General features: G+C 72.5%; 98 protein-coding genes and 1 tRNA gene (1 of these 99 only partly in view). 34 read left to right on the forward strand and 65 right to left on the reverse strand.

Annotated features, from left to right (window positions below; genetic code table 11):
- The first annotated feature begins 499 nt into the window (after positions 1 to 499).
- Positions 500 to 1,525 (forward strand): tryptophan--tRNA ligase, encoded by a 1,026-nt coding sequence (gene trpS / locus LG395_RS03865; RefSeq protein ID WP_225808464.1) that lies wholly within the window; start codon positions 500 to 502, stop codon positions 1,523 to 1,525.
- A 29-nt stretch (positions 1,526 to 1,554) separates the two neighbouring features.
- Here the strand turns inward: trpS and proC are convergent, their stop codons facing one another.
- The 6 genes from proC to LG395_RS03895 all read right to left on the reverse strand — a co-directional run bounded on the left by proC (position 1,555) and on the right by LG395_RS03895 (position 6,118).
- A complete protein-coding gene (proC, locus tag LG395_RS03870) occupies positions 1,555 to 2,367 on the reverse strand; it encodes a pyrroline-5-carboxylate reductase (protein ID WP_171153985.1) in 813 nt (270 codons plus the stop codon).
- A 78-nt stretch (positions 2,368 to 2,445) separates the two neighbouring features.
- The gene (locus LG395_RS03875; protein WP_225808465.1) at positions 2,446 to 3,252 is read right to left on the reverse strand and encodes an ABC transporter permease; all 807 of its coding nucleotides are present in this window, start codon (positions 3,250 to 3,252) and stop codon (positions 2,446 to 2,448) included.
- Positions 3,249 to 4,043 carry an ABC transporter ATP-binding protein gene (locus LG395_RS03880; protein ID WP_171153989.1) on the reverse strand — a complete coding sequence of 265 codons (795 nt, stop codon included), beginning with the start codon at positions 4,041 to 4,043 and terminating at the stop codon, positions 3,249 to 3,251. Before LG395_RS03880 ends, LG395_RS03875 begins: the two co-directional genes overlap by 4 nt.
- Positions 4,044 to 4,141: 98 nt before the next feature.
- Positions 4,142 to 4,939, reverse strand: coding sequence for a class I SAM-dependent methyltransferase (locus LG395_RS03885; RefSeq protein ID WP_171153991.1), 798 nt, complete (start codon positions 4,937 to 4,939; stop codon positions 4,142 to 4,144).
- Between the two features lie 107 nt (positions 4,940 to 5,046).
- Positions 5,047 to 5,592: an EamA/RhaT family transporter gene (locus LG395_RS03890; RefSeq protein ID WP_225808466.1), complete on the reverse strand. Its 546-nt coding sequence runs from the start codon at positions 5,590 to 5,592 to the stop codon at positions 5,047 to 5,049.
- A 190-nt stretch (positions 5,593 to 5,782) separates the two neighbouring features.
- Complete coding sequence (locus LG395_RS03895; protein ID WP_171153994.1) at positions 5,783 to 6,118, reverse strand: SH3 domain-containing protein; 336 nt, start codon at positions 6,116 to 6,118, stop codon at positions 5,783 to 5,785.
- A 151-nt stretch (positions 6,119 to 6,269) separates the two neighbouring features.
- Here LG395_RS03895 and LG395_RS03900 point away from each other — a divergent pair, with 151 nt between their 5' ends.
- Positions 6,270 to 8,522, forward strand: coding sequence for a serine/threonine-protein kinase (locus LG395_RS03900; RefSeq protein ID WP_225808467.1), 2,253 nt, complete (start codon positions 6,270 to 6,272; stop codon positions 8,520 to 8,522).
- A gap of 123 nt (positions 8,523 to 8,645) precedes the next feature.
- Here LG395_RS03900 and ilvD read toward each other — a convergent pair whose 3' ends face one another.
- The 4 genes from ilvD to LG395_RS03920 all read right to left on the reverse strand — a co-directional run bounded on the left by ilvD (position 8,646) and on the right by LG395_RS03920 (position 13,102).
- Positions 8,646 to 10,499: a dihydroxy-acid dehydratase gene (ilvD, locus tag LG395_RS03905; RefSeq protein ID WP_225808468.1), complete on the reverse strand. Its 1,854-nt coding sequence runs from the start codon at positions 10,497 to 10,499 to the stop codon at positions 8,646 to 8,648.
- Between the two features lie 95 nt (positions 10,500 to 10,594).
- Positions 10,595 to 11,224, reverse strand: coding sequence for a TetR/AcrR family transcriptional regulator (locus LG395_RS03910; RefSeq protein WP_171154000.1), 630 nt, complete (start codon positions 11,222 to 11,224; stop codon positions 10,595 to 10,597).
- Positions 11,221 to 12,042: a sugar phosphate isomerase/epimerase family protein gene (locus LG395_RS03915; RefSeq protein ID WP_171154002.1), complete on the reverse strand. Its 822-nt coding sequence runs from the start codon at positions 12,040 to 12,042 to the stop codon at positions 11,221 to 11,223. Before LG395_RS03915 ends, LG395_RS03910 begins: the two co-directional genes overlap by 4 nt.
- Positions 12,043 to 12,169: 127 nt before the next feature.
- Positions 12,170 to 13,102 carry a Ppx/GppA family phosphatase gene (locus LG395_RS03920; RefSeq protein WP_171154004.1) on the reverse strand — a complete coding sequence of 311 codons (933 nt, stop codon included), beginning with the start codon at positions 13,100 to 13,102 and terminating at the stop codon, positions 12,170 to 12,172.
- A 71-nt stretch (positions 13,103 to 13,173) separates the two neighbouring features.
- On the opposite strand from LG395_RS03920, the gene LG395_RS03925 reads away from it, so the two are divergent.
- Positions 13,174 to 14,007: a DUF3109 family protein gene (locus LG395_RS03925; RefSeq protein ID WP_171154006.1), complete on the forward strand. Its 834-nt coding sequence runs from the start codon at positions 13,174 to 13,176 to the stop codon at positions 14,005 to 14,007.
- Positions 14,008 to 14,171: 164 nt separating this feature from the next.
- Here the strand turns inward: LG395_RS03925 and LG395_RS03930 are convergent, their stop codons facing one another.
- On the reverse strand, positions 14,172 to 16,199 hold the full coding sequence (locus LG395_RS03930; RefSeq protein ID WP_225808469.1) for a BACON domain-containing protein: 2,028 nt from the start codon (positions 16,197 to 16,199) through the stop codon (positions 14,172 to 14,174).
- Positions 16,200 to 16,421: 222 nt separating this feature from the next.
- Between LG395_RS03930 and radA the strand changes: the two genes are divergently transcribed.
- Both radA and disA read left to right on the forward strand, forming a co-directional pair.
- Positions 16,422 to 17,831, forward strand: coding sequence for a DNA repair protein RadA (gene radA, locus LG395_RS03935; RefSeq protein ID WP_171154010.1), 1,410 nt, complete (start codon positions 16,422 to 16,424; stop codon positions 17,829 to 17,831).
- A gap of 80 nt (positions 17,832 to 17,911) precedes the next feature.
- Complete coding sequence (disA, locus tag LG395_RS03940; RefSeq protein WP_171154011.1) at positions 17,912 to 19,036, forward strand: DNA integrity scanning diadenylate cyclase DisA; 1,125 nt, start codon at positions 17,912 to 17,914, stop codon at positions 19,034 to 19,036.
- A gap of 102 nt (positions 19,037 to 19,138) precedes the next feature.
- Here the strand turns inward: disA and LG395_RS03945 are convergent, their stop codons facing one another.
- The gene (locus LG395_RS03945) at positions 19,139 to 19,987 is read right to left on the reverse strand and encodes a hypothetical protein (RefSeq protein WP_225808470.1); all 849 of its coding nucleotides are present in this window, start codon (positions 19,985 to 19,987) and stop codon (positions 19,139 to 19,141) included.
- A 181-nt stretch (positions 19,988 to 20,168) separates the two neighbouring features.
- On the opposite strand from LG395_RS03945, the gene LG395_RS03950 reads away from it, so the two are divergent.
- The 5 genes from LG395_RS03950 (at position 20,169) to cseC (ending at position 24,773) form a co-directional block, all read left to right on the forward strand.
- On the forward strand, positions 20,169 to 21,044 hold the full coding sequence (locus LG395_RS03950) for an HhH-GPD family protein (RefSeq protein ID WP_171154015.1): 876 nt from the start codon (positions 20,169 to 20,171) through the stop codon (positions 21,042 to 21,044).
- Between the two features lie 370 nt (positions 21,045 to 21,414).
- Positions 21,415 to 21,954 (forward strand): SigE family RNA polymerase sigma factor, encoded by a 540-nt coding sequence (locus LG395_RS03955; RefSeq protein ID WP_014674153.1) that lies wholly within the window; start codon positions 21,415 to 21,417, stop codon positions 21,952 to 21,954.
- Positions 21,942 to 22,595: a hypothetical protein gene (locus LG395_RS03960; protein ID WP_225808471.1), complete on the forward strand. Its 654-nt coding sequence runs from the start codon at positions 21,942 to 21,944 to the stop codon at positions 22,593 to 22,595. Before LG395_RS03955 ends, LG395_RS03960 begins: the two co-directional genes overlap by 13 nt.
- A gap of 62 nt (positions 22,596 to 22,657) precedes the next feature.
- Positions 22,658 to 23,362: a two-component system response regulator CseB gene (gene cseB / locus LG395_RS03965; RefSeq protein ID WP_225808472.1), complete on the forward strand. Its 705-nt coding sequence runs from the start codon at positions 22,658 to 22,660 to the stop codon at positions 23,360 to 23,362.
- Positions 23,363 to 23,375: 13 nt separating this feature from the next.
- Positions 23,376 to 24,773 carry a two-component system sensor histidine kinase CseC gene (cseC, locus tag LG395_RS03970; RefSeq protein ID WP_225808473.1) on the forward strand — a complete coding sequence of 466 codons (1,398 nt, stop codon included), beginning with the start codon at positions 23,376 to 23,378 and terminating at the stop codon, positions 24,771 to 24,773.
- A gap of 217 nt (positions 24,774 to 24,990) precedes the next feature.
- Here cseC and LG395_RS03975 read toward each other — a convergent pair whose 3' ends face one another.
- The 3 genes from LG395_RS03975 to LG395_RS03985 all read right to left on the reverse strand — a co-directional run bounded on the left by LG395_RS03975 (position 24,991) and on the right by LG395_RS03985 (position 27,600).
- On the reverse strand, positions 24,991 to 25,425 hold the full coding sequence (locus LG395_RS03975) for a VOC family protein (RefSeq protein WP_225808474.1): 435 nt from the start codon (positions 25,423 to 25,425) through the stop codon (positions 24,991 to 24,993).
- Positions 25,422 to 25,898 carry a helix-turn-helix transcriptional regulator gene (locus tag LG395_RS03980; RefSeq protein WP_171154023.1) on the reverse strand — a complete coding sequence of 159 codons (477 nt, stop codon included), beginning with the start codon at positions 25,896 to 25,898 and terminating at the stop codon, positions 25,422 to 25,424. Before LG395_RS03980 ends, LG395_RS03975 begins: the two co-directional genes overlap by 4 nt.
- 103 nt (positions 25,899 to 26,001) lie before the next feature.
- Positions 26,002 to 27,600 carry an MDR family MFS transporter gene (locus tag LG395_RS03985; RefSeq protein ID WP_171154025.1) on the reverse strand — a complete coding sequence of 533 codons (1,599 nt, stop codon included), beginning with the start codon at positions 27,598 to 27,600 and terminating at the stop codon, positions 26,002 to 26,004.
- Positions 27,601 to 27,725: 125 nt separating this feature from the next.
- On the opposite strand from LG395_RS03985, the gene LG395_RS03990 reads away from it, so the two are divergent.
- Positions 27,726 to 28,325: a TetR/AcrR family transcriptional regulator gene (locus tag LG395_RS03990; RefSeq protein ID WP_171154027.1), complete on the forward strand. Its 600-nt coding sequence runs from the start codon at positions 27,726 to 27,728 to the stop codon at positions 28,323 to 28,325.
- Between the two features lie 13 nt (positions 28,326 to 28,338).
- Here the strand turns inward: LG395_RS03990 and LG395_RS03995 are convergent, their stop codons facing one another.
- Positions 28,339 to 28,890 carry a M23 family metallopeptidase gene (locus tag LG395_RS03995; protein ID WP_171154029.1) on the reverse strand — a complete coding sequence of 184 codons (552 nt, stop codon included), beginning with the start codon at positions 28,888 to 28,890 and terminating at the stop codon, positions 28,339 to 28,341.
- Between the two features lie 453 nt (positions 28,891 to 29,343).
- Here LG395_RS03995 and LG395_RS04000 point away from each other — a divergent pair, with 453 nt between their 5' ends.
- Positions 29,344 to 29,958, forward strand: coding sequence for an HAD family acid phosphatase (locus tag LG395_RS04000; protein ID WP_225808475.1), 615 nt, complete (start codon positions 29,344 to 29,346; stop codon positions 29,956 to 29,958).
- 121 nt (positions 29,959 to 30,079) lie between these two features.
- Here LG395_RS04000 and LG395_RS04005 read toward each other — a convergent pair whose 3' ends face one another.
- Positions 30,080 to 32,602: an ATP-dependent Clp protease ATP-binding subunit gene (locus LG395_RS04005; protein ID WP_014674145.1), complete on the reverse strand. Its 2,523-nt coding sequence runs from the start codon at positions 32,600 to 32,602 to the stop codon at positions 30,080 to 30,082.
- Positions 32,603 to 33,050: 448 nt separating this feature from the next.
- Between LG395_RS04005 and LG395_RS04010 the strand changes: the two genes are divergently transcribed.
- Positions 33,051 to 33,698: an SCO3374 family protein gene (locus LG395_RS04010; protein ID WP_225808476.1), complete on the forward strand. Its 648-nt coding sequence runs from the start codon at positions 33,051 to 33,053 to the stop codon at positions 33,696 to 33,698.
- On the opposite strand, the gene LG395_RS04015 is transcribed toward LG395_RS04010, so the two are convergent.
- The 10 genes from LG395_RS04015 to LG395_RS04060 form a co-directional block, all read right to left on the reverse strand.
- Positions 33,677 to 34,012 carry a histone-like nucleoid-structuring protein Lsr2 gene (locus LG395_RS04015; protein WP_103817333.1) on the reverse strand — a complete coding sequence of 112 codons (336 nt, stop codon included), beginning with the start codon at positions 34,010 to 34,012 and terminating at the stop codon, positions 33,677 to 33,679. The genes LG395_RS04010 and LG395_RS04015 overlap by 22 nt on opposite strands.
- 203 nt (positions 34,013 to 34,215) lie before the next feature.
- Positions 34,216 to 34,749 carry an amino-acid N-acetyltransferase gene (locus LG395_RS04020; protein ID WP_171154035.1) on the reverse strand — a complete coding sequence of 178 codons (534 nt, stop codon included), beginning with the start codon at positions 34,747 to 34,749 and terminating at the stop codon, positions 34,216 to 34,218.
- 9 nt (positions 34,750 to 34,758) lie between these two features.
- Complete coding sequence (locus tag LG395_RS04025) at positions 34,759 to 35,181, reverse strand: BlaI/MecI/CopY family transcriptional regulator (RefSeq protein WP_171154037.1); 423 nt, start codon at positions 35,179 to 35,181, stop codon at positions 34,759 to 34,761.
- A gap of 213 nt (positions 35,182 to 35,394) precedes the next feature.
- Positions 35,395 to 35,574 (reverse strand): hypothetical protein, encoded by a 180-nt coding sequence (locus tag LG395_RS04030; protein ID WP_171154039.1) that lies wholly within the window; start codon positions 35,572 to 35,574, stop codon positions 35,395 to 35,397.
- A 110-nt stretch (positions 35,575 to 35,684) separates the two neighbouring features.
- Positions 35,685 to 36,365, reverse strand: coding sequence for a hypothetical protein (locus LG395_RS04035; RefSeq protein WP_225808781.1), 681 nt, complete (start codon positions 36,363 to 36,365; stop codon positions 35,685 to 35,687).
- Between the two features lie 175 nt (positions 36,366 to 36,540).
- Positions 36,541 to 37,338, reverse strand: coding sequence for a type III pantothenate kinase (locus tag LG395_RS04040; RefSeq protein WP_171154041.1), 798 nt, complete (start codon positions 37,336 to 37,338; stop codon positions 36,541 to 36,543).
- Between the two features lie 5 nt (positions 37,339 to 37,343).
- Entirely contained in the window at positions 37,344 to 38,321 is a 978-nt protein-coding gene (gene nadC / locus LG395_RS04045; protein ID WP_171154043.1) for a carboxylating nicotinate-nucleotide diphosphorylase, read from the reverse strand.
- 28 nt (positions 38,322 to 38,349) lie between these two features.
- The gene (locus LG395_RS04050; RefSeq protein ID WP_225808478.1) at positions 38,350 to 40,047 is read right to left on the reverse strand and encodes an L-aspartate oxidase; all 1,698 of its coding nucleotides are present in this window, start codon (positions 40,045 to 40,047) and stop codon (positions 38,350 to 38,352) included.
- Positions 40,044 to 41,036, reverse strand: coding sequence for a pantoate--beta-alanine ligase (panC, locus tag LG395_RS04055; protein WP_225808479.1), 993 nt, complete (start codon positions 41,034 to 41,036; stop codon positions 40,044 to 40,046). Before panC ends, LG395_RS04050 begins: the two co-directional genes overlap by 4 nt.
- A complete protein-coding gene (locus LG395_RS04060) occupies positions 41,033 to 42,043 on the reverse strand; it encodes a Rossmann-like and DUF2520 domain-containing protein (protein WP_225808480.1) in 1,011 nt (336 codons plus the stop codon). The genes panC and LG395_RS04060 overlap by 4 nt, the downstream gene beginning before the upstream one ends.
- Before the next feature lie 185 nt (positions 42,044 to 42,228).
- On the opposite strand from LG395_RS04060, the gene LG395_RS04065 reads away from it, so the two are divergent.
- On the forward strand, positions 42,229 to 43,401 hold the full coding sequence (locus LG395_RS04065) for a threonine aldolase family protein (protein ID WP_225808481.1): 1,173 nt from the start codon (positions 42,229 to 42,231) through the stop codon (positions 43,399 to 43,401).
- Between the two features lie 69 nt (positions 43,402 to 43,470).
- On the opposite strand, the gene LG395_RS04070 is transcribed toward LG395_RS04065, so the two are convergent.
- Complete coding sequence (locus LG395_RS04070) at positions 43,471 to 43,698, reverse strand: hypothetical protein (RefSeq protein WP_171154053.1); 228 nt, start codon at positions 43,696 to 43,698, stop codon at positions 43,471 to 43,473.
- Between the two features lie 160 nt (positions 43,699 to 43,858).
- Between LG395_RS04070 and LG395_RS04075 the strand changes: the two genes are divergently transcribed.
- Positions 43,859 to 44,962 carry a DUF5937 family protein gene (locus LG395_RS04075; protein WP_225808482.1) on the forward strand — a complete coding sequence of 368 codons (1,104 nt, stop codon included), beginning with the start codon at positions 43,859 to 43,861 and terminating at the stop codon, positions 44,960 to 44,962.
- A 248-nt stretch (positions 44,963 to 45,210) separates the two neighbouring features.
- Here the strand turns inward: LG395_RS04075 and LG395_RS04080 are convergent, their stop codons facing one another.
- Both LG395_RS04080 and LG395_RS04085 read right to left on the reverse strand, forming a co-directional pair.
- Complete coding sequence (locus tag LG395_RS04080) at positions 45,211 to 45,882, reverse strand: response regulator (RefSeq protein WP_225808483.1); 672 nt, start codon at positions 45,880 to 45,882, stop codon at positions 45,211 to 45,213.
- A 31-nt stretch (positions 45,883 to 45,913) separates the two neighbouring features.
- Positions 45,914 to 47,119, reverse strand: a complete 1,206-nt coding sequence (locus tag LG395_RS04085) for a sensor histidine kinase (RefSeq protein ID WP_225808484.1) — start codon at positions 47,117 to 47,119, stop codon at positions 45,914 to 45,916.
- Positions 47,120 to 47,237: 118 nt separating this feature from the next.
- Here LG395_RS04085 and LG395_RS04090 point away from each other — a divergent pair, with 118 nt between their 5' ends.
- Complete coding sequence (locus LG395_RS04090; RefSeq protein ID WP_225808485.1) at positions 47,238 to 48,377, forward strand: SAM-dependent methyltransferase; 1,140 nt, start codon at positions 47,238 to 47,240, stop codon at positions 48,375 to 48,377.
- Positions 48,378 to 48,401: 24 nt separating this feature from the next.
- Here the strand turns inward: LG395_RS04090 and LG395_RS04095 are convergent, their stop codons facing one another.
- Positions 48,402 to 49,553 (reverse strand): NADH-quinone oxidoreductase subunit D, encoded by a 1,152-nt coding sequence (locus LG395_RS04095; protein WP_171154060.1) that lies wholly within the window; start codon positions 49,551 to 49,553, stop codon positions 48,402 to 48,404.
- Between the two features lie 31 nt (positions 49,554 to 49,584).
- Here LG395_RS04095 and LG395_RS04100 point away from each other — a divergent pair, with 31 nt between their 5' ends.
- The gene (locus tag LG395_RS04100; protein ID WP_171154061.1) at positions 49,585 to 50,088 is read left to right on the forward strand and encodes a PH domain-containing protein; all 504 of its coding nucleotides are present in this window, start codon (positions 49,585 to 49,587) and stop codon (positions 50,086 to 50,088) included.
- Positions 50,085 to 51,479 carry a PH domain-containing protein gene (locus LG395_RS04105; protein WP_372463203.1) on the forward strand — a complete coding sequence of 465 codons (1,395 nt, stop codon included), beginning with the start codon at positions 50,085 to 50,087 and terminating at the stop codon, positions 51,477 to 51,479. The genes LG395_RS04100 and LG395_RS04105 overlap by 4 nt, the downstream gene beginning before the upstream one ends.
- A gap of 97 nt (positions 51,480 to 51,576) precedes the next feature.
- On the opposite strand, the gene LG395_RS04110 is transcribed toward LG395_RS04105, so the two are convergent.
- Positions 51,577 to 52,899: a hypothetical protein gene (locus tag LG395_RS04110; RefSeq protein ID WP_225808486.1), complete on the reverse strand. Its 1,323-nt coding sequence runs from the start codon at positions 52,897 to 52,899 to the stop codon at positions 51,577 to 51,579.
- Positions 52,900 to 52,996: 97 nt separating this feature from the next.
- Positions 52,997 to 54,124 carry an alpha/beta hydrolase gene (locus tag LG395_RS04115; protein WP_225808487.1) on the reverse strand — a complete coding sequence of 376 codons (1,128 nt, stop codon included), beginning with the start codon at positions 54,122 to 54,124 and terminating at the stop codon, positions 52,997 to 52,999.
- 227 nt (positions 54,125 to 54,351) lie between these two features.
- On the opposite strand from LG395_RS04115, the gene LG395_RS04120 reads away from it, so the two are divergent.
- The 6 genes from LG395_RS04120 (at position 54,352) to LG395_RS04145 (ending at position 59,512) form a co-directional block, all read left to right on the forward strand.
- The gene (locus LG395_RS04120; protein WP_225808488.1) at positions 54,352 to 56,166 is read left to right on the forward strand and encodes a phosphatidylglycerol lysyltransferase domain-containing protein; all 1,815 of its coding nucleotides are present in this window, start codon (positions 54,352 to 54,354) and stop codon (positions 56,164 to 56,166) included.
- A gap of 143 nt (positions 56,167 to 56,309) precedes the next feature.
- Positions 56,310 to 57,224, forward strand: coding sequence for a dihydropteroate synthase (gene folP, locus LG395_RS04125; RefSeq protein ID WP_225808489.1), 915 nt, complete (start codon positions 56,310 to 56,312; stop codon positions 57,222 to 57,224).
- Positions 57,221 to 57,754, forward strand: coding sequence for a nuclear transport factor 2 family protein (locus tag LG395_RS04130; protein WP_030651459.1), 534 nt, complete (start codon positions 57,221 to 57,223; stop codon positions 57,752 to 57,754). Before folP ends, LG395_RS04130 begins: the two co-directional genes overlap by 4 nt.
- 228 nt (positions 57,755 to 57,982) lie before the next feature.
- A complete protein-coding gene (folB, locus tag LG395_RS04135) occupies positions 57,983 to 58,342 on the forward strand; it encodes a dihydroneopterin aldolase (protein ID WP_171154071.1) in 360 nt (119 codons plus the stop codon).
- Positions 58,339 to 58,950, forward strand: coding sequence for a 2-amino-4-hydroxy-6-hydroxymethyldihydropteridine diphosphokinase (folK, locus tag LG395_RS04140; protein WP_171154073.1), 612 nt, complete (start codon positions 58,339 to 58,341; stop codon positions 58,948 to 58,950). Before folB ends, folK begins: the two co-directional genes overlap by 4 nt.
- Before the next feature lie 73 nt (positions 58,951 to 59,023).
- On the forward strand, positions 59,024 to 59,512 hold the full coding sequence (locus tag LG395_RS04145; protein ID WP_171154075.1) for a DUF3180 domain-containing protein: 489 nt from the start codon (positions 59,024 to 59,026) through the stop codon (positions 59,510 to 59,512).
- A gap of 37 nt (positions 59,513 to 59,549) precedes the next feature.
- Here LG395_RS04145 and folE read toward each other — a convergent pair whose 3' ends face one another.
- From folE to dacB, 6 genes are all read right to left on the reverse strand, one after another.
- Positions 59,550 to 60,155 (reverse strand): GTP cyclohydrolase I FolE, encoded by a 606-nt coding sequence (gene folE / locus LG395_RS04150; protein ID WP_171154077.1) that lies wholly within the window; start codon positions 60,153 to 60,155, stop codon positions 59,550 to 59,552.
- 135 nt (positions 60,156 to 60,290) lie between these two features.
- The gene (gene ftsH, locus LG395_RS04155) at positions 60,291 to 62,330 is read right to left on the reverse strand and encodes an ATP-dependent zinc metalloprotease FtsH (RefSeq protein WP_171154079.1); all 2,040 of its coding nucleotides are present in this window, start codon (positions 62,328 to 62,330) and stop codon (positions 60,291 to 60,293) included.
- Between the two features lie 194 nt (positions 62,331 to 62,524).
- Positions 62,525 to 63,085 carry a hypoxanthine phosphoribosyltransferase gene (hpt, locus tag LG395_RS04160; RefSeq protein WP_030342680.1) on the reverse strand — a complete coding sequence of 187 codons (561 nt, stop codon included), beginning with the start codon at positions 63,083 to 63,085 and terminating at the stop codon, positions 62,525 to 62,527.
- A gap of 110 nt (positions 63,086 to 63,195) precedes the next feature.
- Complete coding sequence (tilS, locus tag LG395_RS04165) at positions 63,196 to 64,254, reverse strand: tRNA lysidine(34) synthetase TilS (RefSeq protein ID WP_225808490.1); 1,059 nt, start codon at positions 64,252 to 64,254, stop codon at positions 63,196 to 63,198.
- Positions 64,255 to 64,448: 194 nt separating this feature from the next.
- Entirely contained in the window at positions 64,449 to 65,579 is a 1,131-nt protein-coding gene (locus tag LG395_RS04170) for an Rv3626c family coenzyme F420 biosynthesis-associated protein (RefSeq protein WP_225808491.1), read from the reverse strand.
- 171 nt (positions 65,580 to 65,750) lie between these two features.
- The gene (gene dacB, locus LG395_RS04175; protein ID WP_171159834.1) at positions 65,751 to 67,295 is read right to left on the reverse strand and encodes a D-alanyl-D-alanine carboxypeptidase/D-alanyl-D-alanine endopeptidase; all 1,545 of its coding nucleotides are present in this window, start codon (positions 67,293 to 67,295) and stop codon (positions 65,751 to 65,753) included.
- Positions 67,296 to 67,419: 124 nt separating this feature from the next.
- On the opposite strand from dacB, the gene LG395_RS04180 reads away from it, so the two are divergent.
- The gene (locus LG395_RS04180) at positions 67,420 to 67,911 is read left to right on the forward strand and encodes an inorganic diphosphatase (protein ID WP_029381130.1); all 492 of its coding nucleotides are present in this window, start codon (positions 67,420 to 67,422) and stop codon (positions 67,909 to 67,911) included.
- 133 nt (positions 67,912 to 68,044) lie between these two features.
- Positions 68,045 to 69,697, forward strand: coding sequence for a threonine/serine exporter family protein (locus LG395_RS04185; RefSeq protein WP_225808492.1), 1,653 nt, complete (start codon positions 68,045 to 68,047; stop codon positions 69,695 to 69,697).
- A gap of 24 nt (positions 69,698 to 69,721) precedes the next feature.
- On the opposite strand, the gene LG395_RS04190 is transcribed toward LG395_RS04185, so the two are convergent.
- Entirely contained in the window at positions 69,722 to 70,810 is a 1,089-nt protein-coding gene (locus LG395_RS04190; protein ID WP_225808493.1) for a DedA family protein, read from the reverse strand.
- 151 nt (positions 70,811 to 70,961) lie between these two features.
- Positions 70,962 to 71,726, reverse strand: coding sequence for a MerR family transcriptional regulator (locus LG395_RS04195; RefSeq protein WP_225808494.1), 765 nt, complete (start codon positions 71,724 to 71,726; stop codon positions 70,962 to 70,964).
- 127 nt (positions 71,727 to 71,853) lie between these two features.
- Between LG395_RS04195 and LG395_RS04200 the strand changes: the two genes are divergently transcribed.
- Together LG395_RS04200 and gad are read left to right on the forward strand one after the other, a co-directional pair.
- Positions 71,854 to 73,140 carry an ion channel protein gene (locus tag LG395_RS04200; protein WP_225808495.1) on the forward strand — a complete coding sequence of 429 codons (1,287 nt, stop codon included), beginning with the start codon at positions 71,854 to 71,856 and terminating at the stop codon, positions 73,138 to 73,140.
- 59 nt (positions 73,141 to 73,199) lie between these two features.
- On the forward strand, positions 73,200 to 74,606 hold the full coding sequence (gene gad / locus LG395_RS04205) for a glutamate decarboxylase (RefSeq protein WP_171154091.1): 1,407 nt from the start codon (positions 73,200 to 73,202) through the stop codon (positions 74,604 to 74,606).
- A 64-nt stretch (positions 74,607 to 74,670) separates the two neighbouring features.
- Here gad and LG395_RS04210 read toward each other — a convergent pair whose 3' ends face one another.
- From LG395_RS04210 to LG395_RS04235, 6 genes are all read right to left on the reverse strand, one after another.
- Positions 74,671 to 75,399: an ABC transporter permease gene (locus tag LG395_RS04210; protein WP_263982160.1), complete on the reverse strand. Its 729-nt coding sequence runs from the start codon at positions 75,397 to 75,399 to the stop codon at positions 74,671 to 74,673.
- Positions 75,400 to 75,428: 29 nt separating this feature from the next.
- A complete protein-coding gene (locus LG395_RS04215) occupies positions 75,429 to 76,406 on the reverse strand; it encodes an ATP-binding cassette domain-containing protein (protein ID WP_225808497.1) in 978 nt (325 codons plus the stop codon).
- Between the two features lie 92 nt (positions 76,407 to 76,498).
- Positions 76,499 to 77,140 (reverse strand): PadR family transcriptional regulator, encoded by a 642-nt coding sequence (locus LG395_RS04220; protein WP_225808498.1) that lies wholly within the window; start codon positions 77,138 to 77,140, stop codon positions 76,499 to 76,501.
- A gap of 24 nt (positions 77,141 to 77,164) precedes the next feature.
- Entirely contained in the window at positions 77,165 to 77,713 is a 549-nt protein-coding gene (locus LG395_RS04225) for a DinB family protein (protein WP_171154098.1), read from the reverse strand.
- 179 nt (positions 77,714 to 77,892) lie between these two features.
- Complete coding sequence (locus LG395_RS04230) at positions 77,893 to 79,353, reverse strand: aldehyde dehydrogenase family protein (protein ID WP_171154100.1); 1,461 nt, start codon at positions 79,351 to 79,353, stop codon at positions 77,893 to 77,895.
- An 87-nt stretch (positions 79,354 to 79,440) separates the two neighbouring features.
- A complete protein-coding gene (locus tag LG395_RS04235) occupies positions 79,441 to 80,277 on the reverse strand; it encodes a Sco1979 family transcriptional regulator (protein WP_505016504.1) in 837 nt (278 codons plus the stop codon).
- A gap of 353 nt (positions 80,278 to 80,630) precedes the next feature.
- On the opposite strand from LG395_RS04235, the gene LG395_RS04240 reads away from it, so the two are divergent.
- Entirely contained in the window at positions 80,631 to 81,104 is a 474-nt protein-coding gene (locus LG395_RS04240; protein WP_171154103.1) for an ATP-binding protein, read from the forward strand.
- Between the two features lie 109 nt (positions 81,105 to 81,213).
- On the opposite strand, the gene LG395_RS04245 is transcribed toward LG395_RS04240, so the two are convergent.
- The 4 genes from LG395_RS04245 to LG395_RS04260 all read right to left on the reverse strand — a co-directional run bounded on the left by LG395_RS04245 (position 81,214) and on the right by LG395_RS04260 (position 82,830).
- A complete protein-coding gene (locus LG395_RS04245; protein ID WP_030781778.1) occupies positions 81,214 to 81,483 on the reverse strand; it encodes a DUF397 domain-containing protein in 270 nt (89 codons plus the stop codon).
- 147 nt (positions 81,484 to 81,630) lie between these two features.
- Positions 81,631 to 82,104, reverse strand: coding sequence for an SRPBCC family protein (locus LG395_RS04250; protein ID WP_171154105.1), 474 nt, complete (start codon positions 82,102 to 82,104; stop codon positions 81,631 to 81,633).
- Positions 82,101 to 82,448: an ArsR/SmtB family transcription factor gene (locus tag LG395_RS04255; protein WP_171154106.1), complete on the reverse strand. Its 348-nt coding sequence runs from the start codon at positions 82,446 to 82,448 to the stop codon at positions 82,101 to 82,103. The genes LG395_RS04250 and LG395_RS04255 overlap by 4 nt, the downstream gene beginning before the upstream one ends.
- A gap of 7 nt (positions 82,449 to 82,455) precedes the next feature.
- Entirely contained in the window at positions 82,456 to 82,830 is a 375-nt protein-coding gene (locus LG395_RS04260; protein ID WP_225808499.1) for a VOC family protein, read from the reverse strand.
- A gap of 217 nt (positions 82,831 to 83,047) precedes the next feature.
- Here LG395_RS04260 and LG395_RS04265 point away from each other — a divergent pair, with 217 nt between their 5' ends.
- Positions 83,048 to 83,557, forward strand: a complete 510-nt coding sequence (locus tag LG395_RS04265) for a hypothetical protein (RefSeq protein WP_372463204.1) — start codon at positions 83,048 to 83,050, stop codon at positions 83,555 to 83,557.
- A gap of 133 nt (positions 83,558 to 83,690) precedes the next feature.
- Positions 83,691 to 84,206, forward strand: a complete 516-nt coding sequence (locus tag LG395_RS04270) for a DUF4232 domain-containing protein (RefSeq protein WP_225808500.1) — start codon at positions 83,691 to 83,693, stop codon at positions 84,204 to 84,206.
- Between the two features lie 327 nt (positions 84,207 to 84,533).
- On the opposite strand, the gene LG395_RS04275 is transcribed toward LG395_RS04270, so the two are convergent.
- Complete coding sequence (locus tag LG395_RS04275) at positions 84,534 to 85,643, reverse strand: DUF2786 domain-containing protein (RefSeq protein ID WP_225808501.1); 1,110 nt, start codon at positions 85,641 to 85,643, stop codon at positions 84,534 to 84,536.
- A gap of 158 nt (positions 85,644 to 85,801) precedes the next feature.
- Between LG395_RS04275 and LG395_RS04280 the strand changes: the two genes are divergently transcribed.
- Both LG395_RS04280 and LG395_RS04285 read left to right on the forward strand, forming a co-directional pair.
- On the forward strand, positions 85,802 to 86,572 hold the full coding sequence (locus LG395_RS04280) for a Clp protease N-terminal domain-containing protein (RefSeq protein ID WP_225808502.1): 771 nt from the start codon (positions 85,802 to 85,804) through the stop codon (positions 86,570 to 86,572).
- A gap of 58 nt (positions 86,573 to 86,630) precedes the next feature.
- The gene (locus LG395_RS04285; RefSeq protein ID WP_171154115.1) at positions 86,631 to 88,319 is read left to right on the forward strand and encodes a bifunctional 3'-5' exonuclease/DNA polymerase; all 1,689 of its coding nucleotides are present in this window, start codon (positions 86,631 to 86,633) and stop codon (positions 88,317 to 88,319) included.
- 41 nt (positions 88,320 to 88,360) lie between these two features.
- On the opposite strand, the gene LG395_RS04290 is transcribed toward LG395_RS04285, so the two are convergent.
- The 13 genes from LG395_RS04290 to bldG all read right to left on the reverse strand — a co-directional run bounded on the left by LG395_RS04290 (position 88,361) and on the right by bldG (position 111,476).
- On the reverse strand, positions 88,361 to 92,377 hold the full coding sequence (locus tag LG395_RS04290; protein ID WP_225808503.1) for an AfsR/SARP family transcriptional regulator: 4,017 nt from the start codon (positions 92,375 to 92,377) through the stop codon (positions 88,361 to 88,363).
- Positions 92,378 to 92,907: 530 nt separating this feature from the next.
- A complete protein-coding gene (locus tag LG395_RS04295; RefSeq protein ID WP_225808504.1) occupies positions 92,908 to 93,801 on the reverse strand; it encodes a glycosyltransferase family 2 protein in 894 nt (297 codons plus the stop codon).
- 411 nt (positions 93,802 to 94,212) lie between these two features.
- Positions 94,213 to 94,286, reverse strand: a tRNA-Thr gene (locus LG395_RS04300).
- A 108-nt stretch (positions 94,287 to 94,394) separates the two neighbouring features.
- A complete protein-coding gene (locus LG395_RS04305; RefSeq protein ID WP_225808505.1) occupies positions 94,395 to 96,017 on the reverse strand; it encodes an alpha/beta hydrolase in 1,623 nt (540 codons plus the stop codon).
- Positions 96,018 to 96,307: 290 nt separating this feature from the next.
- Positions 96,308 to 97,513, reverse strand: coding sequence for a DNA polymerase III subunit delta' (locus tag LG395_RS04310; protein ID WP_171154123.1), 1,206 nt, complete (start codon positions 97,511 to 97,513; stop codon positions 96,308 to 96,310).
- Positions 97,514 to 97,947: 434 nt separating this feature from the next.
- A complete protein-coding gene (tmk, locus tag LG395_RS04315; RefSeq protein ID WP_225808506.1) occupies positions 97,948 to 101,286 on the reverse strand; it encodes a dTMP kinase in 3,339 nt (1,112 codons plus the stop codon).
- A 109-nt stretch (positions 101,287 to 101,395) separates the two neighbouring features.
- Positions 101,396 to 104,227, reverse strand: coding sequence for a type I DNA topoisomerase (topA, locus tag LG395_RS04320; protein ID WP_225808507.1), 2,832 nt, complete (start codon positions 104,225 to 104,227; stop codon positions 101,396 to 101,398).
- Positions 104,228 to 104,484: 257 nt separating this feature from the next.
- Positions 104,485 to 104,682 carry a hypothetical protein gene (locus tag LG395_RS04325; protein ID WP_171154128.1) on the reverse strand — a complete coding sequence of 66 codons (198 nt, stop codon included), beginning with the start codon at positions 104,680 to 104,682 and terminating at the stop codon, positions 104,485 to 104,487.
- Between the two features lie 410 nt (positions 104,683 to 105,092).
- A complete protein-coding gene (locus tag LG395_RS04330) occupies positions 105,093 to 106,613 on the reverse strand; it encodes a N5-glutamine methyltransferase family protein (RefSeq protein ID WP_171154130.1) in 1,521 nt (506 codons plus the stop codon).
- Positions 106,614 to 106,883: 270 nt separating this feature from the next.
- On the reverse strand, positions 106,884 to 107,495 hold the full coding sequence (locus tag LG395_RS04335) for a small secreted protein (RefSeq protein ID WP_171159843.1): 612 nt from the start codon (positions 107,493 to 107,495) through the stop codon (positions 106,884 to 106,886).
- A 234-nt stretch (positions 107,496 to 107,729) separates the two neighbouring features.
- Positions 107,730 to 110,132 (reverse strand): sodium-translocating pyrophosphatase, encoded by a 2,403-nt coding sequence (locus LG395_RS04340; RefSeq protein WP_225808508.1) that lies wholly within the window; start codon positions 110,130 to 110,132, stop codon positions 107,730 to 107,732.
- A gap of 385 nt (positions 110,133 to 110,517) precedes the next feature.
- Positions 110,518 to 110,952 carry an ATP-binding protein gene (locus tag LG395_RS04345; RefSeq protein WP_171154134.1) on the reverse strand — a complete coding sequence of 145 codons (435 nt, stop codon included), beginning with the start codon at positions 110,950 to 110,952 and terminating at the stop codon, positions 110,518 to 110,520.
- A gap of 182 nt (positions 110,953 to 111,134) precedes the next feature.
- Positions 111,135 to 111,476, reverse strand: coding sequence for an anti-sigma factor antagonist BldG (gene bldG / locus LG395_RS04350; protein ID WP_014674042.1), 342 nt, complete (start codon positions 111,474 to 111,476; stop codon positions 111,135 to 111,137).
- Between the two features lie 80 nt (positions 111,477 to 111,556).
- On the opposite strand from bldG, the gene sftH reads away from it, so the two are divergent.
- Positions 111,557 to 113,751: the 5' portion of a DEAD/DEAH box helicase gene (sftH, locus tag LG395_RS04355; protein ID WP_225808509.1), read on the forward strand. Its footprint extends 292 nt past the window's final position; only the first 2,195 of its 2,487 coding nucleotides appear in the window; the start codon lies at positions 111,557 to 111,559; its stop codon lies beyond the right edge, outside the window.

The raw sequence follows: 113,751 nt of genomic DNA on the forward strand, positions 1-113,751 counted from the left end.
TCTATCAGATCCTTTCGGCGTCTGATCCCCGGTCAGCGGGGTTCGTCTTCCCGGCCGTTGGGCCGTTCCGACGAGTGAGACTTTAGCGGATTCCCGGCTCCCGAGCTAATCGGGTGGCCGCCGTCCTTTCGAACGCGGATTCCTCATTTCGCAAATACGCACGCCAAAACAGCCGACGCGGACAGCGTCGATTGAGTGGGTGGTGCTTGCGGAATGGCTGTCCGGGGACCGACCGGGGTCGGCGCTCACGTCGGACAACTCGGAGAACAGTACGTATCGGCGGAGGGTGTGTCAACTCGCCGCCGCGAGGCACACCGGGGGCGTACTGTGGAGGGCGTGATGACGCGTACGTGCACCCAGCTCTGGTGGGCCGCCTGACGGCGGCCGTACTCACGTATGCACTCAACGGCCGCCGCTTCGGCGGCCGTTCTCGTATCTCCCTCCGGGACCCGGGGGCCGGCCGCGGGGGCGGCGGTCCCGACCAGAAGGTGGAGTGGAGATGACTCGGGTCTTCAGCGGGATTCAGCCGACCGGGCACCTGACCCTGGGCAACTACCTGGGGGCCATGCGGCGCTGGGCCGAGGTGGACCAGCACCGGGCGGACTCGCTGTTCTGTGTGGTGGACCTGCACGCGCTGACCATGGAGCACGATCCGGCGCGCGTACGCAGGCTCAGCCGGCAGACGGCGACCCTGTTGCTGGCGGCCGGGCTCGACCCCGAGGTGTGCACGGTGTTCCTGCAGAGCCATGTCGACGAGCACACGCGGCTGTCGTACCTGCTGGAGTGCGTGGCGACCGACGGTGAGATGCGGCGGATGATCCAGTACAAGGAGAAGGCGGCGAAGGAACGGGACCGGGGTGGGAGCGTGCGGCTGTCGCTGCTGACGTATCCGGTCCTGATGGCGGCGGACATCCTGGCGTACGGCACGGACGAGGTGCCGGTCGGTGAGGACCAGGCGCAGCACGTGGAGCTGACCCGGGACCTGGCGGTGCGGTTCAACCAGCGCTACGGGCAGGCGTTCGTGGTGCCGAGGGCGACGATTCCGCGGGTGGCGGCGCGGGTGATGAACCTCCAGGACCCGACGCGGAAGATGGGGAAGTCCGACGACTCGGGGGCGGGGGTCGTCTATCTCCTGGACGAGCCCGACGCGGTGCGCAAGAAGGTACTGCGGGCCGTGACGGACAGCGGGCGGGACGTCGTCTACGACCGGGCGGAGCGGCCGGGCCTCGCGAACCTGCTGGACGTCCTCGCCGCGTGCACGGGTGGGAACCCTGAGTCACTGGCGGACGTTTACGACTCGTACGGCTCTTTGAAGAAGGACACCGCGGAGGCGGTGGTGGAGGTGCTGCGGCCGGTGCAGGCCAGGCACCGGGAGCTGTGCGCCGATCCGGCGTATGTGGAGGGGGTGCTGCGGGATGGTGCGGAGAAGGCGCGGGCGCTGGCTCGGCCGACGGTCGATAGGGCCTACCGGGCGATCGGGCTGCTGCCGCCCGTGGCGGAGCCCTCGCTGAGCGCCGCGCGGTAGCCGGACGGCGCTCGGCGGGGTCGGCCTGTTCAGTCCTTCTTGCCGGAGGCGAGTTCGCGGCTGCGGTCGCGGGCGGCTTCGAGGGCGGCGATGAGGGCGGCGCGTACGCCGTGGTTCTCCAGTTCGCGGATGGCGTTGATGGTGGTGCCGGCCGGAGAGGTGACGTTCTCCCGGAGTTTGACGGGGTGTTCGCCGCTGTCGCGGAGCATCACGGCGGCGCCGATCGCGGACTGGACGATGAGGTCGTGGGCCTTGTCGCGCGGGAGACCGAGCAGGATGCCGGCGTCGGTCATGGCTTCGACCAGGTAGAAGAAGTACGCCGGGCCGGAGCCGGAGAGTGCGGTGCAGGCGTCCTGCTGGCTCTCGGGGACGCGGAGGGTCTTGCCGACGCCACCGAAGATCTCCTCGGCGTGTGCGAGGTGCTGTTCGGTGGCGTGGCTGCCGGCGGAGATGACCGACATGGCCTCGTCGACCAGGGCGGGGGTGTTGGTCATGACGCGGACGACGGGGGTGCCGGTGGCCAGGCGTTCCTCGAAGAAGGAGGTGGGGATGCCGGCGGCTCCGCTGATGACCAGGCGGTCGGCGGGGACGTGCGGGGCGAGTTCGTCCAGGAGGGTGCCCATGTCCTGCGGCTTGACCGTGAGGATCAGGGTGTCGGCGGTCTTGGCGGCCTCGGTGTTGGTGACCGGGGTGACTCCGTAACGGGTGCGGAGTTCTTCGGCGCGTTCGGGGCGGCGGGCGGTGACCAGGAGGTCGGCGGGGGCCCAGCCGGCCCGGATCATTCCGCTGAGCAGGGCTTCGCCGATCTTGCCGGTGCCGAGGACTGCGACTTTCTGGCTCATGCGGTTCAGTCTGGCACCGGGGTGGGGGGCGCGGGCGGGTTGTCCGCTGAACGGAACGCCGGCGGTCGGGGCCCTCGGTCACGCCGTGCGCCGTCGGAGCGTCGCCGCGCCCACGCCCAGCACGAGCAGCGCGCAGCCGGCCACGATCAGGACGTCGCGGACGAAGGTCGCCGTCATGTCGGTGTGGCGGAGGACCTGGTTCATGCCGTCGACGGCGTACGACATCGGCAGGACGTCGGAGACGGTCTCCAGGACGGGGTGCATGTCGGAGCGGGGGGTGAACAGGCCGCAGAGGAGGAGCTGGGGAAAGATCACCGCGGGCATGAACTGGACCGCCTGGAATTCCGAGGCCGCGAAGGCCGAGACGAAGAGACCTAGGGCCGTGCCGAGCAGGGCGTCGAGGAGGGCGACGAGGAGGAGCAGCCAGGGGGAGCCGGTGACGTCGAGGCCGAGGAGCCAGACCGCGAGCCCGGTCGCGAGGGCGGACTGGACGATGGCGAGGGCGCCGAAGGCGAGGGCGTAGCCGGCGATGAGGTCGGCCTTGCCGAGGGGCAGGGCGAGGAGGCGTTCGAGGGTGCCGGAGGTGCGTTCGCGCAGGGTGGCGATGGAGGTGACCAGGAACATCGTGATCAGCGGGAAGATGCCGAGCAGTGAGGCGCCGATGTCGTCGAAGGTGCGCGGGCTGGCGTCGAAGACGTAGCGCAGCAGGATCAGCATCAGGCAGGGGATCAGGACCAGCAGCGCGATGGTGCGCGGGTCGTGGCGCAGCTGGCGCAGGACCCGGGCCGCGGTGGCGGTGGTGCGGGAGGCGCTGAGGGCGCTGGGGCCCGTGGTGGGAGCCGCCGGGGTCGTCGTACGCGCGGTGGTCGCGGGGCTGGCGTTCATCGGGTGCTCTCTCTCGTGCGGCCTGCGGCTTCGTCGACCAGGCTCAGGAAGGCGGCCTCGACGGTGTCGGCGCCGGTGCGGCTGCGCAGGGCGCCCGGGGTGTCCTCGGCGAGGAGCTCGCCCTCGCGCATGAGGATCAGGCGGTGGCAGCGCTCGGCCTCGTCCATGACGTGGGAGGAGACGAGGAGGGTGGTGCCGCGGGTGGCGGCGAGGTCGTGGAAGAGCTGCCACAGGTCCCTGCGCAGGACGGGGTCGAGGCCGACGGTCGGTTCGTCGAGGACGAGGAGTTCGGGGGTGCCGAGGAGGGCGACGGCGAGCGAGACGCGGCCCCGCTGGCCGCCGGAGAGGTTGCCGGCCAGGGCGTCGGCGTGGCTGGTGAGGTCGACGTCGGCGATGGCCTGGGTGACGTGCTGGTGGCGGCGGTCGGCGGCGGCGCGGCCGGGGTCGAGGATCGCGGCGAAGTAGTCGAGGTTCTGCCGGACGGTGAGGTCGTCGTAGACGGAGGGGGCCTGGGTGACGTAGCCGATGCGGCTGCGGAGGGTGGGGTGGCCTGCCGGCCGGCCGAGGACGTCGAGGGTGCCGGTGACCTTGGCCTGGGTGCCGACGATCGCGCGCATGAGGGTGGATTTGCCGCAGCCGGAGGGGCCGAGCAGGCCGGTGATCCGACCGCGGGGGACGGTGAAGCGGAGGTGGTGCAGGACCGTGCGGGGGCCACGGGTGACGGTGAGGTCGTCGGCGTGGACGGCGGGGGCGGGGGCAGCGGTGTCCGGCGGGTCCGGCTCGTAATTCATCACATGATGAATAATTGGGCTGGAGGGGTCGGGGCGTCAAGGGGCGAGGACGAGAAGGGGGAGGCGGTGGCAGCCGGTGAAGGGGGCCGGGGGTGGGGTCAGGGCTTGCGGGCGACCAGGAGGAGGACGTCGTAGGTCTCCTCGACGGTGCCGTCCGGGAAGACCTTCAGGAGGTGGGCGCGCTCCTCTTCGAGGAAGGCGGTCGTGCGCTCCTCGGACGTGATGAGGAAGGCGGAGTGGCTGCCGATGTTGGCGAGGTGGGTGTCGACCGGCACACGGCGGCTCCAGCGGACCGTACGGCGGGCGAAGTCCAGGCGTCCGCTGGGGTCGGCCAGCTCGACGCGGTCACTGGCCTTGCGCGCCTCGGCGGCGACGTCGACGCCCAGGAAACGGCCGACACGGCGGGCGGCGTCGGCGATCCACTCGACGTCCAGCGCCTCGGTGTTCCACCACAGTGCCAGCGCACCGCCGGGGCGCAGCACGCGCAGCGCCTCCGGCACCGAGTGGGCCGGGTCGGTCCAGTGCCAGGCCTGGGCGTAGGTGATGAGGTCGGCGTGGGCGTCGGCGACGGGCAGGGCGTTGCCGTTGCCCCGGACGAGCGGGACGTGCGGGAGCGCGCGGCGGAACTCGGCGGCCATGCCCGCGCCGGGTTCCACGGCGAGGACGTCGGCGCCCCGGGCGTGCAGGAGGGCGCTGGCGATGCCGGTGCCCGCGCCGACGTCCACCGTCCTGGCGCCCGGCAGGGGGCGGCCGGCCAGTTCCTCGACGGCGTCGAGGAGGGCGGGCGGGTAGGAGGGGCGGTTCGCGGCGTACTGGGCGGCGGCGGAGTTGAAGGACGCGGCGCGGGCGGCGTGGGAGGCGCCCGGGTCGGCGGGCGACGGCTCGGTGACGGTCATGGGGTCCTGTCTACGGCATCGCGCGTGCCTGCCGTACCCGGTTCTCCGTCCCGCGGTCGCGGTTCCGCCGTCGACGTCGCGCCTGTGTTCGTTTCGACGGTGCCGTCCTACCGGCGGCGCTTCTTCCTCGACGGGTTGCCGGTGCGGCGGGTGGTGCGGCGGGCGTGGGCCTCGCGGGCCTGCTCGTACTCCTCGCGGTGCAGCTTCTCGCCCGGCGCCTCGGTGAGGGAGCGGAAGAAGTAGGCGAGGAGGGTGCCGACGAAGCCGATGGCGAGCAGACCGCGCAGGGAGGCCTGGCGCTGCGGGTCGTGGCGCTTGCCGAAGCCCTCCCAGGTGTTGCGGAAGGCGAGCGCGCTGCAGATCGCGAACATGGCGACGACCAGTACGGTCACGAAGGAGCCGGACTCGGCGATCCGGATGCCCTCGTAGGCGAGGCGCAGCACCAGACAGGCGACGGTGGCGGCGGCGAGGGAACCGACGGCGACGCCGGCGCGGCGGGCCGCGTAGCCGTTGTCGTGGTCGACCCACGAGGTGCCGAAGAACCGCAGGGGCTCCGGGCGGGGACCGCCACCCTGCGGCGGGGCGCCGTCGCCCTCGGCCGCGCGGCCGGGGGAGCCCGCCGAGGTGTCCGGGGTGCCGGTTTCGTCGCTCACAACACGATTATGGCGCCGACCGTGGACGGGCTTCCGGGCGGGGTCCGGGCGGAATGGGGTGCGGGGTTCGTGCGGGGCGGCCGGGTGCGGTGCCCGCCGGGCGGCGGTTTCGCGTCGGCGGCCTCCGTCCCGCCCGGGCACGGCCCGGACGGGACGGAGGGCTCACGGCGCCCGGTGGTACGGGTGGGGATCAGCCGCAGCGGGGGGCGATGTAGCCGTCGCTGCCCGTGTGGACGTAGGCGTCCGAGACGTACTCGCCGCTGTCGATGAGGTCCCAGATGTTCGTCGTGCCGTAGGTGCCCGTCACCGTGGTGCCGGGTGTCTGGCAGTAGATCGGCACCCGGACGTCCTCCGGCAGGACGCGGACCAGGTTGTACTGGGTGCCCGGGCCGCTGCGGACGTTGAGCCTGACGCCGGGCGCCACGGCGTAGGTGCGGACGGCTGCCGCCGCCTCCGTCACCACGCTCCCGGTGTCACCGGCTGCGTTCTCGATGGCCTCGGCCTCTTGTGCACGGTCGACCGACATGAATGGTCCTCCCCCGTCGTCTTCCTGAACTCGGCGCGAAACGCTGGTGCGCGACTCGCACGCAGACGCTAGCAAGCCGCCTCTGTCCCGTACGAGTCATCGACTAGGCTCCGTGCGTCGCGCGCGCGGACGAAGAGCACGGGGGTGGTCCATGGCGCCACAGCGCAACACCGGAGCGGGCGCGGAAGCGGAACTTCCCGAGTACGCCGGGCACTACCGGCTGGAGTCCTGCCTGGGCTCCGGCGGCATGGGGGTCGTACACCTCGCCCGGAGCACCTCGGGGATGCGGCTCGCGGTGAAGGTCGTACACGCGGAATTCGCGCGGGATCCCGAGTTCAGGGGCCGTTTCCGGCAGGAGGTCGCCGCCGCGCGCAGGGTCAGCGGGGCCTTCACGGCACCCGTCGTGGACGCCGATCCCGAGGCCGGACGTCCCTGGATGGCCACCCTGTTCATCCCCGGGCCGACCCTCTCCGAGCAGGTGAAGCGGAAGGGCCCCATGTCCAGGGAGCAGTTGCGCCGGCTGATGGCGGGGCTCGCCGAGGCGCTGCGGGACATCCACCGGGTCGGGGTCGTGCACCGGGATCTCAAGCCCAGCAACGTGCTGCTCGCCGAGGACGGGCCGAAGGTCATCGACTTCGGCATCTCCCGGCCGAAGGACAGCGAACTGCGCACCGAGACCGGCAAGTTGATCGGTACTCCGCCGTTCATGGCCCCCGAGCAGTTCCGGCGGCCCCGGGAAGTCGGCCCGGCCGCCGACATCTTCGCGCTCGGTTCGGTCATGGTGCACGCGGCCACGGGGCGCGGGCCGTTCGACTCCGACAGCCCGTACGTCGTCGCCTACCAGGTGGTCCACGACGAACCCGACCTGACCGGCGTACCGGAAGGGCTCGCACCGCTGGTGCGCCGGTGTCTGGCCAAGGAACCCGAGGACCGGCCCACGCCGGACGAACTGATGCGGGAACTGCGCTCGGTGGCGGCCTCGTACGACACCCAGGCGTTCATACCGGCACAGCGGACGGGTGAGGCGCAGCGGGCCGGCGAGGAACAACGGGCCGGCGAGGAGCGGATCCCCGCGGAAGCCGGAGCGGAGGCAGGGGCGGCACAGGCAGGGGGAACTCCTGCCGGGGCCGATCGTTCCGGGGATGCCGGCCGTTCCGGGGACGCCGGCCGTTCCGGGGATGCCGGCCGTTTTGAGGGTGCCGGCCGGCGTGCGGGCCGGCGCCCGGGGCGCCGGCGGGTGGTGGCGCTCACGGCCGGGAGCCTGGGGCTGGCGCTGCTCGGTGCCCTCGTCGCGGTGTGGGTGTCCGGCGGAAACGATCAGGCAGCCGAGGGAGCGGGCGCACCGACCCTGACGGCCGCTTCCGGCAGCACGTGGACGGCCCGGCCGGCGGTCGGCGGCGAGGGCATGCCGCACTGCGCGTACGCGGGCGGGAAGGTGTTCTGCGCGCGGCCGGGTGTCGTCTTCGCGCTCTCCGCGAGCGACGGCGGGCTGTTGTGGCGGCGCTCGGTCGACACCCGGTCCACGAGCGGACCCCCGGCCCTCTCCGGCGGGCTGGTCCAGCCGTACACGGACGGCGGCTCACGGCTCGCGGGACTGGATCCGGCAACGGGCAGGCAGGTGTGGCAGCGGCGGCTGCCGGCCGGGACGACCGTGCGGTACGCCGGTGACACGGCCCTGCTCACCGGCGCCGACGGCACGGTCACCGGCGTGGACGGCGCGGACGGCGCCACGCGCTGGCGCAGCGCGGTGCCCGGTCGGGGCATGCCGGTCCTCGACGCGTTCCCCGGCGCCCCGACGGTCTTCGCGACGCGTACGTCCGCCGACGGGACGCGCACACAGGTGACCGCCGTGGACCCGGGCACCGGCCGGGTGCGGTGGGACACACGGCTCGGTGGCTGGCTCAAGCCGTTCGCGGCGCAGGGCGGTTCGGTGTTCTTCCTGGCCGTGGACAGCGCGTACGGCGCCAAGGAGATCGTCCGCTACACCCCCGGCACGGGCGCGACCCGGCGTGTCCCGCTGCCCGCCGTCCTCGACGGCGCGCACGCGACGGTGCGCGGGAACGTGGTGTACGTACTCGCCACCGGTGGCTCCCTGGACGCCGTGGACCTGGGTCCCAGGCGGCCGGGCAGGCTGTTGTGGCACCTGGAGACGTCGGTGAGCCGTGGTTCGGCGCCCGTCGTGCGGGGCGGGCGGGTGTACCTCACCGCGAGCGACGGCCGGCTGCTCGCCGTCGACGCCGGGAACGGCAGGCTCGTCGGGCAGACGCCGGCGCGGCTGGGCGCGAACTCGGCCGAGGTCATGAGCACCCCGCCCGCGCCGGTGCCGGTCGGCGCCCGCGTCCTCGCCGCCGCGCCCGACGGCAGGGTCTTCACCGTGGACGGCGGGAGACCGTCGGCCTGGTGACCCCGGCCGCGCGGGGAGCCCGGACGGCACGGGGACGGCGAACGCCCAGGTGATCCGGTGAAGGGCTCCCGCGTGGAACGGCGAAGGGCCGCCCCCGGTCGGGAGCGGCCCTTCTGTCCTGGCTCAGCCCAGGCGGGACACGTCGCGCACCGCGCCCTTGTCCGCGCTCGTCGCCATCGCCGCGTAGGCGCGGAGGGCGGCGGAGACCTTGCGTTCGCGGTTCTTCGGGGCGTAGACGCCGTTCAGGGCCTGCTCGCGGCGGGCCAGCTCGGCCTCGTCGACCAGCAGCTCGATCGTGCGGCCCGGGATGTCGATGCGGATGCGGTCGCCGTCCTGGACCAGCGCGATGGTGCCGCCGGAGGCCGCCTCGGGCGAGGCGTGGCCGATGGAGAGGCCGGAGGTGCCGCCGGAGAAGCGGCCGTCGGTGATCAGTGCGCAGGACTTCCCGAGACCACGGCCCTTCAGGTACGAGGTCGGGTACAGCATCTCCTGCATGCCGGGGCCGCCCTTGGGGCCCTCGTAGCGGATGACGACGACGTCGCCGTCCTTGACCTCCTGGGTCAGGATGCGCTGGACGGCCTCCTCCTGCGACTCGCAGACGACGGCCGGGCCCTCGAAGGTCCAGATCGACTCGTCCACGCCGGCCGTCTTGACCACGCAGCCGTCGACGGCGAGGTTGCCCCGCAGGACCGCGAGGCCGCCGTCCTTGGAGTAGGCGTGCTCGACGGAGCGGATGCAGCCGTTCTCGGCGTCGTCGTCCAGGGCCTCCCACCGCTCGGACTGGGAGAACGCCTCGGCCGAGCGGACGCAGCCGGGTGCCGCGTGCCACAGCTCCACGGCCTCCGCGGACGGGGAGCCGCCGCGGACGTCCCAGGTCTTCAGCCAGTCGGCGAGGGACGGGCTGTGGACGGCGTGGACGTCCTCGTTGAGCAGGCCGGCGCGGTGCAGCTCGCCGAGGAGGGCGGGGATGCCGCCGGCGCGGTGCACGTCCTCCATGTAGTACGTGCGGTTCTTGGCGACGTTGGGGGCGACCTTGGCCAGGCAGGGCACGCGGCGCGAGACGGCGTCGATCTGGTCGAGGCCGAACGGGACGCCCGCCTCCTGCGCGGCGGCCAGCAGGTGCAGGATCGTGTTGGTCGAGCCGCCCATCGCGATGTCCAGGGCCATGGCGTTCTCGAAGGCCTGGAAGGTGGCGATGTTGCGGGGCAGGACGGTGTCGTCGTCCTGCTCGTAGTAGCGGCGGGTGAGGTCCATGACCGTGCGGGCCGCGTTCTCGTACAGGGCGCGGCGCGCGGTGTGGGTGGCGAGGACCGAGCCGTTGCCGGGCAGGGACAGGCCGATGGCCTCGGTCAGGCAGTTCATCGAGTTGGCGGTGAACATGCCGGAACAGCTGCCGCAGGTCGGGCAGGCGTTCTCCTCGATGCGGAGGATGTCCTCGTCGGAGATCTTGTCGTTGACAGCGTCGGAGATCGCGTCGACCAGGTCGAGGGTGCGGACCGTGCCGTCCACGAGGGTGGCGCGGCCGGACTCCATGGGACCGCCGGAGACGAACACCGTCGGGATGTTCAGGCGCAGGGCCGCCATCAGCATGCCCGGGGTGATCTTGTCGCAGTTGGAGATGCAGACCAGGGCGTCGGCGCAGTGCGCCTCGACCATGTACTCGACCGAGTCCGCGATCAGGTCGCGGGAGGGCAGGGAGTACAGCATGCCGCCGTGGCCCATGGCGATGCCGTCGTCGACGGCGATCGTGTTGAACTCACGCGGGATGCCGCCCGCCTCCCTGATCGCCTCGCTGACGATCCGGCCGACGGGCTGGAGGTGGGTGTGGCCCGGCACGAACTCGGTGAAGGAGTTCGCGACGGCGATGATCGGCTTCCGGCCGATGTCCGCACCGGGTACACCGGAGGCGCGCATAAGGGCGCGGGCGCCCGCCATGTTGCGGCCGTGGGTGACTGTGCGGGACCTCAGCTCGGGCATCGTCGCTCGCTCCTTCAGACGGGTGTGGCTGCTGTCGAGCGTACGCCGCTCATCCAGTGGGCGGGACACGGTGTCCGTATCGCGGGACGCGCGTTTCACGGAGCCGTCAGGTGTCCCTGTACGACGGGGGCGACCCGGGCGATGATCTGCTCCAGGTCGGCCGAGGCCAGCGGCTCCACCTTGATCACGTACCGGAGCATGGCGCAGCCGACCAGCTGGGCGGCCGCCAGCTCGGCGCGCAGCTCGGCGTCCGGCAGCTCCAGCTGGGCCGCGATGCGGCGCAGCAGCTGGGCGGCGACCAGGCGGCGGAAGACGGCGGCGGCCGTGTCGTTGTTGACGGCCGAGCGCACGATCGCGAGCAGCGGGGTGCGGGTGGTGGGGTTCTCCCAGATGCCGAGGACGAACCGGGTCAGCCGCTCGCCGACGGCGTCGGGGGAGCCTTCGGCGACCGCCTCCGGCGCGTTCAGCGCGGGCGCGAAGGCGACCTCGATGGCGGCCTCGAAGACCTGTTCCTTGGTGCCGAAGTAGTGGTGGACGAGGGCGGAGTCCACGCCGGCGGCTTTGGCGATGCCGCGCACGGACGTCTTCTCGTAGCCGCGCGCGGAGAACTCCTCGCGGGCGGCGGCGAGGATGCGGTCACGGGTGCCCGCGGACTCGGTGCGGGGAGGCCGGCCCCGGCGCCGGGCGGGCGGTTCGGGGTCGTGCGCCGGCGGGGAGGCGGTCACCGGCGGGTCACCCGTACGGCCGCCGCGGCCAGGTGCTTGCGGGTGTACTCCAGGGCCTCGGCGAGGTCGGCCTCGCGCTCGGCGCCTGACATCGCCCGCCGGGTGTTGACCTCGATGACGACGTGGCCGTCGAAGCCGGTGTGCACCAGGCGCTCCAGCAGTTCGGCGCAGGGCTGGGTGCCCCGGCCGGGCACCAGGTGCTCGTCCTTGGCGGAGCCCCGGCCGTCGGCGAGGTGGACGTGTCCGAGCCGGTCCCCCATGCGGTCGATCATGCCCAGGGCGTCGGTGCGGGCCGTCGCCGTGTGGCTGAGGTCGATCGTGAAGTGCCGGTAGTCGTCGTTGGTGACGTCCCAGTCGGGGGCGTAGGCGAGCATCTCGCGGTCGCGGTAGCGCCAGGGGTACATGTTCTCGACGGCGAACCGCACGTCCGTCTCGTTCGCCATCCGCCAGATCCCGTCGACGAACTCCCGGGCGTACTGCCGCTGCCAGCGGAAGGGCGGGTGGACGACGACGGTGGAGGCGTCCAGCTTCTCCGCCGCCGCCCGGGCCCGCTGGAGCTTGACCCAGGGGTCGGTGGACCAGACGCGCTGGGTGATCAGCAGACAGGGGGCGTGGACGGCCAGGATCGGGATGCCGTGGTAGTCCGACAGACGACGCAGGGCCTCGATGTCCTGGCTGACCGGGTCGGTCCACACCATGACCTCGACACCGTCGTAACCGAGGCGCGCGGCGATCTCGAAGGCCGTCGCCGTCGACTCGGGGTAGACGGAGGCGGTCGAGAGCGCGATGCGCACGTCTGCGTCCCTTGGTTCAGCCACGTCCGTCACCATACGGCGTCGGGTGGTACCGGTGTTGGGTGCCTATTCGCCGTTGTGAGGTTTGCCATTTGGGCCGGTGCGGGTCGTTTGCGGCGTGCCGCGCCGTTCCCCGCACCCCTGTGGGGCGCTAGGCGGAACCCATGTGATCGAGGCGCCGGAGGATGACGCCCTCGCGCAGGGCCCACGGACAGATCTCCAGGCTCTCCACGCCGAAGAGGTCCATCGCGCCCTCGGCCACCAGGGCGCCGGCGAGGAGCTGGCCGGCCCTGCCGTCCGAGACTCCGGGGAGTTCGGCGCGCTGCTCCACCGTCATGCCGGCCAGGCGCGGGACCCATGCCTCCAGTGACTCGCGCTTGAGTTCGCGCTGGACGTAGAGGCCCTCGGCGCTGCGGGCGGCGCCGGCGATGCGGGCGAGCTGCCTGAAGGTCTTGGAGGTGGCGACCACGTGGTCGGGGGCGCCGAAGCGGCTGAACTCGCCGACCGTGCGGGCGATCTCCGTGCGGACGTGGCGGCGCAGGGCGCGGACGTCCTCGGGGGCGGGCGGATCGCCGGGCAGCCAGCCGACGGTGAGGCGGCCTGCGCCGAGCGGGAGGGAGACGGCCGCGTCCGGTTCCTCGTCCATCCCGAAGGCGATCTCCAGGGAGCCGCCGCCGATGTCCAGGACCAGCAGCTTCCCCGCGGACCAGCCGAACCAGCGGCGGACGGCGAGGAAGGTGAGCCGGGCCTCCTCGGCCCCGCTGAGGACCTGGAGCCGTACACCGGTCTCGTCGGCCACGCGCGCGAGGACGTCGTCGGCGTTGGTGGCCTCGCGGACGGCGGAGGTCGCGAACGGCAGCAGGTCCTCGACGCCCTTGTCCTCGGCGGCCTGGAGCGCGTCCCGGACGACGGCGATCAGCCGGTCGATGCCTGCGTCGCCGATGGCACCGCTGTCGTCGAGGAGCTGGGCGAGCCGGAGTTCGACCTTGTGCGAATGCGCGGGCAACGGGCACGCGCCGGGGTGCGCGTCCACCACCAGCAGGTGCACCGTGTTCGAACCCACGTCCAGGACACCGAGTCTCATGTACGGAACGCTACTGCCAGAACGTCCGTCCTCGGTCCCCGATGCGGCACCCGGCCACTTACCCTGGACGGGTGCCAAAGACGAAAAAGGCGAAGGCCGACAAGGCGGACAAAGGTCGCAAGACTGCCAAAACCACCGCGGAGGCGCTGATGGGCGACGAGAAGGGGCTCGACTTCGCCCGGGCCTGGGTGGAGTTTCCTGACCCGGCGGACGACGAGCAGGTCTTCCGCTGTGATCTGACATGGCTGACCTCTCGCTGGAACTGCATCTTCGGCAGTGGCTGCCAGGGCATTCAGGCGGGCCGCGCGGACGACGGGTGCTGCTCGCTGGGGGCGCACTTCTCCGACGAGGACGACGAGAAGCGGGTCGCCGGGCACGTGGCGCGGCTCACGCCGGAGCTCTGGCAGCACCATGACGAGGGCACGCGGGGCGGGTGGGTCTCCGAGGACGAGGAGGGTTCCCGGCAGACGCGGCCGTTCCAGGGGTCGTGCATCTTCCAGAACCGTCCGGGTTTCCCGGGAGGGGCCGGCTGCTCGCTGCACATCCTGGCGCTGAAGGAGGGCCGGGAGCCGCTGGAGACCAAGCCGGACGTGTGCTGGCAGTTGCCGATCCGGCGGACGTACGACTGGATCGACCGGCCGGACGACACGCGGGTGCTCCAGGTGTCCATCGGGGAGTACGACCGCCGGGGCTGGGGACCGGGCGGGCACGACCTGCACTGGTGGTGCACCTCGGCGACGTCGGCGCACGGCGCGGGCGAGCCGGTGTACGTGTCCTACCGGGCCGAGCTGACGGAGCTGATGGGCAAGGCGGCGTACGACCGTCTGGTCGAGCTGTGCGAAGCGCGGCTGGCGTCGCGGTTGCCCCTGGTGGCGCCCCACCCGGCCGACCCGGGAGCCTCGTGACGGCCTTCTGCGCCGGCTCACCCGGCTCGCCCGGCTGACGGATTCCGCCCTGCCGGTCACCGCCCAGGGTCCTTCGTCCGGATCAGGCCGGATCAGGCCGGATCAGCCCAAATCGGGCAGCAGTGCCAGGGCCCCCGAGCCCGGCACCAGCCGAACGAGAGGCCCTAACTGTCCGCCGGGGTCGGGGTCTCGGTGTCGGTCGGCGTGGGAGTCGGCGTCGGGGGGTCGGAAGGGGACGAGGTCGTCGGGGTCGGCGTCGGGTCCGTGGGCGGTGGCGACTGTGTGGCCGGGGGCTCGGTGGGCGGTGTGCTCGGCGGGGACGACGGGGGTGTCGGTGAGGCGTGGGGCGGGGTCGGGCGGCTCGGTGCCGTGCCATAGCCGTCGATCGAGACGACCGCGCCGGCCGGTGCCACCGCCACCTGCGCGTGCCAGTGGCCGGACGGCTCGCGCAGGTGGTCGACGTACACCTTGACCGTCAACGTCCGACCGGGCTCCAGGGTTCCGGAGGACTGGCTGAAGTAGAGCCAGCCGGCCGACGTGGACACCGACCAGCGGACCTCGGACGCGCCGGACGCCGTGAGGGTGATGAGGGTCGTGTCGCCGTCGTTGGCGGCGCTCACCTCCAGCTGCCCCGCGCCCTTGGCGCCCGTGCCGCCGACGCTGACGACCTCCACCGAGACGTCCGCCTTGCCGTTCCTGCCCATGCGGACGCCCGGCTTGACGCTGGCGTTGCCCGCGTTCTCGTAGCCGCCGGACGTGTCGCCGCCCAGCGCCTCGGGGCCCTGCGCCTCGCGCGCGGTCGCCGAGCGCCCGTCGTCCTCCCCGGCCGGCCCGCTCCGGTAGGCGGCCCAGAGGGCGAGGACCGGCGCGGCGACCACGGTGGCCACGACCGTCGTCGTGACCGCCCGCGCGCGGATGCGGTCGCGGCGGGCCGCGCGGTCCTTGGGGTCCATCGGGAAGCCGCGCCGGTCGAAGCGGGGCACGGCCGCACCTCGCGCGCGCGGGTGGCGTGCCAGAGCCGCGCGCGGGGCTTGAAGGACGGGCAGCTCGGCGGGGGTGACCGTGGCGCCGGGCCAGTGGCCGGGGACCGCGCGCTCGGCGGTGCGGCGGCAGCGCGGACAGTCGTCGACGTGCCGGACCAGCTCGCGGCGCACCGCCGCGCTCAGGACCAGCCGGTTGTCGCCGGTGAGGTGGGCCACGCTGGGACAGCCGCCCGTCTCGACCACGGCGAGGGCCGCGCGCGTGCGCTCGACCTCGCAGGCGGCGGACGCGAGCAGTTCCCGCGCGGCGGCGGGCTCCATGCCGAGGACGGCGGCGACCTCGTGGGTGGCGAGGTGGTGACGGACGGCGAGTTCCAGGGCCTCGCGCTGCTCGGGCGTGGTGCCGGCGGCCTCCGGCCAGGCCAGCAACGCCAGTTCACGCCGCCGCAGCTCCTGGACCTCCAGGGGGAGGGCGGCCGACGCGGGGGCTTCTTCGGCGGGGGGCTTGTCAGCGGGGGGCTCCTTACCGGCGGACCCGGGAGTCCGGGCTCTCCCGTCGGCGCCTGAGGGCCACTGGACGGCGGGGCGGGGTCCGGCGGACGCGGGAGATGCCGTGGGTCCGGGAGATCCAGGGGACCCAGGAGATCGGGGTGACTCGGGGGACCCGTGCGCCCCCGGCAGCGGCCCCGACGATCCGGATGACCCTCCTGTCCCCGCGAGCCCGGCCGGCCCCGCAGCCCTGCCCGGCCCGGCGGCCTCCTGAGCCCCGGGCGGCCCGCCTGTCCCCTTTCCGGCGCCGCCCGGCCCGCCACGCCCCGCCGCGTGCGTGGCCTGACGTTTCTGCTTGGCCTCGGCGAGCTTGCGGAGGCAGGCCCAGCGGGCGAGGGCGTACAGCCAGGCCCTGCGGTCGCCGGGCGCACCGGGGGCCCGGTGGCCGCGCCGTTCGGCCAGGGCGAGGACGTCGCCGAGGGCGGCGGTGGCCGTGTCGTGGTCGCACAGGACGGACAGGCAGTAGGTGAACAGGCCGTCCAGGTACGGCTCGTAACGCGCCGGCGTGCGCTGGGCGACGGTGCGCGCGGCGGCGCGGTCGCGCGCCTCCTTCTCCTCACGGTTCTCGCGCGCCTCGCGTCGTGCGTCACGGGCCTCACGTGCCCCGCGATGCGCCCGGTGCGCGCCTGTCGTGCGGGTGGTCGTCTCCGGACTGCTCCTCATCACCCGTGCGACCGTAGGCGGCTGCGGAGTGCCCCTTCTGGAACCTTGAGCACTTTTAATCCGTACGGGTGAAACGATCCCTCATAAGGGGACAGGAACCCTTTGTTCCGCGACTGGATTCCGGTGGGCGGTGGCCGAGAACGGTTCACCCACACGTGCTCCCCGCTCCCGCGCACCCGACCGCAGGCCCCGTTGTCAGTGCTGCGGGCTACGGTTCTCCGCATGGCTGCCCGTACCAAGACGACCAAGGACCGCCCGTCCTACCGCTGCACCGAGTGCGGCTGGCAGACGGCCAAGTGGCTCGGCCGCTGCCCGGAGTGCCAGGCCTGGGGCACGGTCGAGGAGTACGGCGCGCCCGCGGTCCGCACCACGGCCCCGGGCCGGGTGACCAGCTCCGCGCTGCCCATCGGCCAGGTCGACGGCCGGCAGGCCACCGCCCGTTCGACGGGTGTGCCGGAGCTGGACCGCGTGCTCGGCGGCGGCCTGGTGCCCGGCGCGGTCGTCCTGCTCGCGGGCGAGCCCGGCGTCGGCAAGTCCACCCTGCTGCTGGACGTGGCCGCCAAGGCGGCCGACGCCGAGCACCGCACCCTCTATGTGACCGGCGAGGAGTCGGCGAGCCAGGTGCGGCTGCGCGCCGACCGCATCGGCGCGCTCCACGACCACCTCTATCTGGCCGCCGAGACCGACCTGTCCGCCGTCCTCGGCCACCTGGACGAGGTCAAGCCGTCCCTGCTGATCCTCGACTCGGTGCAGACGGTGGCCTCCCCGGAGATCGAGGGCGCGCCCGGCGGCATGGCCCAGGTCCGCGAGGTGGCGGGCGCGCTGATCCGGGCGTCCAAGGAGCGGGGCATGTCCACGCTGCTCGTGGGCCACGTCACGAAGGACGGCGCCATCGCCGGGCCCCGCCTGCTGGAGCACCTGGTGGACGTCGTCCTGCACTTCGAGGGCGACCGGCACGCGCGCCTGCGCCTGGTGCGGGGCGTGAAGAACCGGTACGGGGCGACGGACGAGGTGGGCTGCTTCGAGCTGCACGACGAGGGCATCACGGGTCTCGCCGACCCCAGCGGCCTGTTCCTGACCCGCCGGGCCGAGCCGGTCCCGGGCACCTGCCTGACCGTCACCCTGGAGGGCCGCCGTCCGCTGGTGGCCGAGGTGCAGGCGCTGACCGTCGACTCCCAGATCCCCTCCCCGCGGCGTACGACGTCCGGGCTGGAGACCTCACGGGTGTCGATGATGCTGGCCGTCCTGGAGCAGCGCGGCCGGATCAGCGCGCTCGGCAAGCGGGACATCTACTCGGCCACGGTCGGCGGCGTGAAGCTGTCGGAGCCCGCCGCCGACCTCGCCATCGCGCTCGCCCTCGCCTCGGCCGCCAGCGACACCCCCCTGCCGAAGAATTTGGTGGCGATCGGCGAGGTCGGGCTCGCGGGCGAGGTCAGACGGGTCACGGGCGTGCAGCGCAGGCTCGCCGAGGCGCACCGGCTGGGCTTCACGCACGCGCTCGTACCGGCCGATCCGGGGAAGGTGCCGCCCGGCATGAAGGTCCTGGAAGTCGCCGACATGGGTGACGCGCTCCGGGTCCTGCCGCGCTCCCGTCGCCGAGAGGCCCCACGGGAGGCGGAGGAGCGCCGGTAGACTTTGCCCAGGTCTCGCCCGTCCGTACGAACCGAGTGCGGGTGCGGGGGCGCGTCAGAACCTGCGACCGGAGGAGTGCAGTGGCAGCCAACGACCGGGCAGCAGCTCCCGGCAAGTCCGGTGGGAGTGCCGGTTCCGATGGCCTGATGCGCGCCTCGCTGAGTGCCGTGGCACCCGGTACGGCCTTGCGTGACGGCCTGGAGCGCGTCCTGCGCGGCAACACCGGCGGGCTCATCGTCCTCGGCTCGGACAAGACGGTCGAGGCGATGTGCACGGGCGGCTTCGTGCTGGACGTCGAGTTCACCGCGACCCGGCTGCGGGAGCTGTGCAAGCTGGACGGCGGCATCGTGCTGTCGTCGGACCTGTCGAAGATCCTCCGGGCGGGCGTGCAGTTCGTGCCGGACGCGACGATCCCGACGGAGGAGACGGGCACGCGGCACCGCACGGCGGACCGCGTCAGCAAGCAGGTCGGTTTCCCGGTGGTCTCGGTCTCCCAGTCGATGCGGCTGATCGCCCTCTACGTGGACGGTCAGCGGCGCGTCCTGGAGGACTCGGCGGCGATCCTGTCCCGCGCGAACCAGGCGCTGGCGACCCTGGAGCGGTACAAGCTCCGGCTGGACGAGGTCGCGGGCACGCTGTCCGCGCTGGAGATCGAGGACCTGGTCACGGTCCGGGACGTGTCGGCGGTCGCGCAGCGGCTGGAGATGGTCCGCCGTATCGCCACCGAGATCGCCGAGTACGTCGTCGAGCTGGGCACGGACGGCCGTCTTCTCTCCCTCCAGTTGGAGGAGTTGATCGCCGGTGTCGAACCCGACCGTTCGCTGGTCGTCCGCGACTACGTGCCCGAGCCCACGGCCAAGCGGTCCCGCACGGTCGACGAGGCGCTGGCCGAGCTGGACGCGCTGACCCACTCCGAGCTGCTCGAACTCGGCACGGTGGCGCGGGCGCTGGGCTACACGGGGTCCCCCGAGACGCTCGACTCGGCGGTGTCCCCGCGCGGGTTCCGGCTGCTGGCCAAGGTGCCGCGGCTGCCCGGCGCCATCATCGACCGGCTGGTGGAGCATTTCGGGGGCCTGCAGAAGCTGCTCGCCGCGAGCGTCGACGACCTGCAGACCGTGGACGGGGTCGGCGAGGCCCGCGCGCGGAGCGTGCGGGAGGGGCTGTCGCGTCTGGCGGAGTCGTCGATCCTCGAGCGCTACGTCTGAGGTCCGGCCGGCGCCCGGGAGCTCGGGACCGCAGGGCGTACGGCGACTGCGCGACCGGCCACGACGGGCGTGGACGACGACTCGCCCGCGCCGCCTCCGTCCTCAGTCCGCCGACAGCACGAACGACGCCTGGGTCTTGCCGAAGCCCGGGGTCTTGGCCTCCAGCAGGTACGTGCCCGGCTTGGCCGAACCCGCGGAGGGCGTCGCGCAGTGGGCCTCGCTCGGTTTGCGGTCCCACTTCACGGTGTAGGTGATGCTGTGGCCGGCGGGCACCCGGAACACCAGGCTGCCCGCGCCCCCGGGGCAGTCGGCCGACGACCAGAACGCGTCGTCGCCGTCCGCGGGCGTGACCGTCAACACCGCTTTCTTCGGGCCGAGGTCCACCTTGCAGTCGGCCGACGAGCCGTTCTTCGCGGTGAGTTCGAACGTCGGCGTCTGGTCCGGCGAGTAGGAGTTGCGCACGCTGCGCAGGCTCAACGACACCGCTGCGGACGTGCAGTCGGGCAGCGTGGAGGACGCCGGGAGCGCGTCGCCCGCACCGACGCCGCCGCCGGACGCCGTACCGGAACCCGAGCCGCCCCCGGAGCCCGAGGAGCCACCGGAGCCCGAGGAGCCACCGGCCGGACCGCCGTCCCCTCCGGATGCGGAACCCGAGCCCGAACCGGAGCCGGAACCGGAACCGGAGCCGGAAGAGTTCGCGCCGCCCGACTCGTCGCGCCCGCCCGGGTGTTGGCTGATGGCGGGGCCGGACGAGCTCGGTCCGGGTGTGATGGTGTGCGTGGGATTCTTGCCGTTGGACCCGTCGGCGTTCTTCTTGCCGCCTCCGCCGCCGGCGGTGACGATCAATGTGATCACCAGCGCCAACAGGGCGACCACGGACAGCAGTACGGCCCTCCGACGCCAGTAGATGGAGGAGGGAAGCGGCCCGACCGGATTGCGCAGAGATCCCACGGCGCAAACTGTACGAGAGATCGCCGCGCTTGCTCGCGCCACCCGCCGCGCCGACGTGAACTTTTCCGGATCATCATCCCGGTAACTGCCGCGAACGGCACGGCCCTTCCCGTTCCGCCACGCTCGGTGAGCGTGCGGTCACCCATCGGGCCCGCCAACCCGTGGCAGGATCGGAAGGGCCATGACTGAGAAGCTGCACGCCCCCGTGATCGCCTGGTTCGACATCCACGCCCGCGACCTCCCCTGGCGCCGCCCGGAGGCGGGCCCGTGGGGCGTGATGGTCAGCGAGTTCATGCTCCAGCAGACCCCGGTCAACCGGGTGCTGCCCGTCTACGAGGAGTGGCTGGCCCGCTGGCCGCGCCCCGCCGACCTGGCGAAGGAGGCACCCGGCGAGGCGGTGCGCGCCTGGGGCAGGCTCGGCTATCCGCGCCGGGCGCTGCGCCTGCACGGTGCCGCGGTCGCCATAACGGAGCGGCACGGCGGTGACGTACCGACGGATCACGCGCAACTGCTCGCGCTGCCCGGCATCGGTGAGTACACGGCCGCCGCGGTGGCCTCGTTCGCGTACGGGCAGCGGCACGCGGTGCTGGACACCAATGTGCGCCGGGTGCTCGCACGGGCGGTGACCGGGGTGCAGTACCCGCCGAACGCGACCACGGCCGCCGAGCGGCGCCTGGCGCGGGAGCTGCTGCCGCAGGACGAGCGGACCGCCGCGCGGTGGGCCGCCGCCTCCATGGAGCTGGGCGCGCTGGTGTGCACGGCGAAGAACGAGGGGTGCGCGCGGTGCCCGATCGCCGCGCAGTGCGCCTGGCGGCTCGCGGGCAAGCCGGAGCACGCGGGTCCGCCGCGCCGCGGACAGACGTACGCCGGCACGGACCGGCAGGTACGGGGCAAGCTGCTGGCCGTGCTGCGGGAGGCGCACGCGCCGGTGCCGCAGGCGGTGCTGGACCGGGTGTGGCACGAGCCGGTGCAGCGGGCGCGCGCGCTCGACGGACTGGTCGCGGACGGTCTGGTGGAGCCCCTTCCGGGTGGCCTCTACCGGCTGCCGCTCGGCTGACGCGCTGCCAGGCCGCAACCGTCACCCACGGCCGGGCCACAGCCGCTGCCCACGGCCGGTTCACAGCCGTTACCCACGGCCAAGTCACAGCCGTTACCCACGGCCAAGTCACCGGCGTCCGGCCTCCGTTGCGAAGAACCCGATGGGACAAATCACCCCATAGCGATACAAATCCCTTGCCGGCATTACCCAGTTCCTCCGTCCGTTACACAACCGACGGATAGCCGATTGCCAGCCGCAGGCTGGTCCGCACAGCTCCGTGACAACGACTCCGTAGCTTCTTCTGCGTGCCCGGCGGACCACCGGGCGCGGGGAGAGCGGGACTTCGGGCAAGGGCCGGAAGCACAACGGGGAACGGAGGCGGTCGATCATGGCGCAGGGCGAGGTGCTCGAATTCGAGGAGTACGTCCGCAGCCGGCAGGACGCGCTGCTGCGCAGCGCCCGTCGGCTGGTCCCGGACCCGGTCGACGCCCAGGACCTGCTGCAGACGGCGCTGGTGCGGACGTACGGCCGCTGGGAGGGCATCGCCGACAAGCGCCTGGCCGACGCCTATCTGCGCCGTGTCATGATCAACACGCGGACCGAGTGGTGGCGGGCGCGCAAGCTGGAGGAGGTGCCGACCGAGCAGCTGCCGGACGCCTCCGTCGAGGACTCCACCGAGCAGCACGCCGACCGGGCCCTGCTGATGGACGTCATGAAGGTGCTCGCTCCGAAGCAGCGCAGTGTCGTGGTGCTGCGACACTGGGAGCAGATGTCCACTGAGGAGACGGCCGCTGCCCTCGGCATGTCGGCCGGTACGGTCAAGAGCACGCTGCACCGGGCGCTCGCCCGGCTCCGTGAGGAGCTGGAGGCCCGCGATCTGGACGCACGCGCTCTGGAGCGTGAGGAGCGGGAGCGTTGCGCGGCCTGACCGGGGCCGGGCCCGACCGGGCCCGAGGCAGTACACAGGCGGTGATCGCGGTGGGGGCCGCGCTCGCCGCCCCCGCCCTTTTCCTCGCCGCGTGCGGCAGCGGGGGCACGGGCGCACGGGACGAGGGCCCGGCACACGCCTCGGCGATGGCGGGGGCCGTCGCCTCTCCCTCCCCCAGCCCGTCCGAGAACTACCGGCGGGTCGACCCGGTGGCGCTCGTCAAGAGCGATCCCGAGGTGTCGCCGGCGGTCAAGCGCGAGCTGAAACCGTGCAACGGCGATGAGTACCCGGTCGACGTCTCCTACGGCAATCTGACCGGGGCCCCGGTGGACGACGTCGTCATCAACGTGCTGACCTGCGCCGACGCCGTGGGCATCGGCTCGTACGTGTACCGGGACGCCGGCGGCTCGTTCCGGAGCGTCTTCAAGAGCGAGGAGTCCCCGGTCTACGCGGAGATCGACCAGGGCGTCCTGTCGGTGACCAGGCAGTACTACGAGAAGGGCGACCCGATCTCCAGCCCGTCCGGTGAGATCGTGACCCCGTACACCTGGAAGGCCGGACGGTTCGCCCAGGGCAAGCCGACGCGCAACGAGTACAGCAAGTCGGCCGGCGGGGGCCCGACACCCGTACCGGACAGCTGACCGCCCCGCACCCTCGCACACCCGACCGCCGCACCTACCCCACGAAGACTGAGAGCACCGGGATGGCAGACCAGACCCACGTCCTGTTCGTCGAGGACGACGACGTCATCCGCGAGGCCACCCAGCTCGCGCTGGAGCGGGACGGCTTCGCGGTCACCGCGATGCCCGACGGCCTGTCGGGCCTGGAGGCGTTCAGGGCCGACCGCCCCGACATCGCGCTGCTGGACGTCATGGTGCCGGGCCTGGACGGCGTCAGCCTGTGCCGCCGGATCCGCGACGAGTCGACCGTGCCGGTGATCATGCTGTCGGCGCGCGCCGACTCCATCGACGTGGTCCTGGGGCTGGAGGCGGGCGCCGACGACTACGTGACCAAACCCTTCGACGGTGCCGTGCTGGTCGCCCGGATCCGCGCGGTGCTGCGCCGCTTCGGACACGCCGGCGGGTCCGCGCAGACGGAGGAGGCCGTGCCGGCGGACGGCGGCGGCACCCTCGCCTTCGGCGACCTGGAGATCGACACCGACGGCATGGAGGTGCGCCGGGCCGGGCAGCCGGTGGCGCTGACGCCGACCGAGATGCGGCTGCTGCTGGAGTTCTCCGCCGCTCCGGGCACCGTGCTCTCCCGCGACAAGCTGCTGGAGCGGGTGTGGGACTACGGCTGGGGCGGTGACACCCGGGTCGTGGACGTGCATGTACAGCGGCTGCGGCAGAAGATCGGCCAGGACCGGATCGAGACGGTCCGCGGCTTCGGCTACAAGCTGAAGGCCTGAGCGGAGCGGCGGCATGCGGGGGATTCTTCGGCATCCGGTCCGGCGCATGGAGCGCGCGGGCCTGCGCACCGGGCTCCGGTGGAAGGTCAGCGCGGCCATCGCGCTGGTGGCCGGGCTGGTGGCGATCGTCCTGAGCCTGGTCGTGCACAACGCGGCCCGCGTCTCGATGCTGGACAACGCGCGTGAGCTGGCCAACGACCGGGTGCTGATGGCCCAGCGCAACTACGAGCTGAACCGGGGGCCGGTCTTCCCCTACGTCAGGGTCGACGACCCCGGACTGCCGGCCGCGCTGCGCGAGAAGGTCGAGCGGGGCCGCCGGGCCAGCGATGTCTCCGAGCACCACGGAGTGGCGGACATCTGGGCGGCCGTACCCGTGAAGGACGGACATGTGCTGTCCCTGCACAGCCATCTGCCCGACCGCAGCACCGACATGCTGGGAGACCTGGACCAGGCCCTGATCATCGGCTCGGTCGCGGTCGTGCTCGGCGGCAGCGCGCTGGGCGTGCTGATCGGCGCGCAGCTGTCCCGCCGGCTGCGCAAGGCGGCTGCCGCCGCGAACCAGGCCGCGGCCGGCGAGACCGACGTACGGGTGCAGGAGGCCATCGGCGGGGTCGTACGGGACGAGACCGACGAGCTCGCGCGCGCGGTGGACGCCATGGCGGACGCGTTGCGGCAGCGCCTGGAGGCCGAGCGGCGGGTCACCGCCGACATCGCGCACGAGCTGCGCACCCCGGTGACGGGTCTGCTGACGGCGGCCGAGCTGCTGCCACCCGGCCGGCCCACGGAGCTGGTCCTGGATCGGGCCAAGGCCATGCGCACCCTGGTCGAGGACGTCCTGGAGGTGGCCCGGCTGGACGGGGCCTCGGAGCGGGCGGAGTTGCAGGACATCATGCTCGGCGAGTTCGTCGCGCGCCGGGTGGCGGCCAAGGATCCGGACATCGCCGTACGGGTGGTGCACGAGTCGGAGGTCACCACCGACCCGCGGCGGCTGGAGCGGGTGCTGTTCAACCTGCTCGCCAACGCCGCCCGGCACGGCCGGCCGCCGATCGAGGTCACCGTGGAGGGGCGGGTCATCCGGGTCCGCGACCACGGCCCCGGCTTCCCGGACGAACTGCTCGCCGAGGGGCCGAGCCGGTTCCGCACCGGCAGCAAGGACCGCGCCGGGCAGGGCCACGGCCTCGGCCTGACCATCGCGGCGGGCCAGGCGCGGGTGCTGGGCGCCCGGCTGACGTTCCGCAACGTACGGCCCGCGGGAGCGCCCGCCGGTGTTCCCGCGGAGGGTGCGGTGGCCGTCCTGTGGCTGCCTGAGCACGCTCCGACCAACACGGGCAGCTATCCGCTGCTGCCCGCGTCCGGCGGCACGTCGCTGCCGTCCGCGGGCCCCGCTCGCCGCGCGACCCGGGACGCGTGAGGGCGGCTCACGGCCCGCCGGAAAGCCCGATCCGGGTCACCGGGGCTCAGCCCTCACCGGGAAACCCGATCCGGGACCGTCGCCGGGGCTCAGCCCTCACCGGGAGACCCGATCCTGGGACCGCCGCGCCGATCCGGGCTCGCTGTCCAGGCCCGGCGCCGGGCCGGACGGGCGACCCGCACCGCCGTGTGGTCCGGGAGCGCGGCCGCCCGGCCGGTCACCCGAAGTCCTTGGAGAAGTCCAGCTCCTCGCTGCGCTCGGTCAGCGAGTACCAGTTGCCGCTGTCGTCACGGAAGATCGCCTCGATGCCGTACGGACGCTCCTTGGGCTCCTGGATGAACTCCACTCCGCGTGCCGTGAAGGCGGCGTAGTCGGCGCGGCAGTCGTCCGTGTGGAACGCCCCGGCGCCCAGTGTCCCCTTGGCGACCAGCTTCTTCAGCGCCTCGCGGGACTCGGGGTCGAGGCCCGGTCCGTCCAGGCTCATCAGCGCCAGCTCCAGGTCGGGCTGGTCCTTGGCGCCGACGGTGATCCAGTGCATGTCGCCCAGGGCGAGCTCGGTGCGCACCTCGAAGCCCAGCTTCTCGGTGAAGAAGGCCTTCGTCCGCTGCTGGTCGGTGGTCCACACGGTGCTGATGGCCAGGCCCTTGATCATGGCTGCGCTCTCCTGTCGCGAGGCTGCTGTTCCCGCTCGTCACCGTAGGCAGGACCGGGCGCGGCGCGCTTCTCCGATGTTGCGGTGTTGAAACCGCCGGCCCAGAGCATGGCGTAGCAGCCGGGGATGAGGGCGGCGCCGCGGCCGACGTGCCGCGCACGGTACTCGCTCGGGGTCAGGCCGGTGCGGGCCTTGAAGCGGGCGGAGAACGTGCCGAGGCTGCTGAAGCCGACCAGGGTGCAGATCTCGGTCACCGTGAGGTTGGCGGTGCGCAGCATCTCCTCGGCGCGCTCGATCCGCCGGTGGGTGAGGTACTGGCCGGGTGTCTCGCCGTACGCCTCCTTGAAGGCGCGCAGGAAGTGGTACCGCGAGTACCCGGCGTGCGCCGCCACCGCGTCCAGGTCGAGGACCGGGTCGGCCCAGTCCCGGTCCATGGCGTCCTTGGCCAGCCGCAGGCGGCGGATCTTGTCCATGAGCCGATGGTGGCACGGGGGTCTGACACCGGGGCCCGGGCCGGGAACGGCCGAAGGCCCCGGCGCTGCGGACGCGCGCCGGGGCCTTCGGGCTCGTGCTGGTTCAGACGGCCTCGACCACGGTGACCGGCGCCGCGTCGGCACCCTCCGTGGCGGCCTTGGGACCGCCCTTGAGCGGCACCTCCTTGACGAACAGCGCCGCGATCAGCACCAGCACCGAGATCCCGGCACCGAGCAGGAACGCCGAGTGCGTGCCGGAGGACACCGCGTGCTGGTACGCCTCGCGGGCCACCGCCGGCAGCTTCGCGAGGCTCTTCGCGTCCAGCTGCGCCGACTGCTCGGTCATCCTGGCCCCCGCCGCGCCGGCCCGCTCGGCCATGACGTCCTGGACCCGGTGGTTGAACAGGGCGCCCATGATGGCCACGCCGAAGGAGGAGCCGAGCGTACGGAACAGGGTGGTGGAGGAGGACGCCACGCCCATGTCCTTCATCTGGACGCTGTTCTGCGCGACGAGCATGGTGATCTGCATCAGGCAGCCCATGCCCGCGCCGACCACGGCCATGTAGAGACCGGAGGTCAGGCGGGTGGTCCCGGTGTCCATCAGGGACAGCAGGTACAGGCCGACGGTCATCAGGACGCCGCCGACGATCGGGAAGATCTTGTACCGGCCGCTGTTGGTGGTGACCCGCCCGGCGACCATCGAGGTCACGAGCATCGCGCCGAGCATCGGCAGGAGCAGCAGTCCGGAGTTGGTGGCGGAGGCGCCCTGCACGGCCTGCTGGTAGAGCGGCAGGAACAGGGTGGCGCCGAACATCACGAAGCCGGTGATGAAGCCGATGACCGACATCAGGGTGAAGTTGCGGCTCTTGAAGATGTGCAGCGGCACGACCGGCTCGGCGGCCTTGGTCTGCCAGAACACGAAGCCGACCAGCGCGGCCACGCCGATGCCGGTCAGCTCCATGATCCGCGCGGAGGTCCAGGCGTACTCGGTGCCGCCCCAGGTGGTGACCAGGACAATGGAGGTGATGCCGACGGTGAGCAGCAGCACGCCCAGGTAGTCGATGCCGGCCTTGGAGCGCTTCTTCGGCAGGTGCAGTACGGCGGTCACCAGCGCGAGGGCGACGGCGCCGAGCGGCAGGTTGATGTAGAAGGCCCAGCGCCAGCCCCAGTTGTCGGTGATGGTGCCGCCGACGAGCGGGCCGCCGATCATCGCCAGCGCCATCACGCCGGCCATCATGCCCTGGTACTTGCCGCGCTCCCGCGGCGGAATCAGGTCGCCGATGATCGCCATGACGCCGACCATCAGACCGCCGGCGCCCAGGCCCTGCACGGCACGGAACCCGATCAGCTGGCCCATGTCCTGGGCCATGCCGCTCAGCGCGGAGCCGAGCAGGAAGATCACGATCGAGCTGAGGAAGGCGCCCTTGCGCCCGTACATGTCGCCGATCTTGCCCCAGATGGGGGTGGAGGCCGCGGTGGCCAGGGTGTAGCCGGTGACGACCCAGGAGAGGTGTTCCAGGCCGCCCAGCTCGCCCACGATCGTGGGCATCGCCGTACCGACGATCATGTTGTCCAGCATCGCGAGCATCATCGCGATCATCAGTGCGAGCAGTACCACCCGCACGCTCCGGGGCTGTTTGCCCTCGGCAGCACTCTGGGGCTGTTTGCCCTCAGCTACGACACTTTCGACCGTGTCCGCCATCGTCTTCCCATTCCCCCTGCGGCAACTACTTACTTGCCGCCCGGCTAGTTACTACACTGCGGAAGGTAGACCCGCTACTAGCCGGGCGTCAAGTAAGTTTTCGCGCAAGCGCGAGGAGTACGAGGATGGGCCTCACCATGGACGGCACCAAGCAGCAGCGCCGCGGCAACACCCGCCAGCGCATCCAGGACGTGGCGCTCGAACTCTTCGCGGAGCAGGGCTACGAGAAGACCTCCCTGCGCGAGATCGCCGAGCGTCTCGACGTCACGAAGGCGGCCCTGTACTACCACTTCAAGACGAAGGAAGAGATCATCGTCAGCCTCTTCGCGGACCTGACGAAGCCGATCGAGGACCTGATCGAGTGGGGCGGACGGCAGCCGCACACCCTGGAGACCAAGCAGGAGATCGTCCGCCGCTACAGCGAGGCGCTGGCCGGCGCGGAACCGCTGTTCCGCTTCATGCAGGAGAACCAGGCGACGGTCCGGGAACTGCGCATCGGCGACACCTTCAAGGACCGGATGCGCGGCCTGCGCGACATCCTCATCGACCCGGAGGCGGAACTGGTCGACCAGGTCCGCTCGGTCAGCGCCATGTTCACGCTGCACGCCGGGATGTTCGTGATGCAGGACCTCGAAGGCGACTCCGAGAAGAAGCGCGAGGCTGTTCTCGAAGTCGCCATGGACCTCGTGGCGCAGGCGCACGAGCACGCCCGCGAGAAGGGCTGAGCCCTGTCGTAGGTCAGACCTTCACGCCCTGGGCGCGCAGGAACGGGACCGGGTCGATGCCGGAGCCGTAGTTCGGGGTCGTGCGGATCTCGAAGTGCAGGTGCGGACCCGTGGAGTTGCCGGTGGAGCCGGACAGCGCGATGTGCTGGCCGGTCGCGACGACCTGGCCGATCCGCACGTCGACGCGGGACAGGTGCGCGTACTGCGAGTAGGTGCCGTTGCCGTGCTTGATGACGACGGCGTTGCCGTACGCCGGGCCGTCACCGGCGCCGTTGGGGCCGGCCTTGACGACGGTGCCGCCGTGCGCGGCGACGACCTCGGTGCCGGTCGGCACGGCGAAGTCCTGGCCGCTGTGCTTGTGCGCCCAGTGGCTGCCGGCCTGCGCGAAGCCCGCCGAGAGCGTGTACTTCTTGACCGGGTCGACCCAGGAGCCGGCGGACGCGGTGGCGGCGCTCGCGACCCCGGTACCCAGCACGGCCGTGGCGCCGAGTCCGGCAGCCAGGACGGTCACACGGGCACGGAGCGAGGACGAACGGGAGGAGCGGGACGTGAAGCGCTGGAACATCTGGACCTCGTGAACTCGGAGACACTTCCGCCACCCGGCGTACGGACGTCCATGGAGACGTTTCACCGGGGCGGCTGTTCCTTGGTAACCGAGCAACCCATCAAGCCCAAAACACCCCAAGTACGGCATCACGTAGTAGACGCCGCCATACCACTTACTTTCTTGACAGCCGCACCCTCGGGCGCGCAAGGCCCTGACGACGCACTTCTCAGGCGTGCCCCCGCATGGCAGAGCCTCCCTTTTTGTCCGTTTTGCCCATAAGGCGCATCCCACTATCCCGTCTAGTACCGGACATTTCGCCTGTGCCGCATATCACCGGCATCTCTGGTCGGGAAATGCAGAAATGTGACGCAGGCCTCTAGGCGCCTACCCTCCGGTAACCCTACGGTTCCCCTCGCGCCACCCTCGCCTCAGATCATGCCCCTGACATTCGGACGCGAGAGGACCCCCACGATGACCAGACGCCCCTGGGCGCGCCGCATCTCCGTCACCACCGTCTCCGTGGCCGCCCTGGCCGCGCTGGCCGCCCCGGCGGCCACAGCGGCCCCCACGGGGGCTGCGAGCACCTCCGCCGGGGTCGACCACGCCACCTGGCAGAGGGACTGCCAGGCGGTCATGGACCAGGCCCTCCCGTACCTGAAGGACCGCATCGCCGCCGCCGGGCCCGGCGAGAAGCAAGCGATCGTCTTCGACATCGACAACACCACGCTGGAGACCGACTTCGGCTTCAGCTACCCCCAGCCGGCCAACCGGCCCGTCCTGGACGTCGCCCGCTACGCCCAGGAGCACGGCGTCTCCCTCTTCTTCGTCACCGCCCGCCCCGGCGTCCTGTACTGGCCCACCGCGTACAACCTCGAGCACGACGGCTACGACGTCTCCGGTCTGCGTGTGCGCGGCCTGGCCGACCTCTTCAAGGACGTCGCCGCCTACAAGACCGCCCAGCGCGTCGGCATCGAGAACGACGGCTACACGATCATCGCGAACATCGGCAACAGCGCCACCGACCTCTCCGGCGGCCACGCCGAGAAGACCTTCAAGCTGCCGGACTACGACGGACAGCTGTCGTAGGACCGCACGCGTCCGGCACGGACCGCGCCATCCGCACGCGACCGCGCCCGGGGAACGCCGAAGGGGCCGGTGCCCGAAGGCACCGGCCCCTTGGTCCGGCTGGACCGCCGGAGGCTGACCCTTACTCCTTGCTCAGGTTGGGCCCGGCCCCACCCGCGGCCTGCTCGATCGGCGGGACGTCCGGCAGCGCCGACTTCTCCTCACCCCGGAAGGTGAAGGTGGCGGCGTCGCCCTCGCCCTCGGTGTCCACGACCACGATGTGACCGGGGCGCAGCTCGCCGAAGAGGATCTTCTCCGAGAGCGTGTCCTCGATCTCGCGCTGGATCGTGCGGCGCAGCGGCCGGGCGCCCAGCACCGGGTCGTAACCCTTCTTGGACAGCAGTTCCTTCGCGGACTGGGAGAGCTCGATGCCCATGTCCCGGTCCTTCAGGCGCTCGTCCACCTTGCTGATCATCAGGTCGACGATCCGCAGGATGTCCTCCTGCGTCAGCTGCGGGAAGACGACCACGTCGTCGACGCGGTTGAGGAACTCGGGGCGGAAGTGCTGCTTGAGCTCGTCCGACACCTTGTTCTTCATGCGCTCGTAGTTGGTCTTCGTGTCACCCGCGGCGGCGAAGCCGAGGTTGAAGCCCTTGGAGATGTCCCGGGTACCGAGGTTGGTCGTCATGATGATGACCGTGTTCTTGAAGTCCACGACCCGGCCCTGGGAGTCGGTCAGACGACCGTCCTCCAGGATCTGCAGCAGCGAGTTGAAGATGTCCGGGTGGGCCTTCTCGACCTCGTCGAAGAGGACGACCGAGAACGGCTTGCGGCGCACCTTCTCCGTCAGCTGGCCGCCCTCCTCGTAGCCCACGTATCCGGGGGGCGAACCGAAGAGACGCGACACCGTGTGCTTCTCGCTGAACTCCGACATGTCGAGGGAGATCAGCGCGTCCTCGTCACCGAAGAGGAACTCGGCGAGCGCCTTGGACAGCTCGGTCTTACCGACACCGGACGGGCCGGCGAAGATGAACGAACCACCGGGGCGCTTCGGGTCCTTCAGACCCGCACGCGTGCGACGGATCGCCTTCGACAGCGCCTTGACGGCGTCGTTCTGGCCGATGACCCGCTTGTGCAGCTCCTCCTCCATGCGGAGCAGGCGGCTGGACTCCTCCTCGGTCAGCTTGAAGACCGGGATGCCGGTGGCCGTGGCGAGGACCTCGGCGATCAGCTCGCCGTCGACCTCGGCGACGACGTCCATGTCGCCGGCCTTCCACTCCTTCTCCCGCTTCGCCTTGGCGGCCAGGAGCTGCTTCTCCTTGTCGCGCAGCGACGCGGCCTTCTCGAAGTCCTGCGAGTCGATCGCGGACTCCTTGTCCCGGCGGACGGCGGCGATCTTCTCGTCGAACTCGCGCAGGTCCGGCGGAGCGGTCATCCGGCGGATGCGCATCCGGGAACCGGCCTCGTCGATCAGGTCGATCGCCTTGTCCGGCAGGAAGCGGTCCGAGATGTAGCGGTCGGCCAGGGTGGCCGCCTGGACCAGGGCCTCGTCCGTGATCGAGACGCGGTGGTGCGCCTCGTACCGGTCGCGCAGGCCCTTGAGGATCTCGATCGTGTGCGGCAGGGACGGCTCGGCGACCTGGATGGGCTGGAAGCGGCGCTCCAGGGCCGCGTCCTTCTCCAGGTGCTTGCGGTACTCGTCCAGGGTGGTCGCACCGATGGTCTGCAGCTCACCGCGGGCCAGCATCGGCTTCAGGATCGAGGCCGCGTCGATGGCGCCCTCGGCGGCACCCGCACCGACCAGCGTGTGCAGCTCGTCGATGAACAGGATGATGTCGCCGCGGGTGCGGATCTCCTTGAGCACCTTCTTCAGGCGCTCCTCGAAGTCACCGCGGTACCGGGAGCCGGCGACCAGGGCACCGAGGTCCAGGGTGTAGAGGTGCTTGTCCTTGAGGGTCTCGGGCACCTCGCCCTTGACGATGGCCTGGGCGAGGCCCTCGACGACGGCGGTCTTGCCGACGCCGGGCTCACCGATCAGGACCGGGTTGTTCTTGGTACGGCGGGACAGCACCTGCATGACCCGCTCGATCTCCTTCTCGCGCCCGATGACCGGGTCGAGCTTGGACTCACGAGCGGCCTGGGTGAGGTTCCGGCCGAACTGGTCCAGGACGAGAGAGGTCGAGGGGGTGCCCTCGGCCGGGCCGCCCGCGGCGGCGGTCTCCTTGCCCTGGTAACCGGAGAGCAGCTGGATGACCTGCTGCCGCACCCGGTTGAGGTCTGCGCCCAGCTTGACCAGGACCTGGGCGGCGACGCCCTCGCCCTCGCGGATCAGGCCGAGCAGGATGTGTTCCGTGCCGATGTAGTTGTGGCCCAGCTGAAGGGCCTCGCGGAGCGACAGCTCCAGGACCTTCTTGGCACGGGGGGTGAAGGGGATGTGCCCGGACGGGGCCTGCTGGCCCTGACCGATGATCTCCTCCACCTGCTGGCGGACCGCCTCAAGCGAAATGCCGAGGCTCTCCAGGGCCTTAGCGGCGACACCTTCGCCCTCGTGGATGAGACCCAGGAGGATGTGCTCGGTGCCGATGTAGTTGTGGTTGAGCATCCGGGCTTCTTCCTGAGCCAGGACGACAACCCGCCGCGCGCGGTCGGTGAACCTCTCGAACATCGTTAATCGCTCCTCAGAGCGGTCAGGCAGTGGGGGGAACTTCCCCTCCCTGTCCTTCCGCAGCTTAGTCCCGCAAGCGGGGACCGCTCATTCCAACTGCCGACACCGTCGATGGCCTCCTGACCCGTGACGCCGACATCTGCTCCAACCCGATGGTGCGAGACGATGTTCCCGCAGGCCAGGCAGTTACCCCAGTCGCCAGTACGCCGATGGCGAACGTGAGACGGCCTTTCCTGCGTGTCGCCCCCTCCCACTAGGCATGTCTTACCCGCAGGGACTGACACTCCATGCGGCGCGCACTGGTTCCCTCCGCTATGGGCGAACAACCTTGCGCCTCCCCACACCCCCAGGCGCCCCCACTTCCGGCACTCTGTGCTGTCGGAAGCGCACCGAGCGTAACCCGAAAGGGGGTCCGGCTGTTGCTCCTGTCATGGTTGGCTCGGTCTCCATGACCTCCACGGTCCCCCTTCCCCGCCGGCCCGTCGATCCGGAAGCCCGGGCCCGGCACTGGTACGAGAACGATCTGGGGTGGCCGACCGTGCCCGGACGGCCGCTGCGGCTGCGCACGGGGGTGCGGTTCGACGTGCTGGACGTACCGGCCGAGGCGGGCGCCAAGGCGCTCCGGCATCTCGCGCCGGACTCCCCGGTGGCCCTGCGGGGCGACCGGATGTGGCTGTGGGTGGCCGCGGGCAGTGCGGAGGAGTTGCCCGGTCTGCTGGCCTGGCTGGAGTGGGGCGCGGTGGCCCTGGACCTACGCGTCCTCGGGGCGGGCGACACGGTGCAGGCCCCGCCGCCGCCCGCGGGGGCCGCCGTCACGGGGCCCGCGTCCGTGCGGGCGCCCGGAGTCGCGCCCCGGCAGTCCGTGCAGGGGGCCGCGGTGTGGGTGCGGCCCCCCGGTCCGGGACCCGAGGCCGGGGCCTCGCTGCCCGCCATGCCGGCCATGCCGGCGTCGCCCCCCGCGGGGCGCGAGGGGAACGCACCCGATCTCGTGCGACTGGTGGACACGGCGGCAGCGGAGTGCCACCGGGTCCGGCTGCGGCGCGCGTGCGCCGGGCAACCCGCCGACCGGCGGGATCAGCCGTTGGCCTTCTCGTAGGCCTCGCGGATGGACGCGGGAACCCGGCCGCGGTCGTTGACCTCGTAACCGTTCTCCTTCGCCCAGGCGCGGATCGCCGCGGTGTCCTGGTTGCCGCCGGTGGCGGCACGCGCCTTTCCACGCCCGCCGGAGGAACGGCCGCCGGTGCGACGCCCGCCCTTCACATAGGGGTCGAGAAGGGTGCGCAGCTTGTCCGCATTGGCAGTCGTGAGATCGATCTCGTACGTCTTGCCGTCCAGCGCGAACGTCACGGTCTCGTCCGCCTCGCCGCCGTCGAGGTCGTCGACAAGAAGGACCTGAACCTTCTGTGCCACCGCATTTCCTTTCATCGATAACGTTGAGGGCCAGGGGTGTGCGGCGTCCGCCGTTTCGCCGCCCCTGTTATATGCAGTACTGCAGTACGTCGGAAAGCAAACCGCTTTTGCCGGAAAAACACAAACCCTCGGGAGTGACTCAGTGGACCGCCCCCGTCCGGAAACATGCGCGTTTCGGACATAGGCCACCGGGGCAATGACGATCACAGATGCAGAAGCATCCGGCTGTTGCCCAAGGTGTTCGGCTTCACTCGTTCGAGACCGAGGAACTCGGCGACGCCCTCGTCATAGGAACGCAACAGCTCCGCGTACACATCCGTGTCGACCGGTGTCTCCCCGATCTCCACGAAGCCGTGCTTCCCGAAGAAGTCGACTTCGAAGGTCAGGCAGAAAACGCGTCGAACGCCGAGCCAGCGCGCGGTCTGGAGCAACTTCTCCAGCAACTGATGACCCACGCCGGCGCCCTTGAGGCCGGGCTTCACGGCCAGTGTGCGGACTTCCGCGAGGTCCTCCCACATGACGTGCAGCGCTCCGCAGCCGACCACCTCGGCGTTGTCGTCGCGTTCGGCGACCCAGAACTCCTGGATGTCCTCGTAAAGCGTGACCGTTGCTTTGTCGAGCAGGATGCGACCGCGGACGTAGGCGTCGAGGAGGCGGCGCACGGCGGGGACATCGCTGGTCCGGGCCCGGCGGACGGTGATGGCTTTTGCGGGGACTTCGGGACGCTCTGCTGACATGTGCGGACGCTATCGCCCGCCGGTGCCCTCCGGCGCGCCGGGGTTCTCCTCTTGGCGGGCTTCGACGGGTTCCTGTCGGCGGGCTTCGGAGGCTTCCCGGGTTTCTTCGGGCCCCTGGACGATGCGTACGGCGTCCCTGAGGGCCTGACGCTGTTCCTCGCTCATCATGCCGAAGAAGGCGACGAGCGCGGCGGCCGGGTTGTCGCTCTGCGACCAGGCGTCGTTCATGAGGGCGGCGGCGTACGCGGCTCGTGTCGACACGGCCTCATATCGATAGGCCCGCCCTTCGGCCTCGCGACGCACCCAGCCCTTCTGATGGAGATTGTCCAAAACGGTCATCACGGTGGTGTACGCGATCGAGCGTTCCCGCTGGAGGTCTTCCAGGACTTCTCGAACGGTCACCGGGCGGTTCCACTTCCACACCCGCGTCATGACCGCGTCTTCGAGTTCTCCCAATGGGCGAGGCACAACTCAGAACAATAGTGGGAGATCCCGTCAATGGCGTGCCGGACGGGCGCTAAGGGTGCAAACGCGAACAAAAAGGGCGTACGACTCGTGGGGCGCCGGGCGCGGGGAGTCGTACGCCGGGGGATGGCCAGGGAGCTGTGACCTGGGGTGATGCGGTGTGCTCCGCCGTGGGCCCGGTCAGGCGTCGCCGGCGGCGGAGGCCTGGCGGGCGCCCTCCGCACGGGCGAGGGCGGCGTCGACGGCCGCGTCCTCCTTGGCCTTGGCGGCTCCGCCCTGGGTCTTCACGATGACCCTGACCACACCGATGAAGAACGCGGCCATGACGACCGGGGGCACGAGCGCGGAGAAGTAGTCCATGGCCCCAGAGTAGCCACGCCGGAACGCCCGGAAGGGGCAGGGGCGCCCTGGGGCCTTTCGTTCGGATCACTCCGGGCCCGCGGGGTCCGGCCTGACCGGAACGGAAAGCCCTAACCCGCGGCCAGCCGGCACGGCGCGGACTCCGCCGGGGGTGCCGGCTTGCGGCGCGGGAAGACCTCTCCGGGCGTCGGGATGGGCCGTTTGGGGGCTCCTGGTTCCGGAGCCGGCCGCTCCGAGGGGCCGGGCGCCGGCTTCTGCCCCGGCTCCCGCGCGGGCTCCTGCGGCGGCCTGGAGGGCCCGTCGCCCTCCCTGTCGCCCTCCCCGTCGCCCTGCGGGGCCCCGGACTCCCCCGCACCGCCCGGGAGCGCCAGCAGACGCGCCCTCGCGGGCGGCACGGCGGGCGCGGGCACCTTCCGCCCGCCCTGCGCGAACCGTGCCCGTACGTCCTGCTCGGCCAGCTCCTGGCAGCGGTCCAGCAACGCCGCCGCCGCGGGGTTCCCGCGCAGCGCCCGCAGCGCGGCCAGGTCGTCCGGCGTCGGCCGGTGCCCGGCGCCGAGCACCTCCTCAAGGAGGGCGAGGTAGCCGGCGGCGGTACCCGGCAGGGCGGCCCGGTAGCGGCCCAGGTCGGCCACCAGGAAGGCACGCAGCCTCGCTCCCTCGCACATCGCCTCGTCGAGCGACTCGGCGAGCCGGAGACAGTCCTGCACGTCCTCGGCGGAGGCGTGGCCGGGGTGGAGGGCGAGGGCGAGGGCGCGGCGGAGCACACGCAGCTCCTGCGCGCCGAACGCCATGCCGCCGCGGGATCCGTATGGCGTGGGCATGCGGCGACGCTACCCACTAATCGGACAAAAGTGACGATTCCGCATCTCTTTTCCCCGCGTGTCGCTCCGGCTTTCCTCCATCCGGTGCCACCTGCGGCGCGGCCTCACGGGACGGCCCGGCGCCTGGCCGGGCGCCGGGCCGTCCTCACAGCCGTGAGACGTTGCGTTCGTAGACGAGGCGGAGGCCCATCAGGGTCAGCCACGGCTGGTGTTCGTCGATCACCGAGGACTCGCCCAGCACCATCGGCGCCAGACCGCCCGTGGCGATCACCGTCACGTCCTCCGGGTCGTCGGCCAGCTCCCGGGCCATCCGGCTGACGACCCCGTCGACCTGCCCGGCGAACCCGTACACGATGCCCGCCTGCATCGCCTCGACCGTGTTCTTGCCGATCACGCTGCGGGGCCGGGCCACCTCGATCTTCCGCAGCTGCGCGCCCTTGACCCCGAGCGCCTCCACGGAGATCTCGATGCCGGGAGCGATCACCCCGCCGACGTACTCCCCGCGCGCGGAGACCGCGTCGAAGGTGGTCGCCGTGCCGAAGTCCACGACGATCGCCGGACCGCCGTACAGGTCGACGGCCGCGACGGCGTTGATGATCCGGTCGGCGCCGACCTCCTTGGGGTTGTCGGTGAGGATCGGCACGCCCGTCTTCACGCCCGGCTCGACCAGGACGGCGGGTACGTCGCCGTAGTACCGCCGGGTGACCTCGCGCAGTTCGTGCAGCACCGACGGGACGGTCGCGCAGATGGCGATGCCGTCGATGCCGTCCCCCAGCTCCTCGCCGAGCAGCGGGTGCATGCCCATCAGGCCCTGGAGCAGCACCGCCAGCTCGTCCGCCGTGCGGCGCGCGTCCGTGGAGATGCGCCAGTGCTCGACGATGTCCTCACCGTCGAACAGGCCGAGGACGGTGTGCGTGTTGCCGACATCGATCGTGAGGAGCATCGCCGTTACTCCGCCTCGCGCAGGTCCAGGCCGATGTCGAGGATCGGCGAGGAGTGGGTCAGCGCGCCGACGGCGAGGAAGTCCACGCCGGTCTCGGCGTACGCGCGCGCGCCCTCGAGCGTCAGCCGCCCGGACGCCTCCAGCAGCGCCCGCCCGCCGACGATGCCGACGGCCTCCTCGCACTCGCCGGGCGTGAAGTTGTCCAGCAGGATCAGGTCGGCGCCCGCGTCCACGACCTCGCGCAGCTGGTGCAGGGTGTCGACCTCGACCTCGATCGGCACCTCCGGAAAGGCCTCCCGTACCGCCTTGAAGGCCTGCGCGACGCCGCCGGCGGCGACCACGTGGTTGTCCTTCACCAGGGCGGCGTCGGACAGCGACATGCGGTGGTTGACGCCCCCGCCGCAGCGGACGGCGAACTTCTCCAGCGAGCGCAGGCCCGGCGTCGTCTTGCGGGTGTCCCGCACGCGCGCCTTGGTGCCCTCCAGCGCGTCCGCCCACGCGCGCGTGGCGGTCGCGATGCCGGACAGCCGGCACAGGATGTTCAGCGCGCTGCGCTCGGCGGTGAGCAGGTCACGCGTGCGCGTGGTGACCGACAGCAGCTTCTGCCCGGCCTCGATGCGGTCGCCGTCCTCCACGTGCCGTTCGACCTCGAACTCGTCCGTGCACACCACGGAGAGCACGGCCTCGGCGACGCGGAGGCCGGCCACGACGCCCGCCTGGCGCGCGGTGAAGTCGGCCGTGGCGACCGCGTCCTCCGGGATGGTCGACACGGTCGTCACGTCCACACCGCCGTCCAGGTCCTCCTGGATGGCGACGTTGGCGATGTCCTCGACCTCGATCGGGTCCAGTCCGGCGGCGGCCAGCAGTTCGGCGAGCGCGGGGTCCAGCCCGCACTCCAGGTACTCCTCGTCGCCCTCGGCGCCGCAGGTGCAGCCGTCGCCGCAGCCGCCGTTCGAGGCGAGGGGAAGGTCGTCGGTGCTCACGTCTGTCACTGCTCCTGGGGCGCTGGTGTTACCGGACAGGGGGGAAGTCTGCGGTGTCGGTGGTGCGTACGGCCAGCGACCGGTCGGGATCGAGCCGTACGACGATGTGGCGCCGCCAGTTCGCGTCGTCGCGCTCGGCGCGGTCCTCGCGCCAGTGGCAGCCGCGGGTCTCCTCGCGCAGCCGGGCGGCGGCGACCAGGACCCGGGCCACGCACAGGAGGTTCGTGGCCTCCCAGGTGTCCACGCCGGGCTCGGCGGTCTTGCCGTTCTCCCGCAGCGCGTCCCGGGCCTCGGCGTCCAGCCTCTGGAGCTGGTCGGCGGCCCTGGCGAGGGACTCCTCGGAGCGCAGCACGCCCGCGCCCTCCGCCATGGTCCGCTGGATGGCGAACCGGCTCTCGGGGGTGAGCAGCGGGTGGGCCGGCTTCGCGGGGTCCGGGACCGGTACGGGCACGCGCGCGTGCAGGCCGTCCGCCGCGCGGGCGGCGGCGATGTCGGCGGCGATCCGCTCGGCGTAGACGAGGCCCTCCAGGAGGGAGTTGGAGGCGAGCCGGTTGGCGCCGTGCACGCCGGTGCAGGCGACCTCGCCGCACGCGTACAGGCCCGGCACCGTGGTGCGTCCCCGCGCGTCCGTGCGGACGCCGCCGGAGGCGTAGTGGGCGGCCGGGGCGATCGGGATGGGCTCGGTGACCGGGTCGATGCCGTTGGCGCGGCAGGCGGCCAGGATGGTCGGGAAACGGTGCTCCCACATCGCGGCGCCGAAGTGCCGGGCGTCGAGGTACATGTGCTCGGCGTTCCGCTCCAGCATCCGCCGCATGATGCCCTTGGCGACGATGTCGCGGGGCGCCAGCTCGGCCAGTTCGTGCTGGCCCACCATGAAGCGCACGCCGTCCCCGTCGACCAGGTACGCGCCCTCCCCGCGCACCGCCTCGGAGACGAGCGGCTGCTGGCCCTCGGCGTCCGAGCCGAGGAACAGCACGGTCGGGTGGAACTGCACGAACTCCAGATCGCTGACCTCGGCGCCCGCGCGCAGCGCCAGCGCCACGCCGTCGCCGGTCGACACGGACGGGTTGGTGGTCGCCGAGAACACCTGTCCCATGCCGCCGGTCGCGAGGACCACGGCGGGCGCGTGCACGGCGCCCACGCCGTCGTGCTGGCCCTCGCCCATCACGTGCAGGGTGACCCCGGCCGTACGGCCCTCGGCGTCCGTCAGCAGGTCGAGGACCAGCGCGTTCTCGATCGTGCGCAGCCCGCGCGCGCGTACGGCCTCCACGAGCGCCCGGGACACCTCCGCGCCGGTCGCGTCACCGCCCGCGTGCGCGATCCGGCGCCGGTGGTGGCCGCCCTCGCGGGTGAGGTGGATGTCGCCCTCGTCGTCGGTGTCGAAGTGGGCGCCGGTGGAGATGAGCCGCCGGACGGCGCCGGGGCCCTCGGTGACGAGGATGCGCACGGCTTCCTCGTCGCACAGGCCCGCGCCGGCCACCAGGGTGTCGTCCAGGTGCTGCTCGGGGGTGTCGCCCTCGCCGAGGGCCGCGGCGATGCCGCCCTGCGCCCAGCGCGTGGAGCCGTCGTCCAGGCGGGCCTTGGTGACCACGACCGTGGTGAGTCCGGCGGCCTCGCAGCGCAGCGCCGCGGTCAGGCCGGCCACTCCGGAGCCGACGACGACCACGTCCGCGGAGATGCTCCACCCGGGGGCGGGTGCGTGCAGTCGTATGCCTGTGCTGGTCACGAGGCGGCTCCGAAGGTGAGAGGCAGATTGTCGATCAGCCGGGTCGTGCCGACCCGGGCCGCGACGGCGAGGACGGCCTCGCCGGTGAAGTCGTCGCCGATCTCGGTGAAGTCGGCGGGGTCGACCAGTGCCAGGTAGTCGAGACGCAGGGGCGGTTCGAGACGGGCGGCCTCGTCCAGGACCTGGCGCGCGGCGGCGCGGACGGCCGCCGGGCCGCCGGGCGCGGCGGTGGCCACCGCGTGCGCGTCGGCCGCCGCGCGGGACTCGCCTATGGCGCTCAGCGCCTCGGCACGCGCGTGCGTGGAGGGCACTTCCCGGGCCCGCGCCCGCAGCGCCTCCTGTGCCGCGTGCCGGTCCCGGCCGGCGAACAGCGCGCGGGACAGCGCGAGGGCGGTACGGCGCTCGGTCGCCGAGAGGTAGCGGTTGCGGCTGGACAGCGCGAGCCCGTCCTCCTCGCGGACGGTCGGTACGGCGACGATCTCGACGCCGAAGTCGAGGTCCCGCACCATGCGCCGGATGAGGGCCAGCTGCTGGGCGTCCTTCTGGCCGAACAGGGCGGCGTCGGGGCGGGTGAGGTGCAGCAGCTTGGCGACGACGGTGAGCATCCCGTCGAAGTGCCCGGGCCGCGAGGCACCCTCCAGGCGCTCGCCCATGGGGCCCGCGGAGACGCGCACCTGGGGTTCGCCGCCCGGGTAGACCTCGTCCACGGAGGGCGCGAACACGGCGTCCGCGCCCGCCTGCTCGGCGAGCTTGAGATCGGCGTCCAGGGTGCGCGGGTAGCGGTCCAGATCCTCGCCCGCGCCGAACTGCAGCGGGTTGACGAAGACCGTGACGACGACCTCGCCGTCGGGGCCGGCCACCTGCCGCGCGGCGCGGATGAGCGTCGCGTGGCCCTCGTGCAGGGCGCCCATGGTCATCACGACGGCGCGGCGGCCGTGGCGCACACGCGCGTGCAGCTCGTCGGCGGTGCTCAGCAGGGCGGTGCTCATCGGTCGTTCCCCTCGGTGCCGGTCGTGCCGTCGGAGCCGTTCGGGCCGTCGGTTCCCTCGCCGGGCCGGCCTTCCTGGCCGCCCTGGCCTCCTCGGTTCGCCTCGGCCCCGTCGGCGAGTACCCCGAGGAGGTCCTCGGCGAGTTCCGGCTTCAGCAGGCCGTGGGCGAGCGCGCGGTCGGCCGTCGCGCGGGCCATCGCCAGATAGCCCGCCACGGTCTGCGGGGCGTGCTCGCGCAGCTCGGTGACGTGCGCGGCGACCGTGCCGGCGTCCCCGCGCGCGACCGGGCCGGTCAGGGCGGCGTCACCGGAGCGCAGGGCGTTGTCCAGGGCGGCTCCGAGCAGGGGGCCGAGCATCCGGTCGGGCGCCGCCACACCGGCGGTGCGCAGCAGTTCCATGGACTGGGCGACCAGGGTCACCAGGTGGTTGGCGCCGAGCGCGAGGGCCGCGTGGTACAGCGGCCGGTTCTGCTCGCTGATCCACTCCGGTTCCCCGCCCATCTCGATCACCAGGGCCTCGGCGGCCAGCCGCAGTTCCTCGGGCGCGGTGACGCCGAAGGAGCAGCCCGCGAGCCGCTGGACGTCGACCGGCGTGCCGGTGAAGGTCATCGCCGGGTGCAGGGCCAGCGGCAGCGCGCCCGCGCGCAGGGCGGGGTCGAGCACCTTGGCGCCGTACCGGCCGGAGGTGTGCACCAGCAGTTGTCCCGGCCGTACCGCGCCGGTCTCGGCGAGGCCGGCGACCAGGCCGGGCAGGACGTCGTCGGGGACCGTGAGCAGCACCAGGTCGGCGCGCTGGAGCACCTCGGCGGGCGGCACCAGCGGGACGTCCGGGAGCATGGTCTCGGCGCGCCTGCGGGAGGCGTCGGAGACTCCGGAGACGGCCACCGGGCGGTGCCCGGCGAGCTGGAGGGACGCGGCCAGCGCGGGGCCCACGCGACCGGCGCCGACGACGCCGACGGTGAGCCGCGCGGGGCGGTCCTTGAGGTCTGGTTGGTGGACTGTACTCACGCGACGGCGGCCTTCCCGTTCCAGTCCGCTCTGGGTACCGGACGATTTCTCGTCATGTTAACGCTATCGGGTGGGGCGGCGGCCGGTTGTCCACAGGCTGTGGGTTTCACCACGTCCCCCTGCCGCTCTTCCTCGCGGGAAAACCCGGCTGCCGCGCGGGGGCCGTGCGAGGGATGATCCACGGCATGACTGACATGGCTGAGCAGGACGACGAACGGTCGGCGGAGGAACGCTCGCGGGAGCGGCGCAGGGCCGCCCAGCGGGGGGCGCGGCGGATCCTGGCGCACGGAACCCCCCGGGACTCGATCCGTGAACGGCTCGCGCTGCTCCAGGAGGCGGGCGCCGAGGTGTACGACCTGGACGAGCCCGGGGACGTCTACGGCGACCGGATCGTGGCCGCCCTGGAGGAGCGGGTCGCCGCGCTGCTCGGCACCGAGGCCGCCGCGTTCTTCCCGACGGGCACCATGGCCCAGCAGGTGGCCCTGCGCTGCTGGGCCGCCCGCACCGGGAACCCGGCGGTGGCCCTGCATCCGCTGTCCCACCCGGAAGTCCATGAACGGCAGGCGTTCAGCCAGGTCAGCGGGTTGCGGCCGGTCAGGGTGGGCGGGGGGCGGCGGCTGCCCACGGCGGCCGAGATACGAGACCTCGAAGAGCCCTTCGGCGCGCTGATGCTGGAGCTACCCCTGAGGGACGCCGGTTTCGTCCTGCCCACCTGGCAGGAGCTGACCGAGACCGTCGCGGCGGCGCGGGAGCGTGACGCGGTGGTGCACTTCGACGGCGCGCGCCTGTGGGAGTGCACCGAGCACTTCGGGCGCCCTCTGGCGGAGATCGCCGGCCTCGCCGACAGCGTCTACGTCTCGTTCTACAAGTCCGTCGGCGGCTTCGGCGGCGCCGCTCTCGCCGGCCCGAGGACGCTGGTGGAGGAGGCGAGGACCTGGCGGCACCGGTACGGCGGCATGGTCTTCCAGCAGTTCCCGACCGTGCTGTCCGCGCTCGTCGGCCTGGACCGCGAAGTGCCCCGGCTGCCCGAGTACGTGCGGCACGCGCGCGTGGTGGCCGCCGCGCTGCGCGAGGGCTTCGCGGCGGCCGGGGTGCCGTGGGCGCGCGTCCACCCGGAGGAGCCGCACACCCACCAGTTCCAGGTCTGGCTGCCCTACGAGCCGGAGGCGGCCGCCGAGGCGGCGCTCCGGCAGGCCGAGGAGACCTCGGTGATGCTCTTCGCGAACGTCTGGAACACCGGCGGGCCCGGCCTCGCGTTCACGGAGGTCGGCGTCCAGGCCGCGGGGCTGGAGTGGACGGCGGACGACGTCCGCGCGGCGGTGCGGGACTTCGTGGACCGTCTGCCCGGCGGGGCCTAGGTCTTTCGTTCGGATCAGGCCGGGCACGGTGCCGGGCCCGCGAGCCCGGCGCGATCCGAACGAGAGGCTCTAGGAGGCGCGAGGGCGCGCCCGGTGGGCCAGGGAGCGCAGCCGGCCGGCCAGGGCGCGCCGGAGCCGCCCGCGCGCCGGGCGCCCGGCGACGACCGCGCGGAAGTGCCGGTGGTCGCGCACCTCGCGGAGGAGGCCGAGGTCGTGGCGGCCCGGCGCGGGCGGCCCGGGCTCGCCGTGCAGACGGGCGCGGTAGCTGTCGAGGAGGTACTGCTGGGTGATGCTCATGGCTTCGCCTTCTCGGGAGGGGGCTGACCGGTGACCGATCGGGCGCCGCGGCGGCCCCGGCGTCCTCAACGCTGCCCCTGACCGGCACGGATGTCCCGTGGATTGACGGCTGCCGTCAATCCACGGGGGCACTGTCAGTGGCCCGGTGCACCATGGGGCCATGAGCGTGACCATCGACATCACCGGACTGCCCCTGGAGAGGGTCTCCGTCGTGCCCTCCCCGCTGGCGGAGCTGGGGATGGCGCTGCACGCGCTGAGCGAGCCCGGGCACCACCCGGAGCTGGGGGGCTGGGCGACCGCCGTCTCCTCCCGGCTGGATCCCTGCCTGGCCGACCGGCTGTGCGAGGCGGACTTCCTGTGGCGCACGACGTTCTCGGACGTCTTCGCCCCGTTCGCCGGCCTGCCGGGCGGACGCGCGCTGCCCGGTGCGACACTCGCCGAAGAGCTGGACCAGCTGGACCAGCTGACGGACGAGCAGTTCGTCAACGCCGCCCTGGAGTTCACCTGCCAGCTCCGCTACGACGTCCAGGAGGCCGGTCCGCTCGAGGACCCAGAGCTGCGCCGCCGCTCCCTGGAACTGGCCGCCGCGCGCGGTGCCGTGCAGGAACAGTTCACGCGCCGCCTGCTGACCGATCCGCCGGCCGTGCGCGCCTGGTTCCGCCGGCTGATGCTCGACTGCGACGAGGCCTTCTTCGCCGACACCTGGGCCCGCGTCCAGCCCCAGCTGGCCGCCGACGCCCGGCACAGGACCGAGCTGCTGCGCCGCAAGGGACTCGGCGAGGCCCTCGCCTCCCTGTCCGGGGCCGTCTCGCTGGACGAGGAGGCGGGGCTCGTGACGGTGGACAAGCTGCTGGTGGGCCGCGCCGCCACCGGCGACGGCGGCCTGGTGCTGGTGCCGACCAGCCTCGGCTGGCCGCACGTGATGGTCCTGCACCGGTACGGCTGGCAGCCCTCGATCACCTACCCCGCGAGCGGTCCCCGGCCGCAGGCGCCCTCCGTCGAACAGCTCACGCGCCGGCTGGAGGCGCTGGCCCACCCGGTGCGGATGCGGCTGTGCCGGCACCTGGCGCGCGCCCCGCACACCACCAGCGAGCTGGCCGACGCGCACGGCATGTCCGCGCCCGAGATATCCCGGCACCTGACGGTGCTGAAGAAGGCGGGCCTGATCACCGACTGCCGCCGCGGCCGGTACGTCCAGCACCAGCTGGACCTGACCGCGGTGGCCCGGCTGGGCAGCGACTTCATCGAGGGCGTCCTGCGCTGAGGAAGGCGGGGCCCGGGGCCGGGCGGCCGACGCTCCGGGAAAGCGGGGCCCGAGGCTGACGGCTCCAGGCGAGCCGAGCCTGACGGCTGAGGCTGAGGCAGCGGGGCCGGGCTCGTGAGCCCATGCTCAGCACCCCGGGCCCGGGACCAGCGGTCCACGCCGGGCGAGCGGGGCCGGGCGGCCGACGTCGAGCAGGCCCGGCCCGAAAACGGCCGCTCGCGCCGGGCAGGCGGCCGCGGCTCGGGGCGTCAGCCGTGGCCGCCGGCGCGTACCAGCCCCGTCTCGTACGCCAGTACGACCACCTGCACCCGGTCGCGCAGGCCGAGCTTGGTCAGGATGCGGCCCACATGGGTCTTCACGGTCGCCTCGCTCAGCACCAGCCGGGCCGCGATCTCGCCGTTGGACAGGCCCTGCGCGACCAGCACCATGACCTCGCGTTCGCGCTCGGTGAGCCGTTCCAGCTCCTTGTGCCAGGGCTCCTTGCCGGCGGAGGGCAGCATCGGCGCGAAGCGGTCCAGCAGGCGCCGGGTGGTGGAGGGCGCCACGACCGCGTCGCCGCTGTGCACGGCGCGGATGGCGGCGAGGAGATCACCCGGCGGCACGTCCTTGAGCATGAAACCGGAGGCGCCCGCCTTCAGCCCGGAGAAGGCGTACTCGTCCAGGTCGAACGTGGTCAGGATCAGGACCTTGGGCGCGTCCGGCTCCGCGCAGATCCGCCGGGTGGTCTCCACACCGTCCAGCTTCGGCATCCGGACGTCCATGAGGACGACGTCGACGGCGGTGGACCGGAGTACCTGGAGGGCCTCGACGCCGTCGCCCGCCTCCGCGACGACCTCCATGTCCGGCTGGGCGGCGAGCACCATCCGGAACCCGGTGCGCAGCAGCACCTGGTCGTCGACGAGCATCACACGGATCGTCATCGGGCTTCTTCCGTTCGGGATCAGGGGTCGGTCAGTGCGCCGGTTTGAGCGGCAGCAGGGCGCTGATGCGGAATCCTCCGCCGGGGCGCGGACCGGCGTCCAGCGTGCCGCCGACCATGCCGACGCGCTCGCGCATGCCGATCAGGCCGTGGCCCTGTCCGTCGGCGCCGCCCTCCTCGTACAACTCCTGCGGGGCGCCCTTGCCGTCGTCCTCGACCAGCAGGCCCAGACCGTCGTCGAAGTAGACCAGGCGGACGCTCGCACCCGCGTGGGGGCCCCCGTGCTTGCGGGTGTTGGTCAGCGCCTCCTGCACGATGCGGTACGCGGTCAGCTCCACGCCGCTGGGCAGCGGCCGAGGGGTGCCCTCCACCTTGAAGTCGACCGGGAGGCCGGAGCTGCGGCACTGCTCGATGAGGTCGTCGATCTGCTCGACGTCGGGCTGCGGGACGTACTCCCCGCTCTCCTGGTGCTCGCCGGTGCGCAGCACGCCCAGCAGGCGGCGCATCTCGGCCAGGGCCTGACGGCCGGTGGAGGAGATCGTCTCCAGGGCCTTTCTGGCCTGGTCAGGCGCGGCGTCCATGACGTAGGCGGCACCGTCGGCCTGCACCACCATCACCGACACGTTGTGCGCGACGACGTCGTGCAGCTCGCGCGCGATCCGGGCGCGCTCGGCGGCGACCGCGACCTTCGCCTGTGCCTCTCGCTCCTTCTCCAGGCGGGCCGCGCGCTCCTCCAGCTGGGCGAAGTAGGCCCGCCGGGTGCGCATGGAGTCGCCGAGGACCCAGGCCAGGGCGAAGGGCACCGTCTGGAAGACCGCTATGGCGGCCTGTCCGAGGAGGCCGCTGTCCGCGGCCGGCCAGCGGATCTGGGCCACGGTCGCCGCGCAGAGGCTGACGGCCAGCGCCAGCCGGGAGGCCCAGCGCGCCCCGACCGTCGCGACCGTGTAGGTGATCACCAGCATGGCGAAGTCGGCGACGGTCGTCTCGATGTCCAGGACCAGTTGCACCAGCCCGGCCACGAGGGCGAGCAGCAGCATCGGCTCCGGGAGACGGCGGCGCAGCGCCACGACCACGCACAGGACGGTGGACACGGCGATCCCGCCCGGGATCGTCCCGTGGTGACCCCGCACCCCGTCGAGATTGACCACGCTCAGCGCGGACAGCCCGAACAGGACGACGGCCCAGAAGGAGTCGACCCAGATCGGGTGGCGGCGGAGGAAGTCATAGAGGCGCTGCACGTAACCCAGAGTAGGGAAACCGGATGCGTGCAGGGGTCAACCGGAGGACCGATCCGTGCCCGTCGCGCGTACTCCCCAAGGTGGATGCCGTGATCAACGATGTGCCTAGTCTGGTGCAGTGACGGATGGGACGACGGCGGAGGGCTCCCGCCACGGCAGCGCGGACCGCGCCCCGCGCGGCTGGCGCGCGGCGGCCGGGGCGGCCCTGTACGGGCCCGGCGGCTTCTACCGCCGCCCGGAGGGCCCGGCGGGCCACTTCCGCACGTCGGTGCACGCCTCCCCGCTGTTCGCGCGGGCCGTGGCCCGGCTGCTGTGCCGGGTCGACGCGGCGCTCGGGCGGCCCCCGGTGCTGGACTTCGTCGACCTGGGCGCCGGGCGGGGGGAGCTGGTCGGCGGGGTGCTCGCCGCCCTGCCGACCGACGTGGCCGCACGCGCGCGTGCGTACGCCGTCGAGATCGCCGACCGCCCGGCCGGCCTGGACGATCGGATCACCTGGCTGAGCGAACTCCCGGAGGCGGTCACCGGGCTGCTGTTCGCCAACGAGTGGCTGGACAACGTGCCCGTGGACGTCGTGGAGGTGGACTCCGCGGGCGTGCCCCGGCTGGTGCTCGTCGCGGAGGACGGCTCCGAGCGGCTCGGGGAGCCCGTGACGGGCGCGCCGGCCGACTGGCTCGCCCGCTGGTGGCCGCTGCCGGCCGAGCGGGGACTGCGGGCGGAGGTCGGGCTGCCCCGGGACCTGGCCTGGGCGTCGGCCGTGGGCCGGGTGGCGCGGGGGCTCGCGGTGGCCGTGGACTACGCGCACAGCGTCGACACGCGTCCCCCGTTCGGCACCCTCACCGGCTTCCGCGAGGGACGCCAGACGGCGCCCGTCCCGGACGGCTCCTGCGACATCACGGCCCATGTGGCCCTGGACGCGTGCGCCGCGGCGGCCGTTACGCGCCACACGCCCTCCGGTGCCGCGCACACGCCCTCCGGTACGGCGCACGCCCCTTCCGGCACCGCGCCGACGCGGGAGCTTCCCAGCGCGCGTCTGCTCACGCAGCGCACCGCTCTGCGCGCCCTCGACATCACCGGCACACGCCCTCCGCTCGCGCTCGCCTCCTCCGACCCCTCCGCCTATGTGCGCGCTCTCGCGACCGCCGGTGAGGCGGCCGAGCTGACGGCACCGGGCGGACTCGGCGACTTCGGCTGGCTGCTCCAGCCGGTCGGCATCCCGGACCCCCTGGAACCGGACCCGCGGGACGCGCCCGGACGGTGAGGCCCTGACGGCGGGTGCCGCCGGCTACTTGTCGATGTCACCGACCACGAAGAACATCGACCCCAGGATCGCGACCATGTCCGCCACCAGCGTCCCCGGCAGCAGCTCGGTCAGCGCCTGGATGTTGTTGTACGAGGCCGAGCGCAGCTTCAGCCGGTACGGGGTCTTGTCGCCCTTGCTGACCAGGTAGTAGCCGTTGATGCCGAGCGGGTTCTCGGTCCACGCGTACGTGTGCCCCTCGGGCGCCTTCAGCACCTTCGGCAGCCGCTGGTTGATCGGCCCCGGCGGCAGCTCGGCGAGCCGGTCCAGGCAGGCGTCGGCGAGGTCCAGCGCGTTGTGGGTCTGCGCCAGCAGCACCTCGAACCGGGCGAGACAGTCGCCCTCGCCGCGGGTGACGACCTCCAGGGTGTCCTGGAGGTCGCCGTAGGCCAGGTACGGCTCGTCGCGGCGCAGGTCGAAGTCGACGCCCGAGGCGCGCGCGATGGGGCCGCTCACGCCGTAGGCGTGCACCGCCTCCGGCGACAGCACGCCCACCCCGCGGGTGCGCCCCCGGAAGATCTCGTTGCCGAGCACCAGGTCGTCGAAGACGTCCATGCGCGAACGCACGGCGGCGACGGCCTCACGCGCGCGTGCGCTCCAGCCGGCCGGCAGGTCCTCCTTGAGGCCGCCGACGCGGTTGAACATGTAGTGCATGCGCCCGCCGGAGACCTCCTCCATGACGTTCTGGAGCACCTCGCGCTCCCGGAACGCGTAGAACACCGGCGTGATCCCGCCCAGCTCCAACGGGTAGGAGCCGAGGAACATCAGGTGGTTCAGCACCCGGTTCAGCTCGGCGAGCAGCGTGCGCGTCCACACCGCCCGCCCGGGGACCTCCATGCCGAGCATCCGCTCCACCGCGAGGACCACGCCCAGCTCGTTCGAGAACGCCGACAGCCAGTCGTGGCGGTTGGCGAGCACGATGATCTGCCGGTAGTCGCGCGCCTCGAAGAGCTTCTCGGCGCCCCGGTGCATGTAGCCGATCACCGGCTCGGCGCGGACGATGCGCTCCCCGTCCAGCACGAGCCTGAGCCGCAGCACACCGTGTGTGGACGGATGCTGGGGCCCGATGTTGAGCACCATGTCGGTGCTCTCCGCCGCGCCGCCGATACCGACCGTGGTCTCCGTCGTAGGAGTCATGGGCCCAGTTTCCCCTACGTACGCTGGGCTCATGGAAACGGGGAGTCCCGAAGGGACCGTAGCGCCGGCGGACCAGCCGGTGTGGCGCGGGCTGCGGCCCGGGCTGCTGGGGGTGCGCCGGCTGCTGCTGGTGGTGTGGACGGCGGTGCTCGCGCTCGCGGCGGGGCTCCTGCCGGGCCTTCTCGTGGGGCCCGGGTGGGCGGCCTGGGCCCTGCTGCCGCTCGGGTGCGCCGCCTGGTGCTGGTGGCTGCTGGAGCGCAACTGGCGTTCGTGGCGGTACGCCGAGCGCGCCGACGACCTGCTGATCAGCCGGGGTGTCCTGTGGCGTGAGGAGACGGTGGTGCCGTACGGGCGGATGCAGCTGGTGGAGGTGACCTCCGGGCCGTTGGAGCGGCGCTTCGGACTGGCCACCGTGCAACTGCACACGGCCGCCGCCGCGACCGACGCGACCATCCCCGGCCTCGACCCGGCCGAGGCGGAACGCCTGCGGGACCGGCTGACCGAGCTGGGCGAGGCACGATCGGCGGGCCTGTGACCTCCCCCGACGGCACTCAAGGCGTACCGGACGGCGGCATACCGAGCGGGGGCGGACCTCATGACGGCACACCGCACGACGGCACGCCCCAGCGCCCGCCCGTCACCGAGCACCGGCTGCACCCGGTCACGCCCTTCCGCCGGGCGTGGGCGCCGCTCGCGGTCCTGGCCGGCTGGGCCGCGCACGACCCGAACGGCGCCCAGGAACAGCTCGACCGGCTGACCGGCACCGTTCTCCTGCTGGGGCTCGCGGTACTGGTGCCGGCGGCCGGCCTCTACGGCTTTCTGTCCTGGTGGTTCACGCACTACGCGGTCACCGACACCGAACTGCGCATACGGACCGGGCTGTTGTTCCGGCGCACCGCGCACATCCGGCTGGAGCGCGTCCAGGCCGTGGACGTCTCGCGTCCGCTCCTCGCGCGGTTGGCGGGAGTCGCGAAGCTGCGGATCGACGTCGTCGGCGCCGAGAGCAAGGACGAGCTGGCCTTCCTGGGCGAGCGGGAGGCGCGCGCCCTGCGCGCCGAACTGCTCGCGCGCGCGGCGGGTTTCGCGCCCGAGACCGCGCACGAGGTCGGAGAGGCGCCGGCGCGCGTACTGCTGCGCGTGCCCCCGCGCGAGCTGGCGCGCTCCCTGGTGCTGACGGGAGCCACCTGGGGCTCGCTGTGCGCCGCGCTGGTGGTCCCGGCCGTGCTGTGGCTCGTCACCCACAGCCTGTGGACGGTCGTCGGGACCGCCCTGCCCCTGGTCGGCGCGGCCGGCGCGAGCAGCGTGGGCCGGTTCGTCACGGAGTTCGACTGGACGGTGAGCGAGTCCCCGGACGGGCTCCGCATCGACCACGGGCTGCTCGACCGCGCGCACGAGACGGTGCCGCCCGGCCGGGTGCAGACCGTGCGGATCGTGCAGCCGCTGCTGTGGCGGTGGCCGGGCTGGGTGCGGGTGGAACTGGACGTGGCGGGCTCCGCCAACTCCGTGCTGATCCCCGTCGCCCCGCGCGCGGTCGCCGAGACCGTCGTCGCGCGCGTGCTTCCCGGCGTGACCGTGCCCGGCGGACTGTCGCGGGTGCCGCGCCGGGCCCGGTGGTGCCTGCCGGTGTGGTGGCGCGGGCACGGCCTCGCGGTCACCGAAGCGGTGTTCGCCGCCCGGAGCGGCCTGCTGTGCCGGCGGCTCTCGCTCGTCCCGCACGCCAAGGTGCAGAGCGTACGGCTCACCCAGGGGCCCTGGGAGCGCCGCTGGGGGCTCGCCGACGTCCACGTGGACACCGGCGCGGACAAGACCGTGACGGCCCGGCTGCGGGACGCCGGGGAGGCCGCGCGGCTCCTGGACGAGCAGGCGGAGCGGTCCCGCACGGGCCGCCGGGACGCCCTCCCCGACCGCTGGATGAGCGCCGGCTGACCAGCACGGCCCCGACGCCCCACCGCCCGACGCAGCGGGCCCGGCTCCCCTCGGGGAAGGCCGGGCCCGGTGCGCGTCGCGTACGGCTGACGTCGGCTCAGGAGGCCGCGCTGCGCAGCCCCTGGATGTCGATCTGCTCGGTCTCGTCGTGCGCGGTCAGGTCGATGACCTGGCCCACCCCCCGGGACCGCTCGTCGGCGGCCTTGAACCCGGCCTCGGACTCGGCCTTGTGCACGGCGAGCGCCTCGGGGCCGACGACGTCGGCAAGGTCCTCGTTCTGCACGGAGTCCAGCGTGGTCTTCGGCGCGCCCTTCTGGGTGCCGAAGAAGTCGAAGCCGCCCTCGACCACCGGGCGCCGCGCGGGCGCGGCCGGTACGACGGCCACCGCGGTCGGCACGGTGAAGTGCCCGGCGGGTGTCCGGCCGGCGGGACGCGCGGGTTCGGTGGCCGGCGCCTGGCCGGCGTCCTCCTTCACGCCGTCCGCCGCGGGTTCTCCTTTGGCGGCGGCGGCCTCGGCGACGGCGTCCCCGGGAGCCGGGTGAGCCGACGGCTCGGACGTCTCCGGCGCGTCGGCGACGGGGTCGGCGGAATCGGTGAACTCAACAGCCTGGGCAGCGTCGGCAGAGTCTGCGGACCCGGTGGCCTCCGTGGACTCCGCGGCGCCGGCGGGCTCGGCGGACTCGACCCGCGCGGCCCGGATCTCCGTCGCCTCGGGCTCGTCCCCCGCGGCCTCGGCGTCGGCCTCGGCGTCGGTCACGGTCCCGGCCTCCCCCTGGTCCGGCCCCTCCCGGTCGAACCGCGCGAGGGCCGTCAGCGCCGACCGGTACAGCGGGGCGCCCTCCGGCGAGAACACCGCCGGCCGCTCCTCGGTGCCGGCCGCCTCCGGAGCCGCGGCGGCCGCGGGCTCGTCGCCGCGTGCCGGCGGCAGCGCGCGCGACGACGGCGCGGACTCCGGCTCGGGCTCCGCCGCTTCGATCTCCAGCAGCCGTCGTCCCTCCAGGGCGCTGGCCCGCTCGGTCTCCGCCGTGGCGTACCGGCGCAGCAGGGCCGCGTGCTCGTTGCGCAGGCCCGCCAGCTCCGCCCGTTTGGCGCGCAGGCGCTGTTCCAGCTTCGCGCGCAGTTCGCGCGACTCCTCCAGGTCGGTCTCCAGTTCGGCGACCCGTTCCTCGAACCGCCACTCGTCGCCCGCACGCGCGCGCACGAGTTCGGCGACCTGCTTGCCCGCCTGCGCGTCCCAGCGGCGCATCACGACCGCGCCGACGACCGCCGTCGCGGCGGCCGCCGCGGCCAGCGCGCGCAACACGGTGGCCTCGGAGAACACCCACGGACCCAGCGCGCAGGCGACGGAGACGCCGGCGATCGCCGACGGGGGCAACAGCCGGTGCAGAGGCGGGGAATGGCGGTGGCGTCCACGTGGCATGGCCAGAAACTTACCGCGCGTAGGCGAATCATGGGCCCCCGCCCCGTAAAAACACGGCCACACCGTGTACTTCGCGAGGCGTCGGGGCCGGGACGGCTCAGTGGTCGGTGAGCCGTCCGCTGAGCCACTGGAGCGCCGGCGGGACCTCGCGCCGCCAGGTGTTGAAGTTGTGTCCGCCGCTGCCGAGGATGATCGACGAGATCCGGGTCAGATTGGTGGCCTGGACCTGCTGGATGAACTTCATCGTGGCGTCGTAGTTGTGCTCGCCGACCTTGCTGCTGGTGACGAGCAGCGAGGTGTCCGGCGCCTTCTCGTGCTTCAGCAGCCAGAACAGGTCGGCACGGTTGCGCAGCCTGTCGTCGCCGTGGAAGAGGTCACCGGTGGTCGGGTCGATCGGCGCCTTGTAGTACGGCGAGAGGCCCGCAGCGGCCGCGTACACGTTCGGGTGGTGCATGGCGAGCTTGATGGCGCAGTAGCCGCCCGTGGAGTCGCCGATGACGCCCCAGCTCTCCGGCCGCTTGCCGGCCCGGTAGTGCCCGAGGACGGCCTCCGGCAGATCCTTGGCGAAGAACGTCTCCGCCTGCGGCCCGCCCGGCACGTCGACGCACTCGGTGTCCCGCGGCGGTGCCACGGTCGGCCGGAGCATCACCAGGATCATCGGCTGCGCCCGCCCGTCCTTGGCCAGCCCCTGCGCCGTACTCGGGTACTGGAGCTTCGCCACCAGCGCCCGCGCGGTGCCCGGGTAGCCGGTCATCACGACCGCCACCGGGAACGTGCGCGTGCGGTACTGCGGCTGGAAGTACTCCGGCGGCAGGTACACGTACGCCGGCGTGGCGATGTGGCTCTTGCGGCCCACGATGTCGACCTTCTGCACCTGCCCGCCGGTCTCCGGCCGCGTGGCCTTCACGCCCGGCACGTCGGAGGTGGAGACCACCTGGAGCGGGCCGCCGGTGCTGCCGTTGGCCGAGTGGTCGACGACGATCCCCTGGTCTGTCTCCTGGCCGAACAGGTCCGCCCAGCTCGCGTAGAAGCCGAAGGCCTGGTTGGCGGCGAGCCCGACGCAGGCGAAGAGAGCCACCTGGGTGAACAGCAGCAGGCCTACCCGCCCGCTGACGGCGCGCCAGTTCGTGCGGGCCAGGCGCGGCCACAGCCATACCGTGCCGATGAACAGCACGACGGCGATCGCGATCGCCAGCACCAGCACTTTGTTGCTCGTGAGACCCATGGGCTGTTTCCTGCCTGTGCTTTCCGCCCGCGTCGTGCCCGCGCGACGTTGCGAGGGCTTGCCCGGGGCTTTCCTTGGCCTTTGACCCGACTTTCCGGTGGGGAGTGAACCTCTCTCCCCGAGACACCGTCCTAGAGGGCGCAATGTCGCCGGATGCCCGATCGGGCCCGGGTTCAAGGTCTCTCGCAGAACTACGGGATGCGATGTCTGTCAGGATAGATGGGGAAATGTCGGGCGGGGTTCCGGGCCGATCAAGCCGGGCGCGGCGCATACTGCGCGGCCCGCGCCCCGAGGCCGTTCCCGTCGTGGTCGGCAGGGCCGCCGCGCTCGTGGGCGCCATGGACATCGCCGCGGGCGTGTTCCCGCGCTTCCGTCACAGCCGCATGCACGCCCTGGCGGAGGTGCTGCCGGGCTCCTTCGGACCGTTCGCGGCGGCGCTCTCGCTCAGCGCGGGCGTGCTGTTGCTGCTGCTCGCGCACGGGCTCAAACGGCGCAAGCGCCGGGCGTGGCGTGCGGCGGTCGCGCTGCTCCCGGCGGGTGCGGTGGCGCAGTTCGCGTACCGGCACTCGGTGGTGGGCATGCTGATCGCGGTCGCGCTGCTGGTGCCGTTGCTGCGCCACCGCGACCAGTTCGCGGCCCTGCCCGATCCGCGCAGCAGGTGGCGCGCGCTCGCCAACTTCGTGCTCATGAGCGCCGGTTCCCTCGCCCTCGGTCTCGTCATCGTCAGCGTCCACCCGCACCGGACCATCGGCGACCCGAGCCTGGCAGACCGGCTGACGCACGTCATCTACGGCCTGGCCGGCTTCGAGGGCCCGGTCGACTACCAGGGCAACACGTCCTGGACGGTCGCCTTCTCCCTCGGCGCCCTCGGCTGGATCACCGCGGTCACCACCATCTACCTGGCCTTCCGCCCGGAGCACCCGGCCGCCCGCCTCACCGAGGACGACGAGGTCAGGCTGCGCGCGCTGCTGGAGAAGCACGGAGAGCGCGACTCGCTCGGCCACTTCGCGCTGCGCCGCGACAAGGCGGTCGTGTTCTCGCCGAGCGGCAAGGCCGCGGTCACCTACCGGGTCGTGTCCGGCGTGATGCTCGCCAGCGGCGACCCCATCGGGGACGTCGAGGCCTGGCCGGGCGCCATCGAGCGCTTCATGGACGAGGCCAGGGCCCACTCCTGGACGCCCGCGGTCATGGGCTGCTCGGAGACCGGCGGCGAGGTGTGGACCCGTGAGACCGGCCTGGACGCCCTGGAACTGGGCGACGAGGCGGTGGTGGACGTGGCGGATTTCTCGCTCGCCGGACGCGCGATGCGCAACGTGCGCCAGATGGTCAAGCGCATCGAGCGGGCCGGCTACGAAACCCGGGTACGGCGCATCCGTGACGTCGGCGAGGCCGAGCTGGAGCGGATCCGCCAGGCCGCGGAGGACTGGCGCGGCACGGACACCGAGCGCGGCTTCTCCATGGCGCTCGGCCGCATCGGCGACCCGGCCGACGGCGACTGCCTGATCGCCACCGCGCACAAGCAGGACGACGCGCCGGGCGAGTACGGCGACCTGAAGGCGATCCTCCACTTCGTGCCCTGGGGCGAGGACGGCGTGTCGCTGGACCTGATGCGCCGGGACCGCGGCGCCGACCCGGGCATGAACGAACTGCTCATCGTCGCCGCCCTGCAGGCCGCCCCCAGGCTCGGCATCACCCGGGTCTCGCTGAACTTCGCGATGTTCCGCTCCGCCCTCGCCCGCGGCGAGAAGATCGGTGCCGGCCCGGTGCTGCGGGCCTGGCGCGGACTGCTGGTGTTCCTCTCACGGTGGTTCCAGATCGAGTCGCTGTACAAGTTCAACGCCAAGTTCCAGCCGCGCTGGGAGCCGCGGTTCGTGGTCTACCGGAACTCCGCCGACCTGCCCCGCATCGGCTTCGCCGCCATGCAGGCGGAGGGCTTCGTCAACCTCGCCGTGCCGCTGCCGCGCTTCCTGCGCCGGCGCCGGGCGGCGGCCCAGCGCACGTGCGCGCACGCCGTGGCCGAACGCGACGTCCGGGCGGCCTGATCCGGCCCCCCTGCCCCGAGCGCCGACACGCCGGACGGCACAACCCCCGGGCCGGCCCGGCCGGAGCCCCACGCCCTCCGGCACGGGGGCTACCGCCCGGGCCGCGGCGCGTTCCGGCACGGTCCTGGGCCTACGCTGAACGTATGAACAACCACAGCGGGCGCGGCCGAGTGGCCGGCCTTCCGGCATGGGACCGGTGCGCGGTCATGGGGGTCGTGAACGTGACCCCCGACTCCTTCTCCGACGGCGGCCGCTGGTTCGACACGACCGCCGCCGTCAAACACGGCCTGGAGCTGGTCGCCGAGGGCGCGGACCTGGTCGACGTCGGCGGCGAGTCCACCCGGCCCGGCGCCACGCGCGTGGACGAGGCCGAGGAACTGCGGCGGGTCGTCCCCGTGGTGCGCGGCCTCGCCTCCGAGGGCGTCGTCGTCTCCGTGGACACCATGCGCGCCTCCGTCGCCGCGCGGGCCCTCGCGGCCGGCGCCGCCCTCGTCAACGACGTCAGCGGCGGCCTCGCCGACCCCGCGATGATCCCGGTGGTCGCCGAGGCGGGCGCCCCCTTCGTCGTCATGCACTGGCGCGGCTTCCTCGAGGGCGGCAACGTCAAGGGCGTCTACGGGGACGTCGTCGGCGAGGTCGTGGACGAACTGCACGCGCGCGTGGAGGCCGTTCTCGCGGGCGGTGTCGCCCCGGACCGCATCGTCGTCGACCCGGGCCTCGGCTTCTCCAAGGAGGCCGAGCACGACCTCGCCCTCCTCGCCCGCCTGGAACGGCTGGCCGGCCTCGGCCACCCGCTGCTGGTCGCCGCCTCACGCAAGCGGTTCCTCGGCCGGGTCCTCGCCGGACCCCAGGGGGCGCCCCCGCCCGCCCGGGAACGCGACGCGGCCACGGCCGCCGTCTCCGCCCTCGCCGCGCAGGCCGGCGCCTGGGCGGTGCGCGTGCACGAGGTGCGCGCCACGGCGGACGCGGTCCGGGTGGCTCGGGCTCTGGAGGAGGCGCGCGGCGCGGCGGACGCGCCCGGCGCCGGCGGCGAGCGCGGGGCGGAAGGAGAGCGGTGAGCGCCCCCCACACCGACGTCGAGCAGGTGGAGGCCGCCAACACCGCCTTCTACGAGGCACTCGAACGCGGCGACTTCGAGGAGGTCTCCTCGCTCTGGCTGACCCCTGCCGACCTGGGCGTGGACGAGACCTACCACGACCCCGCGGACAGCGGGGTCATCTCCTGCGTCCACCCCGGCTGGCCGGTGCTCACCGGCCGGGGCGAGGTCCTCAGGTCGTACGCCCTGATCATGGCCAACACCGACTACATCCAGTTCTTCCTCACCGATGTGCACGTCTCGGTGACCGGCGACACCGCGCTCGTGACCTGCACGGAGAACATCCTCAGCGGCGGCCCCGCCCCCGAGGAGGGCGCGGAGCTCGGCCCGCTGGTCGGCCAGCTCGTCGTGGCCACCAACGTGTTCCGGCGCACGCCCTCCGGCTGGAAGCTCTGGTCGCACCACGCCTCCCCCGTGCTGGCCGAGACCGACGAGGACGACGACGACAACCACGTGAACGGGGTGAACCCGGACGACGAACCCCTGGCCTGACGCTCGGACGTGGTTGGAATCACCTACCCCGGGGTAGAAGCCGCTACCAGCCCATGGCAGCGCCGGGTTGCCGGGGGGAACGGCCGGTGAACCCTGCGGACACCGGCCCGTGCCGACACCCCCGTGGCCCGGCTTTGTCGGTGCCCGCAGGTAGATTCGTCTGAGGCCGGTGTGCCGCCCGCACGCGGCACGGGCCGGTCGTTCCCGACGATTGCAGGAGTGATTCGCGTGGATCGTGTCGCGCTGCGCGGCCTCAAGGCCCGCGGGCACCACGGGGTGTTCCCCAAGGAGCGCGAGGAGGGCCAGACCTTCATCGTGGACCTCGTCCTGGGCCTGGACACCCGTCCGGCCGCGGCCGACGACGACCTGACGAAGACCGTGCACTACGGCATCGTGGCCGAGGAGGTCGTGGCCGTGGTCGAGGGCGAGCCGGTGAACCTCATCGAGACCCTCGCCGAGCGGATCGCCCGGACCTGCCTGAAGCACGAAGGGGTGGAGGAGGTCGAGGTCCGCGTCCACAAACCGGACGCCCCGATCACCGTCCCCTTCGACGACGTGACCGTCACCATCACCCGGAGCCGAGTATGACCCGACCTTTCCACCAGGGTCACAGCGACCCGACCGTCCAGCCGGTGCCCGCCTCGGTCCTCGAACAGGTCGACGCCGCCGACACCACGCTGAGCAACCCGAAGTGGGCCGTGATCTCCATCGGCTCCAACCTGGGCAACCGCCTGGAGACCCTCCAGGGGGCCGTCGACGCCCTGGAGGACACCCCAGGCGTCCGGGTGAAGGCCGTCTCCCCGGTGTACGAGACCGAGCCGTGGGGCGTGGAGCCGGGCAGCCAGCCGTCGTACTTCAACGCGGTCGTGGTCCTCAAGACGACCCTGCCCCCGTCGTCCCTGCTGGAGCGGGCGCACGCCGTCGAGGAGGCCTTCCACCGCGTCCGCGACGAGCGCTGGGGCCCGCGCACGCTGGACGTCGACATCGTCGCCTACGCCGGCGTCACCTCGGACGACCCGCGGCTGACCCTGCCGCACCCGCGCGCCCACGAGCGCGCCTTCGTGCTCGCGCCCTGGCACGACGTCGACCCGCAGGCGCAGCTCCCCGGCCGTGGCACGGTGGCCGACCTGCTGTCCGCCGTCACCCGTGAAGGTGTCGCGCCCCGCGCGGACCTGGAACTCCGGCTGCCCGAGTAGTCGTTAAGGTCGAGACGGGTCAGGACCAAGACGACCACCGTCCGGGACGGTCCGGGGGAACTGAAGGGACACCGTGAGAGAGCTGCGCATCAGGGTGCTGGCGGGCGTGTTCGTCGTGGCAGGCATCCTGTCCTGGGCGGGTGCCCGCCTCTGGAACTCGATCGGGACCCTCCCCAGCGTCCCCCTGGCCGCCCCCGTCGTCCTCGCGCTGATCGCGGTGGTCCTGCTCTCGACGGCGCTGTCGCTGCGCGCCCGTCTCAGGGCCCAGCGCGAGCGCCGGCCCGGCGCCAAGGGCGTCGACCCGCTGATGGCCGCACGGGCGGTCGTCTTCGGCCAGGCCAGCGCCCTGGTGGCCGCGCTCGTCGCCGGTATGTACGGCGGCACGGGCGTCTTCCTGCTGGAGCTGCTGGACATCCCGGCCCGCCGCGACCAGGCGATCTACGCCGGTTTCTCCGTCGTGACCGGCCTCGGCGTGATAGCCGCCGCCATCTTCCTCGAGCGGGTCTGCAAGCTCCCGGAGGACGACGACCAGGACCGCTCGGGGGCGGAGCCGGTGGCCTGACCGCCTGCCCCGCGTCCCGCTGCGTTCTCCGCCTCGCTCAGCGCGCCATGATGAGGCTCATCGCCTCGTTGCGCGTCGCGGCGTCCCGCAGCTGACCGCGGACGGCGGAGGTTATGGTCTTCGCGCCCGGCTTGCGGATGCCGCGCATCGACATGCACATGTGCTCGCACTCGATGACCACGATGACGCCCCGCGGCTCCAGGATGTCCATCAGGGAGTCCGCGATCTGCGTGGTGAGACGTTCCTGCACCTGCGGCCGGCGGGCGTAGACGTCGACCAGGCGGGCCAGCTTGGACAGGCCGGTGATCTTTCCGTTCTCGGACGGGATGTAGCCGACGTGGGCGACGCCCCGGAACGGCACCAGATGGTGCTCACAGGTCGAGTACACCTCGATGTCCTTCACCAGGACCATCTCGTCGTGCCCCAGGTCGAACGTCGTCGTCAGGACGTCCTCCGGCTGCTGCCACAGACCGGCGAAAATCTCCTTGTAGGCACGCGCGACCCTGGCCGGCGTCTCCCGCAGCCCCTCACGGTCCGGGTCCTCGCCGACCGCGATCAGCAGTTCGCGTACGGCGTTCTCGGCGCGCTTCTCGTCGAACTCGCCGATGGGGCCCTCGCCGTCCAGCGTCACCGGGTCGGTCATCTGGTTCCCTCGTTCCTGTGCCTCGCGCGCGGATGTGCCCGCGTTTCCGTCCGCGGACATGCGAAATGCCGCGCCCCCCCAGGCTAGAACCTGGGGGGGCGCGGCATCCATTCCGGGCCTTCGGCCCGAACAGGGTCAGCTCTCGGAGCGGTCCTCGGGGGTCTGCTCCGTCACCGGGGCGGACTCCGCGGCGGTGGACTTCGCCGTGCTGATCGCCGCCGTCGCGCCGTTCGCACCGTTGGTCAGTGCCAGCTCCTTCGGGGAGAGCACCGGCGGGCGGGTGGACGGGGTGCGGCGGGAGGAGCCGGTCCAGGCGGGCCGCGGCGGGCGCTTGACGATCGGGGCGAAGATCTCGGCGATCTCCTCCTTGCCCAGCGTCTCCTTCTCCAGCAGCTGCAGGACGAGGTTGTCGAGGACGTCGCGGTTCTCGACCAGGATCTCCCAGGCCTCGTTGTGCGCGGTCTCGATCAGCTTCTTGACCTCTTCGTCCACCAGCGCGGCGACCTCTTCCGAGTAGTCGCGCTGGTGAGCCATCTCACGGCCCAGGAACGGCTCGGAGTTGTCGCCTCCGAACTTGATCGCGCCGAGGCGCTCGGTCATGCCGTACTGGGTGACCATCGCGCGGGCCAGGTTGGTGGCCTTCTCGATGTCGTTCGCGGCGCCCGTGGTCGGGTCGTGGAAGACCAGTTCCTCGGCCGCCCGGCCGCCCAGCATGTAGGCGAGCTGGTCGAGCATCTCGTTGCGCGTGGTCGAGTACTTGTCCTCGTCCGGCAGGACCATCGTGTAACCGAGGGCACGGCCACGGGAGAGGATCGTGATCTTGTGGACCGGGTCGGAGTTCGGCGAGGCCGCCGCGACCAGGGCGTGTCCGCCCTCGTGGTACGCGGTGATCTTCTTCTCCTTGTCCGACATGATCCGGGTCCGCTTCTGCGGGCCCGCGACCACGCGGTCGATCGCCTCGTCCAGCGCCTTGTTGTCGATCAGCTTCTGGTCGCCGCGGGCGGTGAGCAGCGCGGCCTCGTTCAGCACGTTGGCGAGGTCGGCACCGGTCATGCCCGGGGTGCGGCGGGCCACGGCGGACAGGTCGACGTCGGGCGCGACCGGCTTGCCCTTCTGGTGGACCTTGAGGATCTCCAGGCGGCCCTGCAGGTCCGGCGGGTCGACCGCGATCTGCCGGTCGAAGCGGCCGGGGCGCAGCAGCGCCGGGTCGAGGATGTCCGGGCGGTTCGTGGCGGCGATCAGGATCACACCGCCCTTGACGTCGAAGCCGTCCATCTCGACGAGCAGCTGGTTCAGCGTCTGCTCGCGCTCGTCGTGACCGCCGCCGAGGCCGGCGCCGCGGTGGCGGCCGACCGCGTCGATCTCGTCCACGAAGACGATCGCCGGGGCGTTCGCCTTGGCCTGCTCGAACAGGTCGCGGACCCGGGAGGCACCGACACCGACGAACATCTCGACGAAGTCCGAACCGGAGATCGAGTAGAAGGGGACGCCCGCCTCGCCGGCGACGGCGCGCGCGAGCAGGGTCTTGCCGGTACCCGGGCGGCCGTAGAGCAGCACGCCCTTGGGGATCTTGGCGCCGACGGCCTGGAACTTGGCCGGCTCCTGGAGGAACTCCTTGATCTCCTGGAGCTCCTCGACGGCCTCGTCGCAGCCCGCGACGTCGGAGAAGGTCGTCTTGGGGGTGTCCTTGGTGATGAGCTTCGCCTTGGACTTGCCGAAGTTCATGACCCGGGAGCCGCCGCCCTGCATCTGATTCATCAGGAACAGGAAGACGACCACGATCAGGACGAAGGGCAGCAGCGAGAGCAGGACGCCGACGAACGGGTTCTGCTTGGACGGCGACACCGTGTAGCCGTCCGGAATCTGCTTGTCCTGGTACTTGGTCTGCAGCGTGCCGGCGATGGTGACGCCCTGGTCGCCGATGTAGCTCGCCTGGATCTTGGAGCTGCCCTGGACCTTGTAGCCGTCCTTGAGCGTGACCTTGATGCTCTGCTCGTCACCGGTGGTGAGCTTGGCCGACTCGACCTTGTTGTCGTTGATCGCCGCCACGACCTGGCCGGTGTCCACCGTCTTGTAGCCGCCGGACGAGCCGACGACCTGCATCAACACGACCACGGCAAGGACGGCCAGCACGATCCACATGACCGGCCCACGGAAGTATCGCTTCACGTCCATCCATACGGAGCGGTGCCGCCCCGTCCCTCCTGCCATAGTGAGTTTGATAAGACAGTTCTTCTGACGGTACCCCAGCATTGTTGCCCGAAGCCGCACGGAGCCGTTTCGACGGCTGGGAAACCGTCTCTGCATCCTTCAACGGCGTGGAACCCGCTGGGGTTCCCGATCGTCCTACTGGGCTTGGGCCGACCGGCTCAGCCGCCGTAGACGTGGGGCGCGAGCGTACCGACGAACGGCAGGTTGCGGTACTTCTCGGCGTAGTCGAGGCCGTAGCCCACGACGAACTCGTTCGGGATGTCGAAGCCGACCCACTCCACGTCGATGGCGACCTTGGCGGCGTCCGGCTTGCGCAGCAGCGTGCACACCTTCAGGGAGGCGGGCTCGCGGGAGCCGAGGTTGTTGATCAGCCAGGACAGGGTCAGGCCGGAGTCGATGATGTCCTCGACGATCAGGACGTGCCGGCCCTTGATGTCGGTGTCGAGGTCCTTGAGGATCCGCACGACACCGGAGGACTGGGTGCCCGCGCCGTAGGAGGACACGGCCATCCAGTCCATGGTGACGGGGGTGGACAGCGCCCGGGCCAGGTCCGCCATGACCATCACCGCGCCCTTGAGGACACCGACGATGAGCAGGTCCTTGCCCGCGTACTCCGCGTCGATCTTCGCGGCCAGCTCGGCCAGCTTCGCGTCGATCTCTTCCTTGGTGATGAGCACCTGCTGGAGGTCGGCACCCATGTCTTTCGCGTCCACCCGCATCACTTTCGGTCGTCCCGCACTTACGGCCGCGTGCGCGGCCACCGGCTCCGGCCGCACGCACGGCCTCCGGCCGCCCGGCCCGCCGGAGGTCGCTCCGGGGAGGTCGGGATTCAGCCTTGCCGAATCACCAGTCTGCCACCCTGCCGCTGGGCGACGACCCTGCCCGGGAGATTGATGGCTCCCTGGCCGCGCCAGCCGGTGATCAGGCGGTCGACTTCCTCGATGTGGCGGGCGAACAGCGCACCGGCCGGTGCGCCGGCCTCGATGGCGGCACGGCGCAGGATCCGGCGGCGCACGGCGGGCGGGAGGGCGTACAGCTTGGCGCACTCCAGCATGCCGGCGGCGTCCCGGACGGAGGCCTCGGCCTCACGGGCCCAGGCGTCCAGGGCGTCGGCGTCGTCGCGGGAGAGCTGCGCGGTGCGGGCGAGCGCCTCCACGACGCCCTTGCCGAGGGCCTTCTCCAGGGCGGGCAGGCCCTCGTGCCGGAGCCGGGAGCGGGTGTAGGCGGGGTCGGCGTTGTGCGGGTCGTCCCAGACGGGCAGCGACTGGACCATGCAGGCCTTGCGGGCGGTCTGCCGGTCGAGTTGCAGGAAGGGCCGCCGGTAACGGCCGCCGGCCCCCGAGACCGCGGCCATGCCGGACAGGGAGCGGATGCCGGAGCCGCGGGCGAGGCCCAGCAGGACGGTTTCGGCCTGGTCGTCGCGGGTGTGGCCGAGCAGGACCGCGGCGGCGCCATGGCGTTCGGCGGCGGCGTCCAGGGCGGCGTAGCGGGCGTCGCGGGCGGCGGCTTCGGGGCCGCCCTCGCGGCCGACGGTCACGGCGACGGACTCGACCGGATCGAGTCCGAGTCCGCGCATCCGCAGGACGACCTCCTCGGCGCGGAGGTCGGAGCCGGACTGGAGGCCGTGGTCGACGGTGACCCCGCCGGCCCGGACGCCGAGCTTGGGTGCCTCGAAGGCGAGGGCGGAGGCGAGGGCCATGGAGTCGGCGCCGCCGGAGCACGCGACGAGGACGAGCGGGGAGGGGGGCCGCTCGGCCGTCCGGTCCGGGCGCGCGCCGGCCGGCTGCGGGGCCGGGTGCGCGGGGAGGGCCTGGTGGTCGTTGAGGATGTCGTGGAGGACGCGGCGAACCGCCAGGCGTATCGCCGCGACCGCAGGATGGGGACCCATGTCCGGTTCCCTTCATGAAGTTTTCGGGGGGTGAGCCCGGGACGGTCACTCAGAGTGTGTAGATGGTGACAGAAGCGGGCCGTTCCCCGAGCATTGCACGCCTACGCATGGCCCACGGTCCCTCGGACGGGTGATTGGCGGGGCGTTCGCCTGCCGTCGGCCGGATTCCTTTCACGACGTCCACGTGACGTTCACTACTCGGCCTTGCGGTGCACCCGCGCGACCCAGTCCGCCGGTTTGGCGATCTCCGCCTTGGTGGGAAGGGTGTTGGGCGAGGTCCACACGCGGTTGAAGCCGTCCACGCCGACCTGGTCGACCACGGCCCGCACGAACCGTTCACCGTCCCGGTACTGCCGCAGTTTGGCGTCCAGGCCGAGCAGCTTGCGCAGGGCCGTGTCCAGGCGGGAGGCGCCCTTCGCCCGGCGCTGCTGGAACTTCTCGCGGATCTCCGCGACGGTGGGTACGACGCTCGGGCCGACGCCGTCCATGACGTAGTCGGCGTGGCCCTCCAGCAGGGACATCACGGCGGTGAGCCGGCCGAGGATCTCCCGCTGGGCGGGGGTCTGCACCAGGTCCACGAAGGAGCGCCCGCCGTCCTCCTCCTCGCCCTCGGGACGGCCGCCGGCCAGGGACTGGGCGGCGTCCCGGATGCGTTCCAGGAAGGTCATCGGGTCGACGTCGGTCTCCGCGAGGAACGACTGGATCTCGCCCTCCAGGTGGTCCCGCAGCCAGGGCACAGCGGTGAACTGCGTGCGGTGGGTCTCCTCGTGCAGGCACACCCACAGCCGGAAGTCGTGCGGCTCGACGTCGAGTTCGCGCTCGACGTGGACGATGTTGGGTGCGACGAGCAGCAGCCGCCCGCCGCCGTTCTCGCCGGCCGGCAGGTCGCGGGTGGCGGGCGCGAAGGTCTCGTACTGGCCGAGGACCCGGGAGGACAGGAACGACAGGAGCATGCCGAGTTCGACACCGGTGACCTTGCCGCCGACGGCGCCGAGGACCGCGCTGCCCGGGTTGCCGCCGCGCCGTTCCTGCATCTTCTCCAGGAGCGGGCGGAGGATCTCGCGGAAGCCGGCGACGTTGGCGCGGACCCAGCCGGGTCGGTCGACGACGAGGACGGGGGTGTCGTGGGTCTCCTCGGTGCCCATACGGGTGAAGCCCCGGACGTGTTCCTCCGAGGCCTTCGCGTGCCGGCGCAGCTCCGCGACGACGGCCCTGGCCTCGTCGCGGCTGACGTCGGGGCCGGGGCGTACGAGGCGGGTCGCGGTCGCCACCGCGAGGTTCCAGTCGACCATCCCGGGAGATGCGGTGCCACCGAAGCCAGTCATGCTGTCAACCGTACGTGAGCGCCCCCATTTCGGGCAGGCCGTGGGGACACCGACAGGGCCGACCGCGCTTTCCGCTCACCCGGCGCCCCGAGCCGTCCCCGGACCGGCGGGAGCCCGCGGCGCGACGCTGACGGAGCCCGCCACCGCGGCCGGGGCGGTGGCCGTCCCCGGTCAGCCCGCCAGGGCCGTCGCCGCTCTGTCCAGGGCCGCCTGGGCCTCCAGGGGATCCGTCGTGTCCGAGGCGAGGAAGGCGAAGGCCAGGAGGTGGCCGGCCTTGTCGACGACCGTGCCCGCGAGGGTGTTCACGCCGGTCAGGGTGCCCGTCTTGGCGCGTACGAGGCCGGCCGCGCCGTCGGTGTACCGCGTGCTCAGGGTGCCGGTGAAGCCGGCCACGGGCAGGCCGGTGAGGACCGGGCGCAGACCGGGACGGCCGGGGTCGCCCGCCTTGACCAGGAGGGCGGTGAGGAGGTCGGCCGTGAGCCGGTCGTCGCGGTTCAGTCCGCTGCCGTCGTGGAAGGCGGCGCCGGCCATCGGCAGGCCGAGCTTGCGCAACTGGATGGCGATGGCCTTCGCGCCGCCGTCGAAGCCGGCGGGCTGCCCGCTGGCCAGGGCGGTGTGCCGGGCCAGGGCCTCCGCGATGTCGTTGTCGCTGTTGGTCAGCATCCGCTCGACCAGTTCCGACAGCGGTGGCGAGGAGACCCGGGCGAGGGTCTCCGCGCGCGTGCTGGCCTTGGAGGGGCCGGGGGCCGTGGTGGTGATGCCGGCGTCCTTCAGGAAGCCGGCGAACCGGGTGGCCGCGTCCGCCGCCGGGTCGCCCACGCGGGGCGCCGGTCCCTCGGTGGAGGCGTCGGTGCGGCCCTCGTCCACGGTCAGGGCGCTGATCGGGGCGAGGTTGTCGTTGACGCCGATGGGGTGCAGGGCGGGGCCGGTGAAGAGGGTGGTGTCGTACGAAAGGGTGATCTTGTGGATGCCGCGCCGGTCCAGTGCCCTCGCGGTGTCCGCCGCCAGCGCCCGCAGGCCGGCCCAGCCGCCGGTCCTGGCGTGCGCGGTGAGGGTGGGGTCGCCGCCGCCGACCAGGACGAGTTCCCGCGTGTCGGGTTCCAGGGCGGTGCGGGTGGTGAGGCGGTGGTCGGGGCCGAGGGCGGACAGCGCGGCGACGGCGGTGGCGATCTTGGTGGTAGAAGCGGGGGTGAGGGCCTTGCCGGCGTCGGCGCCGTAGAGGCGCTCGCCGGTCGTGACGTCGACGACGGCCGCCGCGTGGCTGCCGCCGAGCGCGGGCACGTCCAGCAGGGGCCCCAGGGCGTCCGCGAGCGCCTTCGCGTCCGGAGAGGTCTTCGTGGTGCCGACGGTGCCCGTGGTGCCGCCCAGGCCCGTCAGCACGGCCGCGGCGCTCGGCGCGGGCCGGGGCGCCCCGGCGGTCCTGCCGGGGCGGCCGTGATCTGCGCCACCTGACCGCTCCAGTGCGGCGGCGCGGTCCCGCTCGGCCGTACGCTGACCGTTGGCGTCCCAGGGACCGGCCACGGTCACCACGCCGGCGGCCAGTGCCAGGCCGGCGGTGGCGGCGCCCGCGGTGTACTGCCAGGTCCTGACGGTCCGCGGACGGGGGAGGTGCACAGGCCTGACGCGGACGGCTTCCGTCAGCCGCGCGATCCGCGGCCGGGCGGCCGTCGCGGCACGTGCCAGACCCGGTCGTACGGCGGTCACGATCCGCGCCACGCGCGGTCTCGCGGCCCGCCAAGGCCTCAGCTCAGGCACGACCACCAGCCCCTTTCGCGATCACACACCTGCGTGAGGGACACTTAACCACCAGAACTATGTGCTGATCATGGAGGAGCCACCGGTGGAGTTCGACGTCACGATCGAGATCCCGAAGGGTTCGCGGAACAAGTACGAGGTGGACCACGAGACCGGTCGGATCCGCCTGGACCGTCGTCTCTTCACCTCGACCGCCTACCCGACCGACTACGGCTTCGTCGAGAACACCCTCGGCGAGGACGGCGACCCGCTGGACGCGCTGGTCATCCTGGACGAGCCGACCTTCCCCGGTTGCCTCATCCGCTGCCGCGCGATCGGCATGTTCCGCATGACGGACGAGGCGGGCGGCGACGACAAGCTGCTGTGCGTCCCGGCCACCGACCCGCGCGTGGAGCACCTGCGCGACATCCACCACGTGTCGGAGTTCGACCGCCTGGAGATCCAGCACTTCTTCGAGGTCTACAAGGACCTGGAGCCCGGCAAGTCGGTCGAGGGCGCCAACTGGGTGGGCCGGACGGACGCCGAGGCGGAGATCGAGCGGTCGTACAAGCGCTTCAAGGAGCAGGGCGGCCACTGAGCACCCGCTCGCGCGAACGGGCCGCACGCGCACGCGTGCGGCCCGTTTCGCATGTCCGCACGGTTACGGCCCGGCCGGGTACGTGTGCGCATACTGATGCTTACGGCAAGTGCGGTACAGGGAGCGGTGCGAGGTGACGGAGGCGGAGGAGCGCAAGCCCCGGTCGGACGAGGCGCGGTACGACCCGGAGATCACGTCCGAGTTCGCCATCCCCAAGGGGCTCGACGTCCCGAGGGGCGGCGAGTCGGAGACGACCTCCGAGTTCGCGGTGCCGGAGGGGCTGGAGACTCCGCAGCCGCCGAGTGCCGAACCGGAGGGCTCGGCGTTCGGCACGCCGAGCACCTACAGCGCGAACAGCGCGCCGGCCGCGTTCACCCCGGCCACCGGGGTGCCGCTGGTCAGCCTGGTCAAGGACGCGCCCTGGCAGGACCGGATGCGCACGATGCTGCGCATGCCGGTGACGGAGCGACCGGCGCCTGAGCCGGTGCAGCGCGTGGAGGAAGGCGGTCCGGCCGTCCCGCGCGTGCTGGACCTGACCCTGCGTATCGGTGAGCTGCTGCTGGCCGGCGGTGAGGGCGCGGAGGACGTGGAGGCCGCGATGTTCGCGGTGTGCCGGTCCTACGGCCTGGACCGGTGCGAGCCGACCGTCACCTTCACGCTGCTGTCGATCTCGCACCAGCCGTCGCTGGTGGAGGACCCGGTGACGGCGTCCCGGACGGTCCGGCGGCGGGGCACCGACTACACGCGTCTCTCGGCCGTCTTCCGGCTGGTCGACGACCTGACCGACCCGGAGACCCATGTCTCCCTCGAGGAGGCCTACCGGCGCCTGGCGGAGATCCGCCGCAACCGGCACCCGTACCCAGGCTGGGCGCTGACCCTGGCGAGCGGGCTGCTGGCCGGTGCGGCCTCGGTGCTGGTCGGCGGCGACCTGGTCGTGTTCCTGGCGGCGGCCGTCGGCGCGATGCTCGGCGACCGGCTGGCGTGGCTGTGCGCGGGGCGCGGACTGCCGGAGTTCTACCAGTTCACCGTGGCCGCGATGCCGCCCGCGGCGATCGGGGTGGCGCTGACCCTGGCGCACGTGGACGTGAAGGCGTCCGCGGTGATCACCGGTGGGCTGTTCGCGCTGCTGCCGGGGCGGGCGCTGGTGGCGGGGGTGCAGGACGGGCTGACGGGCTTCTACATCACCGCCTCGGCCCGGCTGCTGGAGGTCATGTACTTCTTCGTCGGCATCGTCACCGGGGTACTGACCGTCCTGTACTTCGGCGTGAAGATCGGCGGCAAGCTGAACCCGGACGCACAGCTCGGCATCTCCGAACGGCCGCTGATCCAGATCGCGGCCTCGATGCTGCTGTCGCTGACCTTCGCCGTGCTGCTCCAGCAGGAACGCTCCACCGTGCTCTGGGTGACCCTCAACGGCGGGGTGGCCTGGTCGGTGTACGGCGCGATGCACTACGCGGGCGATATCTCGCCGGTGGCCTCCACGGCCGTGGCGGCGGGGCTCGTCGGCCTGTTCGGGCAGCTGCTGTCCCGGTACCGGTTCGCCTCGGCGCTGCCGTACACGACGGCGGCGATCGGACCGCTGCTGCCCGGTTCAGCCACGTACTTCGGGCTGCTGTCCATGGCGCAGAACGACGTGGACAAGGGGCTGGTGTCGCTGGCCAAGGCAGCGTCGCTGGCGATGGCCATCGCCATCGGGGTCAACCTGGGGTCGGAGATCTCCCGGCTGTTCCTGCGGATCGGCTCCGCCGGGAAGCGCCGGGCCGCCAAGCGGACGCGCGGGTTCTGAGTCTCCCCGTCCCCCGCGCCCCGGTCAGTGGCCGCGGTTGTCGTACGGGCGCTGGTTCGGGTCGTACTGGTTCGGGTCGTACTGGTTCGGGTCGTACTGGCTGGGGTCGTACTGGCTGCGGTCGTACTGGTCCGCGTGCTGCTGCGGGTACTGCTGCCGGCCGTAGGACTGGCCGGCGTCGTAGCCCTGGTTGGCGTAGCGCTGGTTGCCGTAGTCCTGGTGGCCGTGGCCCTGGTCGTCGTAGCCCTGATGGCCGTGGCCCTGGTTGTCGTAGCCCTGGTTCCAGTCCTGCTGCCGCGGCTGCCGGGGCTGCTGGGGCTGCTGGTACGGCTGCTCGTACTGCGGGGTGTACGGCTGCTCGGGCTCGACGCGCCGCAGGCGGGTCGTGGCGTCGTCCATGACCGGGGGGTGCTGGTACTGCGGCTGCCGGTGCACGGGCTGGGCCTGCTGGTAGGCGGGCTGCCGCGCGGGCTCCGGGGTGCTCTGCCCGGCCTTCTTGCTCTTGCCGCGCGCCCGCAGGTACTCGATCGCGATCGGGATGACCGAGACGAGGACGATCAGGATCAGGATCGCCTCGATGTTCTTCTTGACGAAGCCGATGTTGCCGAGCCAGGAGCCGAGCAGGGTGACGCCCGCGCCCCACAGCACACCGCCGATGACGTTGAAGGTCAAAAACGAGCGGTACTTCATGCCGCTGACGCCCGCGATGATCGGCGTGAACGTGCGCACGATCGGCACGAAGCGGGCCAGGACCAGGGACTTCGGGCCGTACTTCTCGAAGAACTCGTGCGCCTTGGTGACGTTCTCCTGCTTGAAGAGCCGGGAGTCCGGCCGGTTGAACAGGGACGGGCCGACCTTCTTGCCGAACATGTAGCCCGCCTGGTCGCCGAGGATCGCGGCGAGGCAGATCAGCGCGATCGCTGCCCACAGCGGGAAGTCGAGGTCCCCGGACGTGATCAGCAGGCCGCACGTGAACAGCAGCGAGTCACCCGGCAGGAAGAAGCCGATGAGCAGGCCGGACTCGGCGAAGACGATGAGCAGCAGACCCCAGATGCTGTACGTGTCGAGCAGATAGTTGGGATCCAGCCAGCTCGGGCCGAGGGCGAGTGTCATAACGGGTCCGGCTCCTGAGAGGTGAAGGCGGCTACGGCGGCTGAACGTCGATGGGGCGCCGTACAAAACTATCAACGTAAGGGGACCACCCCGGGTTCCACCGCCGCACCGTGGGGTGCCCGGGCCGGGGGAGCCGGCCCGGGCACGGACGTCAGGAGGCGGTGTGCCGGTCCGCGTTGGCGAGGATCGCCTCGCGCAGGTGTTCGGCGAGGCCGGGACGCATGGCGTCGTAGAACGCCTTGAAGCGCTCGTCGGAGACGTACATCTCCGCGAAGCACCGGTGCATCTCGTAGGGGACCTCGAAGTAGTACCGGCCGATGTGCCGCCGGTGTTCCTCGGCCAGGTCCATGGCCGCCTCGCCGGCCGGCCGCTCGCCGGCGGCGACCAGGGCGGCGTACCGCTCGCCCCAGTCGTCCACCTCGGCCTGGATGCGCTTCCAGTCCTCCTTGGTGTACGTCGCGGCGCGGCGGCGTGACTCGGCGTACGCCTCGGTGCCGCCCCAGCGCTGCTCGGCCTCCTCGGCGTACCGCTCGGGGTCCTTGTCCCCGAAGACCTCGAACCGTTCCTCCGGCGTCAGGTCGATACCCATCGTGCGTGCCTCCAAGGCGTGCTCCACGGCCGCGGCCATCTTCTGCAGCTTCTCGATCCGGGCGCTCAGCAGGTCGTACTGGCGGCGCAGGTGTGTGCGCGGGTCCGCGTCCGGGTCGTCGAGCAGGGCCGCGACCTCGTCGAGCGGGAAGCCGAGCTCGCGGTAGAACAGGATCTGCTGGAGCCGGTCGAGGTCGGTGTCGCCGTAGCGCCGGTGGCCGGCGTACGTCCGCTCGCTGGGCACGAGCAGGCCGATCTCGTCGTAGTGGTGCAGGGTGCGCACCGTGACGCCGGCGAACCCCGCGACCTGTCCCACGGAGTAGCTCACTTTCCGCTCCTTGTCGTCGGTACGCCCCACGCTGCGGCCTCACGTCGCGTGAGGTGCAAGCCGACAGCACGTCATGGAGGCTGCGATTCCGGATGTTGCGGGTGTTTCGTCCGCTTATGGTGAGGCCGTGGCCCAGGAGACGACGCAGCAGGCGCCCCCGAGCGCTCCGACCGCCCCGGCACGGGCTCTGCTGCCGTTCATCCTGCCCGCCGCCCTCGTGGGCGTGGCCGCGAGCCTCGTCTTCGTCGGGGTGAGCACGGCCGGGGAGAAGCTCCAGCGCCTGCTGTGGGGGCCGCTGCCGGACGCCCTCGGTGTGGGCCGCTCCAGCGTGCTGTGGATGTTCGTCGTGCTCGTGGCGACCGGGATCGCCGTCGGGCTGGTGGTCTGGAAGGCGCCCGGCCACGCCGGCCCCGACCCGGCCACCGTCGGACTGGACGCGCCGGTGCTGCCGCCTGCCGTTCTGCCGGGCCTGGTGCTGGCCACCGCGCTCATGCTGGCCGGCGGCCCGAGCCTCGGCCCGGAGAACCCGGTCATCGCGGTCAACGTGAGCCTCGCCGCCTGGCTGGGGGCGCGCTTCCTGCCCCGGACACCGGGCGCGCTGTGGCCGGTGCTGGCGGAGGCGGCGACGATCGGCGCGCTGTTCGGCACGCCGGTGGCGGCGGCACTGGTGATCTCCGAGGCGCTGGCGGGGCAGCCGATGCCGGGCCGGCTGTGGGACAACGTGTTCGCGCCGCTGACCGCGGGCACGTGCGGGGCGATCACGACGGCCCTGGCGGCCCGTCCGACCTTCGACCTGAAACTGCCGCCCCTGAGCCACCCGCGCGCCGGCGACCTGCTGGCGGCCCTGGTGATCGCCTCGGTCGCCGCGCTGCTCGGCATGTGCGCCGTCCGTGCCTTCCCGTACGTCTGCGCCGCCTTCCGGCGGCTGCGGCACCCGATGCTCATGCTTCCGGCCGGCGGGGTGGTGCTGGGTGCCCTGGCGGCCGTGGGCGGCCAGCTGACGCTGTTCAAGGGCGTGACGCAGGTCGGCCAGCTGGCCCGCGACCCGGGGGGCTGGTCGGCGGGGCAGTTCGCCACCATGACGGTGGTGAAGCTGGCCGCGCTGCTCGTCGCGGCGTCCTGCGGCTTCCGGGGCGGCAGGATCTTCCCCGCGGTCTTCGTCGGCACCGCGCTGGGCCTGTGCGCCCACGCCCTGGTACCGGCCGTGCACCTCTCGGTGGGCGTGGCCACAGGCGTGCTGGGCATGCTCCTGGCGATCACCCGGCAGGGCTGGATGAGCCTGTTCACCGCCGCCGTCCTGGTCTCCTCTCCCGGGACCCTCGCCCTGCTGTGCGTCGCCTCGCTGCCGGCCTGGCTGCTGGTGACCGGCCGTCCGCAGATGCAGGTGCGGCAGGACGGGAGCCCGGTCCGATGACTCCCCCCACCCGACCCCCACTTCACCCCTGACACCCGTTCACCCGGAGGCACATCCCGATGGCGCTGCACAAAGGTCCCGACAAGCACGAGCGGCGGACGATGTCGGTCAACCCGTTCTTCGGGGAGGCCAACCCCGTCGGCGGCATGACCGAGGCCCCGCCCACGCACCGGCTCCCGGACGCCCCGATGTCCCCGTCCACGGCGTACCAGCTGGTGCACGACGAGCTGATGCTGGACGGCAACTCCCGGCTGAACCTGGCCACTTTCGTCACCACCTGGATGGAGCCGCAGGCCGGGGTGCTGATGGGCGAGTGCCGGGACAAGAACATGATCGACAAGGACGAGTACCCGCGCACGGCCGAACTGGAGCGGCGCTGCGTGGCGATGCTCGCGGACCTGTGGAACGCGCCGGACCCGTCGGCGGCCGTCGGCTGTTCGACGACCGGGTCGAGCGAGGCGTGCATGCTCGCCGGGATGGCGCTGAAGCGGCGCTGGGCGAAGCGGAACGCCGACCGCTATCCGGGCGCGCGGCCCAATCTGGTCATGGGCGTCAACGTCCAGGTGTGCTGGGAGAAGTTCTGCAACTTCTGGGAGGTGGAGGCCCGGCTGGTCCCGATGGAGGGCGACCGCTTCCACCTGGACCCGCAGGCGGCCGTCGAACTGTGCGACGAGAACACCATCGGGGTCGTCGGCATCCTGGGCTCGACCTTCGACGGCTCCTACGAGCCGGTCGCCGACCTGTGCGCGGCCCTGGACGCCCTCCAGGAGCGCACCGGGCTCGACATCCCGGTCCACGTGGACGGCGCGTCCGGCGGGATGGTGGCGCCCTTCCTGGACGAGGACCTGGTGTGGGACTTCCGCCTGCCGCGCGTGGCGTCGATCAACACCTCCGGGCACAAGTACGGGCTGGTGTACCCGGGCGTCGGCTGGGCGCTGTGGCGGGACAAGGAGGCACTGCCCGAGGAGCTGGTCTTCCGGGTGAACTACCTGGGCGGCGACATGCCGACCTTCGCGCTGAACTTCTCCCGGCCCGGCGCCCAGGTGGTGGCGCAGTACTACACGTTCCTGCGGCTGGGCCGGGAGGGTTACCGGGCGGTGCAGCAGTCGACGCGGGACGTGGCGACCTCGCTCGCCTCCCGGATCGAGGAGCTCGGTGACTTCCGGCTGCTCACGCGCGGGGACCAGCTCCCCGTGTTCGCGCTGACCACCGCCGAGCACGTCACCTCCTACGACGTCTTCGACGTCTCCCGGCGGCTGCGCGAGGGCGGCTGGCTGGTGCCCGCCTACACCTTCCCGGCCAACCGCGAGGACCTGTCCGTGCTGCGGATCGTGTGCCGCAACGGCTTCTCGCACGACCTCGCCGACCTGTTCCTGGACGACCTGGCCCGCCTGCTGCCGGATCTGCGCCGGCAGCCGCACCCCCTGACCCGCGACAAGGGGGCGGCCACCGGATTCCACCACTAGGACCCTCCGGTGGCGGGCCCAGGGCCTTTCGTCTGGATCAGGTCGTCGATCCGGACGAAAGGCCTCAGCGGCCCAGGCGCGCGAACGTCCGTACGGCCAGCGGGAAGAACACCGCCAGCAGGGCGAGCGGCCAGAGGACGGCCGGCCACAGGTGCCCCGGTGCGCCGCCGGGGCCGCCCAGCAGGTGCCGTACGGCCGTCGCGGTCTGGGACAGCGGGTTCCACTCGACGGCCGTGCCCAGCCAGTCGGGCATGGACGCGGGTACGGCGAAGGCGTTGGAGAGGAAGCCGGCCGGCCAGACGAGGATCTGCACGGCCTGCACCATCTCCGGGCGGCCGGCGAGCAGGGCGAGACAGATGCCGATCCAGAGCATCGCGAAACGGAGCAGCAGGAGCAGGCCGGCGGCGGCCGCGTAGGCACCGGGGCCGCCGTGCGCCCGCCAGCCCAGCGCGTACGACACCCCGGTCAGCAGGGCGAGCCCGACCGCGGACTGGAGCATGTCGGCGACCGACCGGCCCACGAGCACCGCGCCGTCCGTCATCGGGAGGGAACGGAAGCGGTCGATCACGCCCCGGTCGAGGTCCTGGGTGACCGCGAGCATGGTGCCCTCCAGACCGAAGGCCATGGTGAGCACGAGCATGCCCGGCACCAGGAAGTCGAGGTAGTCACCGGTCACCCCCCGGCCGCCGCCGACCAGGTAGCCGAACATCAGCAGCAGCATCACCGGGAAGACCAGTGCGACCAGCGGCTGACCGGGCCGCCGCACCCAGTGGGCGAGTTCGCGCCGGGTCATGGTCCAGGAATCGGTCAGGACGTGCGCGCTCACGCGGCCTCCTGCGCCCGGCCGTCCGCGCCGCCCTCCGCGTGCCGCTCCGCGTCGCCGGTGAGGTGCAGGAACACCTCGTCCAGGGTGGGGCGGCGCAGCACGATGTCCGCGGCCTCGACGCCGGCGGCCTCCAGGGCCCGTACGACCCCGGAGAGGGCGGCCATGCGGTCGGTGACCGGGGCGCTGAGCAGCCGGCGGTCGGCGTCGACGGTGACCCCGGGCAGGGGCAGTACGGCCACCGCGTCGGCCAGCCGGTCCGCGTCGCGCAGGACGACGTCGACGCGGTCCCCGCCGGTGAGGCTCTTGAGGTCCTCGGGGGTGCCGCCGGCGACGACCCGCCCCCGGTCCACGAAGGCGACGCGGTGGGCGAGCTGGTCGGCCTCCTCCAGGTACTGGGTGGTGAGCAGGACCGTCGTACCGCCGTCGACCAGGGAGCGGACGGAGGCCCACACCTCGGCCCGGCCGCGGGGGTCGAGGCCGGTGGTGGGCTCGTCCAGGATCAGCACGGCGGGGTCGGTGATCAGGGAGGCGGCCAGGTCCAGCCGGCGGCGCATGCCGCCGCTGTAGCGGGCGACCGGCCTCCGCCCGGTGCCGGTGAGGCCGAAGCGCTCCAGGAGTTCCGTGGCGCGCACGCGCGCGTGGCGGGCGCCGAGGTGGTGCAGGCGGGCGAACATCTCCAGGTTCTGCCGGCCGTCGAGCTGCTCGTCCAGGGCCGCGTGCTGGCCCAGCAGACCGATGCGCCGGCGGACCGCGCGGGCGTCGGCCGGCACGTCGTGCCCGGCGACCCGGACGCGCCCGCTGTCGGGTCTGAGCAGGGTGGACAGGATGCGGACCAGGGTGGTCTTGCCCGCGCCGTTCGGGCCGAGCACCGCGTGCACGGTGCCGCGCGTGACGTGCAGGTCGAGCCCGTCCAGGGCGGGTCTGCCGCCGTAGGTCTTGCGTACGCCCTCGACCGTGATCGCCGTGTCGGCCATGCCGCTCCCTCGGTTAGTCAAGTTTGACTAGTAGCTCGGAAGGTAACGCCGGGACGAGTTATTAGTCAAACTTGATTAGGTCGACTGTCTGCTCAGCGGTCGTCCTCCGGATGCCGCTCCGCTGTCGCGTACGGGTTCTCCTGCCCCTCGGCGAGCACGCCCACGAACGGCTCGCCCTCCCCCGCGAAGGTGTACGCGCCCGCCTCCAGACGGTCGATGAGCCCCTGGGTCCAGGCCGCGTCGGAGTCGGCCGTGTGGACCCAGAGGTTCATGATCTCCCCGATGTGGCCGAGCTGCGCCGGACCGTCCTCGGGGACGTAGTGCTCGGTGACGGCTGTGCGCCAACGGACGATCCGGCGGATCCGTTCCCGCAGCAGCTCAAGGGCCTCCGCGCGGGGCAGTTCGACCAGGAAGCCGATCGCCGCGGACTGGATGTCCATCTTCTGGTCGTAGGAGACCAGGGACTCGCGCAGCAGCCGGAAGAACTCGTCCTCGCCCGGCTCCGTGATCTCGTACTCCACCCGCGGCGGCCCGCCGGCCGTGGACGGCGCGATCTCGTGCGCGTGCAGCAGCCCCTGCTTGGCCATCTGCTTCAGGGCGTGGTAGATCGATCCCGGCTTGGCGTTGGACCACTCGTGCGCGCCCCAGTACTCCAGGTCGTTGCGGACCTGGTAGCCGTGGGCCCGCCCGTGCTGGCGGACCGCGCCCAGCACGAGAAGACGGATCGCTGACATGAGGTCCAGGTTAGGACCCCGCGATCACCCCCAGGAGCCGCCCCGCTCCTGCGCCACGAGCTCGAAGGCCGTCTTCCCGTCCAGGGACTCGCGGATGATGTCGGCGTGGCCGGCGTGCCGGGCCGTCTCCCGGATCAGGTGCAGACACAGCCAGCGCAGCGACACACGGCCCTCCGGCGGGAACCAGGGGTCGGGCGGCAGCGGGAAGGTGTCGTCCAGGCTGGGCGCCGAGCGGATGAACTTCTCCGTCTCGGCGGCCACCTGCTCCCAGTACGCCAGCTGCGAGGCCACCGTCTCGTCTTCGGCCAGCCGGAAGGTCTCGTGCCAGTTCGACTGGTCGCGCCGCACCGCCGGCGGCTCCTGCTTCGCCCGTGCGATCCAGCTCTGCTCCACCTCGGCGACGTGCTTGAGCAGACCGCCCAGGGACAGCTCGCTGACGCTGGGGCGTGTACGGGCCTGCTCCTCGGTCAGCCCGAGCAGTGCCCGGCGGATGCCTCCGCGCTGTTCCTCGATGAACGCGAGCAGCGCCCCGCGCTCGTCGCCGTCCGTCTCCGCCGCAACGTGCGTGACCATGGCGTGCCGCCTTTCGTCGGACCGGTGCCGGGGCCGTTCCCCCGACACCGACGACGCTACGGGCCCTTGCGGTCAGGTGCTGTCCGCAAGGGGCCGCGCGCGGTAAGGACGCCGGAAAGGCGTGGCGCAGGACGACAGGGGCGCAGGACGACAGGGGCGCGGAACGACGAGGGGCGCGGTCAGAACGGGAACGCGCTGCGCCCGTGCTGCACCGAGATCCACTTCACCGTGGTGAACGCCTCCAGCGTGGTCTCGCCGTTGAGACGGCCGAGACCGGAGTGCTTCTCCCCGCCGAAGGGCACGATCGGCTCGTCGTGGACCGTGCCGTCGTTCACATGGAACATGCCGGTGTCGATCCGCTTGGCGAAGGCCACGCCCCGCTCGACGTCGGCCGTGTGGACGGCGCCGCTCAGACCGTACGGGGTGTCGTTGACGATCCGGACCGCCTCCTCCTCCCCCTCGAACGGGACCAGGAAGACGACCGGGCCGAAGACCTCCTGCCTGAGCAGCGGGGAGCCGGCGGGCACGCCGGTCAGCACGGTCGGCCCGACCAGGTTGTTGGTGGCGGTGCCGCGCACCAGGGCGGTGGCGCCCTCGGCGAGCGCCTGCTCCACGGTGCCCGAGACGGCGTTGGCCTGCGCGGTGTTGATCACCGGCCCGATCACGGTCTCCGGGTCGCGCGGGTCGCCGACCTTGAGGGTGCGCACCTTGGCGACGAACTTCTCGGTGAACTCCTCGGCCACGGACGCGTCCACGAGGACCCGGTTGGCGGCCATGCAGACCTGGCCCTGGTGCACGAACCGGCTGAAGACGGCCGCGTCCACCGCGTAGTCGATGTCGGCGTCGTCCAGCACCACCAGAGCGCTGTTGCCGCCCAGTTCGAGCACCGCGCGCTTGAAGTGCCGGGCGCAGACGGTGGCGACGTGCCGGCCGACCTTGTCCGAACCGGTGAAGGAGATGACCTTCGGGACGGGGTGCTCCAGGAACGCGTCACCGATCTCGGCGATGTCGGTGACGACGACGTTGAGCAGGCCGCCGGGCAACCCGGCGTCCTCGAAGATCTTCGCGAGGAGGGTGCCGCCGGCGATCGGGGTGTTCTGGTGCGGCTTGAGCACCACGGCGTTGCCGAGCGCGAGGGCCGGCGCGACCGACTTCAGCGACAGCAGGAACGGGAAGTTGAAGGGGCTGATGACGCCCACGACGCCGACCGGCACCCGGTAGACACGGTTCTCCTTGCCCTCGGTCGGGGAGGGCAGGATCCGGCCCTCGGGGCGCAGCGCGAGGTGGACCGACTCGCGCAGGAACTCCTTGGCGAGGTGCAGCTCGAAGCCGGCCTTGACGCGCGTGCCGCCCAGCTCCGCGATGATCAGGTCGGCTATCTCCTGTTCGCGGTCCTCTATCAGCCTCAGGGCCCGCTCGAAGACCGCGCGCCGGGTGTAGGGGTTGGTCTCGGCCCACTTGCGCTGGGCGCGGGCGGCGGCCTGGTAGGCCTCGTCCACCTCGTCGACCGTGGCCACCGTGATCGAGGCCAGCTTCTCGTCGTCGTAGGGGTTGAAGTCGATGACGTCCCAGGAGCCGGTGCCCGGCCGCCACTCGCCGTCGATGTACTGCCGGGCCAGGTCGGTGAAGTAGGACGACATGTGATCCCTCAATCGCTAGCGGCCACAGATCCGCGCCGGGGCTGATCGAGCGTCATCCTACTTGCGAGTCACCGGAGTTGGGGCTCGTCAGGACAGTTGCAGCAGACCGCGCAGGACGTCGCGGCTCTCGTCCGGGCCGGGGCTGTCCTGCTGGAGTTCCTTCAGGGCCTGCTCGTACTGGGCGACGTCCTCGCGCTTGTCCAGGTAGAGGGCGCTGGTGAGCTGCTCCAGGTAGACCACGTCGGACAGGTCGGACTCGGGGAAGCTGAGGATGGTGAACGCGCCGCTCTCGCCGGCGTGCCCGCCGAAGCTGAACGGCATGACCTGGAGCCGTACGTTGGGCCGCTCGGAGACGTCGATCAGGTGCTGGAGCTGGCCGCGCATCACCTCGCGGTCCCCGTAGGGGCGGCGCAGGGCGGCCTCGTCCAGGACGATGTGGAACTCGGGGGCGTTGTCGGCGAGCAGGTACTTCTGCCGCTCCAGGCGCAGCGCGACCCGGCGTTCGACGTCGGCGACGCTCGCGCCCCGCATGCCGCGCCGGACCACCGCGCGGGCGTACTCCTCGGTCTGCAGCAGACCGTGCACGAACTGCACCTCGTAGGCGCGGATCAGGGAGGCGGCGCCCTCCAGGCCCACGTAGGTGGGGAACCAGCTGGGCAGGACGTCGGTGTAGCTGTGCCACCAGCCCGCCACGTTGGCCTCCCGGGCAAGGGAGAGCAGCGACTCGCGCTCCGCCTCGTCCGTGATGCCGTACAGCGTCAGCAGGTCCTCGACGTCCCTCGTCTTGAAGCTCACCCGGCCCAGCTCCATCCGGCTGATCTTCGACTCCGAGGCGCGGATCGAGTACCCCGCCGCCTCACGCGTGATCCCCCGCGCTTCCCGCAGTCGCCTGAGTTGCGAGCCGAGCAGCATCCGCCGCACCACCGATCCGGGCTCTCCCGCGCTCACTTTCGCCAGCCTCCCCAACCGTCTTCAGGGGCCGAAGTCTGCCACTAAAACACTTCGAGCAGTACTCGTCCGGTTACGGAAACGGAAAGAGCCCGCCCATTTCCACCCGGGGCGGACCGGTCAGAGGTCCGGACCTCTGGCGGGAACGGCGTGAAGATGGCAGAAAAAATGGCCAAGAAGCGGTACGGGCAGTGTCATTTCGGTCGCGTGCACGTGCATCTGCCCTTGCATCTGTTGTGCGCATCCGAAACCATGGTGCCGCGCCACCGCTGCATCGCAACGACCGCGAATTCCCGGGAGTGCCTCGCATGGGGACGAATGGATCGACCATGCTCAAGCCGTTACGGCAGGGCCTTCCGCCGCTGGATCCCGCGGCCGTGTCCGATGCCGCCTCCTGCGCCCTTCCCGCCCGGTTCGAGGCGGTGCGCGAGGCCCGGCGCTTCACCCGGTGCACCCTGGAGCAGTGGGACGTCGGTGACCGCTTCGACGACATCTGCCTCGTCGTCTCCGAGCTGGTCACCAACGCGCTGCGCCACGCGGTACCGGCCGCGCCGCGCGGGGGCGAGGCGCACCCGTCCGTACGGCTGCACCTGATGCGCTGGACCGAGCGGCTGGTGTGCGCGGTGCGCGACCCGAGCCACGAGAGCCCGGCCCCGCGGGACTCGGACGACTTCTCGGCCGAGTCGGGCCGCGGCCTGTTCCTGGTCGACTCCTTCGCCGACAGCTGGGGCTGGCACCCGCTCGCGGGCACGCTCGACGGCAAGGTGGTCTGGGCGCTGTTCCGGCTGCACACGGCCGGCTGATCCGGCAGGGCACGGGCGGGCGCGCCGGTTCTACGCGCGTCCACCGGTCCGCGTCGGCTCGCCCCGCCGACATCGTTGCCACCGGCGCGGCGAGAGCGGAGCGACGGCGTCAGCTCGCGATCAGATGGTCGAACTCGCCGTCCTTGACGCCCAGGAGCATGGCCTCGATCTCCGCGCGCGTGTAGACGAGCGCCGGCCCGTCCGGGAAGCGCGAGTTGCGTACGGCGACGTCGCCGCCCGGCAGCCGCGCGAACTCCACGCAGGACCCCTGCGAATTGCTGTGCCTGCTCTTCTGCCAGGCCACTCCGTCCAGCTGCGTGGCAGCCATGCCGTTGTACACGTCGTACCCCCCGTACACGCCGTCAACGTCGCGGTCCACAGGTCGCTCCCCGAGTGGTGCACTGGCTGGTGAGGCCATAGATGCTGTATTCAACTGACCCGGATCATAGCTCTGTTCACGTGCAGGTGCATGAGCAAATGCACGTGCACGGGGAGTGGTGCCACGGTTACAGCCTTGACGCCCGTTTTACCGAAGCCGCTCCAGCGCCTGCCCCAGAGCGGGCAGGACATGCCCTCTCCAGCCCCCGCCCATGATCTTGCGCGCCATCAGCTGGGCGGGGTCGTCCGGATCGAACCCCTCGTGCACTAGGAAGAGACGCGTACCGCGCCCCTCGTGTTCCAGTGTCCAGGTGATCGTCCAGTCGGCCGGGTTGGCCGGATCGGCATCCGCCCAGCGGAGGGACAGCATCCGCTCGGTGTCGTAGGCCAGCACCTCCACCTCTACGACGCCCGAGAAGCGGGCGTTGGGACGGGGGACGGAGGTCATCCGGTACCGGTGGCCGACCCGGAGCCGGAAGTCCTCGGCGCCGGGCATCTGCCAGCGGGCCAGCAGGCCGGGGTCGGTCAGGGCTCGCCAGACCTTGGCGGGGGGATGCGGGAAGAACTGGTCGACGCGGATCGTGGTCAGGTCGTCCGCGCCGGGTCCGGGGGCTGAGCTCATGACCGCTCATCGTCGGGCATGCGGTCGAGGAGATCACCGAGGCCCTTCAGCCTCTCGCGCCAGAACCGCTCGTACGGATGGAGCCAGTCCTGCACATCGGCGAGCGGCGCCGCCTCCAGGCGGTAGAGACGCTGCCGTCCGGAACGCCGCTCGGAGACGAGGCCGGCCTCCCTGAGCACCTTGAGGTGTTCCGACAGGCTCGGGCGGCGCATGTCGAAGTGGTCGGCCAGGGCCTGTACGGGCTGCGGCCCGCGCTCGCGCAGCAACCGCAGCACCTCGCGCCGGGTGGCGTTGGCGAGCGCGGCGAAGACGCGGTCCTCGGCGGCGGTACCCGTCCCGTTCATCGAGCGGTCAGAAGCCTTCCTTCTCCGTCAGCAGCAGCAGACCGTTGCCGTCGGGGTCGGTGAAGGAGGCCATCCGCCCCCAGGGGACGTCGTCCGGCCCCCGCACCTGGGCGCCCGCCGCGACCAGCCGGGCGCAGTCGGCGTCGACATCGGTCGTGACCAACATGATCCCCCGCGCGGAACCGGGCTCGAAACCGCCCATGCCGGGCCCCGAGAGCGTGAAGACGGTCTGGGCGCCCTCGGGCGCCACCTGGAGCCAGCGGCCCTGGGGCATCTCCCGGTCGACGGTGACCTCGAAGCCGAGGACGTCGCGGTAGAAGCGCAGCGCGCGGTCCTGGTCGGCGACGGGGAGCGTGACGAAAGAGGCGTGCGTGATGCTCATGCCGCCGACAATAGGTAGGCAGTTCCCTACCAGTCAAGCGTAGGGATTCTCCTACCTGTCCGGCGTCCGGTGCCCTGCGCCCGGCAGTGCGCCGCCTTGACGCGCGCCCACCGGGGATACCGCCCCGCGTACGGAAGTCCCTCCGCCGGCTGCTGGTAGCTTGCGCTGCGGGCCGTCCGGCGAGGGCGGCCGGCCGCTATCGCTGAGGGAGCTTCCGGTGACTACTGCGACTGCGAGGGTGCGGGCGACCGCGCGAGGGCGGGGCGTGGCCCTGGCCGCCGGGCTGGCGGGCGCGCTGGCGCTCACGGCGTGCGGCGGCGGTTCCGGGGGCGGCGAGGACACCTCGGCGTCACCCTCGAAGAGCGCGACCGCGGCCCCGTCGCCGGACGCGGACTCCCCCACGGGTGGCTCCGCCAAGCTCCAGGGCAGCTGGATCACCACCGCCGGCGGCAAGATCGTGGCCCTGGTCGTCACCGGGAAGAAGGCCGGGATCTTCGCGACCGGCGGGACCATGTGCAGTGGGACGGCGGGCGCCGAGAACGGCATGCAGATGATCCACCTGACGTGCGCCGGCGGGGACGAGGGGCGCACCACCGGCATGGTCGACTCGGTCGACGGCACGACGCTCAAGGTGACCTGGTCGGGCAAGGCCGGCCAGGAGACGTACACCAAGGCGGAGGGCGGGAAGCTGCCGTCGGGACTGCCGACGGCGCCGGTGCGGCAGTGAGGACGCTTTCTCCGCGCCCGAAGCCGCCGAGCACCATCTGAAGTGGTGAATCGGGCCGGGGTGCGTGATGGCGTCCCGGTCGCAGGGGCCATGATGCGGGGGAGACCGTCACCACCTCGATGGGAACCTGCTCATGCGCGCCATTCCGCTCACCGTCACCGCTCTCACCGCCGCTCTGCTGCTGACCGCCTGCAACGACGGCGGTGGCGAGAAGAACGGCAAGAGCGGCTCCGCCTGCGAGATCGGCGGGGTCTCGTTGCAGATCGGGGCGGCGAGCGTGGCCCCGGCCGCCGGGGACACCGGCGAGATCCCGGTCAGCATCACCAATCAGAGCACTCCCTGCACCCTGGACGACTTCCCGGCGGTCGCGCTGAACGGCGGCGGCACCACGACCCGGGTACCCGTACTGAAGGGCGCGAAGGCCCAGAAGCTGAAGCTGGCCAAGGGTGACTCGGCGTCCTTCTCGATCAGCTACGTACGCGGGGCGGAGGGCACCAAGAACGCCCTGGCCGCGCAGACCGTGAAGATCACCCTGCCCGGCTCGGACACCGGCCGGACCTTCCCGTGGAAGTACGGCCCGGTCGCGGCCAAGTCCTCCGGAACCGCCCCGGACGCCTCCGTGAGCGCCTTCCAGCAGGTGGGCGACTGAGGAACGAGGGCTCGCGGCGGCGACTGGCCTGGCGGGCGTGAGAACAAGTCGGCGACCGGGCGGGACGGTGACCGGGTCTGTGGGCACGGGCGCGGGCCGGCGACCGGGCCGGGAGGCGCGAACACGGGCCGGCGACCGGGCCGCGGGGCACGCGCGCGGGTCGGTCACCGAGCGTGGCGGTGAACGAGTGGGCGGCGGTGACCGCGCGGGGCGGTACAGGAGCGGGGCCGGGCGACCGGACGTCGCTTGCCGCTTCGGGTGAGCGCTCGGCGACCAGGTGGGTCGGCAGAGGCAACGCCGGTGATCCAGGCGCGTGGTGAACGGCCGTCACCCCAGGCGCGGGCGGGATCCGACCTGGGCCCGGTCCGCCGCGCGTGCGCCCTCCGTCCAGCCCGCCGCGTCGCTGACCCCCCGCAGCCGGGTCGTCGTGGTCTGCGGGAACATCCGCTCCAGCCGGCCGGTCACGGCCGTCTCGCGTGTGGCCAGCACCGGCAGCAGGTCCTGGGTCACCTGGGTCTCGGCGGCAGCCGCGAGCCGGTCGCCCACGCGGTGCGCGTAGGCCGCCAGGAACGACTGCCGGAAGGTCTTCGTCCGCTTGCGCCCGCCGGCTCTCTGGGCGGCCTCCGCCTTCGTCATCGCGTGCGTGGCCTGCACCAGCAGCGAGGTGTAGAGCAGCTCGACCGCCTCCAGGTCCGCCTCGAAGCCGACGACCGTGGAGAAGCCGAACGGTTCGTTCCACACCGCGCGGCAGTGGTTCGCCGTGGCCACCGCGTCCAGCAGGACCGCCTTGGCCTGTTCGTACGGAGGCTCCACCCCGATACGGCAGGCGCCGGGCGCGTCCGGCGCGGGCGCCTCGGCGGCGAGCAGCGCCTCGTCGACGCTGTACCTGGCCATCAGCTCCTGCGCCTTGGCGCTGAGCGCCTCGGCCTCCTCCGGATAGCCGGTTGCCTCAGCCTTGGCGAGCAGCGCGCGGATGCGGGTGAGCGTGCGGGAGGCGCCCGGACCGGGGGTGCGCCGGGGCTCCTCGTCCAGGGGCTCCAGGGCGGGCAGGCGCAGCAGCAGGCGGTACAGCTCGAGGGCCGCCGTGGCGTGCGAGAAGCGGTCGGTGGTGCGTTCGGGTCCGGCGGGCAGCGCCGCGAGCTGGTCGGCCCAGCGGCGCCCGCGCGGGCGGTCCCGCCCGGCCTGCGCCCGGATCAGCGCGGCGGCCGGCCCGACGTGCGCGTCGCCCAGCTCGCGCCGGACCAGGCGTATGAGGTCGGCGGGCTGCCAGCCGCGCTGCCAGGCCCCGGCCACGAAGTCCTCGCCGCGCCGCGTGAGTTCGGCGTCGGCGCCCGGGTCGGCGGCGAGCAGGGAGGCGCCCGTGTCGAGGCCGGTGTCGGTGTCGTCGTAGAGGGCGGCCCGGAAGGCCCGTTCGACGGTGGTGGCGGTGCTGGTCACGCTGTCGATCGTGCCATGCCATGCCGACAGCGCACGATCGTTGTCCACACCCTGTGGATGAAGGTTTCGATGGATGGAGGCGAGGCGGCCCGGAAAGGTGACGAGGGAGTGTCAACCATCGGTTGACGCTAGGCGGAGCGCAACCTACGGTTGACACTATGGCGACCAACCCGAACATCACGGCATCCGTACGCCTCGACGACCTCATCCAGGCGATCAAGAAGGCCCACAGCGAACCCCTCGACCAGCTCCAGGACGCGGTGATCGCCGCCGATCACCTCGACGACGTGGCCGACCACCTGATCGGGCACTTCGTCGACCAGGCCCGCCGCTCGGGCGCTTCCTGGACCGACATCGGACGCAGCATGGGCGTGACCCGGCAGGCGGCGCAGAAGCGGTTCGTGCCCAAGGAGTCCACCGACCTGGACCCCAGCCAGGGCTTCAGCCGCTACACCCCACGCGCGCGGAACGTGGTCATGGCCGCGCACAACGAGGCGGTGGCCGCCCGCAACGCCGAGGGCCGCCCCGAACACCTGCTCCTCGGGCTCCTGGCCGAGCCGGAGGGGCTGGCCGCGAAGGCGATCACCGCGCAGGGCGTCCCCCTGGACGCCGTACGCCAGGCCGCGACCGCCGCGCTCCCGCCCGCCGCGGATGACGCGCCCGACCTCGTCCCCTACGGCCCCGAGGCCAAGAAGGCCCTGGAACTCACCTTCCGCGAAGCCCTCCGGCTCGGCCACAACTACATCGGCACCGAGCACCTCCTGCTCGCCCTGCTGGAGCACGAGAACGGCCAGGGGGTCCTCAGCGACCTCGGCATCTCCAAGGCGGGCACCGAGGAGTACGTCGGCAAGGCGCTCTCGCTGCTGTCGGAGCGGAAGGAAGCGGCAGCGGAGGCGGCGGCCGGGGCCCCGGAACCGGGCCAGGACTGAAACCGGCCGGATCCGCGGGCCGAAGCCGTTGTCAGACCCCCCTGCCACACTCGCAGTCATGACCGACCGGTGGGCGCTCGCACCGGCCGAGGACGGAGGCGTGGACGTCGCCCCCCTCGGCCCGGACGGGCTGCCCGCCGGACCGGTGCGGCGGGAGAGCGATCTCGCCGCCGCGGTGCGGAGCCGCCCGGAGGTGACGCGCTGGGTGTGGCGGTCGACCCCCGAGGTCTACCCGCGACTGCTCGCCACGGGGGTGCGAGTGGAGCGGTGCTACGACATCGAGGACGCCGAGACCCTCCTGCTCGGCCACGAGGGGCGGTACGGCGAGCCACGCTCGGCCGCCGCCGCCCTGGCCCGCCTCCGCGGCGGCCCTGTCCCGCCCGATCCGCCGCAGCGGGCGGCCGATCCGAGCGCCCAGTCCCCGCTCTTCGAACCCGTCGGCAGCCACCTGCCCCTGCCGGACCTGCTCGAGGTCTACGCCGACCAGGTGCGGCGGCACGAGAAGACCGCTCATCCCGGCCGCATGAGGCTGCTGACCGCCGCCGAGTCGGCCGGGACGCTGGTAGCCGCCGAGATGAACCACGCGGGCCTGCCCTGGAGCGCCGAGGTCCACCGCGAACTGCTGCGCGACCTGCTCGGCGAGCGGTACGCGGGCGGCGGCGAGCCGCGCCGCCTCGCCGAGCTGGCCGACGAGGTGTCCGCCGCCTTCGGCCGCCGGGTGCGGCCCGATCTGCCCGCCGATGTCGTCAAGGCCTTCGCGCAGGCCGGGATCAAGGTGAAGTCCACCCGCCGCTGGGAGATCCAGTCCGTCGACCACCCGGCCGTCGAGCCCCTGCTGGAGTACAAGAAGCTGTACCGCATCTGGGTGGCCCACGGCTGGTCCTGGCTCCAGGACTGGGTGCGCGACGGCCGTTTCCGCCCCGAGTTCCTGGCCGGCGGCACGGTCACCGGGCGCTGGGTGACCAACGGCGGGGGCGCGCTGCAGATCCCCAAGGTGATCCGCCGGGCCGTCGTCGCCGACCCCGGCTGGCGGCTGGTGGTGGCCGACGCCGACCAGATGGAGCCGCGCGTGCTCGCCGCGATCTCCCGCGACCCCGGCCTGATGGAGGTGGCCGGCCGCGAGAGCGACCTCTACCAGTCCGTCTCCGACCGCGCCTTCTCCGGCGACCGGGACCAGGCCAAACTCGCCGTGCTCGGCGCGATCTACGGCCAGACCTCCGGGGACGGCCTGAAGAACCTCGCCGCGCTCCGCCGCCGCTTCCCCAAGGCCGTCGCCCACGTCGACGAGGCGGCCCGCGCGGGCGAGGAGGGCCGGCTGGTGCGCACCTGGCTGGGCCGCACCTGTCCCCCTGCCGTCCGGGCCGGCGAGGACACGGCGGAGGAGGCGGGCATCCCCGTGGGCGAGGAGGAACCCGAGGGCCAGACCGGCTGGGGCCCCGGCTACGCGTCGACCGACTCCCGCGCGCGGGGACGCTTCGCACGGAACTTCGTCGTCCAGGGCAGCGCCGCCGACTGGGCCCTGCTGCTGCTCGCCGCGCTGCGCCGGGCCTGCGCCGGGCTGAAGGCCGAACTGGTCTTCTTCCAGCACGACGAGGTCATCGTGCACTGCCCCGCCGAGGAGGCCGACACCGTCGTGCAGGCCGTCCGCGAGTCCGCCGCCCTCGCCGGCCGGCTGACCTTCGGCGACACACCCGTGCGGTTCCCGTTCACGACGGCGGTGGTCGAGTGCTACGCCGACGCCAAGTGAGGAGCGGTGTGACGCCTGGCGGGCCAGGCGGCCACAGCGGCTCATCCCGCGGCCGGGCCGCCGCTCAGCAACTCCCGCAGCTCCGCCAGGACCGCCTGCTCGTCGGTGCCGTCCAGCGCCTCGTGGGCCGCGCGCCAGGCGTCGTACGCCTCGGCCGGCCGCCCCCGCTCGCGCAGCAGGAAGCCGTGCTGGTGCAGGGCCAGCCCGCCCATGTACCGGTCGGCACGGGCGTCGGCCCGGCGCAGCAGCTCGGCGCACTCGTCCGCCGCCCGCTCGGCCTGCCCCAGCCGCCGCAGCGCGCGGACCAGGCCGAGCCGGGTCTGGGACTCGCCGTGCCAGTCGCCGTGACCGCCGAGGATGCGCAGGCTCTCCTCGAAGTGCCGGGCGGCGGCGGCCGGTTCGCCGAGCGTCAGATGGGCGTAGCCGATGTTGCAGTGCGCCGAGTGCTGCACGATGACGGCGCCGATCTCGTCCCCGATGGCCAGCGAACGCTGGTGCTGTTCGATGGCGGCGCGCGGGTCGGTGTGTTCGTAGAGGTTGCCCAGGTGGCTGCGGGTGACGGCCTCGCCGTAAGGGTCGTTCAGCAGCCGCGAGTAGGCCAGGCTCTGCCGCAGCGCCTCCCCCGACTCCGCGAACCGCCCCAGCCCCTCCAGCAGCAGTCCGCGGTTGTTCAGGCAGCGCCGGATCCTGGAGGCCGTGCCCAGCCGCTCCCAGATCTCCAGGGCCTGCTCGGTCAGGGCGAGGGCGTCGTTCTGCCGGCCGGTCAGGAAGTGCAGGCCCGCGAGGTCGCCCAGCGCGTACGCCTCGGCCTCCGGGTCCCGCAGCCGCCGCGCGGCGCCCAGTGCGGCCCGCCCCAGCACCTCCATCTCGGCGACCCGGCCGCTGCGCTGCACATAGGGGAAGAGGAGCCGTACGAGCGCCGAGAGATGGGCGGCCGTGCGCGGATCCTCGGTGTCCGCGTTGCGTGCCACCAGGGTGACGACGTTCTCCAGCTCCAGCTCGCCCCAGGCGAAGGCCTCCTCGGCCGACTCGAACGCCGCCAGCGCCGCCACGTCCGCCGCGTGCCCCGCCGGCTGCGCGGAGGTCGGCCGCCGCCGGTCGTCCTGATCGAGCCCCGGCTCCACGACCGCCGACAGCACCCGCTCGGCCATGGCGGCGTACCAGCGCAGGGCGGCCAGATCGGGGGCGACGGGGGTGGGTCCGCGGTGGGATGCGGGATCGGCGACGGCGGGGGCCGGACCCTGGTTGGGCGTGCCCTCGGGGCCGGCGGAGGCGAAGCCCGGGCCGGGCGTGCGGGCCGGGGCGGTGGGGGCGGACTCCGGACCAGGCGTGTGGGACGGGGCGGCGGGGACGGACTGCGGACCGAACGTGCGGGTCGGGCCGGACGTGCGCTCAGGCGCGGGAGGGGCGGACTCCGGGCCGGACGTGCGCCCGGGGACGGCCGGGGTGGAGTCGGAGCCGAACGTGCGGGCCGGGTCGGCGGGGTCGGAGGTCTCGGCGGCGTAATCGGCCTCGGTGGTGCCGGCGGCGCCAGCGGCCTCTGTTGAACCGGCGGCGCCATCGGCCTCGGTGGTGCCGGGAGTGCCGTTGTCGGCGGGGCGGGGGCTCTCCGTGGAGGGCTCGGTTCCGGCAGGTGCGGGAGTCCGCCCGAATCCGTCAGGCCTTGCCTCGTCGGCGGCGGGGGGCACGGCGGGGTGCGGCAGGGCGTCGGCCAGTTCGCGGGCGAAGTCGCGGACCAGGTCGTGGGGCACGTAGCGGCCGTACGCCGTTTCCTCCAGGAGGGCGACGTCGACCAGGCGGTCCAGGGCGGCCTCGGCACGGCGCTCGTCCGTGCCGGTGAGGCATGCGATCAGCGGGGCACCGTAGGTGGGCAGGTCCAGCGCGCCGATGTGACGCAGGGCGAGGGCCGCGTCCCGGTCGGCCTCGCGCTCGGCGGCGGCGAGCGCGTCGTGGGCGACGGCCAGGGAGCGGCGGACGCTCAGGTCGTCGTACTCCAGGTGTCGCAACCGCCCGCCGGTCTCGGCGAGTTGGCCGGCCAGGACGTCCGGGGTCAGGGCCTGGCGGGCCGCGAGCCGGGCGGCGACCACGCGCAGCGCCAGCGGGAGCCGGCCGGTCAGCTCGACCAGCGCGTGCCCGGCGTCCAGTCCCGCGCGTCCGCTCACCGCGCGCAGCAGGGCCGCGCTGTCCTCGCCGGTCAGCGGGGAGAGCGGGAAGCGACGGGCGCCGTCGAGCGCGGTGAGCGGTGAGCGGCTGGTGACGATCACCGCGCAGCCGGGCCCGGCCGGCAGCAGGGGCCGCACCTGGGCCGCGTTCGCCGCGTCGTCCAGCACCAGCAGGATGCGCGCGGGTGCGAGCAGTGAGCGGAGCAACGCGGCGGCCGCATCGGGGTGTTCCGGGATGTTCCGGGGCTCGGCGCCGAGGTCGCGCAGCAGCGCGGAGAGCGCCTGCGTGGCGGTGAGCGGGGTCATGCCGGGGGTGGCGCCGTGCAGGTTGACGTAGAGCTGACCGTCGGTGAAACGTTCCCTCAGCTCGTGGGCCACGTGCAGGGCCAGCGCGCTCTTGCCGACCCCGGCCATACCGCTGACCACGGCGACGGCGGGGGCCTGGGCCGACGGCTCGGTCAGCGTGCGGCGCAGCTCGCGGCGCACGTCGGCACGGCCGGTGAAGTGGGCCGGCGGGGCGGGCAGCTGGGCCGGACGGGGCGTCTGCCGTGCGGAGGGTCCGTCGGCTTCCCGTGCGGACGCGGGGGCCGCGGAGGCCGCGGGGGGCGTGGAAGGTGACTCGGGGGCTGCTCGGGGGGCCGGGGACGCGGCACCGCCCATGGAGCCGCCCGCGGTACCAAAGGCGGTACCCGTGCCGGTGCCGGTAACCGTGCCGCTAGGGGTACCGGTGCGGTCGCCCTCGCCCTCGCCATCGCGGGGGCCGTCACCGTCGCCGTCGGCCGGGTCCCCCGACCGGCGCGGTTGCCCACTCTGCCCGGCCGGCAGCGGGGAGTCGCCGTACTCCGGGCCTCGCCGCCGTTCCCCACCGGTCCCCCGCAGCACCTCGACATGCGCCTCGCGCACCCCCGGGCCGGGTTCAATGCCGAGTTCCTCTACCAGGCGGGCACGCAGGTCACGGTGGACGGCGAGGGCCTCGGCCTGGCGGCCGGTGCGGTGCAGGGCGAGCATCAGCTGACGGTGGTACGCCTCGCGCAGCGGATGTTCGGCGACGAGGGCCGCCAGCTCGGGGACGAGCGCGGTCAAGCGGGCTCCGCCGAGGGCGAGTTCGGCGTCGTAGCGCAGCTCCAGCAGGAGCAGCCGTGCCTCGCTCAGGCGCTGCACGAGGGCGTAGCCGCCGATGTCGGCGGGGAGTCCGCTGAGCGGCGTGCCGCGCCACAGCGTGAGCGCGGAGACGCAGGCGCGTACGACGCCCGGCCAGTCGCGCAGGGCGTGCGCGGCGCGCGCCTCGGCGACGCGGGCGTCGAAGACGTGCACGTCCAACTCGCCGTGGTCGACCCGCAGCACATAACCCGGCGGTACGGCCCTGAGCCGTTCAGGGTCGTCGAGAAGCCGGCGCAACCGGGTGACGTGGTTGTGCAGGGAGGCCTGCGCGGAGACGGGGGGCGCGCCGCCCCACAGCGCGTCCTTCAGCGCCTCGACCGACACGACCCGGCCGGGTTCCAGCAGCAGCGCGGCGAGCAGGGCGCGGACCTTGGGGCTGCCGATGGCCCGGACGCCGTAGCCGGTGGCGTCGTGGCCGTCCTTCTCGTCGGGACGGTGGGAGGCGGAGGGACCGGAGGATTCGGACGCGGCACCGGTGGATGCGGCTCCGGCACCGAAGGATGCGGCTCCGGCTTCGGAGGATTCAGGTCCGGCACCGGAGGATTCGGGCCCGGTGCCGGCGGCTCCCGGTGAGGTGCCGGAGGTTCCCGGTGAGGTGCCGGAGGTTCCCGAGGACGTGCCAGGGGTTTCGGGAGGGGTGGCGGCGTAAGAGCCGTCGTACGACGTCCCGTACCGCGGACGGTCGTAGAGGACCGGCGGTCCCAGCAGTCCGAAGCGCAGCTCGCACCGCCGCATCACGCCGCTCCACTGCCTTCCCGCGCGGTCGGCCCGACCGCGCTCCGCCGCGGGTGTGTACCCGCCGTCGCCTGGCGGAATTCCGCCCTGTCCGCAGCGGTTTCCCGCCACCTTCGTCCTGTGGGCCGACCGCAGGACGACCCACCGGCCCTCCGCCGGTCCGGCAGCCGAAACCGTCCGCCCGAAGGGGCAGTTCCCGCTGCCGCCGGAGGACTTCCGGCCAACCGCTCCACACGATCCGCTGACGAACCGTTGGCCACATGTTAGCGATCCGTTGGCGCATCCTGATGTGATCATTCCATCGGATTCGGCCCGACGGCGCGCGCGTAGCACGCGTAACTCGGGGGAGTGTCGCCGCAGGCTGGGTCCGGGGACGACAAGGGCCCCGGCCGGCGGAGGTGAACGACCGGGGCCCCGTCCCGCTTCCCGTCCCGGACTTCCGTGGCTCCCCGGACTTCCGTGGCTCCCCGGACTTCCGTGGCTCCTTGGCTTTTGCGGCCCACTCGCCCCGGGCTTCCCGGCTCCCGGGCTCAGATCACCGGCGGGCGTCCCAGCCGGGTCAGCCTCCACACCGTCCGCCAGCGCATCGGCCGCCGCTCACCGGCCTGCTCCCGCAGCCCCTCCGCGAACCCGCCGAACCATGCCTTGAGCCCCGCCGGGGAACGGGTGCGGGCGAGGGTGAGGAGCGTCCACACCCCGAGGTGCACCGGGACGAGCGGCAGTGGCAGCCGGCGCCGGACGAGCCAGACGCGGTTGCGGGCGTTGACCCGGTAGTAGATGGCGTGCCGGGCAGGTGAGGTCCTGGGATGCTGGAGGAGCAGTTCGGGGGCGTACAGGATCTTCCAGCCGGCGTCGGCGGCCCGCCAGGCCAGGTCGGTCTCCTCGTGCGCGAAGAAGAACTCGGCGGGCCAGTCGCCGGTCTCGGCCAGCATGGCCATGCGCAGGGCGTGTGCGCCGCCGAGGAAACCGGTGACGTAGCCGCCGCGCAGCGGATCGGAGGCGCCGATCCTCGGCACATGCCGCTGCTGGGTCTCGCCGTGCTCGTCGGCGATGCGGAAGCCGACGATGCCGAGGCGCGGGTCGGCGGCGTACAGGTCACGCACCCGGCGCAGCACGTCGGGGTCGACGAGCAGTCCGTCGTCGTCCAGCTCCACGACGACGTCGATGTCGCCGAACTCCCGTAGCCGGGCGAGGGCGACGTTCCGGCCGCCCGGACAGCCGAGGTTCTCCTCGACGTCGACGGTGGTGACCTCGCCGGGCAGCGAGAGCCGGCGGGCGAACTCGGGCAGCCGGCAGCCGTTGCCGACGATCACGATGCGGGCCGGCGGGAGGTCCTGCTTGGCCACGGACTCCAGCAGGGCGTCGACCTCGGCGGGCCGGTTGCCCATGGTCACCACGGCGACGGCGATCCTCGGCTCCACCACGTCCCTCACCCCGTCCGGCCGACGGCGGCACCGCGTCCCGACCGCGCGCTGCCCGCCGTTCACCAAGATGTCGCCTGGGGTCCCCGGGTTCACCGAACGCCGATTCACTTTGCCGCGTCTTTGATCCGGTTTTGTCGTCGCATTCCCGCGCGGTGAGCAGACAACCGGCGCGAACGCCGGGAGTGCCGGAGCAAGCGCCGGGCGCCGGCCGGGACGCGTCCGACTCCCTGTCCCCACGCGAAGGATGGAGCCGCCCTGCCGGACAACTGGAGAAGACCCGGCTGACCAACGGCACGTGTGAGGACGACATCGCCCTCCTGGCCGCCCGCCTGCGCCCCGGCGCCGCCCCGCACTCCCCCACGGACAACCGAAAGGCCAGGTCACGAACCACATGACCTGGCCTTCTCACCGAGCCGCTTTCGGGATTCGAACCCGAGACCTACGCATTACGAGTGCGTTGCTCTGGCCATCTGAGCTAAAGCGGCGCGCTGCCCGCACCATGGTGCGATCGGCAACGTCGGTAAGTCTACACAGTTTCCGGGAGTGGTTCGCACCCACCCCGGAGGGGGTGGTTCCGGGGTGGGTGGCAGGGGCTATGAGCAGCGCTTTCCGGGGGCCGGCGGGGTGCCGCGCAGCAGGTAGGTGTCGATCGCCGTGTCGATGCAGGCGCTCCCCCGGCCGTACGCCGTGTGGCCGTCGCCGTCGTAGGTCAGCAGGCGGGAGGAGGAGAGCTGGCCGGCGAGGGAACGGGCCCAGCGGTACGGGGTGGCCGGGTCGCGGACCGTGCCGACCACCACGATCGGTGCCGCCCCCCTCGCCTCGATGCGGTGCGGCTCACCGGTCGCCCGCACCGGCCAGTACGCGCAGTTCAGCGAGGCCCAGGCCAGTCCCGCGCCGAAGACCGGGGACGCCTTCTCGAACGCGGGCAGCGCCTTCTCGACGTCCTCGGGACCGGAGAAGGCCGGCGGCAGGTCCAGGCAGTTCACCGCGGCGTTGGCCATCATCAGATTGCTGTAGTGGCCGTTCGCGTCCCGCTCGTAGTAGCTGTCGGCGAGGGACAGCAGGCCGGCGCCGTCGTTCTTCCTCATCGCCGAGGTCAGCGCCTCGCGCAGTTGCTCCCAGGATCCCTCGTCGTACATCGCCGCGATCACCCCGGTCGTGGCCAGCGACTCCCCCAGCTTGCGGCCGTCCGCGTCGCCCGCCGGGTCGGGGTGGCCGTCCAGCTTGCGGAAGAACGCGTTCAGGTTGGCGCCGACCCGCGCCGGCGTCGTGCCCCTCCGGCCGAGCGGGCAGTCGGAGTGCCGTACGCAGTCCTTCGCGAACGCCTGGAACGCCGTCTCGAAGCCCGCCGTCTGGTCCAGGTTCAGCCTGCGGGCGTCCACGGTCGGGTCCATCGCGCCGTCCAGGACCATCCGGCCGACCCGCCGGGGGAACAGTCCTGCGTACGTCGCCCCGAGGAACGTCCCGTACGACGCCCCTACGTAGTTGAGCCGCCGGTCCCCGAGCGCCGCCCGCAGAATGTCCATGTCCCGTGCCGCCTCGACGGTGGAGACGTGCCGCAGCAGCCGGGCCGAACGGGTCCCGCAGCTCTCCGCGAACTTCCTGTCCGCCGCGACCAGCGCGTCCCGTTCCCGCTGATCGTCGGGGGTCAGGTCGGTCTGCGTGTACGCGTCCATCTGACGCCCGTCGAGGCATTGCACGGGCTCGCTGCGGGCGACGCCCCGTGGGTCCATCGCGACCATGTCGTAGCGGGCCCGGACCTGAGCCGGGTAGCCGATGCCCGCGTACTGCTGGAGGTACCCGACCGCCGAACCGCCCGGTCCGCCCGGGTTGACCAGCAGGGAGCCGAGCGGCTTGCCCTTGCCGGTGGCCTTCTTCCGGGCCACGGCGAGCCTGACCGAGCCCGCGTCGGGCCTGGCGTAGTCCAGCGGGGCCTTCATCGTCGCGCACTGGAACCCGGTCACACCGCAGTCGCGCCAGCTCAGCCGCTGGCCGTAGTACGGCGTCAGCGCCGACGGCGTCGCACGCGGCAGCGCGGCCAGCGCCGCCTGCACCGTCCCGCCCGCGGAGGACGTGGTCGAGCTCCCGGAGGAGCAGGCGGACACGAGCAGTGCGGCGGTCGTCAGGAGGGTGGCCGTGAGGCGGGCCGTCGTCCGGGCGCGGGTGCCCCGGGTCCGGAGGGTGCGGGGGGTGCGGGGGGATGGCCTGATGTGCATCCGGCGAGCCTAACCGTGTGCGACGGGATGTGTGCGGTACGTGTGGATTGTGGCTCGTACGAGGGACACGCGCTTCCTCCCTCGTCAGCCGCTCGCCCTGCCGGGCCGAGTCCTGCCCCGCCGGTCAGCCGGACGGCCGGAGCGCTGTCCGCCGGTCGGTCGGAGGGGGCGAGCGCTGATCGGCGGTCGGCCGGACGGGCCGAGCGCTGCCGCGACGGTCACCCTCGCCGGCACATCCCCCCGACGCCCTCGGCCCAAGCCCCGCCGGGCGCCCCCACGGGCGGGGCTCCTCATCCCGCTCGCAGCGCCATCGTCATCGCCTCCACCGCCAGCAGCGGAGCCACATTGCGGTCCAGGGCCTCGCGGCACGCGGCGATCGCCTCGATGCGGCGGAGCGTGGACTCCGGGGTGCCGGCCCGGGCCAGCCGCTCCAGGGCGTCCTCCGCGTCGGCGTTGGCGAGCGCCACGCGCGTACCGAGTTGCAGGGCGAGGACGTCGCGGTAGAACGCGGTGAGGTCGCCGAGGGCGACGTCCAGGCTGTCGCGCTGCGTACGGGTTCTGCGGCGCTTCTGCATGTCCTCCAGTTCCTTCATCACGCCCGCCGTGCCGCGCGGCATGCGGCCGCCCTGGGCCGCGCCGAGCGCCGCCTTCAGCTCCTCGGCCTCCTTGCCGTCCATCTCCTCGGCGAGCTGTCTGGCATCCTCGGCCGCCGCGTCGACCAGCTCCTGGGCGGCCCTCAGACAGGCGCCGACCTCGTCCAGCCGCAGCGGGAGCTTCAGCACGGCGGCCCGGCGCTCGCGGGCCGCCGGGTCGGTGGCCAGGCGGCGGGCCCGGTCCACGTGCCCCTGGGTGGCGCGGGCGGCGGACGCGGCGAGCCCGGGCTCGATGCCGTCGCGCCGCATGAGCATGTCGGCGACCGCCTCGACGGACGGCGTGCGCAGGTTCAGGTGGCGGCAGCGGGAGCGGATGGTCGGCAGGACGTCCTCGATGGAGGGGGCGCACAGCAGCCAGACCGTGCGCGGGGCGGGTTCCTCCACCGCCTTGAGCACCGCGTTGGCCGACTTCTCGTTCAGCCGCTCGGCATCCTCGACCAGGATGATCTGCCAGCGGCCGTTCGCCGGGGAGGTGAACGACTTGCGGACCGTGTCCCGCATGTCCTTGACCAGGATCTCGGAGCCGACCGCGGCGACCGTCGTGACATCCGCGTGGGTGCCGAGCAGCGCGGTGTGGCAGCCGTCGCAGAAGCCGCAGCCAGGGGCGCCGCCGAGCGCGCGGTCGGGGCTCACGCACTGCAGGGCGGCGGCGAAGGCCCTGGCCGCCTGGTTCCGGCCCGCGCCGGGCGGGCCGGTGAAGAGCCAGGCGTGCGTCATCTTCGACGTCTCGGGCAGCGGCTGGTCCGCCGCGGCGGCCGTGACGAGGGCGTCGGCGTCCCGCGCGGCGGCGTCGAGCACCGCGCTCACCCGCTCCTGCCCGACGAGGTCGTCCCACACGGTCATGGGTCACGCCGCCCTTCCGTCACACTCCACGTACCGGCATCCATTGTGCGGGTGGGCACTGACAGTCCGGGTGGGCACTGACAACGAGGGCGCACGAAGGCCGCGGAGGCGGTGGCGCCGGCGGGCCGCGTCTGTCCGCAGGCACAGCCCGCCGGCACCTGCTCGGCCGTACCCGGCCCCTTGCCGACACTCGCCGCCCCTTGGCCGACGGCGCAGCACCGCAGCCGTCACCAACGCCTTGCCCCGAGCCACCCGATGCCGCCTACCTCACCGACGGCCCAGAAGCACGCCCCGCCGATGTCCCGGGCGCCCGTCCTCACCCGGCGCCCGGAGGCCGGCTCCCGACAACGCCCGGAGACCGGCCCCCACCGTGCCCCGACACCCGGCTCTCGCCCGCGTGAGACTCGGCCGCGGCGTCCGCGCCCGCGTGCGGCTCAGCCGCGGCGCCCGCGGCCACGGCCCTTGCGGCCCTGTTCCCCGCCGTCGCCCTGGTCGCCGTAGTGCCCCTCGTCGTACGAACCCAGTAGTTCGTCGGCCAGCGTGGGCAGGTCGTCCAGCGGGGTCTCCTCGGCCCAGTCGGGGCGCGGGCGGCGGCGGGGCGTGCCGTCCTCGCCGAGCTGGGGCATCTCGCGCGTGCGCGGCTCGGAGCCGTCGGGGCCCGCGGCGGGCCGCTCGTCCCGGAAGAAACCGGGCGGAACCCGGTCCGACGGGGCGTCGTCCCGTACGGGCGGCAGCACCGCGGTCTCGTCCGCCGCGCCCGGAGCGACCGACGGCAGCTCGGCCGTCTCGTCGGGGGACACCGGCGGCAGCACGGCCGTCTCCTCCGCAGCCGACGGCACCCGCGGCAGCACCGCGGTGTCGTCGGCCGGTCCCGTGGCCGCCGACGGCTGCGGCAGCTCGGCGGTCACCTCGGAGTCGGTGGGAACACCCTGGGAGTCACGCAGGTCCCGGAAGTCGCGTGGGTCACGCTGCTCACGCACCGGACGCAGCACCGTCGTCTCCTCGTCCGTGCCCCGCGTGTCCGTCCCGCGCGCGGCCGCCGGCGTCCCCGGCGTCGGCACCGTGGCCGCGTCCGGGACCATCCGCGGTGCCGCCGACGGAGGCGTGCTGGGCCTGCGGGCCGCCGCGTCGGCCGCCGCCGCGGCCTCGGCGGCCTGCCGGCGGGCCTCCTCGGCACGCAGCAGCGCCTCCTCGGCCTTGCGCTGGGCCTCCAGACGCCGGGCCTCCTCCTCGGCGCGCAGCCGGGCCTGCCGGGCCTCTTCCTCGGCGCGCCGGCGGGCCTCCTCCTCGGCCTGCTTGCGGAGCCGCTCCTCCTCGGCCCGGCGGCGGGCCTCCTCCTCGGCGCGTGCCTTCTCCTCGGCGAGCAGCCGCTGCCGCTCCTCCTCCGCGCGCCGGCGGGCCTCCTCGGCCCGCTGCCGGGCCTCCTCCGCCTGCCGTTCAGCCTCGCGCCGCTGCGCCTCCTCCAGCTCGCGCCGCTTGCGCTCCTCCTCCTCGGCGCGCAGCTTGGCCAGCTGTTCCTGGCGCTCGCGCTCCAGGCGCTCCTCCTCGGCCTTGCGGGCGGCCTCTTCCTCGGCCTTGCGGCGGGCCTCCTCCTCGGCCTTCCTGCGAGCCTCCTCCTGGGCCTTGATCTCGGCCTCGGACAGCGGCAGCACGACATCCAGCCGGTGGCGGATCACGGTGGTGACGGCCTCGGGCTCCTGGCCTGCGTCCACGACCAGGTAGCGCCCGGGGTCGGAGGCGGCCAGCGTGAGGAAACCGGCCCGCACGCGCGCGTGGAACTCCGCCGGCTCCGACTCCAGCCGGTCCGGTGCCTCGGTGAACCGCTCGCGGGCGGTCTCCGGGGAGACGTCCAGCAGGACGGTCAGGTGCGGGACGAGACCGTTGGTGGCCCAGCGGTTGATGCGGGCGATCTCGGTCGGGGACAGGTCGCGGCCGGCGCCCTGGTAGGCGACGGAGGAGTCGATGTAGCGGTCGGTGATCACCACCGCGCCACGCTCCAGGGCGGGTCGTACGACGGTGTCGACGTGCTCGGCTCGGTCCGCGGCGTACAGCAGTGCCTCCGCACGGTGGGACAGGCCCGCCGACGAGACGTCCAGCAGGATCGAGCGCAGCCGCTTGCCCACCGGTGTGGCGCCGGGCTCGCGGGTGAGCACCACCTCGTGGCCCTTGGCGCGGATCCACTCGGCGAGCGCCTCGGCCTGGGTGGACTTGCCGGCGCCGTCGCCGCCCTCGAGGGCGATGAAGAAGCCGTTGGCCGCCGGGGCGGTGTCCGGGTCGTCGCCGCCCAGCAGGGCGTCCTTGAGGTCTTGCCGCAGCGGCACACCGGAGCGGTCGTCGACCTTGGCGAGCACCAGCGCGGCCACCGGCAGCAGCAGCGCGCCGACCAGCATGAGGGTGAAGGCCGCGCCGCCGTGCGCGAAGACGAACCTTCCGTTCTCCAGCCGGTGCGGGCCGATCAGGGCCGCGACCAGGGGCGCGATCAGGGCTCCGAACGCTATGAAGACGCGGACCATGGCGTGCAGGTGTTCGGTGGTGCGCGCCCGGCGGGAGTCCTCGGTCTCCTGGTCGAGCAGGGTGTGCCCGGTGTTGGCGGCCACGCCCGCGCCGACGCCGGCGAGCGTGACGATCAGCAGGACCGTGGTGACGTCCGGGACCAGCCCGGCCGCCAGCAGCGCGATGCCCGTGACGGCGATGGCCAGAGCCAGCAGACGGCGGCGGGAGAGCGAGGGCAGCAGTGTGGGGGCGGTGCGGATGCCGATGGCGACACCACCGGTCAGGCCCAGCACCAGCAGGCCGTACAGCACGGGGCCGCCGCCCAGGTCCTTGGCGTGCAGCACGCACACCGAGACGGCCGCCGCGATGGCGCCGGCGACCCCGGCGCAGGCCGGGACGAGCAGCGGAATGGCGCCCGTGCGGCCCTTGTCGACGCCGGTGCCGGTGCGCGGGCGGCGCAGCCCCTCCAGCGGGGACCGCGCGCGCGGGGTGCGCGTGACGGGCAGCTCCAGGTAGGTCAGCACGGCCAGCGAGGCCGCGAACAGGCCCGCCGCCACGTACGACCCGAGGGCCGCCTGGTGCTGGTCGAACCAGGCCACGCCGGTGCCCAGCAGGTTGTTCAGCAGGGCGGCGACGACCAGGGCGGCGGCGGCCAGCGGCACCGCCAGGAAGGTCGTCCGCAGCGACAGGCGGCGCAGGGCGTCCAGGTGGTCCGGCAGCGGCCGTACCGTCGCGCCCTCCGGCGGCGGGGCCGGCAGCAGGGCCGGGGCGGCGCTCTCCCGGCAGACGGTCCACAGCCGCTCGGCGACGCCCGTGACGAAGGCGGTGACGAGCAGGACAGCCAGCGCGTTGTCCGGCGTCCAGTCGATCCACAGGGGGGCGACGATCAGCAGCGCGGCGCGCAGGCCGTCGGCGCCGACCATGGTCCAGCGGCGGTCGAGCGGGCCCTCCGGAGCGGTGAGGGAGGTCACCGGGCCGAGGAGGACGGCGCCGAAGAGGAGCGTGGCGACGACGCGCGCGGCGAAGACCGTCGCCACCGCGAACGCCACGCCTCGGTAGCCACCGCCGAAGGCTCCCTCGGCGATCGCCGACTGGAGGACCAGCAGGACGAGGACGAGGAGGGACAGGGTGTCGCCGACACCGCTCACCAGCTGCGCGCTCCACAGGCGCCTCAGCTGCGGTCGGCGCAGCAGGGAGCGTACGGCGCGCTCGCGGGAGTCGGCGACCAGGGCGTCGTCCGGTGCTGGGGTCTGGGCCGTCGGCTGCTCGGCTCGCGTCATGCGTTCAGCCTATCCGCAGCCGCTGACACCACACCTCGCGTGTCCGGGCACGCGCGCGCCCCGGCACCGAGGGGTGCCGGGGCGATCAGGTCGGTGACCCGAGGGCGTGTCAGTCCTCCGCGCCGGAAGCCGTCGCCTTGGACGCCGTCGCCTTCTTGGCGGTGGTCTTCTTGGCGGTCGTCTTCTTCGCGGCGGCCGTGGTCTTCTTCGCGGCCGTCTTCTTGGCGGCGGTCTTCTTGGCCGGGGCGGTCTTCTTCGCCGCCGCCTTCTTCGCGGTCTTCTTGGCGGGACCCTTCGCGCGCTTCTCGGCGAGCAGCTCGAAACCACGCTCAGGAGTGATCGCTTCGACGCTGTCGCCGGAGCGCAGCGTCGCGTTGGTCTCGCCGTCGGTGACGTACGGGCCGAAGCGGCCGTCCTTGACCACGACCGGCTTGCCGGAGACCGGGTCCGCGCCCAGCTCCTTCAGCGGCGGCTTGGCGGCCGCCCGTCCCCGCTGCTTCGGCTGGGCGTAGATCGCCTGCGCCTCCTCCAGCGTGATCGTGAAGAGCTGGTCCTCGGACTGCAGCGAGCGGGAGTCCGTGCCCTTCTTCAGGTACGGGCCGTAGCGGCCGTTCTGCGCGGTGATCTCCTGGCCGTCCGCGTCGGTGCCCACGACACGCGGCAGCGACATCAGCCTCAGCGCGTCGTCCAGCGTCACCGTGTCGAGCGACATGGACTTGAACAGCGACGCCGTGCGCGGCTTCACGGCGTTCTTTCCGGTCTTCGGGGTCCCCTCGGGGAGGACCTCGGTGACGTACGGGCCGTAGCGGCCGGCCTTGGCGACGATCGTGTGCCCGGTGGCCGGGTCGGTTCCCAGCTCGAAGTCGCCGCTGGGCTTGGCCAGCAGTTCCTCGGCCAGCTCGACGGTCAGCTCGTCCGGTGCCAGGTCGTCCGGGATGTCGGCGCGCTGGTGCTGCTCGGTGTCCTTCTCGCCACGCTCGATGTAGGGGCCGTAGCGGCCGACGCGGAGCACGATGTCGTTGCCGACCGGGAACGACGACACCTCGCGCGCGTCGATCGCGCCCAGGTCCGTCACCAGTTCCTTGAGGCCGCCGAGGTGGTCGCCGTCACCGTTGCCGGCATCGGCCGCGCCGCCCGTGGCCGTCCCCTCGCCGAAGTAGAAGCGCTTCAGCCACGGCACGGCCTTGGCCTCACCGGCCGCGATGCGGTCGAGGTCGTCCTCCATCCGGGCGGTGAAGTCGTAGTCGACGAGCCGCCCGAAGTGCTTCTCCAGGAGGTTCACCACGGCGAACGACAGGAACGACGGCACCAGGGCCGTGCCCTTCTTGAAGACGTAGCCACGGTCCAGGATGGTGCCGATGATCGACGCGTACGTCGACGGGCGGCCGATCTCCCGCTCTTCCAGCTCCTTGACCAGGGAGGCCTCGGTGTAGCGGGCCGGGGGCTTGGTGGCGTGGCCGTCGACCGTGATCTCCTCGGCGGACAGCGCGTCGCCCTCGGCGACCTGCGGCAGCCGGCGCTCGCGGTCGTCCAGCTCGGCGTTCGGGTCGTCGGCGCCCTCGACGTACGCCTTCAGGAAGCCGTGGAAGGTGATCGTCTTGCCGGAGGCGCTGAACTCGACGTCCCGGCCGTCGGCGGCGGTGCCGCCGATCTTCACGGTCACGCTGTTGCCGGTGGCGTCCTTCATCTGGGAGGCGACGGTCCGCTTCCAGATCAGCTCGTACAGCTTGAACTGGTCGCCGGTCAGGCCGGTCTCCGCGGGCGTGCGGAAACGATCACCCGACGGGCGGATCGCCTCGTGCGCCTCCTGGGCGTTCTTGACCTTGGCGGCGTAGGTGCGCGGCTGCGGCGGCAGGTAGTCGGCGCCGTACAGCTGCGTGACCTGGGCGCGGGCGGCGGAGACCGCCGTGTCGCTCAGGGTCGTGGAGTCCGTACGCATGTACGTGATGTAGCCGTTCTCGTACAGCTTCTGGGCGATCTGCATGGTCGCCTTCGCGCCGAAGCCCAGCTTGCGGCTGGCCTCCTGCTGCAGCGTCGTCGTACGGAACGGGGCGTACGGCGAGCGGCGGTACGGCTTGGACTCGACGGACCGCACGGAGAAGCGGGTGTTCTCCAGGGCGGCGGCGAGGGCGCGTGCGGTCGCCTCGTCGAGGTGGAGGGTGTTGTCGCTCTTGAGCTGTCCCAGGGAGTCGAAGTCTCGGCCCTGCGCGACCCGCCGGCCGTCGACGGTCTGCAGGCGGGCGACCAGCGACGACGGGTCCGACGGGTCCCCCGCGCGGCCGGTCGCGAAGGTGCCCGTCAGGTCCCAGTACTCGGCGGAACGGAAAGCGATGCGCTCGCGTTCCCGCTCCACGACGAGCCGTGTGGCGACGGACTGCACGCGGCCGGCCGACAGCCGGGGCATGACCTTCTTCCACAGCACCGGGGAGACCTCGTAGCCGTAGAGGCGGTCGAGGATGCGGCGGGTCTCCTGGGCGTCGACCAGCTTCTGGTTGAGCTGGCGCGGGTTGGCGACGGCCGCGCGGATGGCGTCCTTGGTGATCTCGTGGAACACCATGCGCTTGACCGGGATCTTCGGCTTCAGGACCTCCTGGAGGTGCCAGGCGATCGCCTCGCCCTCCCGGTCCTCGTCCGTGGCGAGGAACAGCTCGTCGGAGTCCTTCAGCAGGTCCTTGAGCTTCTTGACCTGCGCCTTCTTGTCGGCGTTGATCACATAGATCGGCTGGAAGTCATGGTCGACGTCCACGCCGAGGCGCCGGACCTCGCCGGTGTACTTCTCGGGCACCTCGGCGGCGCCGTTGGGAAGGTCGCGGATGTGCCCGACGCTCGCTTCGACGACGTATCCGGGGCCGAGGTAGCCCTTGATCGTCTTCGCCTTGGCAGGCGACTCGACGATGACGAGTCGGCGGCCGCCCTGTGCGGTCTCGCTGGTCGGGGACAACTTCGCTCTTCTCTCCGGTCGACGCTGTGGCCTCCCCAGGCCTTGGTCCCGGGGTCGCGGCGTACTGCTGGCACGTGTGACGCTGCGGAGTGTGACGCTACATCCCGCCCCCGTGTCAAACGGGAAAAGCCCACAACGGCCACTCGAACGGTAACCCGACTACCGCCATTCCTGCCGCCCGGACTGCCAGGTCGCTCCCGCGATCATGTCCGGAGCGTGACGCTCCCCTTACCCGCCGGACAGGGCGGCGACCCGTCTCAGAGCCGGGTCAGGCAGTACGCGGCGAGGCTCAGCGCGAGCGTCCCGGCCAGGCTCGCGACGGCGGCGGATGCGACCCGACTCACGCCGAAGGCCACCGGTTCCCGGCGCCGGAGGCGGGTGCCGGTCCACGCCAGCAGACCGGCCCCGAACAGGGCGAACACCACTCCCGCGAAGATCGCCGGCCCGCTCTCCATCGCCCGAGCGCCCCTTCCCTGCCGTCGGCTGTGCCCAGCGCCGGGAGGGTGGCACGCCCGGGAGGCGGGCGGGCGACATCGGGGTGAACGGAAGGCCTCCAGCCATTCGAACGCACACTCGAACGAAAGAGGCGCGAGCCCGGTACCGATATTTTTCCGGCCGTTTTAGGAAAGCGGCTCGGTGCCACCCCGGCCGGCAACCTCGCCGGGCCCGTGCCCCCGGCATACGACGATGGCAGCGCCGCGATCGGAAGATGATCCGACCGCGCCTACGACCGCACGGGCACCCGGCGCCTACGACGCCACCGGCACCCGGCGTACGGCACCCGCCCGGCACCGCTGCCACCGGGCGCCCCACCGGACGCCCCGGCACCGCTGGGGCCGGACGCCCCCGGCCCACCCGCGCCCGCTCAGCCCGCCGGCTCCAGGAAGCCCTGCTCCACGAGCAGCCGGATCTGCGCGGGCGTACGGTCGCGGAGCACCACAGGGTCCTCGCCGACGAGCTGTGCGATGGCGTCGAGGATGCGGCCCGCGCTCAGCGTGCCGTCGCACACCCCCGCGAATCCGGCACCGACCGTGTCGACCTTCGTCGCCCGGCGCATCCCGCGGTGCTGGCGCAGCACCACATGCTCCGGGTCCTCGGCGCCGGGCAGCCCGACCTGCTCCTGGACCACCTCGGGGACGAGCTTGAAGCGGCTGTCCAGCAGCGCCGCGTCATCGTGCTCCCGGAGGTAGTCGAGCCGCTCGAAGTGCGCCCGGATCGTCTCCCCGAGCGGCTGTTCGACCGGGTGCGGCCACTCCTCCACGGTGACGACGGGCTCGGCGGAGCCGGTCCTGCGCAGGGTGATCCAGCCGAAGCCGACCGCCCTGACCTTGCGTGCCTCGAACTCGTCGAGCCAGGCGTCGTATCGCGCCTGGTACTCCGCCGGATCCCCGCGGTGGTCACCGGCGTCCCTCAGCCACAGCTCGGCGTACTGCGTGACGTCCTGCACCTCGCGCTGCACGATCCAGGCATCGCACCCGCGCGGCACCCACGACCTGAGTCTGTCCTGCCAGTCCTCCCCCGCCACGTGCTGCCAGTTCGCGAGGAACTGCGCGAACCCGCCCTCGTTCAGCCGTTCCCCCGCTTCCTGAACGAGCGAGCGGCACAGATCGTCCCCGCCCATGCCACCGTCCCGGTACGTCAGCCGGGCGCCGGGGGAGATCACGAACGGCGGGTTGGAGACGATCAGGTCGAACGTCTCGTCGTCCCGGACGGGTTCGAACAGCGAGCCCTCGCGCAGGTCGGCCGCGGGCGCCCCGGAGAGCGCCAGCGTGAGCGCCGTGATGTGCAGCGCGCGCGGGTTGAGGTCGGTCGCCGTCACGCGCGTGGCGTGCTGTGCGGCGTGCAGCGCCTGGATGCCGGATCCGGTGCCGAGGTCCAGTGCGGCGGCGACGGGGGTGCGGACGGTGATGCCGGCGAGGGTCGTCGAGGCGCCGCCGACGCCCAGGACGACGCCCTCGTCACGCTGTCCGATGCCGCCGGCTCCGCCGACCGCGCAGCCGAGGTCGGAGACGATGAACCAGTCCTCGCCCCCGGGGCCGCCGTACGGCCGTACGTCCACGGTCGCGGCCACCTCGTCCCCGCCCACGCGCCTGAGCCAGCCGGCCTCCACCGCCTCCTCGACCGGCAGCACGGCCGCCACGCGCGCGTGCGTCACCGGTTGCTGGAGCAGGAACAGCCGCACGAGCGTCTCCAGCGGCGTGTCGCCACGGGTCGCCCGGAGGGCGGGCACGGTCTCGCTGCGGGCCAGCGCCGCGTACGCGGGCGCGCCGAGCAGGTCGAGCAGCCCGTCTGCGGTGAAGGAGGCGGCCAGCAGGGCGTCCCTCAGGCGCGCGGCGATGTCGGGCCGGTCGGAAACGGGCAGGGGAGCGGGTCCGGAGTCAGTCACGCCCCCATTGTGGCCCGCGACGCCCGCGCGGGGCCGACTGACGGCGGCTGCGCGGGGCGGCTCGGGGCGGGGCGCGTGGGCCGACTCGTAGGGGCTGCCTGCCGCTCGCCGACGACGGCTGCGCGGGCCGCCCTGCGGCGACGGTCCGGCGCTCCGGCGCCGGCCCGAGTCAGGAACTCGCCGACGACAGCCGTCCACTCACCGACGTCCTCCGCGTACCCGGCGACGTGGAGCCGGCCGACCGCGGACGTGAGCCGGCCGCCCCCGGCGTCAGCCGGCCGTCGTCGACGCCGTCGGCTGTGCGGAGCCGGACGCCGCGACCTTGCAGCTGGGCTGCTCGGCCATCGCCTCCTTGACGTCGCCGCTCTCCAGCCGCTTCAGCGCCTGGGTGCCGCTGTCGCTCTGCTTGCCGACCTCCTTGGTCTGCAGGGCGACCTCCTTCAGGCCCTTGGCGAACTTGCCCTGGTCCTTGGTGTTGAGCCCGTCGACCTTCTTCTTCAGGTCGGTGTACGACGTGGAGAGGCCGACGAGGTTCTTGGCCGCGTCCTGCTGAAGCTTGGCGCCGCCGTCGATCCCGGGGGGCGCTCCGGCGCTGTCGAGGGCGTCGGCGAGCGCCTTGTAGCCCTCGGACATGTCCTGGAAGGCGGCCGCGTACGTCTTCTGGGCCTCCTTGGGCGGGAGGTTGGTGTCCGTGGCTATGGCCGCGATGGAAGCGTTGGCCGACCTGATCTTCGCGTCCTGCGCGGGCACCGCGTCGCAGACCGTCTTGGCCCAGGACACCAGCTTGGGGTCGGGCCCCTTGTCACCGCCGTCGCTGCACCCGGACACCGCCACCATCAGTACCGCACCGCCGGACAGTGCGGCCGCGAGCTTCTTGTTCACCGGATTGGTCCCTTCCATGGCTCTCGGCCCCCGGAATCTACACGGCGGACGCACTCACTCCCCTTGCCGGGGGAGGCATAAGTCGGGTTTTGTGATCTTTCGCGCCATGGGAGAGAAGGCTCACGGCGTGGGCGAGCCCACAGACGACGGGTGGGCGGGCGGCGTCCGTACACGCCGCCCGCCCACCCGTGGGAGCAGGGCCTTGCCGTCTCGGCCGGTCCAGCGCCGCTCCGCCTACGAGACCACCGCGGCGTCCGGCGGGTTGGCGACCCGCCCGGCGCTGTCGTCGTCCCCGACGGCGATCCCGCGCCGCTTGGAGATGTAGACGGAGACGACGATCACCAGCAGCGCGAGGACGGCGATCCCGATCCGCACGCCGAGGTTCTTGTCGTCGCCGTAGGAGAACTTGATCACTGCCGGTGCGATGAGCAGCGAGACCAGGTTCATGACCTTCAGCAGGGGGTTGATCGCGGGTCCGGCGGTGTCCTTGAACGGGTCGCCGACCGTGTCCCCGATCACCGTGGCCGCGTGGGCCTCGCTGCCCTTGCCGCCGTGGTTGCCGTCCTCGACGAGCTTCTTGGCGTTGTCCCACGCGCCGCCGGAATTGGCGAGGAACACCGCCATCAGCGTGCCCGCGCCGATCGCGCCGGCGAGGTAGGAGCCGAGCGCGCCGACCCCGAGCGTGAACCCGATGAAGATCGGCGCCATGACGGCGAGCAGACCGGGCGTGGCCAGCTCCCGCAGGGCGTCCTTGGTGCAGATGTCGACGACCTTGCCGTACTCGGGCTTCTCGCTGAAGTCCATGATCCCGGGTTTCTCACGGAACTGCCGCCGCACCTCGAACACCACCGAACCCGCCGAACGCGACACCGCGTTGATGGCCAGTCCGGAGAAGAGGAAGACGACCGCGGCGCCCGCGATGAGGCCGACGAGGTTGTTGGGCTGCGAGATGTCCAGGGACAGGCTGAGCGGCGACCCCGGCCCGGTGAGCTTCGCGCCGACGTCCTGCACGTTGGTGGTGATCGCGTCGCGGTACGACCCGAACAGCGCCGACGCGGCGAGGACGGCGGTGGCGATGGCGATGCCCTTGGTGATGGCCTTGGTGGTGTTGCCGACCGCGTCCAGGTTGGTGAGCACCTGCGCGCCCGCTCCCTCGACGTCGCCGGACATCTCGGCGATGCCCTGCGCGTTGTCGGAGACCGGTCCGAAGGTGTCCATGGCGACGATCACACCGACCGTGGTGAGCAGGCCCGTGCCGGCCAGCGCGACCGCGAACAGCGCCAGCATGATCGACGTGCCGCCGAGCAGGAACGCGCCGTACACCCCGAGCCCGATGAGCAGCGCGGTGTAGACGGCGGACTCCAGGCCCACCGAGATGCCGGAGAGGACGACGGTGGCCGGGCCGGTGAGGGAGGTCTTGCCGATGTCCCGCACCGGACGGCGGCTGGTCTCGGTGAAGTAGCCGGTCAGCTGCTGGATGACGGCGGCGAGCAGGATGCCGATGGCCACCGCGACCAGCGCGAGGATGCGCGGATCGCCGTCCTTGCCCTTGATCGCCGCGTCGGTGACGCCGTGGAGGGCGGAGTACTTCGAGGGCAGGTAGACGAAGACGGCGATCGCGACCAGTGCCAGCGAGATCACCGCGGAGATGAAGAAACCGCGGTTGATCGCCGACATGCCGCTGCGGTCGGCCCGGCGCGGGGCGACCGCGAAGATGCCGATCATCGCCGTGATCACCCCGATGGCGGGCACCAGCAGCGGGAACGCAAGCCCCGAGTCGCCGAAGGCGGCCTTGCCGAGGATCAACGCGGCCACCAGGGTCACGGCGTACGACTCGAACAGGTCGGCCGCCATGCCCGCGCAGTCGCCGACGTTGTCACCCACGTTGTCGGCGATGGTCGCGGCATTGCGCGGGTCGTCCTCCGGAATGCCCTGTTCGACCTTGCCGACCAGGTCGGCGCCGACGTCGGCGGCCTTGGTGAAGATGCCGCCGCCCACCCGCATGAACATCGCGATCAGGGCGGCACCGAGGCCGAAGCCCTCCAGCACCTTCGGCGCGTCGGCCGCGTACACCAGCACCACACAGGAGGCGCCCAGCAGGCCGAGCCCCACCGTGAACATGCCGACGACACCGCCCGTGCGAAATGCGATCTTCATCGCCTTGTGGGAAACGGTGGTGAGATCCTTTTCCGGCTCGCCTGGCGCCGGGGTCGCTTCCCGGGCCGCCGCGGCGACCCGCACATTGCTGCGCACGGCGAGCCACATGCCGATATAGCCGGTGGCCGCCGAGAACGCCGCTCCGATCAGGAAGAACACCGAGCGGCCGGCCCGCTGATTCCAGTCGTCCGCGGGCAGCAGCATGAGCAGGAAGAAGACGACGACGGCGAATACGCCGAGCGTGCGCAACTGCCGGGCGAGATACGCCTTGGCACCTTCCTGGACCGCCTCGGCGATCTTCTTCATGCTGTCGGTGCCCTCGCCGGCCGCCAGCACCTGGCGGACCAGGATCCCCGCGACCACCAGCGCGGCCAGGGCGACCGCGGCGATGACGGCCACGATGATCCGGTTGTCGTCGGTCAGGACCGCGGCCGCGAGGGACGTGGGGTGAGCCGACTGAGGAGTGGAAAGCCCCGCCATTCGTCCTCCTTGACGCTTGGGCTGAGCTCAAGATGTGGACGGATTGTAGGTACCGCCGTGTGATCTAAACAGGGGACGGTAAACGGAATTGGCCTGCGTGTACATACAGCGGACCAGAACGATGTAATGCCCTAAAGCCATTGTCGGCCACCCGAGCACTTGATCAAATTACCACGGTTTTGATCGTGAATTCGTTCACGAATTCCATAGTGCCAGGAAAAACACGGCAGGGGCCCTGCTCGGCAGGGCCCCTGTGCGTTTGCGGGGTGGTTGTGGCGGCTACGGCCAGTCGGGTGAAACGGGTCGGGTGAGACCGTCGGCCGGCCGGACGGGATCAGACGCCCGAGAACGGGCGGGCGAGTGCAGACGGGCGGGTGGCGGAGGTTCAGGCGAGCGCCGTGGCCGGCGGCGCGGTCGGCCAGGTCATGCGGATCAGGCCCCCGTTCCGCCCGGTGCTGACCTCCACGTCGTCGACGAGACCGCTGATGACCGCCAGGCCCATCTCGTCCTCCTCGACCTCCGCGTCGGCCTCCTGCCCGGCACCGGACGTGTCGCCGCCCGGAGCGGCATGCGGTGCCTCGTCGCCGACCTCGATGGAGAACTGTTTCTCCTCTTCGATCAACGCCACCTTCACCGGTGCCGTGACACCGCTGTTCTGGTGGAGTCCGACAGCGCGGGAGCAGGCCTCACCCACGGCGAGCCGCACCTCGTCCAGGACGGCCTCGTCCACTCCGGCCCTGCGCGCCACCGCTGCCGCCACCAGCCGGGCGGTCCTGACGTGCTCGGGCAGCGCGCTGAAGCGGAGTTCGACGGTGGCCATGCATCCCCCTCGCGACTACGGGCGTGCGGTCGGGGGCGGGGCCGCCGAGCGCCCGCACCCCCCGGTGTACATGTGTGCCCCGGGCCGCCGCGTCGGCACCTGCCCAGGACGGGACCGGCCGGCGACCGGGCCCCGGCAGGAGCCCGGTGCCGGCGAACGGTCCGGGATCGGTCAGTCGCCGATCAGTCGGTGGCCGCCACCGCTTCCTCGACCGTGGTGTGAATCGGGAACACCTTGGTGAGGCCGGTGATGCGGAAGATCTTCAGAATGCGCTCCTGGTTGCAGACCAGACGCAGCGAGCCCTCGTGGGCACGAACCCTCTTCAGGCCACCGACCAGCACGCCGAGCCCGGTGGAGTCGAGGAAGTCCACACCTTCCATGTCGACGACGAGGTGGAAATTCCCGTCGTTCACCAGCTCGACCAGCTGCTCGCGCAGCTTGGGCGCGGTATATACGTCGATTTCGCCACCGACCTCGACGACCGTACGATCGCCGACGGTACGGGTCGACAGGGACAGGTCCACGGATCCTCCAGCACCTTGCTATCGAGCGGTCGTCCCTCGGGCACCTCGCTTGCGGCCCCCGGGACGTTTCGCCAGCCGCGATGGCATTCAATCACTTACCGGCAGGCGTGCACGACGCCTTGGCTCCATTGTCCGTCACGCCAGTGACACACTCGGTGCCGATGGCCAAGAATCACCGATCCGATCGAACCCAGGCCCCCCCGGCCTCCCGCCCGTCTCCGAGCACGGTCCTGGACCGGCTCGCCTCCGGGCCGAGCCGGGCTGCGCGCATCACTCATACGGAGCACTTGCCCCCGCGCGCGGGCCGCCATGCCGTCTGGCCTGAGCGGATTCGGCCCGAGGTGATCGCGGCCGTCCAGGAGTGCGGCATCGAGCACCCCTGGGCGCACCAGGCGCTGGCCGCCGAGCACGCCCTGGACGGCGACTCGGTGGTCGTCGCCACCGGCACCGCCTCCGGCAAGTCCCTCGCCTATCTCGTGCCCGTCCTGTCCACCCTCCTGGACGGCGCGGAGGCCCCGAACGGCCGTGGTGCCACCGCTCTCTACCTGTCCCCCACCAAGGCGCTCGCGGCGGACCAGTGCCGGTCGGTGAAGGAACTTTCACAACCCCTCGGCACTTCGGTGCGGCCGGCCGTGTACGACGGCGACACCCCGTTCGAGGAACGGGAGTGGATCCGCCAGTACGGCAACTATGTCCTCACCAACCCGGACATGCTGCACCGCGGGATACTCCCCTCCCACCCGCGCTGGTCCTCCTTCCTGAAATCGCTCAAGTACGTCGTCATCGACGAGTGCCACACCTACCGTGGCGTCTTCGGCTCGCACGTCGCCCAGGTGCTGCGCCGACTGCGCCGCCTGTGCGCCCGCTACGGCTCCTTCCCGGTGTTCCTGCTGGCCTCGGCGACCGCCGCCGAGCCCGCGGTCGCCGCCCGGCGGCTGACCGGCCTGCCGGTCGTCGAGGTCGCCGACGACGCCTCCCCGCGCGGAGAGCTGGTCTTCGCCCTCTGGGAGCCGCCGCTCACCGAACTGCAGGGCGAGAAGGGCGCACCCGTCCGGCGTACCGCCACCGCCGAGACCGCCGACCTGCTCACCGACCTCACCGTGCAGGGCGTGCGCTCGGTCGCCTTCGTACGCTCCCGGCGCGGTGCCGAGCTGATCTCGGTGATCGCCCAGGAGAGGCTCGCCGAGGTCGACCGATCCCTGGCAAGGCGTGTCGCGGCCTACCGCGGCGGCTACCTCCCCGAGGAGCGCCGCGCCCTGGAACGCGCCCTGCACTCCGGCGAACTCCTCGGCCTCGCCGCCACGACCGCCCTGGAGCTGGGCGTGGACGTCTCCGGCCTGGACGCCGTGGTGATCTCCGGCTACCCGGGCACCCGTGCCTCCCTGTGGCAGCAGGCCGGCCGCGCGGGCCGCTCCGGCCAGGGCGCCCTCGCGGTCCTCGTCGCCCGCGACGACCCGCTGGACACCTTCCTCGTCCATCACCCCGAGGCCCTGTTCGACCAGCCGGTGGAGTCGACGGTCCTCGACCCCGACAACCCCTACGTCCTCGCCCCGCACCTGTGCGCCGCCGCCGCGGAGCTGCCGCTGACCGAGGAGGACCTGGACCTCTTCGGCCCGGCCTGCGCGGACGTGCTGCCGCAGCTGGAGGCCGCCAAGCTGCTCCGCCGGCGCACCAAGGCCTGGCACTGGACCCGCCGGGAGCGCGCCGCCGACCTCACCGACATCCGGGGCGCCGGCGGCCGGCCGGTGCAGGTCGTCGAGGCCGCCACGGGCCGTCTGCTCGGCACCGTGGACGCGGGCGCCGCGCACTCCACGGTCCACGAAGGCGCCGTCCACCTGCACCAGGGCCGCACCTACCTGGTGCGCTCCCTGGACCTGGAGGACTCCGTCGCCCTGGTCGAGCAGGCGGACCCGCCGTACTCGACGGTCGCCCGTGACACCACGTCCATCTCCGTCCTGGAGACGGACACCGAGATCCCGTGGGGCGCCGGCCGCCTGTGCTACGGCTCGGTGGAGGTCACCAACCAGGTGGTCTCCTACCTGCGCCGACGCCTCATCACCGGCGAAGTGCTGGGCGAGACGAAACTCGACCTCCCTCCTCGTACGCTGCGCACACGCGCGGTGTGGTGGACGGTCACCGAGGACCAGCTGGACGAGGCCCGGATCACCCCGGAGATCCTCGGCGGCTCCCTGCACGCCGCCGAGCACGCCTCCATCGGCATGCTGCCCCTCTTCGCGACCTGCGACCGCTGGGACATCGGCGGCGTGTCCGTGCC

This window comes from Streptomyces spinosus (assembly GCF_020400655.1).
GTDB lineage: Bacteria > Actinomycetota > Actinomycetes > Streptomycetales > Streptomycetaceae > Streptomyces > Streptomyces argyrophylli.

What these genes read in the sequence shown, in the direction of transcription:
- trpS (WP_225808464.1), top strand. Translation starts at nt 500, where the DNA reads ATGACTCGGGTCTTCAGCGGGATTCAGCCGACCGGGCACCTGACCCTG.
- proC (WP_171153985.1), bottom strand. Translation starts at nt 2,367, where the DNA reads ATGAGCCAGAAAGTCGCAGTCCTCGGCACCGGCAAGATCGGCGAAGCC.
- LG395_RS03875 (WP_225808465.1), bottom strand. Translation starts at nt 3,252, where the DNA reads ATGAACGCCAGCCCCGCGACCACCGCGCGTACGACGACCCCGGCGGCT.
- LG395_RS03880 (WP_171153989.1), bottom strand. Translation starts at nt 4,043, where the DNA reads ATGAATTACGAGCCGGACCCGCCGGACACCGCTGCCCCCGCCCCCGCC.
- LG395_RS03885 (WP_171153991.1), bottom strand. Translation starts at nt 4,939, where the DNA reads ATGACCGTCACCGAGCCGTCGCCCGCCGACCCGGGCGCCTCCCACGCC.
- LG395_RS03895 (WP_171153994.1), bottom strand. Translation starts at nt 6,118, where the DNA reads ATGTCGGTCGACCGTGCACAAGAGGCCGAGGCCATCGAGAACGCAGCC.
- LG395_RS03900 (WP_225808467.1), top strand. Translation starts at nt 6,270, where the DNA reads ATGGCGCCACAGCGCAACACCGGAGCGGGCGCGGAAGCGGAACTTCCC.
- ilvD (WP_225808468.1), bottom strand. Translation starts at nt 10,499, where the DNA reads ATGCCCGAGCTGAGGTCCCGCACAGTCACCCACGGCCGCAACATGGCG.
- LG395_RS03920 (WP_171154004.1), bottom strand. Translation starts at nt 13,102, where the DNA reads ATGAGACTCGGTGTCCTGGACGTGGGTTCGAACACGGTGCACCTGCTG.
- LG395_RS03930 (WP_225808469.1), bottom strand. Translation starts at nt 16,199, where the DNA reads ATGAGGAGCAGTCCGGAGACGACCACCCGCACGACAGGCGCGCACCGG.
- radA (WP_171154010.1), top strand. Translation starts at nt 16,422, where the DNA reads ATGGCTGCCCGTACCAAGACGACCAAGGACCGCCCGTCCTACCGCTGC.
- LG395_RS03950 (WP_171154015.1), top strand. Translation starts at nt 20,169, where the DNA reads ATGACTGAGAAGCTGCACGCCCCCGTGATCGCCTGGTTCGACATCCAC.
- LG395_RS03955 (WP_014674153.1), top strand. Translation starts at nt 21,415, where the DNA reads ATGGCGCAGGGCGAGGTGCTCGAATTCGAGGAGTACGTCCGCAGCCGG.
- cseB (WP_225808472.1), top strand. Translation starts at nt 22,658, where the DNA reads ATGGCAGACCAGACCCACGTCCTGTTCGTCGAGGACGACGACGTCATC.
- cseC (WP_225808473.1), top strand. Translation starts at nt 23,376, where the DNA reads ATGCGGGGGATTCTTCGGCATCCGGTCCGGCGCATGGAGCGCGCGGGC.
- LG395_RS03975 (WP_225808474.1), bottom strand. Translation starts at nt 25,425, where the DNA reads ATGATCAAGGGCCTGGCCATCAGCACCGTGTGGACCACCGACCAGCAG.
- LG395_RS03980 (WP_171154023.1), bottom strand. Translation starts at nt 25,898, where the DNA reads ATGGACAAGATCCGCCGCCTGCGGCTGGCCAAGGACGCCATGGACCGG.
- LG395_RS03985 (WP_171154025.1), bottom strand. Translation starts at nt 27,600, where the DNA reads ATGGCGGACACGGTCGAAAGTGTCGTAGCTGAGGGCAAACAGCCCCAG.
- LG395_RS03990 (WP_171154027.1), top strand. Translation starts at nt 27,726, where the DNA reads ATGGGCCTCACCATGGACGGCACCAAGCAGCAGCGCCGCGGCAACACC.
- LG395_RS03995 (WP_171154029.1), bottom strand. Translation starts at nt 28,890, where the DNA reads ATGTTCCAGCGCTTCACGTCCCGCTCCTCCCGTTCGTCCTCGCTCCGT.
- LG395_RS04000 (WP_225808475.1), top strand. Translation starts at nt 29,344, where the DNA reads ATGACCAGACGCCCCTGGGCGCGCCGCATCTCCGTCACCACCGTCTCC.
- LG395_RS04005 (WP_014674145.1), bottom strand. Translation starts at nt 32,602, where the DNA reads ATGTTCGAGAGGTTCACCGACCGCGCGCGGCGGGTTGTCGTCCTGGCT.
- LG395_RS04010 (WP_225808476.1), top strand. Translation starts at nt 33,051, where the DNA reads ATGACCTCCACGGTCCCCCTTCCCCGCCGGCCCGTCGATCCGGAAGCC.
- LG395_RS04020 (WP_171154035.1), bottom strand. Translation starts at nt 34,749, where the DNA reads ATGTCAGCAGAGCGTCCCGAAGTCCCCGCAAAAGCCATCACCGTCCGC.
- LG395_RS04025 (WP_171154037.1), bottom strand. Translation starts at nt 35,181, where the DNA reads ATGACGCGGGTGTGGAAGTGGAACCGCCCGGTGACCGTTCGAGAAGTC.
- LG395_RS04030 (WP_171154039.1), bottom strand. Translation starts at nt 35,574, where the DNA reads ATGGACTACTTCTCCGCGCTCGTGCCCCCGGTCGTCATGGCCGCGTTC.
- LG395_RS04035 (WP_225808781.1), bottom strand. Translation starts at nt 36,365, where the DNA reads ATGGCGTTCGGCGCGCAGGAGCTGCGTGTGCTCCGCCGCGCCCTCGCC.
- LG395_RS04040 (WP_171154041.1), bottom strand. Translation starts at nt 37,338, where the DNA reads ATGCTCCTCACGATCGATGTCGGCAACACGCACACCGTCCTCGGCCTG.
- panC (WP_225808479.1), bottom strand. Translation starts at nt 41,036, where the DNA reads ATGAGCACCGCCCTGCTGAGCACCGCCGACGAGCTGCACGCGCGTGTG.
- LG395_RS04065 (WP_225808481.1), top strand. Translation starts at nt 42,229, where the DNA reads ATGACTGACATGGCTGAGCAGGACGACGAACGGTCGGCGGAGGAACGC.
- LG395_RS04070 (WP_171154053.1), bottom strand. Translation starts at nt 43,698, where the DNA reads ATGAGCATCACCCAGCAGTACCTCCTCGACAGCTACCGCGCCCGTCTG.
- LG395_RS04075 (WP_225808482.1), top strand. Translation starts at nt 43,859, where the DNA reads ATGAGCGTGACCATCGACATCACCGGACTGCCCCTGGAGAGGGTCTCC.
- LG395_RS04080 (WP_225808483.1), bottom strand. Translation starts at nt 45,882, where the DNA reads ATGACGATCCGTGTGATGCTCGTCGACGACCAGGTGCTGCTGCGCACC.
- LG395_RS04095 (WP_171154060.1), bottom strand. Translation starts at nt 49,553, where the DNA reads ATGACTCCTACGACGGAGACCACGGTCGGTATCGGCGGCGCGGCGGAG.
- LG395_RS04100 (WP_171154061.1), top strand. Translation starts at nt 49,585, where the DNA reads ATGGAAACGGGGAGTCCCGAAGGGACCGTAGCGCCGGCGGACCAGCCG.
- LG395_RS04110 (WP_225808486.1), bottom strand. Translation starts at nt 52,899, where the DNA reads ATGCCACGTGGACGCCACCGCCATTCCCCGCCTCTGCACCGGCTGTTG.
- LG395_RS04115 (WP_225808487.1), bottom strand. Translation starts at nt 54,124, where the DNA reads ATGGGTCTCACGAGCAACAAAGTGCTGGTGCTGGCGATCGCGATCGCC.
- LG395_RS04120 (WP_225808488.1), top strand. Translation starts at nt 54,352, where the DNA reads ATGTCGGGCGGGGTTCCGGGCCGATCAAGCCGGGCGCGGCGCATACTG.
- folP (WP_225808489.1), top strand. Translation starts at nt 56,310, where the DNA reads ATGAACAACCACAGCGGGCGCGGCCGAGTGGCCGGCCTTCCGGCATGG.
- folK (WP_171154073.1), top strand. Translation starts at nt 58,339, where the DNA reads ATGACCCGACCTTTCCACCAGGGTCACAGCGACCCGACCGTCCAGCCG.
- folE (WP_171154077.1), bottom strand. Translation starts at nt 60,155, where the DNA reads ATGACCGACCCGGTGACGCTGGACGGCGAGGGCCCCATCGGCGAGTTC.
- ftsH (WP_171154079.1), bottom strand. Translation starts at nt 62,330, where the DNA reads ATGGACGTGAAGCGATACTTCCGTGGGCCGGTCATGTGGATCGTGCTG.
- hpt (WP_030342680.1), bottom strand. Translation starts at nt 63,085, where the DNA reads ATGCGGGTGGACGCGAAAGACATGGGTGCCGACCTCCAGCAGGTGCTC.
- tilS (WP_225808490.1), bottom strand. Translation starts at nt 64,254, where the DNA reads ATGGGTCCCCATCCTGCGGTCGCGGCGATACGCCTGGCGGTTCGCCGC.
- LG395_RS04170 (WP_225808491.1), bottom strand. Translation starts at nt 65,579, where the DNA reads ATGACTGGCTTCGGTGGCACCGCATCTCCCGGGATGGTCGACTGGAAC.
- LG395_RS04190 (WP_225808493.1), bottom strand. Translation starts at nt 70,810, where the DNA reads ATGACACTCGCCCTCGGCCCGAGCTGGCTGGATCCCAACTATCTGCTC.
- gad (WP_171154091.1), top strand. Translation starts at nt 73,200, where the DNA reads ATGGCGCTGCACAAAGGTCCCGACAAGCACGAGCGGCGGACGATGTCG.
- LG395_RS04210 (WP_263982160.1), bottom strand. Translation starts at nt 75,399, where the DNA reads ATGACCCGGCGCGAACTCGCCCACTGGGTGCGGCGGCCCGGTCAGCCG.
- LG395_RS04215 (WP_225808497.1), bottom strand. Translation starts at nt 76,406, where the DNA reads ATGGCCGACACGGCGATCACGGTCGAGGGCGTACGCAAGACCTACGGC.
- LG395_RS04220 (WP_225808498.1), bottom strand. Translation starts at nt 77,140, where the DNA reads ATGTCAGCGATCCGTCTTCTCGTGCTGGGCGCGGTCCGCCAGCACGGG.
- LG395_RS04225 (WP_171154098.1), bottom strand. Translation starts at nt 77,713, where the DNA reads ATGGTCACGCACGTTGCGGCGGAGACGGACGGCGACGAGCGCGGGGCG.
- LG395_RS04230 (WP_171154100.1), bottom strand. Translation starts at nt 79,353, where the DNA reads ATGTCGTCCTACTTCACCGACCTGGCCCGGCAGTACATCGACGGCGAG.
- LG395_RS04240 (WP_171154103.1), top strand. Translation starts at nt 80,631, where the DNA reads ATGCTCAAGCCGTTACGGCAGGGCCTTCCGCCGCTGGATCCCGCGGCC.
- LG395_RS04250 (WP_171154105.1), bottom strand. Translation starts at nt 82,104, where the DNA reads ATGAGCTCAGCCCCCGGACCCGGCGCGGACGACCTGACCACGATCCGC.
- LG395_RS04255 (WP_171154106.1), bottom strand. Translation starts at nt 82,448, where the DNA reads ATGAACGGGACGGGTACCGCCGCCGAGGACCGCGTCTTCGCCGCGCTC.
- LG395_RS04260 (WP_225808499.1), bottom strand. Translation starts at nt 82,830, where the DNA reads ATGAGCATCACGCACGCCTCTTTCGTCACGCTCCCCGTCGCCGACCAG.
- LG395_RS04270 (WP_225808500.1), top strand. Translation starts at nt 83,691, where the DNA reads ATGCGCGCCATTCCGCTCACCGTCACCGCTCTCACCGCCGCTCTGCTG.
- LG395_RS04280 (WP_225808502.1), top strand. Translation starts at nt 85,802, where the DNA reads ATGGCGACCAACCCGAACATCACGGCATCCGTACGCCTCGACGACCTC.
- LG395_RS04285 (WP_171154115.1), top strand. Translation starts at nt 86,631, where the DNA reads ATGACCGACCGGTGGGCGCTCGCACCGGCCGAGGACGGAGGCGTGGAC.
- LG395_RS04290 (WP_225808503.1), bottom strand. Translation starts at nt 92,377, where the DNA reads ATGCGGCGGTGCGAGCTGCGCTTCGGACTGCTGGGACCGCCGGTCCTC.
- LG395_RS04305 (WP_225808505.1), bottom strand. Translation starts at nt 96,017, where the DNA reads ATGCACATCAGGCCATCCCCCCGCACCCCCCGCACCCTCCGGACCCGG.
- LG395_RS04310 (WP_171154123.1), bottom strand. Translation starts at nt 97,513, where the DNA reads ATGACCGTGTGGGACGACCTCGTCGGGCAGGAGCGGGTGAGCGCGGTG.
- tmk (WP_225808506.1), bottom strand. Translation starts at nt 101,286, where the DNA reads ATGACGCGAGCCGAGCAGCCGACGGCCCAGACCCCAGCACCGGACGAC.
- LG395_RS04325 (WP_171154128.1), bottom strand. Translation starts at nt 104,682, where the DNA reads ATGGAGAGCGGGCCGGCGATCTTCGCGGGAGTGGTGTTCGCCCTGTTC.
- LG395_RS04340 (WP_225808508.1), bottom strand. Translation starts at nt 110,132, where the DNA reads ATGGCGGGGCTTTCCACTCCTCAGTCGGCTCACCCCACGTCCCTCGCG.
- LG395_RS04345 (WP_171154134.1), bottom strand. Translation starts at nt 110,952, where the DNA reads ATGGCCACCGTCGAACTCCGCTTCAGCGCGCTGCCCGAGCACGTCAGG.